At 69.8% G+C, this 115,343-nt stretch carries 93 protein-coding genes, 3 tRNA genes and 3 pseudogenes (1 of these 99 only partly in view); 46 read left to right on the top strand and 53 right to left on the bottom strand.

Annotated elements, in window-relative coordinates; genetic code table 11:
* The 6 genes from trxB to OG917_RS17285 all read right to left on the bottom strand — a co-directional run.
* Positions 1–58, bottom strand: partial view of a thioredoxin-disulfide reductase gene (gene trxB, locus OG917_RS17310; RefSeq protein WP_328318495.1) — the beginning only. The gene continues 917 nt to the left of window position 1, outside the view; only the first 58 of its 975 coding nucleotides appear in the window; its start codon is at positions 56–58; its stop codon lies beyond the left edge, outside the window.
* Between the two features lie 106 nt (positions 59–164).
* Positions 165–1,070: a hypothetical protein gene (locus OG917_RS17305; protein WP_328318494.1), complete on the bottom strand. Its 906-nt coding sequence runs from the start codon at positions 1,068–1,070 to the stop codon at positions 165–167.
* On the bottom strand, positions 1,067–1,771 hold the full coding sequence (gene sigM / locus OG917_RS17300; protein WP_443059084.1) for an RNA polymerase sigma factor SigM: 705 nt from the start codon (positions 1,769–1,771) through the stop codon (positions 1,067–1,069). Before sigM ends, OG917_RS17305 begins: the two co-directional genes overlap by 4 nt.
* Positions 1,772–1,806: 35 nt before the next feature.
* On the bottom strand, positions 1,807–3,540 hold the full coding sequence (locus tag OG917_RS17295; protein WP_328318492.1) for a protein kinase family protein: 1,734 nt from the start codon (positions 3,538–3,540) through the stop codon (positions 1,807–1,809).
* A 128-nt stretch (positions 3,541–3,668) separates the two neighbouring features.
* Positions 3,669–5,828, bottom strand: a complete 2,160-nt coding sequence (gene murJ, locus OG917_RS17290) for a murein biosynthesis integral membrane protein MurJ (protein WP_328318491.1) — start codon at positions 5,826–5,828, stop codon at positions 3,669–3,671.
* A gap of 46 nt (positions 5,829–5,874) precedes the next feature.
* Positions 5,875–8,169 carry a DUF6049 family protein gene (locus OG917_RS17285; RefSeq protein WP_328318490.1) on the bottom strand — a complete coding sequence of 765 codons (2,295 nt, stop codon included), beginning with the start codon at positions 8,167–8,169 and terminating at the stop codon, positions 5,875–5,877.
* Positions 8,170–8,351: 182 nt separating this feature from the next.
* Here OG917_RS17285 and OG917_RS17280 point away from each other — a divergent pair, with 182 nt between their 5' ends.
* On the top strand, positions 8,352–9,794 hold the full coding sequence (locus OG917_RS17280) for a CCA tRNA nucleotidyltransferase (protein ID WP_328318489.1): 1,443 nt from the start codon (positions 8,352–8,354) through the stop codon (positions 9,792–9,794).
* A 105-nt stretch (positions 9,795–9,899) separates the two neighbouring features.
* Here the strand turns inward: OG917_RS17280 and OG917_RS17275 are convergent, their stop codons facing one another.
* The 3 genes from OG917_RS17275 to OG917_RS17265 form a co-directional block, all read right to left on the bottom strand.
* Positions 9,900–10,436, bottom strand: a complete 537-nt coding sequence (locus OG917_RS17275; protein WP_328318488.1) for an LppU/SCO3897 family protein — start codon at positions 10,434–10,436, stop codon at positions 9,900–9,902.
* A 305-nt stretch (positions 10,437–10,741) separates the two neighbouring features.
* Positions 10,742–11,824 (bottom strand): inositol-3-phosphate synthase, encoded by a 1,083-nt coding sequence (locus tag OG917_RS17270; protein ID WP_328318487.1) that lies wholly within the window; start codon positions 11,822–11,824, stop codon positions 10,742–10,744.
* A 49-nt stretch (positions 11,825–11,873) separates the two neighbouring features.
* Positions 11,874–12,548, bottom strand: coding sequence for a PadR family transcriptional regulator (locus OG917_RS17265; protein WP_328318486.1), 675 nt, complete (start codon positions 12,546–12,548; stop codon positions 11,874–11,876).
* A gap of 399 nt (positions 12,549–12,947) precedes the next feature.
* Here OG917_RS17265 and OG917_RS17260 point away from each other — a divergent pair, with 399 nt between their 5' ends.
* On the top strand, positions 12,948–15,659 hold the full coding sequence (locus OG917_RS17260; RefSeq protein WP_328318485.1) for a transglycosylase domain-containing protein: 2,712 nt from the start codon (positions 12,948–12,950) through the stop codon (positions 15,657–15,659).
* Positions 15,660–15,850: 191 nt separating this feature from the next.
* Positions 15,851–17,356, top strand: a complete 1,506-nt coding sequence (locus OG917_RS17255; protein WP_328321969.1) for a glycosyltransferase family 87 protein — start codon at positions 15,851–15,853, stop codon at positions 17,354–17,356.
* Positions 17,357–17,616: 260 nt separating this feature from the next.
* Here the strand turns inward: OG917_RS17255 and OG917_RS17250 are convergent, their stop codons facing one another.
* The 3 genes from OG917_RS17250 to OG917_RS17240 all read right to left on the bottom strand — a co-directional run bounded on the left by OG917_RS17250 (position 17,617) and on the right by OG917_RS17240 (position 20,368).
* The gene (locus OG917_RS17250) at positions 17,617–18,648 is read right to left on the bottom strand and encodes an alanine racemase (RefSeq protein ID WP_328318484.1); all 1,032 of its coding nucleotides are present in this window, start codon (positions 18,646–18,648) and stop codon (positions 17,617–17,619) included.
* Positions 18,649–18,793: 145 nt separating this feature from the next.
* Entirely contained in the window at positions 18,794–19,912 is a 1,119-nt protein-coding gene (locus OG917_RS17245) for a lipid II:glycine glycyltransferase FemX (RefSeq protein ID WP_328318483.1), read from the bottom strand.
* A 120-nt stretch (positions 19,913–20,032) separates the two neighbouring features.
* Entirely contained in the window at positions 20,033–20,368 is a 336-nt protein-coding gene (locus OG917_RS17240) for a hypothetical protein (protein WP_328318482.1), read from the bottom strand.
* A gap of 266 nt (positions 20,369–20,634) precedes the next feature.
* On the opposite strand from OG917_RS17240, the gene rpsF reads away from it, so the two are divergent.
* From rpsF to rplI, 4 genes are all read left to right on the top strand, one after another.
* Positions 20,635–20,925, top strand: a complete 291-nt coding sequence (gene rpsF / locus OG917_RS17235; protein WP_164258274.1) for a 30S ribosomal protein S6 — start codon at positions 20,635–20,637, stop codon at positions 20,923–20,925.
* 72 nt (positions 20,926–20,997) lie between these two features.
* Entirely contained in the window at positions 20,998–21,609 is a 612-nt protein-coding gene (locus tag OG917_RS17230; RefSeq protein ID WP_328318481.1) for a single-stranded DNA-binding protein, read from the top strand.
* 43 nt (positions 21,610–21,652) lie between these two features.
* A complete protein-coding gene (gene rpsR, locus OG917_RS17225) occupies positions 21,653–21,889 on the top strand; it encodes a 30S ribosomal protein S18 (RefSeq protein WP_003967857.1) in 237 nt (78 codons plus the stop codon).
* Positions 21,890–21,907: 18 nt separating this feature from the next.
* Positions 21,908–22,354 (top strand): 50S ribosomal protein L9, encoded by a 447-nt coding sequence (gene rplI, locus OG917_RS17220; protein WP_328318480.1) that lies wholly within the window; start codon positions 21,908–21,910, stop codon positions 22,352–22,354.
* Positions 22,355–22,437: 83 nt separating this feature from the next.
* Here the strand turns inward: rplI and OG917_RS17215 are convergent, their stop codons facing one another.
* A complete protein-coding gene (locus OG917_RS17215; RefSeq protein ID WP_328318479.1) occupies positions 22,438–23,775 on the bottom strand; it encodes an MATE family efflux transporter in 1,338 nt (445 codons plus the stop codon).
* Positions 23,776–24,217: 442 nt separating this feature from the next.
* On the opposite strand from OG917_RS17215, the gene dnaB reads away from it, so the two are divergent.
* Complete coding sequence (gene dnaB, locus OG917_RS17210; RefSeq protein WP_328321967.1) at positions 24,218–25,678, top strand: replicative DNA helicase; 1,461 nt, start codon at positions 24,218–24,220, stop codon at positions 25,676–25,678.
* A 9-nt stretch (positions 25,679–25,687) separates the two neighbouring features.
* A pseudogene (locus tag OG917_RS17205) lies at positions 25,688–26,071 on the top strand (helix-turn-helix domain-containing protein); the annotation flags it as partial.
* A gap of 44 nt (positions 26,072–26,115) precedes the next feature.
* Here the strand turns inward: OG917_RS17205 and OG917_RS17200 are convergent.
* Complete coding sequence (locus tag OG917_RS17200; protein ID WP_328318478.1) at positions 26,116–26,487, bottom strand: hypothetical protein; 372 nt, start codon at positions 26,485–26,487, stop codon at positions 26,116–26,118.
* A gap of 83 nt (positions 26,488–26,570) precedes the next feature.
* On the opposite strand from OG917_RS17200, the gene OG917_RS17195 reads away from it, so the two are divergent.
* Complete coding sequence (locus OG917_RS17195; RefSeq protein WP_328321965.1) at positions 26,571–26,873, top strand: hypothetical protein; 303 nt, start codon at positions 26,571–26,573, stop codon at positions 26,871–26,873.
* Positions 26,874–27,225: 352 nt separating this feature from the next.
* Here the strand turns inward: OG917_RS17195 and OG917_RS17190 are convergent, their stop codons facing one another.
* Positions 27,226–27,642, bottom strand: coding sequence for a hypothetical protein (locus OG917_RS17190; RefSeq protein ID WP_328318477.1), 417 nt, complete (start codon positions 27,640–27,642; stop codon positions 27,226–27,228).
* Between the two features lie 233 nt (positions 27,643–27,875).
* Here OG917_RS17190 and OG917_RS17185 point away from each other — a divergent pair, with 233 nt between their 5' ends.
* Positions 27,876–29,267, top strand: a complete 1,392-nt coding sequence (locus OG917_RS17185; protein ID WP_328318476.1) for a serine hydrolase domain-containing protein — start codon at positions 27,876–27,878, stop codon at positions 29,265–29,267.
* Positions 29,268–29,401: 134 nt separating this feature from the next.
* Here the strand turns inward: OG917_RS17185 and OG917_RS17180 are convergent, their stop codons facing one another.
* Positions 29,402–30,565 carry a winged helix DNA-binding domain-containing protein gene (locus OG917_RS17180; protein WP_328318475.1) on the bottom strand — a complete coding sequence of 388 codons (1,164 nt, stop codon included), beginning with the start codon at positions 30,563–30,565 and terminating at the stop codon, positions 29,402–29,404.
* Positions 30,566–30,611: 46 nt separating this feature from the next.
* Positions 30,612–31,064, bottom strand: a complete 453-nt coding sequence (locus OG917_RS17175; RefSeq protein ID WP_328318473.1) for a GNAT family N-acetyltransferase — start codon at positions 31,062–31,064, stop codon at positions 30,612–30,614.
* Between the two features lie 233 nt (positions 31,065–31,297).
* Between OG917_RS17175 and OG917_RS17170 the strand changes: the two genes are divergently transcribed.
* A complete protein-coding gene (locus tag OG917_RS17170) occupies positions 31,298–32,566 on the top strand; it encodes an MFS transporter (RefSeq protein WP_328318472.1) in 1,269 nt (422 codons plus the stop codon).
* A 37-nt stretch (positions 32,567–32,603) separates the two neighbouring features.
* On the opposite strand, the gene OG917_RS17165 is transcribed toward OG917_RS17170, so the two are convergent.
* A complete protein-coding gene (locus OG917_RS17165; RefSeq protein ID WP_328318471.1) occupies positions 32,604–33,464 on the bottom strand; it encodes a GNAT family N-acetyltransferase in 861 nt (286 codons plus the stop codon).
* A 522-nt stretch (positions 33,465–33,986) separates the two neighbouring features.
* On the opposite strand from OG917_RS17165, the gene OG917_RS17160 reads away from it, so the two are divergent.
* Positions 33,987–34,625, top strand: a complete 639-nt coding sequence (locus OG917_RS17160) for an HAD family hydrolase (protein WP_328318469.1) — start codon at positions 33,987–33,989, stop codon at positions 34,623–34,625.
* A 91-nt stretch (positions 34,626–34,716) separates the two neighbouring features.
* Here OG917_RS17160 and OG917_RS17155 read toward each other — a convergent pair whose 3' ends face one another.
* The 4 genes from OG917_RS17155 to OG917_RS17140 all read right to left on the bottom strand — a co-directional run bounded on the left by OG917_RS17155 (position 34,717) and on the right by OG917_RS17140 (position 38,074).
* The gene (locus tag OG917_RS17155; protein WP_328318468.1) at positions 34,717–35,199 is read right to left on the bottom strand and encodes an NUDIX hydrolase; all 483 of its coding nucleotides are present in this window, start codon (positions 35,197–35,199) and stop codon (positions 34,717–34,719) included.
* 60 nt (positions 35,200–35,259) lie between these two features.
* Complete coding sequence (locus tag OG917_RS17150; RefSeq protein ID WP_328318467.1) at positions 35,260–36,156, bottom strand: LysR family transcriptional regulator; 897 nt, start codon at positions 36,154–36,156, stop codon at positions 35,260–35,262.
* Between the two features lie 387 nt (positions 36,157–36,543).
* A complete protein-coding gene (locus OG917_RS17145; RefSeq protein WP_328318466.1) occupies positions 36,544–37,674 on the bottom strand; it encodes a cystathionine gamma-lyase in 1,131 nt (376 codons plus the stop codon).
* 22 nt (positions 37,675–37,696) lie between these two features.
* Positions 37,697–38,074, bottom strand: a complete 378-nt coding sequence (locus OG917_RS17140; protein WP_328318465.1) for a phage holin family protein — start codon at positions 38,072–38,074, stop codon at positions 37,697–37,699.
* Positions 38,075–38,132: 58 nt separating this feature from the next.
* Between OG917_RS17140 and OG917_RS17135 the strand changes: the two genes are divergently transcribed.
* From OG917_RS17135 to OG917_RS17125, 3 genes are all read left to right on the top strand, one after another.
* The gene (locus OG917_RS17135; protein WP_328318464.1) at positions 38,133–38,450 is read left to right on the top strand and encodes a cupin domain-containing protein; all 318 of its coding nucleotides are present in this window, start codon (positions 38,133–38,135) and stop codon (positions 38,448–38,450) included.
* Positions 38,451–38,640: 190 nt separating this feature from the next.
* Entirely contained in the window at positions 38,641–38,859 is a 219-nt protein-coding gene (locus tag OG917_RS17130) for a DUF5326 family protein (RefSeq protein ID WP_328318463.1), read from the top strand.
* 868 nt (positions 38,860–39,727) lie between these two features.
* Positions 39,728–40,162, top strand: a complete 435-nt coding sequence (locus tag OG917_RS17125) for an SsgA family sporulation/cell division regulator (protein WP_328318462.1) — start codon at positions 39,728–39,730, stop codon at positions 40,160–40,162.
* A gap of 124 nt (positions 40,163–40,286) precedes the next feature.
* On the opposite strand, the gene OG917_RS17120 is transcribed toward OG917_RS17125, so the two are convergent.
* A complete protein-coding gene (locus OG917_RS17120) occupies positions 40,287–41,651 on the bottom strand; it encodes a YibE/F family protein (protein ID WP_328318461.1) in 1,365 nt (454 codons plus the stop codon).
* Between the two features lie 189 nt (positions 41,652–41,840).
* Here OG917_RS17120 and thiC point away from each other — a divergent pair, with 189 nt between their 5' ends.
* Complete coding sequence (gene thiC / locus OG917_RS17115; protein WP_328318460.1) at positions 41,841–43,616, top strand: phosphomethylpyrimidine synthase ThiC; 1,776 nt, start codon at positions 41,841–41,843, stop codon at positions 43,614–43,616.
* Between the two features lie 51 nt (positions 43,617–43,667).
* Here thiC and OG917_RS17110 read toward each other — a convergent pair whose 3' ends face one another.
* The 3 genes from OG917_RS17110 to OG917_RS17100 form a co-directional block, all read right to left on the bottom strand.
* Entirely contained in the window at positions 43,668–44,495 is an 828-nt protein-coding gene (locus OG917_RS17110) for a hypothetical protein (RefSeq protein WP_328318459.1), read from the bottom strand.
* 150 nt (positions 44,496–44,645) lie between these two features.
* Positions 44,646–45,713, bottom strand: a complete 1,068-nt coding sequence (locus tag OG917_RS17105; RefSeq protein WP_328318458.1) for a metallophosphoesterase — start codon at positions 45,711–45,713, stop codon at positions 44,646–44,648.
* Positions 45,714–45,884: 171 nt separating this feature from the next.
* Positions 45,885–47,006 carry a LacI family DNA-binding transcriptional regulator gene (locus tag OG917_RS17100; RefSeq protein ID WP_328318457.1) on the bottom strand — a complete coding sequence of 374 codons (1,122 nt, stop codon included), beginning with the start codon at positions 47,004–47,006 and terminating at the stop codon, positions 45,885–45,887.
* Positions 47,007–47,342: 336 nt separating this feature from the next.
* Between OG917_RS17100 and hisC the strand changes: the two genes are divergently transcribed.
* The 5 genes from hisC to OG917_RS17075 all read left to right on the top strand — a co-directional run bounded on the left by hisC (position 47,343) and on the right by OG917_RS17075 (position 56,553).
* Positions 47,343–48,422 carry a histidinol-phosphate transaminase gene (hisC, locus tag OG917_RS17095; RefSeq protein WP_328318456.1) on the top strand — a complete coding sequence of 360 codons (1,080 nt, stop codon included), beginning with the start codon at positions 47,343–47,345 and terminating at the stop codon, positions 48,420–48,422.
* Positions 48,423–48,615: 193 nt separating this feature from the next.
* The gene (locus OG917_RS17090; protein ID WP_328318455.1) at positions 48,616–50,193 is read left to right on the top strand and encodes a cytochrome ubiquinol oxidase subunit I; all 1,578 of its coding nucleotides are present in this window, start codon (positions 48,616–48,618) and stop codon (positions 50,191–50,193) included.
* A gap of 13 nt (positions 50,194–50,206) precedes the next feature.
* Positions 50,207–51,208 carry a cytochrome d ubiquinol oxidase subunit II gene (gene cydB, locus OG917_RS17085; RefSeq protein WP_328318454.1) on the top strand — a complete coding sequence of 334 codons (1,002 nt, stop codon included), beginning with the start codon at positions 50,207–50,209 and terminating at the stop codon, positions 51,206–51,208.
* A 15-nt stretch (positions 51,209–51,223) separates the two neighbouring features.
* Complete coding sequence (gene cydD / locus OG917_RS17080) at positions 51,224–54,826, top strand: thiol reductant ABC exporter subunit CydD (RefSeq protein ID WP_328318453.1); 3,603 nt, start codon at positions 51,224–51,226, stop codon at positions 54,824–54,826.
* A 20-nt stretch (positions 54,827–54,846) separates the two neighbouring features.
* Positions 54,847–56,553, top strand: a complete 1,707-nt coding sequence (locus OG917_RS17075; protein ID WP_328318452.1) for a sensor histidine kinase — start codon at positions 54,847–54,849, stop codon at positions 56,551–56,553.
* 63 nt (positions 56,554–56,616) lie between these two features.
* On the opposite strand, the gene OG917_RS17070 is transcribed toward OG917_RS17075, so the two are convergent.
* On the bottom strand, positions 56,617–57,489 hold the full coding sequence (locus tag OG917_RS17070) for a Cof-type HAD-IIB family hydrolase (protein ID WP_328318451.1): 873 nt from the start codon (positions 57,487–57,489) through the stop codon (positions 56,617–56,619).
* Positions 57,490–57,671: 182 nt separating this feature from the next.
* Between OG917_RS17070 and OG917_RS17065 the strand changes: the two genes are divergently transcribed.
* On the top strand, positions 57,672–58,589 hold the full coding sequence (locus OG917_RS17065; protein ID WP_328318450.1) for an LLM class flavin-dependent oxidoreductase: 918 nt from the start codon (positions 57,672–57,674) through the stop codon (positions 58,587–58,589).
* Between the two features lie 138 nt (positions 58,590–58,727).
* On the opposite strand, the gene OG917_RS17060 is transcribed toward OG917_RS17065, so the two are convergent.
* The 4 genes from OG917_RS17060 to OG917_RS17045 all read right to left on the bottom strand — a co-directional run bounded on the left by OG917_RS17060 (position 58,728) and on the right by OG917_RS17045 (position 63,713).
* A complete protein-coding gene (locus OG917_RS17060; protein ID WP_328318449.1) occupies positions 58,728–59,672 on the bottom strand; it encodes a MerR family transcriptional regulator in 945 nt (314 codons plus the stop codon).
* 395 nt (positions 59,673–60,067) lie between these two features.
* Positions 60,068–60,952 (bottom strand): metal-dependent hydrolase, encoded by an 885-nt coding sequence (locus tag OG917_RS17055; protein WP_328321963.1) that lies wholly within the window; start codon positions 60,950–60,952, stop codon positions 60,068–60,070.
* A gap of 158 nt (positions 60,953–61,110) precedes the next feature.
* The gene (locus OG917_RS17050) at positions 61,111–62,877 is read right to left on the bottom strand and encodes an SDR family oxidoreductase (RefSeq protein WP_328318448.1); all 1,767 of its coding nucleotides are present in this window, start codon (positions 62,875–62,877) and stop codon (positions 61,111–61,113) included.
* Entirely contained in the window at positions 62,874–63,713 is an 840-nt protein-coding gene (locus OG917_RS17045) for a M24 family metallopeptidase (protein WP_328318447.1), read from the bottom strand. Before OG917_RS17045 ends, OG917_RS17050 begins: the two co-directional genes overlap by 4 nt.
* 326 nt (positions 63,714–64,039) lie before the next feature.
* Between OG917_RS17045 and OG917_RS17040 the strand changes: the two genes are divergently transcribed.
* From OG917_RS17040 to OG917_RS17025, 4 genes are read left to right on the top strand one after another with little or no spacing between them, the layout of a single operon-like run.
* Positions 64,040–65,011, top strand: coding sequence for an ABC transporter ATP-binding protein (locus OG917_RS17040; RefSeq protein ID WP_328321962.1), 972 nt, complete (start codon positions 64,040–64,042; stop codon positions 65,009–65,011).
* Positions 65,008–65,889 carry an ABC transporter permease gene (locus tag OG917_RS17035; RefSeq protein ID WP_328318446.1) on the top strand — a complete coding sequence of 294 codons (882 nt, stop codon included), beginning with the start codon at positions 65,008–65,010 and terminating at the stop codon, positions 65,887–65,889. Before OG917_RS17040 ends, OG917_RS17035 begins: the two co-directional genes overlap by 4 nt.
* Positions 65,886–66,797 carry an ABC transporter ATP-binding protein gene (locus tag OG917_RS17030; RefSeq protein ID WP_328318445.1) on the top strand — a complete coding sequence of 304 codons (912 nt, stop codon included), beginning with the start codon at positions 65,886–65,888 and terminating at the stop codon, positions 66,795–66,797. The genes OG917_RS17035 and OG917_RS17030 overlap by 4 nt, the downstream gene beginning before the upstream one ends.
* Positions 66,798–66,814: 17 nt before the next feature.
* Complete coding sequence (locus OG917_RS17025) at positions 66,815–67,534, top strand: ABC transporter permease (protein ID WP_328318444.1); 720 nt, start codon at positions 66,815–66,817, stop codon at positions 67,532–67,534.
* 145 nt (positions 67,535–67,679) lie between these two features.
* On the opposite strand, the gene OG917_RS17020 is transcribed toward OG917_RS17025, so the two are convergent.
* The 12 genes from OG917_RS17020 to OG917_RS16965 form a co-directional block, all read right to left on the bottom strand.
* The gene (locus OG917_RS17020; protein ID WP_328318443.1) at positions 67,680–68,438 is read right to left on the bottom strand and encodes a hypothetical protein; all 759 of its coding nucleotides are present in this window, start codon (positions 68,436–68,438) and stop codon (positions 67,680–67,682) included.
* A gap of 266 nt (positions 68,439–68,704) precedes the next feature.
* Positions 68,705–69,982: a CynX/NimT family MFS transporter gene (locus tag OG917_RS17015; RefSeq protein WP_328318442.1), complete on the bottom strand. Its 1,278-nt coding sequence runs from the start codon at positions 69,980–69,982 to the stop codon at positions 68,705–68,707.
* A 124-nt stretch (positions 69,983–70,106) separates the two neighbouring features.
* Complete coding sequence (locus OG917_RS17010) at positions 70,107–70,781, bottom strand: FadR/GntR family transcriptional regulator (protein ID WP_328318441.1); 675 nt, start codon at positions 70,779–70,781, stop codon at positions 70,107–70,109.
* A gap of 447 nt (positions 70,782–71,228) precedes the next feature.
* The gene (locus OG917_RS17005; protein ID WP_328318440.1) at positions 71,229–72,041 is read right to left on the bottom strand and encodes an HAD family hydrolase; all 813 of its coding nucleotides are present in this window, start codon (positions 72,039–72,041) and stop codon (positions 71,229–71,231) included.
* Positions 72,038–73,315: a serine--tRNA ligase gene (gene serS, locus OG917_RS17000; RefSeq protein WP_328318439.1), complete on the bottom strand. Its 1,278-nt coding sequence runs from the start codon at positions 73,313–73,315 to the stop codon at positions 72,038–72,040. Before serS ends, OG917_RS17005 begins: the two co-directional genes overlap by 4 nt.
* 631 nt (positions 73,316–73,946) lie before the next feature.
* Positions 73,947–74,882 carry a prephenate dehydratase gene (gene pheA, locus OG917_RS16995; protein ID WP_328318438.1) on the bottom strand — a complete coding sequence of 312 codons (936 nt, stop codon included), beginning with the start codon at positions 74,880–74,882 and terminating at the stop codon, positions 73,947–73,949.
* Between the two features lie 245 nt (positions 74,883–75,127).
* Positions 75,128–76,411: an iron uptake transporter deferrochelatase/peroxidase subunit gene (efeB, locus tag OG917_RS16990; RefSeq protein ID WP_328318437.1), complete on the bottom strand. Its 1,284-nt coding sequence runs from the start codon at positions 76,409–76,411 to the stop codon at positions 75,128–75,130.
* 5 nt (positions 76,412–76,416) lie between these two features.
* Positions 76,417–78,393 carry a copper resistance CopC/CopD family protein gene (locus OG917_RS16985; protein WP_328318436.1) on the bottom strand — a complete coding sequence of 659 codons (1,977 nt, stop codon included), beginning with the start codon at positions 78,391–78,393 and terminating at the stop codon, positions 76,417–76,419.
* 12 nt (positions 78,394–78,405) lie between these two features.
* Positions 78,406–78,852, bottom strand: a complete 447-nt coding sequence (locus OG917_RS16980; protein WP_328318435.1) for a copper chaperone PCu(A)C — start codon at positions 78,850–78,852, stop codon at positions 78,406–78,408.
* A gap of 50 nt (positions 78,853–78,902) precedes the next feature.
* A complete protein-coding gene (locus OG917_RS16975; RefSeq protein ID WP_328318434.1) occupies positions 78,903–79,583 on the bottom strand; it encodes an SCO family protein in 681 nt (226 codons plus the stop codon).
* 38 nt (positions 79,584–79,621) lie between these two features.
* Positions 79,622–80,392, bottom strand: coding sequence for a YcnI family copper-binding membrane protein (locus OG917_RS16970; RefSeq protein WP_328318433.1), 771 nt, complete (start codon positions 80,390–80,392; stop codon positions 79,622–79,624).
* A 105-nt stretch (positions 80,393–80,497) separates the two neighbouring features.
* Complete coding sequence (locus OG917_RS16965; protein WP_328318432.1) at positions 80,498–81,340, bottom strand: hypothetical protein; 843 nt, start codon at positions 81,338–81,340, stop codon at positions 80,498–80,500.
* 370 nt (positions 81,341–81,710) lie between these two features.
* On the opposite strand from OG917_RS16965, the gene OG917_RS16960 reads away from it, so the two are divergent.
* Positions 81,711–82,211 carry an ATP-binding protein gene (locus OG917_RS16960; RefSeq protein ID WP_328318431.1) on the top strand — a complete coding sequence of 167 codons (501 nt, stop codon included), beginning with the start codon at positions 81,711–81,713 and terminating at the stop codon, positions 82,209–82,211.
* Positions 82,212–82,352: 141 nt separating this feature from the next.
* Here the strand turns inward: OG917_RS16960 and OG917_RS16955 are convergent, their stop codons facing one another.
* Together OG917_RS16955 and OG917_RS16950 are read right to left on the bottom strand one after the other, a co-directional pair.
* On the bottom strand, positions 82,353–83,837 hold the full coding sequence (locus tag OG917_RS16955) for an aminopeptidase P family protein (protein WP_328318430.1): 1,485 nt from the start codon (positions 83,835–83,837) through the stop codon (positions 82,353–82,355).
* Positions 83,838–83,947: 110 nt separating this feature from the next.
* Positions 83,948–85,525, bottom strand: a complete 1,578-nt coding sequence (locus OG917_RS16950) for a PP2C family protein-serine/threonine phosphatase (RefSeq protein ID WP_328321960.1) — start codon at positions 85,523–85,525, stop codon at positions 83,948–83,950.
* A gap of 521 nt (positions 85,526–86,046) precedes the next feature.
* Between OG917_RS16950 and OG917_RS16945 the strand changes: the two genes are divergently transcribed.
* The gene (locus OG917_RS16945) at positions 86,047–86,772 is read left to right on the top strand and encodes a bifunctional DNA primase/polymerase (protein ID WP_328318429.1); all 726 of its coding nucleotides are present in this window, start codon (positions 86,047–86,049) and stop codon (positions 86,770–86,772) included.
* A gap of 427 nt (positions 86,773–87,199) precedes the next feature.
* Here OG917_RS16945 and OG917_RS16940 read toward each other — a convergent pair whose 3' ends face one another.
* The 3 genes and pseudogenes from OG917_RS16940 to OG917_RS16930 form a co-directional block, all read right to left on the bottom strand.
* On the bottom strand, positions 87,200–88,183 hold the full coding sequence (locus OG917_RS16940) for a DUF5926 family protein (protein ID WP_328318428.1): 984 nt from the start codon (positions 88,181–88,183) through the stop codon (positions 87,200–87,202).
* A 273-nt stretch (positions 88,184–88,456) separates the two neighbouring features.
* Positions 88,457–89,099 (bottom strand): annotated as a pseudogene (locus tag OG917_RS16935) (ATP-binding protein).
* Positions 89,100–89,210: 111 nt separating this feature from the next.
* Positions 89,211–90,017 carry a glycerophosphodiester phosphodiesterase gene (locus OG917_RS16930; RefSeq protein WP_328318427.1) on the bottom strand — a complete coding sequence of 269 codons (807 nt, stop codon included), beginning with the start codon at positions 90,015–90,017 and terminating at the stop codon, positions 89,211–89,213.
* A 335-nt stretch (positions 90,018–90,352) separates the two neighbouring features.
* Between OG917_RS16930 and OG917_RS16925 the strand changes: the two genes are divergently transcribed.
* Entirely contained in the window at positions 90,353–91,768 is a 1,416-nt protein-coding gene (locus OG917_RS16925; RefSeq protein ID WP_328318426.1) for a S1C family serine protease, read from the top strand.
* A gap of 43 nt (positions 91,769–91,811) precedes the next feature.
* Positions 91,812–91,896: transfer RNA gene (locus tag OG917_RS16920), tRNA-Ser, on the top strand.
* Positions 91,897–92,302: 406 nt separating this feature from the next.
* On the opposite strand, the gene OG917_RS16915 is transcribed toward OG917_RS16920, so the two are convergent.
* Entirely contained in the window at positions 92,303–92,554 is a 252-nt protein-coding gene (locus OG917_RS16915; RefSeq protein WP_328318425.1) for a hypothetical protein, read from the bottom strand.
* Between the two features lie 6 nt (positions 92,555–92,560).
* On the opposite strand from OG917_RS16915, the gene OG917_RS16910 reads away from it, so the two are divergent.
* A complete protein-coding gene (locus OG917_RS16910; RefSeq protein ID WP_328318424.1) occupies positions 92,561–93,850 on the top strand; it encodes an eCIS core domain-containing protein in 1,290 nt (429 codons plus the stop codon).
* Between the two features lie 280 nt (positions 93,851–94,130).
* Here OG917_RS16910 and OG917_RS16905 read toward each other — a convergent pair whose 3' ends face one another.
* Entirely contained in the window at positions 94,131–95,291 is a 1,161-nt protein-coding gene (locus tag OG917_RS16905; RefSeq protein ID WP_328318423.1) for a phosphodiester glycosidase family protein, read from the bottom strand.
* Between the two features lie 219 nt (positions 95,292–95,510).
* Here OG917_RS16905 and OG917_RS16900 point away from each other — a divergent pair, with 219 nt between their 5' ends.
* Positions 95,511–95,930 (top strand): DUF6344 domain-containing protein, encoded by a 420-nt coding sequence (locus OG917_RS16900; RefSeq protein WP_328318422.1) that lies wholly within the window; start codon positions 95,511–95,513, stop codon positions 95,928–95,930.
* A gap of 441 nt (positions 95,931–96,371) precedes the next feature.
* On the opposite strand, the gene OG917_RS16895 is transcribed toward OG917_RS16900, so the two are convergent.
* Positions 96,372–97,232, bottom strand: a complete 861-nt coding sequence (locus tag OG917_RS16895) for a bifunctional DNA primase/polymerase (protein ID WP_328318421.1) — start codon at positions 97,230–97,232, stop codon at positions 96,372–96,374.
* Positions 97,233–97,555: 323 nt separating this feature from the next.
* Between OG917_RS16895 and OG917_RS16890 the strand changes: the two genes are divergently transcribed.
* The 9 genes and pseudogenes from OG917_RS16890 to OG917_RS16850 all read left to right on the top strand — a co-directional run bounded on the left by OG917_RS16890 (position 97,556) and on the right by OG917_RS16850 (position 107,459).
* Positions 97,556–97,861: a hypothetical protein gene (locus OG917_RS16890; protein WP_328318419.1), complete on the top strand. Its 306-nt coding sequence runs from the start codon at positions 97,556–97,558 to the stop codon at positions 97,859–97,861.
* Positions 97,862–98,079: 218 nt separating this feature from the next.
* Positions 98,080–99,261, top strand: a complete 1,182-nt coding sequence (locus OG917_RS16885; RefSeq protein ID WP_328318418.1) for an acyl-CoA dehydrogenase family protein — start codon at positions 98,080–98,082, stop codon at positions 99,259–99,261.
* 134 nt (positions 99,262–99,395) lie between these two features.
* A complete protein-coding gene (locus OG917_RS16880) occupies positions 99,396–100,445 on the top strand; it encodes a bifunctional MaoC family dehydratase N-terminal/OB-fold nucleic acid binding domain-containing protein (protein WP_328318417.1) in 1,050 nt (349 codons plus the stop codon).
* A 1-nt stretch (position 100,446) separates the two neighbouring features.
* Positions 100,447–101,502: an acyl-CoA dehydrogenase family protein gene (locus OG917_RS16875; protein ID WP_328318415.1), complete on the top strand. Its 1,056-nt coding sequence runs from the start codon at positions 100,447–100,449 to the stop codon at positions 101,500–101,502.
* Positions 101,499–101,885, top strand: a pseudogene (locus OG917_RS16870) (MaoC family dehydratase); the annotation flags it as partial. The gene OG917_RS16875 and the pseudogene OG917_RS16870, both read left to right, overlap by 4 nt.
* A gap of 236 nt (positions 101,886–102,121) precedes the next feature.
* Positions 102,122–103,288 (top strand): lipid-transfer protein, encoded by a 1,167-nt coding sequence (locus OG917_RS16865; RefSeq protein ID WP_328318414.1) that lies wholly within the window; start codon positions 102,122–102,124, stop codon positions 103,286–103,288.
* Between the two features lie 569 nt (positions 103,289–103,857).
* Positions 103,858–104,610, top strand: coding sequence for a DUF1906 domain-containing protein (locus OG917_RS16860; protein WP_328318413.1), 753 nt, complete (start codon positions 103,858–103,860; stop codon positions 104,608–104,610).
* Positions 104,611–104,878: 268 nt separating this feature from the next.
* The gene (locus OG917_RS16855; RefSeq protein ID WP_328318412.1) at positions 104,879–105,415 is read left to right on the top strand and encodes a SigE family RNA polymerase sigma factor; all 537 of its coding nucleotides are present in this window, start codon (positions 104,879–104,881) and stop codon (positions 105,413–105,415) included.
* 394 nt (positions 105,416–105,809) lie between these two features.
* Positions 105,810–107,459, top strand: coding sequence for a long-chain fatty acid--CoA ligase (locus OG917_RS16850; RefSeq protein ID WP_328321958.1), 1,650 nt, complete (start codon positions 105,810–105,812; stop codon positions 107,457–107,459).
* A gap of 70 nt (positions 107,460–107,529) precedes the next feature.
* On the opposite strand, the gene OG917_RS16845 is transcribed toward OG917_RS16850, so the two are convergent.
* Together OG917_RS16845 and OG917_RS16840 are read right to left on the bottom strand one after the other, a co-directional pair.
* On the bottom strand, positions 107,530–111,636 hold the full coding sequence (locus OG917_RS16845) for a PAS domain-containing protein (RefSeq protein WP_328318411.1): 4,107 nt from the start codon (positions 111,634–111,636) through the stop codon (positions 107,530–107,532).
* Between the two features lie 167 nt (positions 111,637–111,803).
* Positions 111,804–112,268: an SSI family serine proteinase inhibitor gene (locus OG917_RS16840; RefSeq protein ID WP_328318410.1), complete on the bottom strand. Its 465-nt coding sequence runs from the start codon at positions 112,266–112,268 to the stop codon at positions 111,804–111,806.
* 218 nt (positions 112,269–112,486) lie between these two features.
* Here OG917_RS16840 and OG917_RS16835 point away from each other — a divergent pair.
* The 4 genes from OG917_RS16835 (at position 112,487) to OG917_RS16820 (ending at position 115,052) form a co-directional block, all read left to right on the top strand.
* Positions 112,487–112,577, top strand: a tRNA-Ser gene (locus tag OG917_RS16835).
* Positions 112,578–112,781: 204 nt separating this feature from the next.
* Positions 112,782–112,854, top strand: a tRNA-Arg gene (locus OG917_RS16830).
* 227 nt (positions 112,855–113,081) lie between these two features.
* Positions 113,082–114,029, top strand: coding sequence for a BRO family protein (locus OG917_RS16825; RefSeq protein ID WP_328318409.1), 948 nt, complete (start codon positions 113,082–113,084; stop codon positions 114,027–114,029).
* Positions 114,030–114,179: 150 nt separating this feature from the next.
* Complete coding sequence (locus tag OG917_RS16820) at positions 114,180–115,052, top strand: DUF2797 domain-containing protein (RefSeq protein WP_328318408.1); 873 nt, start codon at positions 114,180–114,182, stop codon at positions 115,050–115,052.
* The last annotated feature ends 291 nt before the right edge of the window (positions 115,053–115,343 follow it).

The following is a 115,343-nucleotide window of genomic DNA, read 5'->3' as shown; positions in this document are numbered from 1 at the left end:
CGGCGGTGTAGCCGGCGGGCCCGGAGCCGATAATGATCACGTTACGGACGTCGCTCACGGGTTTCTTCCTCGTCTCTGCGGACTGCTTGCTGCCTACTGGGGCCAGGTCCAGCGGACTCTCACCCCACCCAACGGATCCTACGGGGCGTGCATTCCCGTAAGAGTCAGCCGCGGGGATACACGTGAGTCAGGAGGACCTTGCCGCGAGAGGAGGCCGTGGAGTGCACGCATGCCGCGTCCACGACATATGCCTGCACTCGGGTGCTGTCGGTGGGGTGTGGCAGCACGACGAGGAATGCGTCGGCTCCGTTGTAGGAACCCTTCTGTGCGGCAATTGGGTCTTCGTTCCGCCCTATGCCTTTCTCGACACAGGGTGGGACGGCTACATCGAGCCCGTTCTTGAGGGTCGTCGGACCTGAGTCCATGTGGACCGAGGGGGCCTTCTTCTCCTCTGGGGCCGCTGGGGACGCGACGGCGTCCGAGGCCAGCAGGGAGTGGACCTGGCTCCGGAGAGCGGTATCCATGAAGACAGGTGCCCCTCCCCGCTTCGAAGGCTTCTCCGCCGCGCTGGTGTCACCACCCGATGATGTGGTCGGTGAAGACTGAAGGAAGAACACGCCGATGCCGATGACTGCTGCCCCGAAGGCCGCGCTGAGAGCTGTGACGCGCCGTCGGCGCTGTGTCGTCTTACGAGAGCGGCCCGGCCCTGTGGCAGCACCTGCACGGCCTGACGGGCGCTTTCCGTGAACATGCTCGGCGCCGCGGGAAGCGGGCGTTGTTTCACGTGAAACATGCACCGTCTCTCTGCCGGGGGCAGCTGAGAGGGGGCGCTCCGCTGCGAGCGCCGTATCAATGCGGTCAGCGATGTCGGTCGGCATGAGGACCGGCGCGCTCGGAGTGGTGAGGAGTTCCTGGATCTCCTGGAGGGAGTTCCTGACGTCGGCGCAGAGTGAGCATCCGTCGATGTGCTGCTGCATTTCCACGGCGCGCGGTGGCGCGAGGAGACCCTCTGAGAGATCGGCGATCTCCGAGACATCAGGATGCTGAGACGTGTCAGCCGTCGATGTCATGCGCGTCCGCCTCCGCCCTTCACTGCTGCAGGATTCTGTGGTCCATCGTCCTTCGGCCTCGACGCAGGTGGGACGGATGCTTCCGGCATCCGGTTCCTTCCCGCGGCGGCCGCGGTGTCGATTCCTGTCCCTGCCGCGTACGGGCGCAGGTGGATCAGGAGAGGCAGGAGTCTCGCCCGGCCGCGTGCACAGCGGCTTTTCACGGTGCCCGTGGGGACTTCGAGGATCTGCGCAGCTTCTGCCACGGGGTAGCCCTGCATATCGACGAGCACGAGGGCGGCGCGTTGTTCCGGGGGAAGGGTGCCCATGGCTTCGATGAGCTGGCGGTGCAGGTCCTGGCGCTCGGCAGGCGCCTCCGCCGACTCGTGCGGTTCGAGGAGCTGGTCGAGGCGTTCCGCGTCGTCGACGGGTGAGGTCTTCCGAGTCGCTGCCTTACGTGCTCGGTCGAGGCAGGCATTGACCGTGATGCGATGCAGCCAGGTGGTGACGGCAGACTGGCCACGGAATGTGTGGGCGGCCCGGTAGGCGGAGACCAGGGCGTCCTGTACTGCGTCAGCAGCCTCCTCGCGATCACCGAGGGTGCGCAGAGCGACTGCCCAGAGGCGGTCGCGGTGGCGTCGTACCAGCTCACCGAAGGCGTCGGCATCGCCGGACACATGGGCGGCCAGCAGCTCCTGGTCGCCAGCGGCACCGAGCGCGATCTCGTCCAACGGTGAGCCCCCTCCCCTGTTCTCGATCAGCCGGAGAACTTCACATCCGTTATGGCCTGCTTGTAACCGGAGTCGCTGTACTGGTCCCTGGGCGAATCAGGCATGGCTGTGATCCAGACCAGTACATAGCGCGTGTTCACCGGTTTGTCTGCCTTGAAACGCGCGGTGGTGCCACTGGTGGATGTGGAAGTGATCTTCTTCATCGAGCTCAGGGGCGCGGAGGAGGACAACGAATTGGTCGCGTACAGGGAGATCGCGGTTTCGTTGCCCGAGTAGCGCAGCCCTATGGAGGCAGCCGATACATCCTTGGCGGAGCCGAGATCATAGACGATCCCTACGCCCTGCTTGAAGGGAGCCAGCTGAGGACCGTCCGTGAAGGAGTAGGTACGCCAGTACGTCGAGCTGTCACCGTCGTAGGTGTTCCCGACATCGCCCGGGTGCTGAGGCTTCCCGTCCGGGTAGTACTCGGCTGCGTCCTTCACCGGGAGCGGCTGAAGGGCCTTCTGCTCAGTGGTGCCGTTGTTGTTGCCGTTGTTGGTCTGGTTCGTGTTCGTATCACCGGAGCCCTTGTTCCGGTCCAGGAGCGTGTCTGCGAGCTGCCAGCTGCCCAGACCCAGTGCGGCGATCAGCAGGGCGGAGACGGACCACTTGAGCACCTTGCCTGTACGGCCCTGGAGGGGCGGCGGAGGGGCCGCCACCGGCTGGACGGGCGCCACCCTGGCTCCGGTCGCAGGACGGCCGTAGGTGCCCTGCTGGTAGTTCGTTCGCTGGTACTCGGGCGGCGGGGTGTACGCGGGCTCCGGCGGTCGGATCCGAGGCATGGCGCTGACGGCCTTGGCGAGCTCGTCGGGGGTGGTGCAGGGCGGCTCCTGGCGGGATGCGGTGGCACCGTCATTGGCCAGGGCGCGCATGGCGATCTCCGAGAGGCCGCGGTTGACGCCGGCTCGTACCTGGTCCGGGGGGATCAGGCCGACGCCCTTGGGCAGGCCGGAGAGCCCGTAAGCATCGGTCTCGTAGGGCCAGCGCTGTGTCAGCGCGGCGTACAGCAGGGCGCCGATGGCTTCCGTGTCGGTCCGCTGGGGGGTGTCCGATGTGATGCCGCGCAGGGCAGCGTTCACAGCGAGGCCGCGGATGCGGTACTGCCCGGAAGAGGTACGCAGGACAGCGCCCGGTGTGAGCCTGAGGTGGGAGAGGCCCTCGCGGTGTGCGGCGGCCATGGCCTGCGAGATCTGGCTGACGAGCTGGTAGGCGTCGTGGGCCTCCAGGGGCCCGGAGGCGAGCAGCGCGGTGATCTCTGTCGCGTCAGGCAGCCATTCGTGGACGACGTAGACGAGATCGTTCTCCTCGACGGCATCCAGGACCTGCACGAAACGCGGGTCACCGAGGAGGGCTGAGGACCGGGCGGCAGCGAGCACGGAGCGTGCCCGCGCGTGATCAGCGGGAAGAAGATGTACGCCGACCGCACGCCGGAGCTTCTCGTCGACCGCACGCCAGCTGCTGAAGCCGTCCAGACGGGTGACGCATTCCTCAAGGCGGTAGCGTCTGGCGAGCTTGTGCCCGCTGTGGAGCTCGGGCGCTGCTGCTGCCTCCGCGGGCTCTTTCTCGCTCTCCTCGTCCCGTGTGCCTTCACCGGCCGTGGTGTCAGCCGTTTCCTTAGGGTCCACCGTGCCGTCGGCCGTGGCCTTGTCCGCCTTGGCGGCCAGCGGCTTGTCGCCACTGTTGTCGGCCACGTCGACGGCAGCCGTGCTACGTTCCGCCACCGTCGTTCCTGCCTCCCCATCCGTTGCGCGCTGTCGGCCAGTCTGCAAAGCCATGCCAATTGTGCCCACAGTCCGGCGCTATGCACGACACGCGGCGTCGGACGATGGTTGTGCGATCAGGCCGGCGCCTAGCGGCCCAGACGGCCGCGCACCATGGCAACCATCGAGTTGAGCTCGGCGATCCGCATGCGCTTCGCGGCGACGAAGAACACACCGAGAAGCATGGCGCCCCCCACGATCAGGGCTGCCAGAGACCCGAGCACACCCTCTCCGAGCACGCGGAGAATTCCGAATCCGACAACTCCGCCGACGACGGCCCCCGGAAGGGAAGCCAGCGCCAGTCTCGCGTACGTACGAAGGATGTGAGTCCCGTCCAGGTCTCCGCCCAGGCGGTTGCGCAGTCTGCGCCAGGCGACGCCTACACCGACCGCGTACGCCAGGCCGTAGGAGGCGGCCATGCCGACCACCGCCCACTGGGAAGGGAGGACGACATAGCAGAGCGCGGAGGCCGCCGCGTTGACTGCGGCGACGATGACCGTGTTGTAGAAGGGGGTGCGGGTGTCCTCGTACGCGTAGAAGCCGCGCAGGACGACGTACTGCACCGAGTAGGGGATCAGACCGAGGGCGAATGCCATGAGGACGTACCCCATGGATTCGGAGGCCTGTACTCCACTGGAGGCGAACAGCAGGGTGGAGATCGGTACGCCCAGGGCGAGGAAGGCGAAGGAGACCGGAACGATAGCCACGGCGGAGTTCCGCAGTCCCTGGGAGATGTCATCGCGCACTGCGCCCACATCCCCGTCGCTGGCGGCACGGGAGATCCGGGGGAGCAGCGCGGCCATGACCGAGACGGTGATGATGGCCTGAGGCATTCCCCAGATCAGCTGGGCATTCGAGTAGGCCATGATGCCGGCGCCGGAGCGTCCGGAGTCCTTGCCGGCGGCGGTGGCGAGCTGGGTGACCACCAGCACACCAGCCTGGTTGGCCAGCACGAACAGGACCGTCCACTTGGCGAGCTTCACCGCCTTGCCGAGACCGTGTCCGCGCCAGTCGAAGCGTGGACGGAAGCGGAAACCGGCTTCGCGCAGGTACGGGATCATCGACAGGGCCTGGACCGTCAGACCCAGCAGGGTGCCGATCCCGAGCAGCCGTACCCCGTCCGCGGGGATGGTCGTCACCTTCATGTGGGAGTCGGCGGAGGTGCCGTAGACCCAGATGAACAGCCCGAAGGTCGAGATCATCACGATGTTGTTGAGGACCGGGGTCCACATCATCGCGCCGAACTTCCCGCGGGCGTTGAGAATCTGCCCCATCACGACATGCACGCCCATGAAGAAGATGGTGGGCAGGCAGTAGCGGGCGAAGGTGACGGCGACGTTGTTGGCAGCCGGATCGTCGGCGATCGGCAGGGACATCAGCCGGATCAGCAGCGGTGCCGCGAAGACCGCGATACCGACGATGATCCCGAGGGCCACCATGACGACGGTGAGCAGGCGGTTGGCGTAACCCTCACCGCCGTCCTCGTCCTCCTTCATCGACCGCACCAGTTGGGGCACGAAGACGGAGTTGAGGCCGCCGCCGACGGTCAGGATGTAGATCATCGTGGGCAGGGTGTACGCCACGGTGAAGGAGTCACCGAGTGTCGCTGCGCCGAGCGCTGCGGTGATCACCATGGTGCGTACAAACCCGGTGAGGCGGGAGACGAGGGTTCCTGCGGCCATCACCGCACTCGACTTCAGCAGGCCGGACGCGCCGCCGGACTTCGCGGGCGCGGCGGCCGGGACGGGCTCCTGAGGGCCTCCGGGCGGAGGAACCGGCGCGGCGCCTTGCTGGTCCCGGAAGAGGTGCGCGAACGCGTCCTGCTGTTCCGGTTCCCCGGCGGCCTGAGTCACCAGGTCGTCCACCCCGACGAACTGGGTCGTGGCGTCGTCCCCGTACGGAAGGTAGCGCGACGGCCCCTCCGGCTCGGGGGCGGGAGTCTGTGCCCAGACCCGGGGGTCCGGGGGGTACTGCGCGGCCTGCGGCTGCTGGTACATCGGCTGCGGCTCGGTGTACGGGCCAGGGGGAGGCGGAGGGTGCGACGCCCGGTCGTAGAGCGCCTCCGCCACCGGGTCCTGGGCACCGAGATCATGCGCCCCGTACGGGTTGTAGCTGTAGGCGTCCTGGACGTACGGGTCCGGGGCGGGCTGGTTCTGGCCCGTGCCGGGGGGTTCGGGGGGCGTTCCACCTGAATACGCAGCCCCGCCCCCAGCACCCTGGTCACGGTCACCGTCGTACGGCGCGTTCATTGGTTACCCCACCTCATCGTCCCCGGCCGGCCGGCCACGACATCGCTCAACGGTCCACTTTCTCACCCGGGCCCGGCGGGTTGCCGTTTTCCGGTCCGGTGTCCGTCTCCGGGTCACTCGGCTGCTCCGGGTCGTCGCCCCCGGCAGTGGCCGCCCGAGCGGCAGTCCGCTTGCGATGCGTGTACATCCTGATTCCGGCGAGCACCAGGAGCAGCAGACCCCCGGCGATCACCAGCATGACCGTCAGTGTCATCTCCGAGACTGTCACTGTGAAGGGCATTGCCTTCGCAGTGCCGTACGGCGTGCCGTCCTCGGTGAACAACTGGGCGTACACCCTGACGGGTCCGTTGGCGTTGATCGAGGTCGTGAACTTCACGGTCTGGCTGTGCCCGCCCGCGATCTCCAGGGGCTGCTCGCCGACGGCCGCCTTGTCGTCCCCGAGCTGCAGACGGTTCGGGCTGGTCGAGCGCAGTTTCAGCACCAGGTGCTTGACCGGCTGCAGCAGCTTGTTCTGCACGGTCACCGGGATCGTCGCACTGCGTCCGGACAGTGTCATGTCGGACTTCTGGACGATCTGGACTTCACCGGTGAGGCTCAGGAGATAGGACTGCACCCCGGTGCGGTAGGAGCTGGCTCCCTTCGCGTCACCGCGCCACGATGTCGCCATGGACCGGTCCATGGCGTTACTGAACGGGGTCACCACCCGGTCCGGCTGGCTGAGGATGATCTTGAAGTTATCGAGTGTGGACTGCGTGGTCCTGACGTCCTGGAATGCCTGTACCGGCAGTTCCTGGCGTCGCAGGTACGAGGGGTACGCCGCCGGGCCCGGAACCGTTGTCGTCGCGCCGGGATCCGCCTTGGTCTTCGCCGCATCGATGAGGTTGAGGGGCTGGGTCCAGCGGTTGTCGTCCAGGGTCCGCAGGGCGCTCGCCATCGACTGTGCCTGGCTGACGGACGGCATCCGCTGGGGCGCGACGACAATGCTGCGCTGCTTGGACGGCTCCTGAAGGGTCAGGGCCAGGGACTGGGCCAGGTAGCTCTGCACCGCGAGCGTGGAGGCGCCCGCCTCGGCCATATCGCCCTGGAAGGCATGAGAGAGCCGTGCGTCGGACACCACGGCTGTGGTGCCTCCGCCGATGGGACGTGCCGCTGTGGGCGTGTACGACAGGCCGGCCGTCTCTTCCAGACTGTCGCTGCTGGCGATGACGTTGTGCGCCCCGGCAGAGGTGGCCACGTCGACGATCGAAGGGTCGATCGCACCACTGGCCGGCCAGGAGAAATCGGTGGAAGCCTTCACGTGGAGAATCGTCTGCACGGTCGTGGCGGCGATCTCGGTGGCCGACTGCAGGTGACTGAGAGCGCCGGGGACGTTCTTGCCGTGGTGCGCCAGAGAGGCGATGTCAGGATCGGCGAACGGGAGCGCGACGACCTTCTGGTCCTTCACCGCGTCTCCCAGGTCGCTCAGCCATTTCTTGGCGACAGCCTGGTTCTTGCCTGCGACCTGGGTGTCTCCGACCTGGATCTGATAGTTCCTGGTCATGGCGTCGACGCTCGCCAGCAGGTCGGGATCGATGACCCAGGTGACCGGCAGGGAGCGGCCCAGCGAGACCATCTGTTCCAGCCGGCCACCGGGCGCGAGCTCCTCCGCCAGGTCGTCGTTCTCGAAGACAGGCGTCTGCTGGGCGTCAGCACTGGTCTCGGCGCGCAGATGGACCTTCGAGATGAGCGGCCACACCGCAGTGATCTGTGTCTTGTTGCTCTGCGCGGTGGGCTGCCATGGCAGGAAGGTTCGCTGGATGCCGAGCACCTGCTCATACGGCGTGCTGGGTGTCTGGCCGGAGAGGGACACGCCCAGCGGGTAGACGCCGTCCGCACCCAGATTCAGCTTGCTGACGGGAACCGAGATGGAGAAATCCTCGCTGATCCCCGCCGGCAGCTTCGCGAATTTCGCCGTGTACTTGCCCCCCACTTCCTGTGGGTCGACGCCTGTCAGCTCCGAGGAGTGCTTCGTTGCGTCATCGATGGCGGATCGGCCGGCCAGGCGTGGTCCCACCCGCACACCGACATGAGCGTTGGTGACGGTCTCCTTGCGCTTGTTCGTCACCGTGCCTGTGATGGTGACGGAGTCACCCTTCACGGGCGCGCTGGGCGACAGGGCGTCCAGACTGACGGCTACGGGGCTGGTGCTCTGTTCAGGGCCGACGGCCTGCGCAGGGGCCGCAGCTGGACCGTAGAAAAGGCCCGTAATGAGCGTTCCACCGGTGAGCAGCGACGCAGTGCGCCGCAGCCACCGGCGGGCAGGAGAAGGAGTCATCTCCTGAGAGTGTGCCGCCTCGGCCACGCGCTTGCCCGTCCCTCGTCTTCGTCAGCTGATTCGATGGTTCTCGGTTTCTGCGTCCACGCATGGTAACGATGTGCCCTGGGCCTAAGTGCCGCGGACTGGTCCACAAGATCGGAAGGGCGGTCGCAGCCGCCAGGAAATCGGGACGCTCCGGTCGGCGCGGGCACGTACCCTTTTCTGTTGTGCCGAACGCCAATGATGAAAATCCCAGTGCACTGAGTCAGGTGCAGCACCGCGCGGTCACCGAACTGCTGAGGGTGTCCCCGGTCGCAGATGACCTTGCCCGCCGGTTTCAGGCCGCCGGGCACAGCCTGGCACTGGTCGGAGGATCGGTCAGGGACGCGCTGCTCGGCCGGCTCGGCAATGATCTGGACTTCACCACCGATGCTCGTCCCGATGACGTTCTGAAGATTGTCCGGCCCTGGGCCGATGCGGTGTGGGAAGTCGGAATTGCCTTCGGAACGGTCGGTTGCCAGAAGGACGGCTATCTGATCGAGGTCACGACCTACCGTTCCGAGGCGTACGACAGGACCTCACGCAAGCCAGAGGTGTCCTATGGCGACTCCATCGAGGAAGACCTCCTGCGTCGCGATTTCACGGTCAATGCCATGGCTGTCGCTCTTCCCGACAAGACATTCATCGATCCGCACAGGGGCTTGGAGGATCTGGCAGGCCGGCTCCTGCGTACGCCTGGCACGCCGGAGGATTCGTTCTCCGACGACCCGCTGCGCATGATGCGGGCCGCCAGGTTCGCGGCTCAGCTGGACTTCGAGGTCGCGCCCGAGGTCGTCGGTGCCATGACCGCGATGTCCGAGCGCATCGGGATCGTCTCGGCAGAGCGGGTACGTGACGAGCTCAACAAGCTGTTGCTGTCTGCGAACCCGCGGAAGGGTCTCGCGCTGCTCGTCGATACGGGCCTCGCCGAGTGGGTCCTCCCGGAACTTCCAGCGCTGCGGCTGGAGAGTGATGAACACCACCGTCACAAGGATGTATACGAGCACTCACTGACTGTGCTGGAGCAGGCCATCGACCTGGAGCAGGAGGGGCCTGACCTGGTACTCCGGCTGGCTGCTCTACTCCACGACATCGGCAAGCCGAAGACGCGGCGCTTCGAGAAGGATGGTGGCGTCTCCTTCCACCACCACGAAGTCGTAGGCGCGAAGCTGACCAAGAAGCGGCTGACCGCCCTCAAGTACTCCAATGACATGGTCAAGGACGTGACGAAGCTGGTGGAGCTCCACCTGCGCTTCCATGGCTATGGGACCGGGGAGTGGACGGATTCGGCTGTACGTCGTTATGTGCGTGACGCTGGGCCACTCCTGGAGCAGCTGCATAAGCTCACGCGGTCGGACTGCACCACCCGTAACAAGCGGAAGGCCAATGCCCTCTCGCGCGCGTACGACGGCCTGGAGGAGCGCATCGCGCACTTGCAGGAGCAGGAGGAGCTCGATTCGATCCGCCCCGCCCTGGATGGCAACCAGATCATGGAGATCCTCGGTGTCGGGCCCGGCCCTGTGATCGGCAACGCTTATAAGTTCCTGCTTGAGCTGCGGCTGGAGAACGGCCCGATGGAGCACGATGTCGCAGTGACCGCGCTCAAGGAGTGGTGGGCGACGCAAGAGTGACGTCATGTTTCACGTGAAACATGACGGACGGCACGGCGGAGGGGTGGTGTTTCACGTGAAACACCACCCCTCCGCGACTCTGGCCTCGACGGCCCACCTGTCGGGCTACTTCTTGTAGTCCGTCAGGCAGAGAGTGAAGTCCTTGCTTCCGCCGGTCTCGGTGTACGAGTTGTACTTGGTGCGGTCGCAGGTCTCATCGCCGTCCTTCTTCTCGGCGACCTTGTACTGCGCCTTAGCGCTGCTGCAGTCCACGACCTCAAGTTCCGGGTTGGTGTCGCTGGAGCTGCCCCGGTGCATGCAGTCGCCGACCTTGGCTGTGTCGGCGTCGTCCTGGCTCGCGTACCAGCTGAAGGCTGCCACGCCGACCACGACGACGGCGATGACGATCCGCGCAATCTTCTTGCCGTTGCCGCGAGGCGCTATCGGTGCCACCGGGGCCATCGGTATCTGGCCACCACCCTGGGCGATATACGGCGACGGCTGCTGCGCCATGCCGGGCTGCGCCGGCTGTCCGTACGGACCGGGCTGCCCATACGGGCCGGGCTGCTGCTGCCCGTACGGGTTGCCGCCTTGAGGCTGTCCGTAGGGGGCGTTGGGCTGCTGGGCGTATGGATTCTGGCCCTGGGGTGGTGGAGTGGACATGGTTGGGATCCCCCTCGAAGCATGCGCGGGCGCGCGGTTGTCAACGCCCGTAAAATAGCTGGCTGTCCCAGTGCTTCTGTCATCGAGAAGGAGTCTGTGGCTCTGATGTGACACATACGTACGTCGAAAACGGGCCATAGATGCAGTAATTGCTGCACCGGCGGTGCTGGCTGTGCCAAGGAGTCTGCTTCAGCCGGTGATCCCGGCAGGGTGGACGGCGGGCCCCGGATGCGGACACGGAAAGAGCCCCGGGCGGCTGCCCGGGGCTCTCAACGGTCAGGAATCGACCGTGCTCAGGTCGAGCTTCAGCGCTCGACCTCGCCCTTGATGAACTTCTCGACGTTCTCGTAGGCCTCGTCGTCGAAGTACTGCACCGGCGGCGACTTCATGAAGTACGAGGAGGCAGAGAGGATCGGACCGCCGATACCGCGGTCCTTCGCGATCTTCGCGGCGCGCACGGCATCGATGATGACACCGGCGGAGTTCGGGGAGTCCCACACTTCGAGCTTGTACTCAAGGTTCAGCGGAACATCGCCGAAGGCGCGGCCCTCAAGGCGCACATACGCCCACTTGCGGTCGTCCAGCCAAGCCACGTAGTCCGAGGGACCGATGTGGACGTTGTCGGCGCCCAGGTCGCGGTCGCGGATCTGCGAGGTGACTGCCTGCGTCTTGGAGATCTTCTTGGACTCCAGGCGGTCGCGCTCCAGCATGTTCTTGAAGTCCATGTTGCCGCCGACGTTCAGCTGCATGGTGCGCTCAAGGCGCACACCACGGTCTTCGAAGAGCTTGGCCATGACGCGGTGCGTGATGGTGGCGCCGACCTGAGACTTGATGTCGTCGCCGACGATCGGCACGCCCGCCTCGGTGAACTTGTCCGCCCACTCCTTGGTGCCGGCGATGAAGACCGGGAGAGCGTTGACGAACGCGACCTTGGCGTCGATGGCGCACTGCGCGTAGAACTTCGCGGCGACCTCGGAACCGACGGGCAGGTAGCAGACGAGCACGTCCACCTGCTGGTCCTTGAGGACCTGGACGATGTCGACGGGCGCCTCGGCCGACTCCTCGATCGTCTGGCGGTAGTACTTGCCGAGACCGTCGTGGGTGTGGCCGCGCTGGACCGTCACGCCGGTGTTCGGCACGTCGGTGATCTTGATGGTGTTGTTCTCGCTGGCGCCGATGGCGTCCGCGAGGTCGAGGCCGACCTTCTTCGCGTCGACGTCGAAGGCGGCGACGAACTTGACGTCACTTACGTGGTAGTCGCCGAACTGGACGTGCATCAGACCGGGCACCTTGCCGGCCGGATCTGCGTCCTTGTAGTACTCGACGCCCTGCACCAGCGAGGCGGCGCAGTTGCCCACGCCGACGATGGCTACGCGAACCGAACCCATTCCGGTTGCTCCCTGTGTGTTCTCGACGAAACCCTGCGGACGCAGAGCTTCACTTAGCGATGTCCTCGGACGGATCCGGCGGGGTGGTACCCCGGTGCCGGGGCAGGCCGCCCGCATCTCCTGATATGTCCTGCTGAGCGGCGTCGGGGGACCGTCGCTGGTCCCGGCCCGCACGCTCGCTCTCGATGAGCTCGTTCAGCCAGCGCACTTCGCGCTCCACGGACTCCATGCCGTGCCGCTGCAGCTCAAGTGTGTAGTCGTCCAGCCGCTCGCGCGTCCGGCTCAGAGAGGCGCGCATCTTCTCCAGGCGCTCCTCCAGCCGGCTGCGGCGGCCTTCCAGCACCCGCATCCGCACCTCGCGCTCCGTCTGCCCGAAGAAGGCAAAACGTGCAGCGAAATGCTCGTCCTCCCAGGTGTCGGGCCCGGTGTGCGACAGGAGCTCTTCGAAATGCTCCTTGCCGTCCGCAGTCAACCTGTAGACGATCTTGGCGCGGCGTCCTGCGAGTGAAGCCGCCACCGCGTCCTCCGGGGCGCTGCCCGGTTCCTCGATCAACCAGCCGCTGGCTACCAGCGTCTTGAGGCAGGGGTAGAGGGTCCCGTAACTGAAGGCCCTGAAGATCCCCAGTGAGGTGTTCAGACGTTTGCGCAGCTCATAGCCGTGCATCGGAGACTCGCGAAGCAGACCGAGTACGGCGAATTCGAGGATGCCGGAGCGCCTGCTCAACCTTCGCCTCCTCTGCTCGCCGGGACACTTATGCCGTGCTGATGTATCGACTCGATACATCAGCACGATAGAACGACCTTGCGTTCACGACAAGGGGAGCCATCGTGAGCGGCGTCACATCAAGGATTCACAGGCACCAACTTGCCTGGTTTAGGCCGAACCTCGGCACTGGGACGGTTTTACGCGTGCGTAGTCTGTGCGGCATGCAGACTGCCGGGGACCGAGTGACACCAGGGGACGTCAGCCGTCTCGGTCCACGGAGTGCAGTGCGGACAGGCCCGGCCGAGGGCGTGTGCGCACTGTGGATCTGTCCCTCTGAGGGGCTGTCCGCGCATCGGGGGGACCGGAACTCAACTGCCGTTTCCAGGCGCTAGCGCCTGCCCGAGGAGTAGTCGTTCGATGAGCGAGCACCGTCGCAAACCGCCACAGCCGCAGAGTGGTGGACGTGCCGCGGCCAGGCGAGTCGCGCAGCAGCCTCCCGGCCGCCGCGCATCTCCCCCGCGAACCGCCACCGGATCACCTTCCGGTTCCCACGACGAGGAGGAACGTCCCTACGGCGGTCGCGCCGAAGCCAGACGGGCTGCCCAGCGCAGTGGAGGCGGACGCCGCCGTGCTGCCGAAGCAGGTGACGGCCGGGGCGGGCGGCGCGGTGCCGGCGGCGGGGGCCGCGGCGGCCGCGGCAGCGGCGGCGGCCCCGAGGGTGGCGGCCGGGGGCCGCGGAAGAAGAGGTTCATCGACTACCCGCGCGCGAATCTGCACGGCTGGCGCCACTGGGTGCCGTCGTGGCGCCTCGTGACCGGGCTCTTCGTCGGCTTCGTCGGCAGCATTCTGGCCGCGGGTTCCCTCGCGTACGCCATGGTCGGTATCCCGGACGCGACCAAGACGTCGCAGGCGCAGAACAACGTCTACTACTGGTCCGACGGCAGCCAGATGGTCGCCACCGGCGGTGAGATCAACCGGCAGATCGTGCCGCTCTCGGAGATCCCCAGCGCGATGCAGAACGCGGTGGTCTCCGCCGAGAACAAGTCCTTCTACAAGGACAAGGGCATCGACCCGATGGGCATCGGGCGTGCCGTGTTCAACATGGCCAAGGGCGGTCAGACGCAGGGTGGCTCGACGATCACCCAGCAGTACGTGAAGAACTCCCGGCTCGGCCAGGAACAGACCTTGAGCCGTAAGTTCAAGGAACTGTTCATCTCCATCAAGGTCGGCGCCAAGATGAACAAGAACGACATCATGAGCGACTACCTCAACACGTCGTACTACGGCCGGGGCGCCTACGGGATCCAGGCCGCGGCCCGTACGTACTTCGGGGTGGACTCCGACAAGCTCAACCCGAGCCAGTGCGCGTTCCTCGCCACGCTGCTCAAGGGTGCGAGCTACTTCGACCCGGCGGGCGCGGTCGAGATCGACCCCGCGGCGACGCCGAAGGCCAATCTCCAGCGAGCCACCGACCGATGGGGGTGGATCCTCGACGAGATGGTCAAGGACGGCCGCCTCCCCGCTGCCGAGCGGGCGAAGTACAAGGCCTTCCCGAAGGTGGATCCGCCGAAGAAGAACGCCCAGCTGGGCGGTCAGACCGGCTACCTCGTCGACCTCGCGAAGTCGTACTTCGTCAACAACAACAAGCAGGGCATCACCTCCGAGGACCTTGCCAAGGGTGGCTACCAGATCCACACGACCTTCGACAAGAAGAAGGTCAAGGAGCTGGAGTCGTCCGTCGAGAAGGTCCGCAAGGCGAAGATCAAGCCCGGGCTGCGGCCGAAGACGGACACGCACGTCCAGTTCGGCGGAGCTTCGGTGGACGCGCAGACCGGTTCCATCGCCGCCATCTACGGCGGTGAGGACGCGACGAAGCACTACATGAACAACGCCGACTACACCGGTGCCCAGGTCGGCTCGACCTTCAAGCCCTTCGTGCTGGCGGCAGCCCTGGAGTACGGGAGGCGCAATCCGGGCCTCAGCAAGGACCAGTCCGACTCGGACCGCACGCTCGTCTCGCCCAAGAGCCTCTACAGCGGTCAGAACGACCTGAAGATCCGGAACTACGACGGCAGTGTGTGGACCAACAAGGAGGGCAAGGAGTGGCTCCAGGAGAACGACGGCAAGGACTCCGTCGGCCAGGCTCCTGACTACCGCATCGATCTGCGTGAGGCGATGCGGGAGTCAGTGAACTCCGCATACGTGCAGCTCGGTATGGACGTCGGCACCGACAAGGTGCGCCAGGCGGCCATCGCCGCCGGTCTGCGCGACGACAAGCAGAGCATGGCCAGCTCCGACTACCCCTCCTTCTCCATCGGTACCTCCAGCCCCAGCGCGATCCGGATGGCCGGCGCGTACGCCACCTTCGCCAACAACGGCCGGCAGAACGAGCCGTTCTCCGTCACCAAGGTGACCAATAAGGGCAGGACGGTCTACCAGCACACGCAGGTGGAGAAGTCGGCGTTCTCGACGGCCGTTGCCAGCAATGTCACCAATGTGCTGAAGACCGTGGTCGACAAGGGCACCGGAACCGCCGCCCGGATTCCCGGCCGGCAGATCGCAGGTAAGACCGGAACCACCGACGGAAACAAGTCGGCCTGGTTCATCGGGTACACCCCGCAGCTCTCCACCGCCATCGACATGTACCGCTTCGACGACAACGCGAAGGGCAAGAACCGCCAGTTCGAGGAGATGTACGGCACCGGCAACGAGAAGCAGATCCACGGTGCTTCGTTCCCGGCAGAGATCTGGCACAGCTACATGGCGCAGGCGCTCAGCAACACACCGTCCACGGCCTTCCCGGCGCCCGAGCCCATCGGAAAGGTCGTCTACGGCACTGGGGTCGCGAGCCCGAAGCCGACACCGGTCAACACGCCGACCCCGACGCCGTCGCCGTCGAACCCGTCGCCCAGCCCGTCCGACACGCCGTCCCCGACGCCTTCCCCGACTGAGTCCTGCAACAAGTGGAAGGACTGGACCTGCGGAAACGACGGCGGGACCGACACGGGAGGAGCGGACGGCGGGACCGACGGCGGCCCCACTCCGAGTCCTACCGACACCTCCGACACCGGCGGACAGCCGGGTGGGGGTGACGGTGGCGGCGGTGGTCTGTTCGGCGGGGGCGGATGACCGTCCGCTGAGCCCGGTCGCCTGATCCGGGCCCGGTACGCACGACGAGGGGCCGCCACAGCTCAGCTGCTGTGGCGGCCCCTCCGTCTGTGGGGGCCGGCCGGTGGAGCCCCGGCCGGCGCGGGTGCCAGGCTGCCCCTGCGTAGCCGGCTGTGGCGGTCCCCCGCGTGGGCACAGCCGCGTACGGCAGGATGTGCGCCATGACGAGCGCGCACGAGGACCGGCCCGCACTGAAGACCGCAGAGCCCGTGGTGCGGCCCACTCAGCAGGACGAGACCGCTGCGGCGGGCAGCGAACTGATCGGTGGACCGGCCGGGCGCTGGGCCCGCGGTGGCGTCGGCAGGCTCACACCCGTACGCGTCATCGCCCTGGTGGCGATCGGCATGTTCGCTCTCGGCATGGTGCAGAAGATGCCCTGCTACGACTGGGCGTGGTTCCAGGGAGCGACGTCCCAGTACAACCACGCCTGCTACTCGGACATCCCCCATCTCTACGTCGGACGTGGCTTCGCCGACGACCTCGTCCCGTACTTCGACCGCATCAACGGCGACATGTCGTACCTCGAATATCCGGTGCTCACCGGCCTGTTCATGGAGGTCGCCTCCTGGCTCACCCCGCACGGGGGCGCCATCCAGCACCGCGAGCAGATCTACTGGATGGTCAACGCGGGCATGCTGATGATCTGCACCGCCGTCATCGCGGTCTGCGTCACCCGCACCCATCGGCTCCGCCCCTGGGACGGGCTGCTGGTCGCCCTGGCCCCTGCCTTCGCGCTCACCGCCACCATCAACTGGGACCTGTTCGCCGTCGCTCTGACCGCTGCGGCGATGCTGATGTGGTCCCGGGGGCGGGCCCTCGCCTTCGGTGTCCTGATCGGGCTCGCAACGGCCGCCAAGCTCTATCCGGTGCTGATCCTCGGCCCGCTCCTCCTCCTGTGCTGGCGCGCAGGAAAGTGGCGGGAGTTCGGGCGGGCCGCGTTCGGTGCCGCAGCGGCGTGGCTCGTCGTGAACCTGCCCGTCATGCTGCTCGCTCCCGAGGGGTGGAAGAAGTTCTACACGTTCAGCCAGGAACGGAACGTCGACTTCGGTTCCTTCTGGCTGATCATCACTCAGCGCACCGGCAAGCCCCTCGACGTGGGCAACGTCAACACCTGGGCAATGCTGCTGATGATCCTGGCGTGCGGCGGGATCGCGGCCCTCACCCTGACCGCCCCGCGCCGCCCGCGCTTCGCGCAGCTCGCCTTCCTGGTGATCGCCGCGTTCATCCTCACCAACAAGGTCTACTCGCCGCAGTACGTCCTGTGGCTGATCCCGCTCGCGGCGCTCGCCCGGCCCCGCTGGCGGGACTTCCTCATCTGGCAGGCCTGCGAAGTCATGTACTTCCTTGGTATCTGGCTGTACCTCGCGTACACGATGAGCGGCGACAAGCCCAAGGGCCTGCCGCCCGAGGGCTACCAGTTCGCCATCGCCCTGCACCTGATCGGGACGCTCTACCTCTGCGCGGTGATCGTGCGGGACATCCTGATGCCGGAGCGCGACGGGGTGCGCCAGGACGGTTCGGACGACCCCTCCGGGGGTGTCCTGGACGGCGCCGGGGACGTGTTCGTGCTCGGCGCCGCCGCCCATCCGGCGCGGCACGCGGCCCACCACCACGAGGGCCCGCAGGTCGAGTGGGGCAGCGGTATGGCCCGCGAGTAGCGGGCCGGCCGGTCACGGGCCGGATACACGGCGAGGCGGGTACCCGGTGAGGGGTACCCGCCTCGCTGCGCAGTCGCCCTGAGCCGCTTCCCGGCGGGCCTCTACGATCGGCCGCCCGGTCGGCAACCCGTCCTGGAGGGCCGTCTCAGCGATCCGGGAGGACCGCTCTCAGTGATCGGTACCGACCGGTTCAGTGATCGGTACCGATCGGTTCAGTGGTCGGATCGGCCGGTCCGGTGGTCGGTACCGGCCGGTCCGGTTCAGTGGTCGACGAGCCGGTCGTATTGCGTCGTCGTGTGCCGCAGATGGGCCACCAGCTCATCGCCGACCTTCGGTTCCTGCGCGTCCGAAGGGACGAAGAGGATCGAGACCTGCATGTGCGGCGGCTCCGCGAACCAGCGCTGCTTGCCCGCCCATACGAACGGCGACAGATTGCGGTTCACCGTGGCCAGGCCTGCCCGGGCGACGCCCTTCGCGCGCGGCATCATCCCGTGCAGCGCCTTCGGCGCCTCCAGGCCCACCCCGTGCGACGTACCGCCGGCGACGACGACCAGCCAGCCGTCCGACGCGGTCTTCTGCTGCCGGTAGCCGAAACGGTCGCCCTTCACGACCTGGGTGACGTCCAGGACAGAGCCGCGGTACTGCGTCGCCTCGTGGTCGCCCAGCCACAGCCGGGTGCCGATCCTGGCGCGGAAGCGCGTCTGCGGGAACTGCTGCTGCAGTCGCGCCAGCTCCTGCGCCTTGAGATGGCTCACGAACATGGTGTGGAGCGGCAGCCGGGCGTTGCGCAGCCTGTCCATCCAGGCAATGACCTCCTCGACCGCGTCGGACCCGTCCATACGGTCAAGCGGCAGGTGGAGCGCGAACCCTTCCAGGCGTACGTCGTCGATCGCCGCGTGGAGGCGGCCGAGGTCGGCCTCGGACACCCCGTGGCGCTTCATCGAGCTCATGCACTCGATGACCACGCGTGCGCCCACCAGCGCGTGTACGCCGTCGACCGAGGAGACGGAGCGGATCACCCGGTCCGGCAGCGGCACCGGCTCCTCGCCCCGGCGGAACGGTGTGAGGACCAGCAGATCACCGCCGAAGGAGTCCTTCATCCGGGCGGCTTCATACGTGGTGCCGACCGCGATGATCTCGGAACCGAAGCGGGTCACCTCGTCCGCGAGCCGGTCGTGGCCGAAGCCATAGCCGTTGCCTTTGCAGACCGGGACGATCCCCGGGAACTGGTCGAGCACGGACTTCTGGTGCGCCCGCCAGCGCGCGGTGTCGACATAGAGGGTCAGCGCCATGGCCGGACCGGAACCTTTCTCGGAGCTGCGGTGTATCAGAGGTATGAACGGAACGAGCGGAACCAACGCAACGAACGGATCTGCTGCAGCGAGCAGAACTGCCGCGACGAGGGGAACTAACGGGACGACGGAACCATCATCACTCTTAACGGCGCGACATATAGATGTCGAGCGCCTTGTGCAGCAGCTTGTTGAGCGGGAAGTCCCACTCGCCGATGTACTCCACGGCCTCGCCGCCGGTGCCGACCTTGAACTGGATCAGCCCGAACAGGTGGTCGGTCTCGTCCAGCGAGTCGGAGATGCCGCGCAGGTCGTAGACAGTGGCGCCCATGGCGTAGGCATCCCGCAGCATGCGCCACTGCATGGCGTTCGATGGCCGCACTTCCCGCTTGTGGTTGGCGGATGCGCCGTAGGAGTACCAGACGTGCCCGCCGACGATCAGCATGGTGGCCGCTGCGACGTTCTCACCGTCGTGGCGGGCGAAGTACAGCCGCATGCGGTTCGGGTCCTCGGTGTTGAGGACCGACCACATGCGCTGGAAGTACGAGAGCGGGCGGGGCCTGAAGCGGTCGCGCTCAGCGGTGATCTCGTAGAGCCGCTGCCACTCCGCCAGGTCCTCGTAGCTGCCCTGGACGACCTCGACACCGGCCTTCTCGGCCTTCTTGATATTGCGTCGCCAGAGCTGGTTGAAGCCCTTGAGGACGTCGTCGAGCGAGCGGTTGGCCAGCGGGACCTGGAAGACGTAGCGGGGCTGTACGTCGCCGAAGCCGGCGCCGCCGTCCTCGCCCTGCTGCCAGCCCATCTTCCGCAGCCGGTCGGAGACCTCGAAAGCGCGCGGCTCGATGTGCGTGGCCTCGACGTCGCGCAGCCGCTTCACATCCGGGTCCTGGATACCCGACTTGATCGCTGCCGCGTTCCACCGGCGGATGACCACCGGCGGCCCCATCTTCACCGAGAAGGCGCCCTGCTCCTTGAGATGGGCCAGCATCGGCTGGAGCCACTCGTTGAGGTTCGGGGCGTACCAGTTGAGGACCGGCCCCTCGGGCAGGTAGGCGAGATAGCGCTTGATCTTGGGAAGCTGCCGGTAGAGCACGAGTCCGGCGCCGACGATCTGCCCGTCCTTGTCGAACCAGCCGAGGCTCTCCGAGCGCCACTCCGTCTTCACTTCCGCCCATGCGGGGACCTGGCAGTGACTCGCCGCCGGCAGGCTCTGGATGTACGCCAGATGTTGCTCGCGGCTGATGGTCCTCAGGGTCAGGCTCATGCGGGGCGCTCCTCGGCAGGCGTGTCCCCATGGGTTCAGGGGCGTCGGCTCTCCCGCCGAAGCCTACTGCGGCCGTCGAGCGCCCCGACTGGCCGTATCGGACAAGCGGTGCGACAGCGGTCAGCCGCCCACCACGCCACCGAAAAGGCCACCGTGGGCCATGCCGAGGTAGAAGCCCACCGCAGAGGCACCGATACCGAGGATCACGATGAACCGCTCACGCGTCGTGACCGAGATGAACATCCCGTAGGCGCCGGTCAAGATCCCCACGAGCCCCGCCCAGGAGCTGAGGAGATGCAGATTGTTGAATCCGGACGCGATGAGGGCCAGCACACCGAGGACGAAGGTCACCGCGACCAGAGCGTCTTCCAGCGGGTGAGGCTTGCCGTCCGAGGCGAAGAGAGCGGCGACGGGATTGTGCCGCGTCGCAGGGTTGTGTCGCGCTGCCTGAGCCATCAGGCACCTCCTGGCATAAGGCGGCGAACTGTAACGCCGCTCACATCCCACACCTAGAGAGTCTGCCCTGTGACCGCAGGATTTCAACCGGAAGCCTGTGTGCAGGTAGTCTGTACGGTCTGCACCGGTGTCTGCCCAGTCCAGCGAACAATCCCTTTCTCCGTGAAAGTGGATTGTCAGTGGCTGCCGATACCGTTGCGTACGCATCACGACCCTCCTGCCACGGAACGACCGTGGCCGCTGAGTCCAAAGGAGGTGGGTTCCACATGCGTCACTACGAAGTGATGGTCATCCTCGACCCCGAACTCGAGGAGCGCGCTGTCTCCCCGTTGATCGAGACTTTCCTCTCCGTCGTCCGTGAGGGCGAAGGAAAGGTTGAGAAGGTCGACACCTGGGGCCGTCGCCGTCTCGCTTACGAGATCAAGAAGAAGCCCGAGGGCATCTACTCGGTCATCGACCTGCAGGCCGAGCCTGCGGTCGTCAAGGAGCTCGACCGCCAGATGAACCTGAACGAGTCGGTCCTCCGGACCAAGGTCCTCCGCCCCGAGACCCACTGAGCATCTAGCTCAGCAGTCATCGGGTCCGAGTAGCACCAAGCAGCCAAGCAATACCCGCCGAGAGGTTCACCCATGGCAGGCGAGACCGTCATCACGGTCGTCGGCAATCTCGTCGACGACCCCGAGCTGCGCTTCACCCCGTCCGGTGCGGCGGTCGCGAAGTTCCGTGTCGCGTCCACTCCCCGCATCTTCGACCGGCAGACCAATGAGTGGAAGGACGGCGAAGGCCTGTTCCTCACCTGCTCGGTCTGGCGTCAGGCGGCGGAGAACGTCGCGGAGTCGCTTCAGCGAGGCATGCGCGTCGTCGTGCAGGGCCGGCTGAAGCAGCGGTCGTACGAAGACCGTGAGGGCGTCAAGCGCACGGTCTACGAGCTGGACGTCGAGGAAGTCGGCCCCAGCCTCAAGACGGCCACGGCCAAGGTCACCAAGACCACTGGTCGAGGCGGTCAGGGCGGCCAGGGTGGTTACGGCGGCGGTGGCGGCCAGCAGCAGGGCGGCGGCAACTGGGGCGGAGCCCCCAGTGGAGGCCAGCAGGGCGGCGGCGGAGCACCCGCCGACGACCCGTGGGCTTCCAACGCGCCGGCCGGCGGTGGCCAGCAGCAGGGCGGGGGCAGCTGGGGCGGAAGCTCCGGCGGTTCCGGCTCCGGCTCTGGCGGTGGCTACTCGGACGAGCCGCCCTTCTAGGGCAGCCCGTACCCCCACTTCTTGATCACACAGGAGAAACACCATGGCGAAGCCGCCTGTGCGCAAGCCTAAGAAGAAGGTCTGCGCATTCTGCAAGGACAAGACCCAGTACGTGGACTACAAGGACACGAACATGCTGCGGAAGTTCATTTCCGACCGTGGCAAGATCCGTGCCCGCCGCGTTACCGGTAACTGCACGCAGCACCAGCGTGACGTCGCCACGGCTGTCAAGAACAGCCGTGAGATGGCGCTGCTGCCCTACACGTCGACTGCGCGATAAGGGAAGGGTGACCGAAAAATGAAGATCATCCTCACCCACGAGGTCGCTGGCCTCGGCTCCGCCGGCGACGTCGTTGACGTCAAGGACGGTTACGCCCGCAACTACCTGGTCCCGCGTGGTTTCGCGATCCGCTGGACCAAGGGTGGCGAGCAGGACGTGGCGCAGATTCGCCGCGCCCGCAAGATTCACGAGATCGCGACCATCGAGCAGGCCAATGAGGTCAAGGCCAAGCTTGAGGGCGTGAAGGTCCGTCTGGCCGTTCGCTCCGGCGACGCCGGCCGGCTCTTCGGTTCCGTCACCCCGGCCGACATCGCCTCGGCGATCAAGGCTGCCGGTGGTCCCGTGGTCGACAAGCGTCGCGTCGAGCTCGGTGCGCCGATCAAGACCCTGGGCGCCCACCAGGTGTCCGTGCGTCTGCACGCCGACGTTGCCGCGAACCTCGGCATCGAGGTCGTTGCCGCGTAATTGCTGCGCTTCGGCAGAGCATGGAAAGGGTCGCCTCCTCTGGAGGCGGCCCTTTCGCGTTTCACGTGAAACAGCCGTACGCCTCAGCGTGTGGCACCCGTGACGATCCAGCGGCCCGAGCGGGCCCGGAGCCAGAGTGTCACGGTCCGGACCGCCATCATCAGAGCCATCGCCCACCACAGAGCTGTCAGCCCACCGCCCAGTGTCGGTACCAGGAGAGCTACCGGGGCGAAGACGGCCAGCGTGACGACCATGGCCCCCGCCAGGTAGCGGCCGTCGCCCGCGCCCATCAGAACCCCGTCCAGGACAAATACGATGCCGGAGATCGGCTGGGCGATCGCGACGACCAGCAGGGTCGGCAGTAGCGCGTTCCGCACCGCCTGGTCGCCGGTGAACAGCGGGACGAACAGCGGGCGGGACGCCACGACCAGCGCGCCCAGCACCACGCCTGAGGCGATGCCCCACTGCACCATGCGGCGGCAGGCCTCCTTCGCCCCTTCGGCGTCGCCCGACCCGAGGTAACGGCCGATGATTGCCTGCCCGGCGATGGCGATGGCATCCAGGGCGAACGCCAGCAGGCTCCAGAGCGAGAGCACGATCTGGTGGGCGGCCACGTCGGTGTCGCCCAGATGGGCTGCCACCGCGGTCGCTGTCATCAGGACGGCGCGCAGCGAGAGTGTACGGACCAGCAAGGGGACGCCGGCCTGGGCGCAGGCCCGGATTCCCGCGCCGTCGGGGAGCAGCGAGGCGCCGTGCCTCCTGGCCCCCCGTACGACCACTACGAGATAGACGGCGACCATGCCGAACTGGGCGATCACGGTGCCCCAGGCGGATCCGGCGATGCCCAGTCCCGCACCGTAGACCAGGGCCGCGTTGAGCACGGCGTTGGCCGCGAAGCCTCCGATCGCGACATACAGCGGAGTCCTGGTGTCCTGAAGTCCCCGCAGCACGCCGGTGGCCGCCAGGACCACGAGCATCGCCGGGATGCCGATGCTGGAAATCCGCAGATAGGTGACCGCGTAGGGTGAAGCGTCGGCCGAGGCCCCGAAAAGGCCCACCAGCCAGGGCGCGGTGGGCAGGACGACCGCGATGACGAGTGCGCCGAGCAGCAGGGCGAGCCAGATGCCGTCCATGCCCTGCCGGATGGCAGCCTGGAGATCGCCCGCGCCCACGCGCCGTGCAACGGCCGCCGTCGTGGCGTACGCGAGGAAGACGAAAATACTCACTGCCGTGCTCAGCAGGGCCGCTGCGACCCCCAGCCCGGCCAGCTGGCGGGTGCCGAGATGGCCGACGATGGCGCTGTCGACCATGACGAAGAGCGGCTCGGCCACCAGGGCGCCGAAAGCGGGCACGGCGAGCGAGATGATCTCTCGGTCGTGCCGTCTGCGGCCGGGGTGGGGTGCCGTGGGGGCCTGTGTCATGGAGGTCAACCTAATCTTCCACAGGTAAGAGATGCAATAGGCATAAGACCCTTACGGAGCTCAGGGTTCCGGCTCGGGGTGTGCGCTGTTTGTCGTGATCTTGGTCCAGTCGGAAAAGTTTTTCTCCCCCACAGCCAGTGGATGATGAACATGCAGGTCAGGCCGGTGCTTGGGGGAGGGTTATGAGTTTGTCCACAGCACTGTCCCCCGACCCGTGCACAGGTTTTGGCGAGTTACCCACAGGCTGCGGTCCGTCACCCACAGGGCCTGTGGATAACCGGATTGGCTGACGGTGTCTGCGGGCCTACCGTGGACCGGCGCCCGACGCGCCGTTTGCGGAGTCGGGCCCCTTGTTTGTCGGTGCCGTGCCGTAAGAAAGAGTCGCACGGCTAGGTCCGCGGAGCGGACGGGAGGAGGTGGCCCGGTGAGCATTCCCGAGCCCTTGGACGACCCCTGGACCGAGAGCAGTCCGGGTGACCGTCTGCCCGTCTCCCGCCAGCGCCGCGGCGACGGTGCAGGCGGCCGGGAGCAGCACGACCGGGGCCGGGAGAGCGGCTCCTGGGACGGCGGATCCCCCGCCTTCGAGAGGGTCCCGCCTCAGGACATCGACGCCGAACAGTCCGTCCTGGGCGGCATGCTGCTCTCCAAGGACGCCATCGCGGACGTCGTCGAGGTCATCAAGGGCCAGGACTTCTACCGCCCCGCTCACGAGACCGTCTATCAGGCGATTCTCGACCTCTACGCGAAGGGCGAGCCTGCCGACCCGATCACCGTCGCTGCCGAACTGGTCAAGCGCGGAGAGATCAAGAAGGTCGGCGGGGCGCCCTATCTGCACACGCTCGTCCAGTCGGTTCCGACAGCCGCCAACGCCGAGTACTACGCCGAGATCGTCCACGAGCGGGCCGTGCTGCGCAGGCTGGTCGAGGCGGGCACGAAGATCACGCAGATGGGATACGCGGCGGACGGCGACGTGGACGAGATCGTCAACTCCGCCCAGGCCGAGATCTACGCCGTCACCGAGCAGCGCACCTCCGAGGACTACCTGCCGCTGGGCGACATCATGGAGGGCGCCCTCGACGAGATCGAGGCGATCGGTTCGCGCAGCGGCCAGATGTCCGGGGTGCCGACCGGATTCACGGACCTGGACGCGCTGACGAACGGTCTGCACCCGGGCCAGATGATCGTCATCGCGGCGCGTCCCGCCATGGGTAAGTCGACGCTCGCACTGGACTTCGCGCGGGCGTGTTCCATCAAGGCCGCGCTGCCGAGCGTGATCTTCTCGCTCGAAATGGGCCGCAACGAGATCGCGATGCGTCTGCTGTCCGCCGAGGCGCGGGTAGCGCTGCACCACATGCGATCGGGTTCCATGACGGACGAGGACTGGACACGGCTGGCACGCCGGATGCCGGATGTCACCGCCGCACCGCTCTTCATCGACGACTCGCCGAACCTGTCGATGATGGAGATCCGGGCGAAGTGCCGGCGGCTCAAGCAGCGCCAGGACCTGAAACTGGTCGTGATCGACTATCTGCAGCTGATGCAGTCCGGTGGTTCGCGGCGCCCCGAGAGCCGCCAGCAGGAGGTCTCCGACATGTCGCGAAACCTCAAGCTGCTGGCGAAGGAGCTGGAGGTCCCGGTCATCGCGCTCTCACAGCTGAACCGTGGCCCTGAGCAGCGTACGGACAAGAAGCCGATGGTCTCCGACCTCCGTGAATCGGGCTCGATCGAGCAGGACGCCGACATGGTGATCCTGCTCCACCGTGAGGACGCGTACGAGAAGGAGTCCCCGCGCGCGGGCGAGGCCGACCTGATCGTGGCCAAGCACCGTAACGGCCCGACGGCGACGATCACGGTGGCTTTCCAGGGCCACTACTCGCGGTTCGTGGACATGGCGCAGACCTGAGTCCGGCTCTTGCAGGTCTCAAATTTCGCGGCACAAGCTCAGCTCCGATGGCATATCGGCGGCACTTATGCCGTCTCGTTGAGACTTGCTGGTCGAGGCCGTCACCTTTCCGAGTGTCGGAGGCTCTGGAGCTGTCGCGGTTGCTCTTCGCTGATTCGATCGGTCCGTACGCAGCATCGTGGCCCAGCCCTCCTTACTGAAGACGGTGCTGGAAGGGAAGGGCAGCGACTCGAACGCTTCGTGACCGCATCGTCCTACCCCACCATCTGCGAGGCGGCCAGAGCCCCGAGCATCAACCAGTCAACCCTGGCGATCCAGATCAACCGATTGGAACGGGACCTCGGAAAGGCGCTGTTTGAACCCACGGAACGTGGGCGGCCCATGAAACCGACCACCTTCGGCAGGAAGGTCGCGGCAGCCGCCTGCACCAGGTCGAGTCAGCCCTGGTGCAGGGCGTCATCCGTTCCGAACTGCGAGCCGATGTTGTTCCACATGAAGCCGTCCTTCCAGTCCGGCTTGCCGGCCGCCCAGCCGAGCACGGCGGTCTGCACCTTCTCCTCGGAGATGGTCCGAGTCTGATAGTGCTCGGCTGCCGCACCATCCCGGAATTCGAGTTGGTACGTGTTGTCGTCGCGCAGCAGCACCTGGACATACGGGCTTCCCTCGGCACCCTTCTCCACGCGACCCTCTTCCACGCGCTCCAGGATCAAATGCGCGTCCCCGCGCCGGAGGTTGGCCAACATCCTGCCTATCGCCGGCTTCGTGGGCTTCTTCACCACGTGCCCCGCCGCATCAGTTGCAATCAGCATGGCCTGATCCTCCAACACGGCTCTGACATTGCCCCCAGCGAACAGGCACGCGTATTCGCCATCATGGGCCGGTGACCACATGGATGCGCTGCTACTGGGACGAGGAAGACACCTGGTTCTACTTCGAGATCGACGCCGGAGGCCGGGTGATCCGGCAGGTCGAACTCGAAGGGTCCGAGCTGACCCCGATCGCAGCTGCCTCCCTCGTCGAGTGGCAGCGGGCCTACGACGCAGACCGCCTCGATGAGTACGACAGCAGGCTCGGGATCACAGCCGAGCTGCCCGTCTCGGAATGGGAGGGCCACGACCCCGGGCAACTCACCTTCGAGGAGTTCGAGGAAGTCTGGGGTCATGCCCGTCGGCAGATCGCATCACGGCCCCGCTGACCTCTGGGCCCGCGGAGGCTTCTTGGCATCATCTCGGCATGACCCCGACCTTTCCCCGCACCGTTCGAGCCGTCGCCACCGGTCAGCTCCTGGACCTGGCCCAGGAAGCAGCCATGACTGCTGGATCCTCGGCACCTGCCGGGTCGTCCCACGCGCCATCTGCCGGAGGCGGCGAAGGCCAGGCAGTGGCCAGGAGTTCTCCTGCCCCGGCCGGCCGACAGCCGGTGACTGGCCCTGTGCTCCCCGACTTCAGGCTGAGGAGGAAATGGCGGACGCATGAGGCGGCACGCGGGCGCGGCTGTGCCCCGGAGCCCGTGGGGCGCCGGGGCACAGCCGGAGGGAGCCTCGCCGGTCAGCGCACGGTCACGTCGAAGACCGGGGAGACGGTGCTCCCGCTGACGATGCGCAGAGCGTTCTTGCCCTTGATGCCGAGCTTGACGCCCAGGGAGTAGGTGCCGGTACGGGTGATCGGCGCGGAGGCGGGGAGCGTGACCCACTTGCTGCCCTGCTTCTGCTGCAGGGTCACCTTCGCGCCCGGCTTGAGGCCGGTCGTGGTGCCCGTGACCCGGAAGAGCGCCCATGCCTTCACCGAGTTCACCGACGGCTTCGCGGTGATGGCTGCCTTGGCGGCGACGGCCGACTGCGCTGCGGCCGTGCTGGGCGCGGACGGGGCGTCGGCCATGGCGGCGGTACCCGCCAGGGCGACGGTTGCGGCGGCGAGTGTGCTGATGGCAGCGATACGCAGTGAATGCCGCTTGGTGACGATCATGAGTGTTCCTTTCGGGAAGGTCTCTGATTTCACACAAAGGTGAGACAAGTACTTTTGGTGTGGGTCTCAACTGAAAAGACGATGTACCGGCCAGAAGCGTTGTATGCGCTGTGTCACCGTCCTGTAACAGGCTCGGCGGGCGCGGGGATCCGACGGCGCACCGGGCGGGCCCGTCCGGAGGCCCGGGCGAAAGGCCGTCGACGGGCAGGGGTCCGTCTGGTAGGTCTCGGGCCATGACTTCTTCAGACTCCTTGCCGGAGCCCTCCCCGGATCTTCTGCCCACCACCCGGCGCGCACTGCTGCACCGCCTGGCTGTCGCGCAGTCCGATGGGCGAGTCCCGTCGCTCGTGGGGGCGGTGACGCGGGACGGGCGGATGGTGTGGTCCGGGGCGCGCAGTTGCGTGGACGGTCATGCGCCGGACGCGCACACCCAGTACCGGATCGGGTCGATCACCAAGCCCTTCACCGCGGTCGCCGTGATGCGGCTGCGGGACGAGGGCCTCCTCGATCTGGCCGACCCGCTGGAGAAGCACCTTCCCGGCACCGGAGTGGGTGAGGTGACGATCGCCCAGCTGCTCAGCCACACCGCGGGCCTGGCGGCGGAGACGCCCGGTGAGTGGTGGGAGAGGTCGTCGGCCACGCTGCGGCCCGGGCTTGCTGATGTGCTCGGTGAGCCGGCGCAGCTGCATCCGGCAGGGCGGCGCCACCACTACTCCAACCCTGGGTACGCGCTGCTCGGCGCGGTGGTGGAGGCGCATCGCGGTGCGGCGTGGGCGGATGTGGTGCAGCGCGAGATCTGTGTGCCGCTGGGAATGGACCGTACGAGTGCGCAGCCGCAGGCGCCCCATGCCGGTGCGTGGGCGGTGCATCCGTGGGCGGACGTCCTGCTGCCGGAGCCCGCCGAGGACCTGGGGGTGATGGCGCCCGCCGGGCAACTCTGGTCGACGGCCGCCGATCTGTGCCGCTTCGCCGCCTTCCTGGCGGACGGCGACGACCGGGTACTCGGTGCGGAGACCGTACGGGAGATGCGCACGCCCGCGGTCGCGCCGGAGGCGGCCGATTGGGACGGGGGGTACGGCCTGGGAGTCCAGCTCGCACGGCGGGACGGCCGGACGCTGGCGGGTCACACCGGATCGCTGCCCGGATTCGTGGCCGGGCTGTGGGTGAGCGTGGCGGACGGGGTGGCGGCAGTGGCGCTGTCGAACAGCACATCCGGGGTCGGGCCGCAGGTTGCCGCCGATCTGGTCCGGATCGTGGCGGAAGCGGAACCGGCGATCCCGAAGCCGTGGCGGCCGCTGACGGAGGTTGACCCGGTCCTGCTGGAGCTGGCCGGGCCCTGGTACTGGGGAACATCGGTGAGCGCCCTGCGGCTGACGGCAGACGGCGGGATGGAGTTCGGCCCGCTCTCCGGCGGCGGGCGCAGGTCGCGCTTCCGCGCGGAGCGGGACGGCAGCTGGACAGGGCTCGACGGCTACTTCGCGGGGGAGACGCTGCGGGTGGTGCGGCAGGACGGAGAGGTGACCCACCTGGACCTGGGCTCGTTCGTCTTCACCAGGCAGCCGTACGACCCGGCGGCGCCGGTGCCGGGCGGCGTGGACGAGGGCGGCTGGAGGGGGCTTCCGTAACGCCCGGACGGGCCGTGGGACGGGCCGCCCGGACGGGCTTCCTCGCTGAGTCTGTCCGGCTGAGCCGTCCGATCGAGCTGCTTGCCCGAGCCGTCCGGACAGCCGGGTGGACCGGCGGTCTCCCGGCCGTCCGTTCAGCTCGACAGTTCCCGTTCGAGCGGGGTCCGGAACCGCGGTGTGATCCGGGTGTCCCCCACCCACTGCGCGAGCCGCGCCGCCTCGGCCTCGACCGCTTCCGCCGCTGCCCGCCCCGGATCACTCAGCAGACGCCATGCCACTTCGCCGTCCGCGCGCTGCGCCCAGCCGCCGATGATCCGTCCGTTCCACCAGACGGTCGGGCCGATGTTGCCCGCGCGGTCGAAGAGCGCCGGGCGGTGTCCGGGGTCGAGGTGGAAGGAGCGGTCGGCCCACCCCATGGCGCTTGGGTCCAGCCCGGGCAGCAAGGCCGCCCACGGTTCCGTGGGCGGCTCGGGCGCGGTGTCGCCCGGGGTGACGAATCCGGTTGCGCCGTCATCCAGCCGGACCTCCTCCGCGCCGGTCGCCGCGAGTGCCCTGCGGGTGTCCGTCAGGGTCCATCCGGTCCACCACTTGAGGTCGGCCTCGGTGGCGGGTCCGTACGCGAGAAGCCAGCGGCGGGCCAGCGCGGCCCTGGCCTCGGCGACGGGGAGCGCGGGCCAGGACGTTCCGCCCGTCCAGCGGAACTGGCTCGACGTCCATGAGCCGCGCGGCCGGTCACGGCGGATGCGGCCGTCGGCAGCCAGCAGCCGGATGACCCGCGTGGTGACGCCCTGTACGGCCTCCCATTTCCTGCCGGGGAAGACCGTGATCTTCGTACGGAGAGCCGGTACCGCCGCGGAGAGTTCGCTGCCGGTGGAGGGGCCTCGGGCAGTGAGCGCGGACAGCGTCGCCTCCTCGGTCCCGGCCAGCCAGCGCTCGTCCAGGCCGTTGCCGTCCTCCGCGAGGTGTTTGAGGAACGTCCTGCGCTCCTTCACCGCGACGGCGCGGGCCGTGGAGGCGTCCACGCAGGGGGCGACGTCCCGCGACATGGCGAAGAGCGTATTGCGCAGGGAGAGCAGCCGGACGAGGGAGACGTCGTCGTACAGGGCGCGTTCGACGACCGCCGTGTTCGCGTCGGCCAGCCGTGCGCAGAGGGAGAGATAGAGGGTCGCCGCGTCGGTGGCATGCAGGGCGACGACAGCGTCCGATGCCTCGACGGGGCCGGCCGCCCGCACGGAGGGGGCGAGGAGGTGCCGGCGGCCCAGGCGGATGCGGCGTTGCTCATCAGTGATCCGGTGCATGGCCGGGGCCTCCCGATCCGTTCGTTCTCGCGGCGGCCGGCGTGGTTCAGAGCTGCAGCTTGAACCCGACGTGGCTCGCGGTGAAGCCGAGCCGTTCGTAGAAGCGGTGGGCGTCGGTCCGGGTGGCGTCCGACGTCAGCTGGACCAACTGGCAGCCCTGGCCGCGGGAGGCGTCGACTGCCCACTCGATGAGCCGGGTACCGAGACCGCTGCCGCGTTCGTCGCGGTGGATGCGCACGCTCTCGATGATGGAACGGGTGGCGCCCCGCCGGGAGAGCCCGGGGACGACGGTGAGCTGCAGTGTCCCGGCGATCCGGTCGCCGCGCACCGCGACGACCAGGTGCTGTTGCGGGTCGGCGGCGATCCGCCGGTACGCCGTGAGGTACGGGCCGAGGTCGTCCGGGGATTCGCGCTGGGCGCCGAGTGTGTCGTCGGCGAGCATCGCCACGATGTCGGGGATGTCGCTCTCGTCCGCGGGACGGATCTCCAGGTCGCTCATGGTGCGCAGCGTACGCGGGCGCGGGTGGGGGCGCTGGGACGGGTCAGGCGGGCAGGCGGAGCTCTCCGGCGGCGGCCGTGCGGAGCAGGTCAGCCCGGGAAGCGCGACCGGGCGGAACAGGTCAGCACAGGAGATATGCAGCGTTTGCAATTAATCGGCGTACGCAAGTATTGTCTGTGCATGTAAGACGCTCACGCAAGCAAATCTGCTCCGCTCCGGAAGGTGAAATCCCTATGCCACTCGCGCTCCTCGCCCTGGCCATCGGGGCGTTCGGCATCGGAACCACCGAGTTCGTGATCATGGGGTTGCTGCCGCAGGTCGCGGATACCTTTCAGGTCTCGATCCCCACGGCCGGATTCCTGGTCACCGGGTACGCGCTGGGGGTGGTCGCGGGAGCTCCGCTGATGACCGTCCTCGGGACCCGTATCCCGCGTAAGAAGATGCTGATGCTGCTGATGGGGCTGTTCATCATCGGCAACGTGATCTCCGCGACCGCGCCGGTGTTCGGGGTGATGCTCGCCGGGCGGATCGTGGCCTCGTTCGCGCACGGCGCGTTCTTCGGTATCGGCTCGGTCGTGGCCGCGGGGCTGGTCGCGCCGCAGAAGAAGGCGGGGGCCATCGCGATGATGTTCACCGGCCTGACCCTGGCCAACGTCATCGGTGTCCCGCTGGGCACCCTCATCGGCCAGGACATCGGCTGGCGGCTGACCTTCCTGCTCGTCGCCGGGCTCGGCGTCGTCGGGCTGCTGGGCGTCGCCCGGCTCGTACCGGAGCAGCCCAGGCCGGAGGGGGTTCGGCTGCGGCACGAGATCGCCGCCTTCCGCAATGTGCAGGTGCTGCTGGCGATGGCGATGACGGTTCTCGGTTTCGGCGGAGTGTTCGCCGCTATCACCTACATCTCACCGATGATGACCTCCGTCGCCGGATTCTCCGAGGGCGGTGTCACCTGGCTGCTGGTGCTCTTCGGGCTCGGCATGGTCAGCGGCAACCTGATCGGCGGCCGCTTCGCGGACCGGGCGCTCATGCCGATGCTGTACGTGTCACTGGGCGGCCTCGCTCTCGTCCTGGCGCTGTTCACACTCACCGCCCACGACCGTTTCGCATCGGCCGTCACGATCTTCCTGATCGGTGGGCTCGGCTTCGCGACCGTCCCGCCCCTGCAGAAGCGGGTACTCGACCATGCGGCGGGAGCCCCGACGCTCGCTTCGGCCGTCAATATCGGGGCCTTCAACCTCGGTAACGCGCTGTCCGCGTGGCTCGGTGGGATCGTCATCGCGGCAGGGCTCGGCTACACCGCCCCGAACTGGGTCGGCGCCGTGCTCGCTGGGTCCGCGCTGGTCCTCGCGCTCGTCTCCAGCACGCTGGAGCGGCGCAACGGCCGGGCGGGTGTGGCGGGCCGGGTCGTGACGGGAGCGGCCCCGGCCGAACCGACGGCACCGGCCACATCATCCGGGTGGGACACCCGGGCCGAGCAGGTTGAGGACGCTCCCGCGAACCGCTGAACGCCGCCCCGCGGGGGGCGCAGGGTGGCGCGGGACGTCAGCCCGCCGCGACCGTCAGGGGGGCGAAACGGCGGGTCCAGTCCCCCGGCAGGTCCGGGATCCCCCGCACCATCACGGTATTGAAGGCCACCGGCTCCAGCCCTCTGTCCTTGACCCAGTCGAGGAGCCCGGCATGGCGTACGTCGATGTCGGTGCGGAGGGGGCGGTCGGTGCCCGTTGCGAGCGAGGCGATCAGGGCTTGGGCGCCTGCGGTGTCGCGGGCGATCAGCGGTCCGACCACCTGGTGGTTCGTAGTGGGCCAGGCTGCCGCGTAACCGGTGATGCCATCGGATTCCTCCACGACGCGCAGCTGATCGGCGAAGGCCGGCAACCGCGTGATCATGTGAGTGCGGTCCCCGCCGAAGACCACGTGGTCCAGGCGCAGGATCCCCGGCAGATCACGGGCCTTCGCCGGGCGGGTGGCGACAGCGGCAGCCGATTCCTGGTCCAGGGGGCGGAAGACACCGCTGACCATCTCGGCCTGGCCCACGACCTGAAAACCGAGCTTCTCGTAGAGAGGCCGACCGGATGCGGTGGCGTGCAGAGTGAGCGGAACGCCCTCGAACTCGGCGATCACATGACGCATCATCCGCAGCCCGGCACCCTGTCGCGCGTAGGCATCGGCAACGAGGAGCATGCCGATGGCGGCCGGCCCTGAGCCGTACGCGGTGACGACACACGCGGCCGCCAGACCCTTGCCCCCGGGGTCGTCGATTCCGTATCCCGTCCCGGCTGCGAGCAGCAGCCCCCACTTGTGTTCCTCACGCGGCCAGCCGCGGTCCTGCGAGAGGTCGCTGCAGGAGGTGAGGTCGCCGATGGTCAGGCGGCGGACGGGCAGCTCGTCGAGGGGGAAGGGCATGGTGGTCAGGCTCGCTGATGGGGGCGTGCTCCGTCCACCGCTTTCCGGGAAGTTCGCCGCTTGTTCCGGTGCTCCCGGCCACATGCGGTCAGGCCGCACGGCTTGAGTACCGCGATGGCTGTCATGAAGAAGCACGCGGTGGAGGCCGCGGTGAGAGCGGCGACCAGGCTCGGATCAGGATGCCCGGATGAGGCAGCCCCAGTGATCTGCGGGCGGAGCGCAAAGGCAGAGGCGGTGAGGGTGACGAGGGCCGGCCAGACTTGATCCACACCCAGTGGTGCCATACCCAGTGGTGGCGGGCCGGGCCTCAGTGTGTCCAGCCAGCCCACCGAAACGAGGACATGGACCACGAGGACACCGCGGAGTCACGAGGACACCGCGGAGTCACGAGGACACCGCGGAGTCACGAGGACACCGCGGAGCACGGAGCGACTCAGAGGTTTCACGTGAAACACAGCACCGCGCCTCCGGGTCCGGGGCGTCCGGCAGGAGGAGTAAGCGGCTGTACTAGCCTCGGCGTACATGGCGCGCCTTCACCTCTTCGACCTCGACGGCACTCTCATACGTGGCTCGGCCGCACCGGTGGAGATATCCCGCCAGTTGGGGCTGCTGGACGAGATCGGTGAGCTGGAGCGCGATCTGGTCGCGGGACGCATCGGCTCTCCGGAGTACGCGGTCGCGGTGCATGCGCTCTGGTCCGGACTCACCACGGACCATGTGGCGGCTGCCTTCGACGCCGCACCGTGGCTGGGCGGGATCCAGGAAGTCTGGCGGGACATCCGGGAGCGTGGTGATTACTGCGCCGTCATCTCGCTCTCACCATCGTTCTTCGTGGAGAGGCTGCTCGGCTGGGGCGCGCATGCCGCGTACGGCTCGCGCTTCCCCGAGGTCCCGTTCAACCGGCCGGTGGACCCATCGGGCCTTCTCAACGCGGCCGCCAAGGTCAGGATCGCTGACCTGCTCTGTACGGAGTTCGCCGTCGGACGGGCGGACTGTGTCGCCTACGGGGACTCGATGTCGGACGTGGATCTCTTCGGAGCGGTGTCCCGGTCGGTCGCGGTGAACGCGGACGGCCATCTGGCGGGGCTGGCCACACACAGCTATGCGGGCGGAGACCTGCGCGAGGCCTATGGGCTTGTCGTCGCGGACGACGGAATCTGACGGGGCGCCGGCCGGCCGGGAGAGCCGGGAGAGCCGGGAGAACGGCCGGACGTTCCCAGCCCCGGCCCCCGGCCCCCAGCGCAGCCGGCACTCAGCCCAGGTCTGCGGCCTGGAGCGCCAGAACCCCTTCGATGTTCCCGTCGAGATAGTGCCGCAGTGAGAGCGGCACCAGATGGACGGCCGCGATCCCGACCCGGCTGAAGGGCACCCGGACGATCTCGTATTCGCCGCAGGGCTCCTCGATCTCGGGTCCGTGCCGCAGCGCGGGGTCCATCGACGCCAGGCGACAGACGAAGAAGTGCTGCACCTTCACGCCCGCTGCCCCGCCGCCTTCGGGGATGTGCTCGATGGTGTCGACGAAGCAGGGCACCACATCGGTGATCTTGGCGCCGAGTTCCTCGTCGACCTCGCGGTGCAGGGCTTCGACCACGGAGGAGTCCTCGGCCTCCACCCCGCCGCCGGGGGTGACCCAGTACGGCTCCACGCCGGGTTTGGTCCGCTTGATGAGGATCAGGTGGTCGCCGTCGAGGAGCACGGCGCGTGCGGTGCGCTTGACCACTGGACGTTCGGTCATGGAAGGAGATTGGCCCGTGAGACCGCTTCCGAAACGCATCACCTGCCCCGGAAACCTCCCTCAGGACCAGTCGGAGGCTGCCCGCAGCAGCCACTCCTGGGCCCGCGCGATGTGCGGGAGCGCCAGCGTGCCGGTGCGTACAGCGAGGAAATAGGTGCGCAGCGGGGGCACCGGCGGATCCAGCAGAGCCACCATCTCGCCCCGTTCCAACACGTCCTCACACAGGTAGCGGGGCAGCACCGCGAGGCCCGCTCCCGCCACCACTGCCTGCTGGACGGCGCGCAGATCGGGTGCGACGAGAGCGCCGGTGACGGCGGGACGTGTGTCGAAGACGGCGCTCCAGTAACGGGTGATGAAAGGCAGCGACTCATGGACCTCCACCACGGGCAGTTCTCTGAGGGCAGTGGGGCCTTGCCGCCGCAGGGTGCCGGGGCCGATACGGGCAGCCCAGCGGGGAGAGGCGACCAGGACGTGTTCCTCGTCGCACAGTGCGGTCGCGGTCAGGAGCCCACCGCGCGGCCTCGCCGTGGTGATCGCGAGGTCATGGTGGCCGGCGCCGAGGCCGTCCAGGGCTTCCTCGGTGTTGCCGAAGGAGGCGCGCAGTGCGACTCCCTGCGAGATCAGCGAGGTGAGCGCCGGGAGGGCGCGTACCGCGATGAACTCAGGTGGCCCGGCCAGGTGCAGGGTACGGGCGCCCGCCTCCTCGTCGATGCCCGTCTCGGCGATCTCGACGAGCGCGTCCAGATGCGGTGCGGCACGGTGGGCGAGTTCGTCGCCGATCGTGGTCGGGGTGACGCCACGGGCCCGGCGCAGGAACAGCGGCCGTCCGAGCTGCCGCTCCAAGGTGCGTATCTGGCTGGTCACCGCAGGCTGGGAGAGCCCGAGGAGCGCGGCGGCGCGGGTGAAGGACCCGGCCCGGTGCACGGTGACGAAGGTGCGGAGCAAGGCTATGTCCATGTCCGTCCCGTCCCGTTCTGACGGTGGCGACGGGATCCCGGCCCCGGGCAGAACTATAAATATGTCGATAGGTCTCTGCTGCTACTGTGATTGGACACTGACGCAGAGTCAACTAGCCTTGTGCAGGCGGTTCTTCGCGCGTCGATCCGGAGAACCGGGACGGTCCGAACCATGAGGGGGGAGGCTCGGACCGTCCGCAGCGCCATTCACAGCACGGGGGCCGGTCGCAGCACAGCACCGTGAGCGCACAGCACCGTGAGCGCACAGCACCCGTTCGCAGCGCAGTGCCGCCGGCAAGGCCGTGCCGTTCGCCGCGCGGGGCGGCCCGCAGCCCCGGCGCCGTTGGTGCGGCGCGGGCTCCTGGCGCGACCGAGCCGTCCGGCCGGCCTACGGCAGCCGCGCCGCCTCGTCCAGTGCTCTCAGGACGTCAGCCACCAGGTCCCGGGTGTCCTCGACGCCCGCGGAGAAGCGGATGAACCCTTCGGGTACGGCGTCACCGCCCCAGCGCCCTCGCCGCTCGGCGGTGGAGCGGACACTGCCGAAGCTGGTCGCGTCGTCGACCAGCTCCAGTGCGTCCAGGAAGCGCTCGGCGTGCTCACGGCCGGGCAGGACGAACGAGACCACGCAGCCGAAGCGGCGCATCTGGCTCGCCGCCGTGGGGTGCGAGGGGTCCGACGGCAGCCCGGGATGGCGCAGGCCCTCGATCTCCGCCCGTCCGGCCAGCGCCTCGGCGAGCGCCAGGGCGTTCGCCGACTGCCGGTCGGCGCGCAGCTGGATCGTGGCGAGCGAACGGTGTGCGAGCCAGGCCTCCATCGGTCCGGGGATCGCTCCGACGACCTTGCGCCATTTCCGTACCCGCGCCGCGAGTTCGGCGTCCCGGCAGGTGACGTAGCCGAGCAGGATGTCGCCGTGCCCCGTCAGCCCCTTGGTTCCGCTCGCCACGGAGAAGTCCGCGCCGAGGTCGAGTGGACGCTGCCCGAGCGGGGTCGCGAGCGTGTTGTCGACCGCGACCAGAGTGGAGCCGGCGTGTGCGGCCGCTGCGAGCCGCCGTACGTCGCAGACGTCCAGGCCCGGGTTGGAGGGGGTCTCGATCCACAGCAGCCGGGCGCCGGTGAGGGCGTCCAGCTGCGCGTCGCCACCGGTCGGCGCGGTCCGCACCTCGATGCCGTACGCCTCAAGTTGCTCCCGTACGAGTGGCAGCGCCTGGTAGCCGTCGTCCGGCAGCACCACCGTGTCGCCCGCGCGGGCCTGGGAGAGCAGGACGGCCGACACGGCTGCCATGCCGGAGGCGAAAGTGACCGTCTCGGCCGACTGGTCCGGTGACTCCAACTGGCTGATGGCCGCTTCGAGATGCGTCCAGGTCGGGTTGGTGTCACGGCCGTAGGTATAGGGCCCGGTGGGTTCGCCCGGCAGGTGGTAGTGCGCGGCGAAGACCGGCCCCGGCAGAGTCGGTTCGTATTTCACCGGTGCGGGCAGCCCGGCCCTTACCGCTCGTGTTCCGTCTCCGGTGCTGTTCATGTTGGGGATGCTCATACCGGCCTCAGTCCTCGTCGGGCATGACGACGTTCAGCGCCCACGAAACGACCGAGATGATCAGGCCGCCGAGCACGGCCGTCCAGAAACCGTGAACATGGAAGGAGAGGTCGAGCTTCCCGGACAGCCAGGACGTCAGCAGCAGCATCAGGGCGTTGATCACCAGCGTGATCAGACCCAGGGTGAGGATGAACAAGGGGAAGGCGATCAGCTTCACGATCGGCTTGACGACAAAGTTCACCAGGCCGAAGACCAACGCGACGATCACCAGGGTGAGCGCCTTGCGGCCGGTGGAGTCGCCGCTGAGCGTGATGTCCTGAAGGAGCCAGATGGCTACGAAGAGTGCTGCCGCGTTGGCAACCGTCTTGACTACAAAATTCTTCATGTGTCTGATCGTGGCAGACACGACAGATACGTATGACGAGTGCAGGGGCTGACGAGCGATGAAGGCATTCCGGCTGGACGAACTGGAGGCGGAACGCGCCGCCAATGACGGTGCGTATCTGCAGTTCCTGCGCGAACGGAACATGTCGGTGGGGCTCTACGCGCTGGATGCGGGCGCGACCGACCGCCAGCAGCCGCATGGGCAGGACGAGGTGTACTTCGTGGTGAGCGGCCGCGCGTCGATCACGGTCGGTACGGAGACGACCGAGGTGGCGCGGGGCGGGGTGGTCTACGTGCCGGCGGGGGTGGCGCACAAGTTCCACCACATCTCCGAGGACCTGCGGGTTCTTGTGGTCTTCTCGCCGCCCGAGGGCTGACCGGGGCGCCGGCCGGGAGGCCCGGGACCTGCCTGGGGGGACCCGGAACCCGGCCGTCCCGTAGGGGGCGGATCAGGGGCGTCCAAGGGGTGCGAGGCCCCCGCCGCGCCCCCCTGCGCCTTTAGCATCGACAGCAGAACACCCGGAGTGGCCGGCGTGGTCCAGGAACATCCAGGAAGAGGTAAGGACGATGGCGGTCCGGGAGATTTTCACGGGAATGCCGTGGTGGGTGAAGTGGGTCGCCGTGCCCGTCCTCGTACTGCTCGTGTTCGGCGGTCTCATCGCGACCGTCATCGGGTTCGTGATCGGGCTGCTTTTCAAGGCCCTGGTCCTTGTGGCGCTCGTCGCCGGACTGATCTACGTCGTACGCAAGTTCACCTCCTCGTCGTCCTCGCGGAACGACTGGTAGGGATCTGCCGTACCGGGGCGGGCAGGAGTACTCGTGGAGGGGCGGAGCCGTGGGCGGGCAGTGAGGTCCGGGCCCGGACGGAGGCCCTGACTACGGAGCGTGGCAGTCGCAGCTCGCGAAAATGGCCTGAAAAGGCGCGAATCGACAGGGTATGTGTGACGAAGTCCCTGAGGGGGCAGATTCACGGCGCGTGATGCGCAGCCCCCGCACCGAGGGCGACCCTTGGCCACAGCACTCCGCAGTGCTGTGTCAGTACTGATGAGCCCGTTGCCGCCCCGGCGGGACGCGCTCGGGCCGCCGATTTTTTTTGAGGACTGCCACGTGGCCGGTATCGGCCTCGCGGCGGCACCTGACGCTCCCGCTGCGCCCGCCGCCGATGGGCGGGGCCGACCGCTGGGAATCCAGTCATGCACACGCCCCCGGCCAGGCTCCGCCGAGCCGGTTCTGCTGAGTCTCCCGCAGGGCCGCGGAGGTCGTCGTCCGGAGTGCCCGTCGGTGCCTCATCGGGCGCGTGACCGGTGCTTCCTGCTGAAACGACCCGGTGGTTCCGGGTCCGGGCGGGTGGCCTTCCGGGCAGGAGTGCCCGCTCGGAACGGCCGGCCGGACCTGCCGATCGCGGCCGGTTTCGAGCGGTCCTGCGAGGGCACTTTCCGGCCTCGCGCACCACCCGAATTGGTCGCTCTCCGTAGTCGGAACACTGTGTCGCGACGTCGAAACTTTGTCTGTCCCACCTGCCATCCCGGACCGTATCCGAAACATCACTCCTTGTGATCTGTTTGCGCTTACAGCACGATTACGTCATGAGGGCCCGGAGGCGCTTTCCCGGCCGTCTTGTGATCCGACACGGCGTCTACTGCGGGGTAGGGACATGCGCGAATCCGTCCAGGCAGAGGTCATGATGAGCTTCCTCGTCTCCGAGGAGCTCTCCTTCCGTATCCCGGTCGAACTCTGCTACGAGGTAAGTGATCCGTACGCGGTCCGGATGACCTTCCATCTTCCTGGAGACGCCCCGGTGACCTGGACATTCGGCCGTGAGCTCCTGCTCGACGGGATCAACGCCCCGACCGGGGACGGCGATGTGCACATCTCGCCCAGCGATCCTTCGGGTCTCGCCGATGTGCATCTGCGCCTCCAGGTCGGGGCGGACCGTGCGCTGTTCCGGGCGGGCAGCGCCCCGCTGATCGCGTTCCTGGACCGCACCGACAAACTCGTCCCGCTCGGCGAGGAGCGCAGCCTGGGCGATTTCGACGGCCATCTGGAGGCGGCTCTCGGCCGGATCCTCGCGGAGGAGAACGCGGGTTGAGGGCATGCGGCCCGCGAGGCCGCGGGTGCGGGAACGCTGCCCCGGCCCGCCTCGGCCGCCCCGCCCCCGGCGCGGCCCGCGTAAACCGGTCCCGTCGGCGCCCGGGCAGCGTCCAGCGACCGGCTCAGTGCTTGCGGCGGCGGCCCCCGCCGCCCCGTGCCGTGCCGCGTCCGGGAAGCGCCCTGCCAGCTCCGCGGTCCGTACGTCCTGTTCCGGGGGCCGGACGGTCGGCAGAGACCACGAGTGCGGCGAGCGCAGTGGTCACCGGCACCGAGGCGACCAGGCCGATCGATCCCACCAGGGTCCGTACGATCTCCTCCGCCACCAGCTCGGAGTTGGCCACCGTTCCCACGCTGCTCTGCGCGATGGAGAAGAGCAGCAGCAGGGGCAGTGCCGCACCCGCGTAGGCCAGGACGAGGGTGTTCACGACGGACGCGATGTGGTCGCGGCCGATCCGGATGCCCGCTCGGTAGAGCCCGCGGGCTCCCAGTGTGGGATCGGCCTGATGCAGCTCCCAGACGGCCGATGTCTGCGTGACCGTCACGTCGTCCAGCACCCCGAGGGAACCGATGATGACGCTCGCCAGCAGGAGCCCGCTCATGTCGAGGTGCGGGTAGAGGCCGTGGATCAGCCCGGTGCTGTCGTCGGTGTTGCCCGTCAGGCTCGCCCAGCCGATGAAGAGCGAACCGAGCAGCCCGATCAGCATCAGTGAGATCAGCGTACCGATGACGGCAACCGAGGTCCGTGCCGTCAGGCCGTGGCAGGTGTAGAGGGCGATCAGCATGATGGCGCTCGCCCCGATCACTGCCACGACCAGCGGATTCGACCCGTGCAGGATGGCCGGCAGGATGAACAGCGTCAGTACGGCGAAGCTGACGGCGAGCGCCACCAGGGCCATGAGCCCGCGCAGCCGGCCCACGGCGACCACCACCAGTGCGAAGATCCCGGCGAGCAGCGCCATCGGGAACTTCCGGTCCACGTCGGACACCGAGTACTGCAGGTCACGCGGGGCGTCGGGCGCGTACGCCACCACTACGCCCTGGCCGTCGCGCAGTTGCCGGGGGGAGTCAGGCTGGACGATCTCGGTGAAGGTGCGGCCCTTGTCCTTGCCGCTCTCCACCTCGATCTTCGCCCTCTTGCACGGGGCGCTCTGCGCGGAGGCACCCGGGCCGGCCGGCTGTTCCGGACCGCTACCGCCCGCGCTGCCCCCGTCGGATGCCGGCGACTGACTGGCGTGCACGTCCTTGCAGTTGACCTCGGTGAGCCCTGTCACCCTGCCCTGCTGGGTCTGCCGGTCGAACCCGACACCGCTGCGGTCGTGGTGCGGGGCGCCACCCGGCCAGAAGACCGCGAGACCGACAACGACCGCCGCCGCGAAGGGAATCAGCACCGCGGCGATGACCTTGCGCAGCTGCGTGGACACCGGCGCGGCGGGTCCGTGGCTGTGCGTGTGGCCGTGTCCTGGGGGCGGTTCGGGGTGCGGGGTCACCGCCAGATCATCGCAAGAACGGTGAGGCCCCCTGTTCAGTGTGCGGCGGATGGCGTTAGCGTGGGGGCACCTTTGCACACGCGGGAGCTCGGAGCACCGGGCTGAGAGGGCGCTGACCAGCAATCTGCTGAGAGCTGCGCCGACCGCCGAACCTGTTACCGGGTAATGCCGGCGTAGGGAGTAGGTCTCATGACCACAGTGGATGCACGCACGCCTGCCACCGACCAGGACGAGCGCAAGCCGGGCTGGCACAAGGGATATGTCGCGGGCCCCGAGGGCGCGCGGGCGGACCTCCGGGTGCCTGTCAGGCAGGTGCACCTCACCAATGGGCAGGACGTGACGCTGTACGACACGTCAGGCCCGTACACCGATCCCACCGTCGATACCGACGTACGGCGCGGGCTCGCCCCGCTCCGGGAGAACTGGATCATCAGCCGCGGTGACACCGAGGAGTACGCGGGCCGCCCGGCCCGCCCCGAGGACGACGGGATCAAGCACACGTCACCGCGCGGAGGACTCCGTAATCTCGACGCGGTCTTCCCCGGCCGCCCCCGCCAGCCCAGGAGGGGGCGTGAGGGGCGCGCGGTGAGCCAGCTCGCGTACGCCGTGCGCGGGGAGATCACCCCCGAGATGGAGTACGTCGCGATCCGGGAGAACGTCGCCGCCGAGGTCGTCCGCGAGGAGATCGCGGCAGGGCGGGCCGTGCTCCCCGCCAACGTCAACCACCCGGAGATCGAGCCGATGATCATCGGGAAGCGGTTCCTGGTGAAGGTCAACGCCAACATCGGCAACTCCGCGGTCACTTCCTCGATCGAGGAGGAGGTGGACAAGATGACCTGGGCCACCAAGTGGGGCGCGGACACGGTCATGGACCTGTCCACCGGGCGCAATATCCACACCACCCGCGAGTGGGTGCTGCGGAACTCCCCCGTCCCCATCGGGACCGTGCCGCTCTACCAGGCCCTGGAGAAGGTCGACGGCCAGGCCGAGGAGCTGACCTGGGACATCTACCGGGACACCGTCATCGAACAGGCCGAGCAGGGCGTCGACTACATGACGGTGCACGCGGGCGTACTGCTGCGGTACGTGCCGCTCACCGCGCGCCGCAAGACCGGGATCGTCTCGCGCGGTGGATCGATCATGGCCGCCTGGTGCCTGGCGCACCACAAGGAGTCGTTCCTGTACGAGAACTTCGAGGAGCTCTCCGACATCCTTGCCTCGTACGACGTCACCTACTCGCTGGGTGACGGGCTGCGGCCGGGGTCGATCGCGGACGCCAACGACGAGGCGCAGTTCGCGGAGTTGCGCACTCTCGGAGAGCTCAACACGATCGCCAAACGCCACGGCGTGCAGACGATGATCGAGGGCCCCGGTCACGTCCCGATGCACAAGATCAAGGAGAACGTCGAACTCCAGCAGGAGATCTGCGACGAGGCCCCCTTCTACACGCTCGGCCCGCTCACCACGGACGTGGCCCCGGCGTACGACCACATCACCTCCGGCATCGGGGCGGCGATGATCGCCTGGTGGGGCACGGCGATGCTCTGCTACGTCACGCCCAAAGAGCACCTGGGGCTGCCCAACCGGGACGACGTGAAGACCGGCGTGATCACCTACAAGATCGCAGCTCATGCGGCGGATCTCGCCAAGGGGCATCCGGACGCGCAGATGTGGGACGACGCTCTCTCCGACGCGCGCTTCGAGTTCCGCTGGGAGGACCAGTTCAATCTCGCCCTCGACCCGGACACGGCGCGGGAGTTCCATGACGAGACGCTGCCGGCCGAGCCCGCCAAGACGGCGCACTTCTGTTCCATGTGCGGCCCGAAGTTCTGCTCGATGAAGATCTCTCAGGACATCCGCCGCGAACACGGCGGCAGCCAGGAGGAGATCGAGTCCGGGATGGCCGCGAAGTCGGAGGAGTTCGCGGCGCGCGGGAACCGCGTGTACCTGCCGATCGCCGACTGACGACGTCCGCCCCCAGGGGCCGGGCCCGCACCTCGCGGGACCGGCCCTGTCTCACTCCGGTTGGTGGTCGGGGCCGCCGAAGTCCGGGCTTGTGAAGTCCGGGCTGGTGAAGCTGGGGCGGTCGTGGGCCGTCACGCCCTCGTCGGGGCTGGCGAAGTCGGGGCGGCTGTAGCCGAGGCGGGGGATGCGGCCCTGTGCCCGGTAGGGCGCGGGCGCCGCCGGATCCACACTCGGATCGGTCAGCGCTGCTCTCAGGAACGGGACGATGCCCCGTTCCAGCAGGGCGTGGCGCCAGGCGTCCCGGGCACGGGCGACCTCTTCGGAGAGCTCGCCGTCCCCCTCCCCGGTCTCGGCGTGCACCTCGGTCGAGCCGTTGCGCAGGGCTGTCAGGAGGAGGCCGATCGCGGCGGCCAGGATCGCCGCCGCCGTGAGCGCGGCGAAGAACCAGCCCGCGGTGACCATGGTGTTGCCGAAGGCGGGCGCCGGGTCGAGTGCCTTGAGCAGGTAGCCCACGATCAGGAAGATGACGGCCGCGGTGCCCGCGAGTACCGGGGCCAGGACGGCGAGTACCGCGGCCAGCCCCGCACCCGCGCCGGGGCCGCCTCTGACGGGTGCGAGGACAGCGGCGCTCACCGAGTCCGGAGCGGGCGCGCGCAGTTCGGCTCTCATCTTGACGAAGTGGTCGTACTCGGCTGCCGCGGCAGCCGTGACGAGACTGTCGGCGTCGAGCACCATGGTGCGCAGCTGCTCGCTGTTGAGCCGCTGCCCGAGGTCGGCCAGATCCGGGCGGTCGGGCGCGGTGCGCAGTGCGTCGTCGAGAAGCCGCTCGAAGTCCGGGCGGTCCTCTGTCAGCAGGTGCGAAGCGCTGTTCATGTGCATCCCCCGATGCTCCGTCGGGGCCGTACCGCCTGCCGATGACGGGCAGTTGGGCGAAAACGGAGGAGAGCCTGCTACGGATAACCCGATGGTAGAGCTGTTATGGCACGGGGTAACAGAGGGTTTCCGGAAATCGCCTCCGTGTGCGGTGAATCAGTTCGGCAGCGGCAGCTGCACCACGAGCAGCTTTCCGGCCATGGTCACTCCGCCGTCCATGGCGACGGCGAGCCCGTCCGCGTACACGTGCGGGCCTTCGATGACCGTGCGCGGGCCGTCCTCGCCGTCCTCGGCCCCGACCTCGCCCAGCAGGTACGGGATGGGGCTGTGACCGTGCACGATGCGGTGGCCGCCGAAGACCCCGAGGAGCTCCTCCACGGCCTGGGGTCCCGACTCGTCCCGGAACGCGAAGCGCTTGGTGAACTTGCGGAACAGGTCCCAGCACTCGTCTGCGTCGTTGCGCGTCAGCGTCTCGCGGACGGTGTCGTTGACCGCTTCGAGCGAATCGCCGTAGTCGAGATAGGCAGTGGTGTCGGAGTGCACCAGGAGGTGGTCGTCCTCCAGCTCCATGGCGTCGAGCCGCGACATCCACTGGAGGTGGACATCCTGGAGCCGGTCCATGTCGGCCTTCTGGCCGCCGTTGAGCAGCCAGGCGGCCTGGAAGGTCGCGGTGCCCGCCCCGGAGTTGACCGGGGTGTCGCCGAAGCGCTTGGCGCCGATGAGCAGCAGCTCGTGGTTGCCCATGAGCGCCTTGCAGTACCCTCCCGCCGCCGCGGCCTCGGCGGACAGCCGCATCACGAGATCGATGACGCCGATGCCGTCGGGTCCGCGGTCGGTGAAGTCGCCGAGGAACCAGAGACGGGCGTTGCCGGCCGCCCAGCTGCCCTCGGTGTCGACGAGCCCTTGGGCGCACAGGGCGGCCAGGAGTTCGTCGAGGTAGCCGTGGACGTCGCCGACGACGTACAGCGGGCCGAGGCCCCCTTCGCCGTCCGCGGGAAGGGGCTCGGGCGCGGTCCGTACGACGACCGTGTCACCGGGGCCACCGCGCCGGATGACGGGCAGGTCCCGCTGGGTCGGCGTATAGCCGTCCGGCTCCTCGCCCGTGGTGTACGGGGGCGCCTCCCCGGGATTGTGGACGTGCTCGGACGCGGGCAGGGGCGGTACGCGGAAGTCCCGCACTGTCGCCGTCCGCATCGCGGGTTCCAGACCGGCCCCCTGAGTCATCGACCCCTCCACCACCGTCGCGCGCCGTGCACCTGTCGGACCTGCCTGGTCGGGGGGCCCGCGGTGTCGTGCGCCCATCATAGGAATGCGACTCGCACTCTGTGACGCACCAGGGGTGCTGAATCCGTATGGTCTGCCGACGAGCCGCCCTTTTCGTACCTATTGAGGTGGTCAGTCCGGTGAAGGGGAGCGGGGCGGGCTGACCGTGGTGCGCGGCGGACGCCGCTGGGAGGAGGTACGGACGATGAGTTCGGTCGGTATCACCTGCTCGACCGGCTGGTCCTCATTGATGCCTTCGATGGCATCAATGAGTAACTGGATGACGGCCGTGCCGATCCGGCGGGGCTTGAGGGAGAGGGTCGTGATCGGCGGTTCGGTGCTCGCGTACACGGTGGACTCGCTGCAGCAGACGAGCAGCAGATCCTCCGGTACGCGCAGTCCGTACCGCCGTGCCGCCGCCAGCAGGTCGGTGCCGTTGGGGTCGAAGAGCCCGTAGACGGCGTCCGGGCGGTCGGGACGGGCGAGCAGGCGGTCCGCCGCCACGGCTCCCGCGCACGGGTCGTGGGCGGGGTAGGACTCGTACACCGGGCTCTGTCCGACCCGCTCGCACCAGCGCAGGTACGCGGTGGTCGAGAGCCGGGTGTAGGTGTCCGTCGTGGTGCCGGTGAGCAGCCCGATGCGGCGGGCCCCGGCGGCGGCGAGATGGTCGAGCAGATCGAGGACGGCGGCCTCGTGGTCGTTGTCGACCCAGGCCGTGACGGGCAGCGTGCTGGCGGGGCGCCCGTCGGAGACGACCGGGAGCCCCTGGCGTACGAGTTCGGTGACGACCGGATCATGGTCGGACGGGTCGATGACGACGGTTCCGTCGAGGGCGACGTTCGACCAGACGTCGACCGCGCTGTGGCGCGAGGTGGCGGGAAGGATGACGAGGGCATAGCCGCGTGCGAGCGCGGCGGAGGTGGCTGCTCTGGCCATCTCGGCGAAGTACGCGAATTCGGTGAAAGTGAATGGTTCATCCCCGTACGTGGTGACGGTCAGGCCGATCAGGCCGGATTTTCCGGTACGGAGGGTTCGGGCCGCGGCGGAAGGGCGGTAGCCCAGCCGGTCGGCGACCTCGCGGACATGGCGGCGGGTGGCGTCCGGGAGCCTGCCCTTGCCGTTGAGCGCGTCGGAGACGGTCGTGATGGACACACCGGCTGCGGCGGCCACGTCCCGGATGCCCGCTCGTCCTTGCCGATTGGCCCTGCGGGGAGTCTCCGCCCGGCTCACCTGGTGCTTCCCTGCTGCTGTCATGGCGAGCCGATAGTAGGGCGATGGAGGGTGGTTGAGCTGGGCGCATATGCATGCGTTGACAGGCACGTTTCTGCATGATCATTTAACATCAATCACCTTGGAATACAGGGGATTTGGGTGCCATGTCAAAAGAGTCTCGGGTGTCGATGGGGATGCGCCTGGGCCATGGCTGATGTTGCGATGAGGTCTCAACTCACCTCTTCGGGGGACGCGCGCCACGGCGCAGGCCACGGGCGTGCGCCAGGTCCACTCGCGCGCCCCCCTGCCGGTGCCCGGCATTCTCACGGGACGGCCCTCCTCATAGGGTGGGTCCATCCGAGTCGAGGAGGACCCGCTGTGAGCCAGAAGAGCCCCAAGCTGCGCGCCGCACTGGACGGCATTCCCGCGTACGTTCCGGGCAGGCCGGCCGCCGCGGGCGGGCCCGTCGCCTACAAGCTGTCCTCCAACGAGAACCCCTATCCGCCGCTGCCCGGTGTGATGGAGAGCGCGATCGCCGCGGCCGGGACCTTCAACCGGTACCCGGACCTGGCCTGCACCGTCCTGATGAACGAACTGGCCGAGCGCTTCGGGGTGCCGGTCTCGCATCTGGCGACCGGCACCGGATCGGTCGGCGTCGCCCAGTCCCTGCTCCAGATCACCTCGGGCCCGGGGGACGAGGTGATCTACGCCTGGAGGTCGTTCGAGGCGTACCCGATCATCACGCGGATCAGCGGGGCGACCCCGGTGCAGGTGCCGCTGGACTCCGGGGACGTGCACGACCTGGACGCGATGGCGGCCGCGATCACCGGGCGAACCCGGATGATCTTCGTCTGCAACCCCAACAACCCGACCGGGACCGTGGTGCGCCGGGCCGAACTGGAGCGCTTCCTGGACCGCGTCCCCGCGGACGTGCTCGTGGTCCTGGACGAGGCGTACCGGGAGTTCAACCGGGACACCGATGTGCCGGACGGTGTCGAGCTGTACCGGGACCGGCCCAATGTGGCGGTGCTGCGGACCTTCTCCAAGGCGTACGGGCTGGCCGGGCTGCGGATCGGCTTCGCCATTGCCCATGAACCGGTCGCGGCCGCGCTGCGCAAGACCGCGGTGCCGTTCGGCGTGAGCCAGCTGGCGCAGGACGCCGCGGTCGCGTCCCTGCGGGCCGAGGACGAGCTGTGGGGCCGGGTCGGCTCGCTGGTGACCGAGCGGAACCGGGTGCACGAGGGGCTCGTCGGCCAGGGCTGGACGGTTCCGGAGACGCAGGCCAACTTCGTCTGGCTCCGGCTGGGCGACCGCACATCCGACTTCGCCGCGGCGTGCGAGAGGGCGGGGGTGGTGGTGCGCCCCTTCGCGGGCGAGGGCGTGCGGGTCACCATCGGCGAGACCGAGGGCAACGACCTCTTCCTCCAGGCGGCAGCGGCCTTCCGCAAGGAGCTGTAGCCCCTTTCCGTACGGGGTCCGATCAAGGCGGGGTGCCATGGGGGTACCCCGCCTTCGTCATGCCCGAAGTGCTTTCGTAGTATTGCTTGTGAATGTGAACGCTTTCACAAGCGTGTCCTTTTTCTTCCGTGCTGTGTGGGACCAAAGGGACAGAATGCAGCTGTGACCCCGGCCACGTAAGGAGAGTGACGACGTGGAACTAGCTCTGTCGCCGGATACCCTGGCGCGTTGGCAGTTCGGGCTGACCACCGTCTACCACTACCTGTTCGTCCCCCTCACGATCTCCCTCGCCGCGATCACCGCGGGCTTCGAGACCGCCTGGGTGCGGAAGGGTGCGGAGAAGTACTTCCACGCCACGAAGTTCTGGGGGAAGCTACTGCTGATCAACCTGGCCATCGGGGTCGCGACCGGCCTCGTCCAGGAGTTCCAGTTCGGGATGAACTGGTCGGACTACTCGAAGTTCGTCGGTGACGTCTTCGGGGCGCCGCTGGCGATGGAGGCGTTGATCGCCTTCTTCTTCGAGTCGACCTTCATCGGACTGTGGATCTTCGGCTGGGACAAGCTGCCCAAGAAGATCCACTGCGCCTGCATCTGGATGGTGGCGATCGGCACCACCTTCTCCGCGTACTTCATCCTGGCGGCCAACTCCTGGATGCAGCACCCGGTCGGGTACACCATCGACCGGGCCACCGGTGTCGCGCATCTCAACGACATCTGGGGCGTGCTCACCCAGAAGACCGCGCTCGTGGTCTTCACCCACACCATGACTTCGGCGTTCCTCACCGGCGGAGCCTTCGTCGTCGGCATCGCCAGCTACCACCTGTGGAAGATCAGGCGGGCCAGGGCCGCCGGCACCACCACCGACACCAAGCGCACCCGCGTGATGCGGACCTCGCTGCGGATGGGGTTGGTGATGACGGTGACCGCCGGCATCCTCACCGCGCTCTCGGGTGACCAGCTGGGCAAGGTGATGTTCGAACAGCAGCCCATGAAGATGGCCGCTGCCGAGGCGCTCTGGGAGACCGAGGCTCCCGCCCCGTTCTCCATCTTCGCGGTGGGCAATGTGGCAGCGGGGCACAACTCCGTCGAGTTGTCGGTCCCGGGGATACTGTCCTTCCTCGCCCACGACGACTTCCACACCGCGGTGCCCGGCATCCACCAGACCGCGAAGGCCGAGGCGGCCAAGTACGGCGGCAGCCCCGACGACTACGTGCCCAACATCTTCGTCACGTTCTGGGGCTTCCGCCTCATGATCGGGATCGGGCTCACCGCTTCGGTGGCAGCGGCCGCCGGACTCTGGCTGACCCGGAAGAAGAAGTGGCTCTCGCCGGAGCACCGGACCGGCGACGACGAGGCACCCAAGCTGATGCTCACGGCGAGCCGGGAGTTGAGCCCCTTCTTCACGAAGTGGGGCTGGCGGGTGGGGATGGCCTCCCTGGTCTTCCCGCTGATCGCCAACTCGATCGGCTGGGTCTTCACCGAGATGGGCCGGCAGCCCTGGGCCGTCTTCGGTCTCTTCAAGACCGCCGATTCCGTCTCCCCCGGTGTCTCCCAGACGGAGATGCTGATCTCACTGATCGTCCTGGTCACGCTCTACGCGATCCTCGGCTGGATCAATGTCCGGCTGATGAAGAAGTACGCCGTGCTGGGACCCGACACGGGCGAACAGCCGCCCGCCAAGGACCCGCGGCTGCGCGGTCCCTTCTCCGGGCCCGGCGGGCCCGGAGCTCCGGACGAGGACGCCGACCAACCCCTGACCTTCGCGTACTGAGAGGAGAGACGTCATGGGCCTCAACGACTTCTGGTTTCTGCTGATCGCCGTGCTGTGGACCGGCTACTTCTTCCTCGAAGGCTTCGACTTCGGGGTGGGCATCCTCACCCGGCTGCTGGCCAGGGACCGGCGCGAGCGCCGGGTGCTGATCAACATCATCGGTCCTGTCTGGGATGGGAACGAGGTGTGGCTGATCACTGCGGCGGGGGCGATGTTCGCTGCCTTCCCGGTCTGGTACGCCACCTTCTTCAGCGGCTTCTATCTGCTGCTCGTCCTCATCCTGGTGCTGCTGATCGTGCGGGTTCTGTCCTTCGAGTACCGCCACAAGCGGTCCGAGGAGAGCTGGCAGCGGAACTGGGAGTGGGTGCTCTTCACCAGCTCGCTGCTGCTTCCCTTCCTCTGGGGGCTGATCTTCGCCAACATGGTCCACGGGGTACCGGTCAACAGTCACCAGGACTACGCCGGATCGTTCGGTGACCTGCTGAACGGTTACGGGGTTCTCGGCGGGTTCGCCTTCACCGCGCTGTGCACCCTGCACGGGGCTGTCTTCACGGCACTCAAGACGGTGGGCGACATCCGGGTGCGAGCCCGGGCCTTCGCGGCCAAGGCCGCTGTGGTGACGGCTGCGCTCGCGGCTGCCTTCCTGATCTGGCTGCAGGCGGACCGCGGCGACGGATCCACGCTGACGGCGCTCTGCGTCGCGCTGGCCGCGCTGGTGGCGGCGTTCGTGATGAACGCGCGGACCCGGGAGGGCTGGGCCTTCGGCTTCACCGGTGTGGCCATCGCGGCCACGGTCGCCGCTCTGTTCCTCTCGCTGGCGCCTGACGTGATGCCGTCCTCGCTCAACACCGCCTGGAATCTGACGATCGACAATGCGGCGTCCGGCCATTACACGCTGAAGGTCATGACCTGGGTGGCGGGCATCATGACGCCGCTCGTCCTGCTCTACCAGGGCTGGACGTACTGGGTGTTCCGCAAGCGGCTGGGCACCCAGCACATCGCCGATGCCCACTAGTGGGGGGTGTTTCACGTGAAACCGATCGACCCGCGTCTGCTCCGGTACGCCGGTGCCACACGTCTCTTCCTGGGCGCCGTGGTGGTCCTCGGACTGGCCGGCGCGGGTCTGGTCGTCGCCCAGGCCATGCTGATCGCCGATGTGGTGGTCGGGGCGTTCCAGCGCGGCCTGGACGGATCAGGGCTCGGGACCACGCTGCTGCTGCTCGTGGCCGTGGCGCTGGGCCGGGGCCTGGTGGCCTGGCTGACCGAGCTGTCGGCGCACCGGGCCAGTGCGGCGGTCAAGTCGGAGTTGCGGCGACGGCTGCTGGAGCGGTCCGCGGAGCTGGGCCCGCAGTGGCTGACCGGGCAGCGGACGGGCTCGCTCGCCGCTCTGGCCACCCGGGGTATCGACGCCCTGGACGACTACTTCTCGCGCTATCTCCCACAGCTGGGGCTCGCGGTGGTGGTGCCGGTGGCGGTACTGGCGCGGGTCGTCACCGAGGACTGGGTGTCGGCGGCCATCATCGTCGGGACGCTGCCGCTCATCCCGGTCTTCATGATGCTCATCGGCTGGGCCACCCAGGCCCGTATGGACCGGCAGTGGCGGCTGCTCTCCCGGCTGTCGGGGCACTTCCTCGACGTGGTGGCGGGACTGCCGACGCTGAAGGTGTTCGGACGGGCCAAGGCGCAGGCGGAGTCGATCAGGACCATCACGGACGCGTACCGGAAGGCGACGCTGCGGACGCTGCGGATCGCCTTTCTCTCCTCGTTCGCACTGGAGTTGCTGGCGACTCTTTCAGTGGCGCTGGTCGCGGTCGGTATCGGGCTGCGGCTCGTCAAGGGGGAGCTGGACCTGTACACGGGGCTGGTGATCCTGGTGCTGGCACCCGAGGCCTACCTGCCCCTGCGACAGGTGGGGGCGCAGTACCACGCGGCGGCCGAGGGGCTCTCGGCCGCCGAGGAGATCTTCGCGGTGCTGGAGTCACCGCTTCCGGCGGGAGGGACGCGCGAGGTCCCGGGATCGCTCCGGCTGGAGCTGGACCGTGTGACGGTGCGCCATCCCGGACGTACGGAACCGTCCCTGGAGTCCGCTTCCCTGGTCGTCGAAGCCGGCGAGACAGTTGCGATCACCGGTCCGAGCGGGGTCGGTAAGTCCACGCTCCTCAATGTTCTGCTGGGTTTCGCGACCCCGGACGAGGGGCGGGTGCTCGTCGGGTCCGGATCACCGTCGGGGCGGCCGTCGGACTCGGCGTCCGCCGGGTCGCTGGAAGAGGGCCGGGGGGCCGTGGTCGACCTGGCCGCGCTCTCCCCCGAGCGGTGGCGTGAGCGGATCGCGTGGGTCCCGCAGCAGCCGTACCTCTTCGCTGGCACGGTCGCCGAGAACGTACGGCTGGCGCGTCCCGGAGCCGACAGGGCCGCGGTGCTGGGCGCTCTGCGCGATGCCGGTGCTGAGGACTTCGTCGCGGCGCTGCCGGACGGATCGGAGACGGTTCTCGGCGAAGGCGGCGCGGGGCTCTCGGCCGGACAGCGGCAGCGGCTGGCTCTGGCACGGGCATTCCTCGCGGACCGGCCGCTGCTGCTGCTGGACGAGCCGACCGCGGCGCTGGACGGCGAGACGGAGGCCGGCATCGTCGAGGCGGTACGGCGGCTGGCGGCGGGCCGCACGGTGGTGCTCGTGGTGCACCGGCCGGCCCTGCTCGCGGTGGCGGACCGGGTGGTGGCGCTGACTCCCCGTATGCCGTCCGCCGGGCCGGCCGGTGATGATGTCCCGCTGCCGCAGACCACCGCGGTACCCGGGCCGCGCGCGGCCCGGGAAGAGGTGGCCCCCGGCGCGGCGACGGCGGGCCCGGCGGCCGGGGCGGGACGGAGGAGCCCGCTGGCACGGGTGCGGGAGGCCGCCGGTGCGCTGCGGGGGCGGCTGTCGCTGGCCCTGCTGCTGGGAAGTCTCGCGCTGGGCTCGGCCATCGGGCTCATGGCGACGTCGGGGTGGCTCATCTCACGGGCCTCGCAGGAGCCGCCCGTGCTCTATCTGATGGTCGCGGTGACGGCCACCCGGGCCTTCGGAACCGGGCGGGCTGTATTCCGCTACCTCGAACGGCTCGTGTCGCACGACGCGGTGCTGCGGATGCTCGCCGATCTGCGCGTGGCCGTCTACCGCAGGCTGGAGGGCATCGCGCCCGCGGGACTGAGCCGGGTCAGGCGCGGTGATCTGCTCTCCCGGCTCGTCGCCGACGTGGACGCGTTGCAGGACTACTGGCTGCGCTGGCTGCTCCCGGCCACGGTCGCCGTGGTGGTGGGAGCGGGCACCGTCGGGTTCCTCACCTGGCTGTTGCCCGCTGCCGGAGCCGTGCTCGCGGCGGGGCTGCTGACCGCCGGGGTCGGGGTGCCCGCGCTGAGTGGTCTCTGCGCCCGTCGGGCCGAGCGGCAACTGGCCCCGGCACGCGGGGCACTGGCCACCGGGATCGTCGATCTCCTCACGGGGGCAGCCGAACTCACGGTCGCCGGTGCGCTGCGCGGTCGCCTGCACGGCGCCGGGCAGGCGGACCGGGCGCTGACGCGTATCGCGTCGCGGGGCGCGACCGCCACCGCGCTCGGCGGCGGGCTGACCGCTCTTGTCTGCGGGCTGACCGTCGCCGCAGCCGCGTACGTGGGGATACCAGCCGTGCACGACGGCCGGCTGGCCGGTGTGGAGCTCGCCGTGGTCGTGCTGACGCCGCTGGCCGCCTTCGAGGCGGTCATCGGTATGCCGCTCGCCGTGCAGTACCGGCAACGGGTCAGGAGGAGCGCCGAGCGGGTGTACGAGGTGCTGGACGCCCCCCTCCCGGTACAGGAGCCGGCGCGGCCGGAAGCGGCTCCCCGGTCGCCGTTCCCGCTGGAGGTACGGGGGCTCACCGCGCGCTACGCGGGGCAGCAGCGGAACGCGCTCGACGGGGTGGATCTCAGGCTCGAAGCGGGGCGCCGGGTCGCGGTCGTCGGCCCCTCGGGGTCCGGCAAGACGACGCTCGCGCAGGTGCTGCTGCGCTTTCTGGACGCGCAGGCGGGGTCGTACACCCTCGGTGGTGTGGCTGCCGGTGCGCTGGAGGGCGACACAGTGCGGGGACTCGTCGGGTTGTGCGCCCAGGACGCGCACATCTTCGACAGCTCCCTGCGGGAGAACCTCCGGCTCGCGCGGTCCGGCGCTCCGGACGGCGAACTGCGCGTGGCGCTCGCCGGGGCCAGGCTGCTGGACTGGGTCGACGTACTCCCCGAGGGGCTCGACACTCCGGTGGGGGAGCACGGTGCAAGGCTCTCCGGCGGCCAGCGCCAGCGGCTGGCCCTTGCCAGGGCGCTCCTCGCCGACTTCCCCGTACTCGTCCTGGACGAGCCGGCCGAGCATCTCGATCTGGCGACCGCAGACGCGCTCACCGCGGACCTGCTGACCGCAACCGAGGGACGTACGACGCTGCTCATCACCCACCGGCTCCGTGGGCTCGACGCCGTGGACGAGGTGATCGTGCTGGATGGGGGGCGGGTCGTGCAGCGCGGGCCGTACGCGGAGCTGGCGGCTCTGGAGGGGCCGTTGCGGGGGATGCTGGAGCGGGAGAGGGCGGGTGATCTGCTCGGCAGTCATCACAATCCGACTTTCCATCAGAAATAGGACTTACTAGGCTCTGGGGTATGTCTGCTCCGGACTCCACCGACCCACCGGAAGGCCCCCCTGCCGAGGGCTCCGGCGGGCACGGGCTCTCTGCCGAGTTCACCGCGCGCGTACCGCAGCTTCTGGAGGCCATGCGCTCCATCGGGACGGGCCTCGAACTGCACGCGACCCTGAACAGGATCTGCGAGACCGCCGCCGGACTGGCCGGCGCGCGGTACGCGGCGATCGGCGTCGTGGATCAGGAGCGTGGCGGCCTCAGCGATTTCGTCACCCATGGCGTGACGGAGGAGGAAGCCGCGAGGATCGGCGGGGCACCGGACGGCCGCACCGGGCTCCTGGGCGCGCTGATCGAGGACGCCCGCGTCGTACGGCTCACCGATCTGACGACAGACCCCCGGTTCGCCGGATTTCCCCCGCACCATCCGCCGATGAGGGCGTTTCTGGGGGTCCCCGTGCAGGTGCAGGGGGAGATCTTCGGCAACCTCTACGTCGCCGAGAAGACCGGCGGCGGCGCGTTCACCGATGGCGATCTGCACATGGTGCAGGTCCTCTCCACCGAGGCCGGCATCGCCATCAACAACGCCCGGCTCTACGAGGCGGCCCGGCAGCGTGAGCGGTGGATCGACGGTTCGGTGGCCGTCACCACGGCTCTGCTGGCCGGCGGTGACGCCGACGAGGCGCTGACGGTGGTCGCCGAACAGGCACGTCATCTCGCCGACTCGGCCGCCGGGGTGGTCATGCTGCCTGCCGCCGAGGGCGGACTGGAGGTCGTCGCTGTCTCCAGCGACCCGCCCAGCGAGGTGCTCGGAATGATCGCCCCGCCGGAGAGCGGCGCCGTGACGGCCCTGCTCGCGGGCGACCCGGTGTTCGTCGACGACTCGGCTTCCGACCCGCGGATGATCACCGACATGGGCAGGCGGTTCGGGCCGAGCATGATGCTGCCGCTGCGCAGCGGTGGACGCTTGCTGGGCGCGCTGGCCATGCCGCGCGAACGGGGGGCCCGGCCGTTCAGTGCTGCCGAACGGTCGCTGGCCGCGCGCTTCGCCTCACAGGCCGCGCTGGCACTGATGATGGCGGACGCCCAGCGCGACAGAGAGCGCCTCGCGGTCTTCGAGGACCGCGACCGGATCGCCCGGGACCTCCATGACCTCGTCATCCAGCGCCTCTTCGCCACCGGAATGATGCTGGAGGGGGCCCACCGCCAGTCGGCGGCGCCCGGAGTGCGCGAGGGGGTGGGCAAGGCCGTCGGTGAGCTCGACGTGACGATCCAGGAGATCCGCACTGCCATCTTCGCGCTGCAGCAGGGTGCCGCCGAAGCCCCATCGGGGCTCTGCAGCCGGGTCCTGCGCGAGATCAACATGGCGGCCGTCCCCCTGGGTTTCAAGCCGACCCACCGCTTCCGGGGACCGGTCGACTCGGCGGTCGGCGAACTGACCGGGAAGAACCTCATCGCGGCGCTGCGGGAGGCGCTCTCCAATGCGTTCCGGCATGCCGCCGCCTCGCAGATCCATGTGGAGGTCGACGCCACGGTTCTACTGGATGACGGCCGCCCGGCGGTACGCCTCACGGTCTCCGACGACGGGGTCGGCATTCCGGAAGGGGGCCGGCGCAGCGGCCTGCGCAATCTCAGCAGGCGCGCGGAGGCGCTGGGCGGATCGAGCGCGTACGGTCCGGGGTTCGGCGACGGGGGCGGTGGGACGGCGGTCGTGTGGGAGGCACCGCTGTAGTCGGCCGGACGGGCCGTTGCGGGCGCGCCGTCGCTCCGCGAGGGCGGCGCCGGTCCGGCCCCGTCAGCGGGCTTTGAGGATCTGCTCGATGACGACCGCGACGCCGTCTTCGTTGTTCGCGACCGTACGGCCCGAAGCGGCAGCCACCGCTTCCGGGTGCGCGTTGCCCATCGCGTACGAGGTGCCTGCCCACCGCAGCATTTCGACGTCGTTCGGCATGTCGCCGAAGGCGACGACCTCGGCGGGTGAGATGCCGCGCTCCGCGCAGCACTGCGCCAGCGTGCCGGCCTTGGAGACGCCGGGGCCGCTGATCTCCAGCAGTGCCGTCGGGCTGGACCGGGTGATCGAAGCGCGGGCGCCGACAGCTTCGCGGGCCAGGGCGAGGAACTCGTCGGGGGCCAGCTCCGGGTGGTGGGCCAGTACCTTCAGCACCGGCTGATCGGCGAGATCGCAGTCCGGCGCCAGCAGCTTCTCGGCGGGCGCGACACTCGACGCGGGGTCGAACTGCAAGGGCGGGTAGGCCGGCTCGTGGTGGATGCCACCGGTCCGCTCGACGGCGAAGGACGTGCCCGGGGCAGCGGCCCGCAGGAGGGAGACCACGTCGAGTGCGTCGGTGCGCTCCAGGGGCAGGACCTTGACGAAGATGTGGCCGCCCTCGTCACCGTGGAGGTCGACCACGGCGGCGCCGTTGCCGCAGATCGCCAGTCCGTGGCCGTGCACATGGTCACTCACGACGTCCATCCAGCGGGCCGGCCGGCCGGTGACGAAGAAGACGTCGATCCCGGCCTCCTCGGCGGCGGCCAGCGCTGCGATGGTGCGGTCCGAGACGGTCTTGTCGTCGCGCAGCAGCGTGCCGTCCAGGTCGGTGGCGATCAGCCGGGGCGGAAGGGGGGCGGCGGAGCCGTTAGCTGAGGTCACCCCGTCATTCTCCCGCACGGAGTGCCTGGAGCGCACGGGAGTGCGAAGAGGTGCGCAAATGAGTACGCCCGAGACCGCACGGCGCCCCGGGAGGCGGCAGCGCCCGGGGGCGGCTGCGTCCTGGGGTGGCAGCCGTGGGCTGGGGGGCGTGCAGACCGGGTGGCTCCACCAGGGCCGGTGCATCCCCACGACGTAGGGTCGTGGTCATGCGTCTGAGTACCGTGATTCTTCCCGTTCGCCGGTGGAGCGAGGGTGGCCGTGAGCAGTGGGTGCGCGCCGAGGAGCTGGGCTTCCACACCGCGTACACCTACGACCACCTCTCCTGGCGGGTGCCGTTCCGCGACGGGCCCTGGTTCGGGGCGGTGCCGACGCTGACCGCGGCCGCCGCCGCCACCGAGCGGGTCCGGCTCGGCACGCTGGTCACCTCGCCGAACTTCCGGCACCCGGTGACGCTCACGAAGGATCTGCTCTCCCTGGACGACATCTCGGACGGCAGGGTCACTCTGGGCATCGGCGCGGGCGGCACCGGATTCGACGCCACCGCGCTGGGGCAGGAGCCGTGGACGCCCCGCGAGCGCGCCGATCGTTTCGGTGAGTTCGTTCCGCTCATCGACCGGCTGCTGACCGAGGACTCGGTCTCCCACCGCGGCATCCACTACTCCGCCGACGAGGCCCGCAACATCCCGGGCTGTGTACAGCGGCCGAGGCTCCCCTTCGCTGTCGCGGCCACCGGTCCACGGGGGATGAGGATCGCCGCACGGTACGGGCAGAGCTGGGTCACGACCGGTGATCCGAAGCTCTTCGATTCGGGCACGCCTGAGCAGTCGGCCGATGCGGTCCGCGGCCAGATCAGCAGGCTGGGTGCGGCGTGCGATGAGATCGGCAGGGACCCGGGCACGGTGGAGAAGGTGCTGCTCACCGGCTTCACGCCCGAAGGGGGCCGCCCCATGGAATCCCTGGACGCCTTCGTCGACTTCGCTGGGGCGTACTTCGCGCTCGGTATCGACGAGATCGTGGTCCACGCGCCGATCCCCGGCACCATCTTCGCCGCGGACGAGAAGGTCTTCGAGAGGATCGCCACCGAGGCACTGGGCCAGCTCGCGGAGCGGCCCGCGTAGGACGGCCCGGCGGGTGGGGGCGCGTGCGCCGGTGTGCATCCGAATTATCTTTTGCGCCCCCCGAGTTAGGCATGATCCACAGGCAAGGCGGCTTATCCACAGGCTATTTGGCAGTTCTGTGGACAACGTCGGGGCGCTTTACGGCCTTTGTTCGCTTTGTCGGACTTCCTGCTGTGGAAGAGTCAGTGCGTCCAACGCCCGTGCCTGCAGCTCCCGTTCGGTGGCGCCGGTGATGAAGGCGGCTGCGTTGTCCCGGCCCACCAGCCTCTCCACCGCGGCGAGCGTGGCCGCCGGAACGGACACGGACGAGGGCCCTCCCGGCTGAATGGGCGGGCTGTCGGGTCCGAGGTGCTGATGCAGGTGCCGGGTGGCGAACAACTGCATGGCCCGGGCCAGTTCGGCGTCGACGCTCTGCTGGGCCAGCGGGCGCAGCCGTCGCACGAGGGATGCGGCCTCCGCCACATGCGCGTCGGTGGGAAGACCGGGACCGAGATAGCGCGCGAAGACGTGCTCCGTCGTGAACTCCAGGAAGCGTGAGGCGATGTGCTCGACCTGGCCGCGCAGCTCCCGCAGATGGACCGAGATGGCCTTGAGGGGGACGCCGGCCGCGTGCAGCTCCACGGCCACGGCCAGTTCCTGCGGGCTCGGTACCAGGAACTGGTCGTCGGTGCCGGCCACCGGCTCCAGGACGCCCAGCGCCACCGCGTCCGCCACCGCCTCGTCGTCGGGCACCCCGCCGAACCTCGCGTCCAGCTCGGTACGGGAGATCCGGTCCGCTTCCTCGTCGGTCCACGGGCCGCTGACCTCGGCGGCCAGCCCGAGCACCCCGCCGAGCCCGCGCCCGGCGTCCCACGCCTCCAGAAGCTCTTTGATGGAGGCCAGCGTGTAGCCACGGTCGAGCAGCTCGGCGATCTGTCGCAGCCTGGCCAGATGGCTGTCCCCGTACACATTGGACCGGCCGCGCCGCTGAGGCTTGGGCAGCAGGCCGCGGTCCTGGTATGCCCGGATCGTGCGGACCGTGGCCCCGCTCCGGTGCGCGAGGTCCTCGATCCGGTACTCGGGCCCGGCTGATGACGCTCTCATCCCCGGCGCTCCCTCTCCCGGCTCCGCCACTTCCCTGACGTCCTGCCCTGTGGGCCCCTGCCCTGCGCTCCCCTGCCCTGCGGCCTCCTGCCCTGCGGCCTCCTGCCCTGCGGCCTCCTGCCCTGCGGCCTCCTGCCCTGCCGCTCCGGGCCCAGGCACCGCACGAGAACGTGCCCGTGCCCCGGATTCCTGGACCCCTGGCGCTTTCGCCGCCGGCCTTCTCGTCCCCGACACGGTGCCTCCCTCTGCTACTGCCCCGGCAGGGCCGGCGGAGTGCCCGCAAAACTTGGCGGGCTCGCGACGCCCGGGACGCGCTCCGGCCGCCCCGGGCGAAAGCAGCACGCACCGGACGCCGCGAGCCCGCCCTCCGGGCGACGACGCGACTTCGCGGCCCCCTAGGTGAGGGCCGCACGGCCGACAGCCCCCGCCGCCGCGCGGGCGGCGGGTGAGGTCGCGAGGTACTCGACCGCCCTGCGCAGCGAGCCCTCCTGGGAGGGATGGTACGACCGCCTGAAGTAACGCGGTATCGCCGAGCCCAGCTCGCCCCAGGTGGGCAGCAGTCCGCGGGCGACCGCCCGGTTGTGGCGGCGCAGCGAGTACCCCGGTTTGCCCGTGAGTCCGGGATCGTGCCGCATGAGATACGAGGCACCCCACACCCACAGCCATAGCAGGACCGGGCTGACCACGGCCATGCCCTCGATCCGCCGTGCGTAGCGCGGCAGTCCCTCGCCCCCGCAGTGCTGGTACATGTCGAAGGCCACGGCCCGGTGTTCCACCTCCTCCGCTCCGTGCCAGCGCAGGAGGTCGAGCATGACGGCATCGGACCCGGCCGCGTCGAGGGCGTCGGCGCCCAGCACCCAGTCGCCGAGAACCGCGGTGAACTGCTCGATCGCGGCGATCAGCGACAGCCGGAAGCGGAGCCACTCCCGCGCCGGGACCGGCAGACCGAGCGGCGGCACCTCGCCGAGCAGCTTCTCGAAGAGGAAGTCGACATGCCGGGTGTACGCCACGGTGTCGAGCCGCTGGGCGGCCAGATGGTCAAGGACATGGGAGTGCTGCACGCTGTGTGTCGCCTCCTGGCCCATGAAGCCCTTGACGTCCTTCAGCAGTCCGGGATCGTCGACGAGTGGCAGAGCCTCCTTGAACACCTTCACGAACCACCGCTCGCCCGCCGGGAGCAGCAGATGCAGCACATTGATCACATGGGTGGCGGTTGGCTCGCCGGGTATCCAGTGCAGCGGGGTGTTCTCCCAGTCGAAGGAGACCCGGCGCGGCGCGATGGCGTGCGTCCCACCATCCGCATGTGCCTCCCCCGTTCCTGCGCCTGGCTCCGTTCCTGCGTCCGGCCCCGCGCCTGGCTCCGTTCCAGCGTCCGGCCCAGCTCCAGCGTCCGGCCCCGCGCCTTCTTGCTGCCCCCTCTCCCGGCCCTGTGCGTCGCTCACAGCGGCGGCTCCATCCGGGCGACGGCGCGCAGCACCCTCGGCGCGAAACGGGACAGGAGGCGGGCACCGCGTGCCTCGGGCGTCACCGGCACCACGGCCCGGTTGTGCACCACGGCGGCGAGGATCGCGTCGGCCACCTTCTCCGGCGGGTAGTTGCGCAGTCCGTACAGCCGGGAGGACTTCTTCTGCCGGCGCTTCTCCTCGTCCGCCGACACCCCCGCGAACCGCGCGGTGGAGGTGATGTTGGTGTTCACGAGGCCTGGGCATATCGCGCTGACCCCGATGTCCTGCCCGGCCAGCTCCGCGCGCAGGCACTCGCTCAGCATGAGCACCGCGGCCTTGGACGTGGAGTACGCCGGGAGGGCCTTCGACGGCTGGTACGCCGCGGCCGACGCGGTGTTGACGATGTGACCGCCCTGGCCCCGCTCCGCCATCTGCTTGCCGAAGAGCCGGCAGCCGTGGATGACGCCCCACAGATTGACGTCGAGGACCTGCTTCCAGTCCTCGCTCGTGGTGTCGAGGAAGGCGCCGGAGAGGCCGATGCCCGCGTTGTTGACCAGGACGTCGACCGTGCCGTACTCCCTGGCGACCTTCTCGGCGAGCTTCTCCATCGCCTGCTCGTCGCTGACGTCCACCGCCTCGCCCCAGGCTTCGGGGGAGCCGATCAACCGTGCCATCTCCGCGGTGCGCACCGCCCCTTCCGCATCCCGGTCGACGGCCACGACGCGTGCTCCCGACTCGGCGAACGCGAAGGCGGTGGCACGCCCGATCCCGCTCGCGGCGCCCGTCACCAGGACGAGACGGCCGCTGAAACGGTCCGTGTACCTGCCGGTCGCCGCGGTCTGCGGGGGCGGCCCCGGGGTCTCGTGGGCGGTGACGAAATCCCCGATCCAGGCGGCCAGCTGGTCCGGCCTGGTGCGCGGCACCCAGTGTTTAGCGGGCAGGGCCCTGCGGGTCAGCTGCGGGGCCCACTCCTCAAGGTCGTCATAGAGATGCTCCGAGAGGAAGGCGTCACCGGTGGGCGTGATCAGCTGGACGGGAGCGTGGGCGAAGGCGTCGGCGCGGGGCCTGCGCAGCCGGGAGCGGACGTTGTCACGGTAGAGCCAGGCGCCGTGCGCCGCGTCCGAGGGGAGCGAAGCCGTCGGGTAGTCGCCGGACGGTACCTTCTCCACCCGCTCCAGGATCTTCGGCCACCGCTTGCCGAGCGGCCCCCGCCAGGCCAGCTCCGGCAGCGCCGGAGTGTGCAGCAGGTACACGTACCAGGATTTGGCCCCCTGGCCGAGCAGTTGGGCGGCCCTGCGCGGTGTCGGGCGGGACATCCGCTTTTTGATCCAGTGCCCGAAGTGGTCGAGCGACGGACCGGACATCGAGGTGAACGAGGCGATCCGTCCCTCGGTGCGCTGCACGGTCACGAACTCCCACGACTGAACGGAGCCCCAGTCGTGCCCGACGAGGTGCACCGGCTCGCCGGGGCTGACCGCGTCGGCGACGGCCAGGAAGTCGTCGGTCAGTTTCTCCAGGGTGAAGCCGCCGCGCAGCGGTACCGGCGCCGATGACCTGCCATGGCCGCGGACGTCGTACAGCACCACGTGGAAGCGCCCGGCCAGCCGGGTCGCGACCTCGGTCCAGACCTCCTTGCTGTCCGGATAGCCGTGCACCAGCAGGACGGTCGGCCGGTCAGGATCGCCCAGTTCCGCCACGCACAGCTCGATGCCTCCGGTGTGCACCCAGCGCTCGCGCGCTCCCTCGATCTTCGTGCTCATGCGGCTTTCTCCTCTGCCCAGCGCCGCACATGCGGCAGATCGTCGTCCAGCCAGAAGGCGCTCTGCTCGGGGTCGGCCGAGTCGGTGACGACCAGGATCTCCTCGAACTTCGCGCCCGTGCCCCGGAATCCGAGGTGCGGCTCGACCGCCCAGAGCCCCGGCCGGGGCGGGTGGTCGGAGAATTTGTACGGGCTCCACAGCGGCGACCAGCCGTCCCGGTGGCCGTGCAGGGCGTCGCCGGCCAGACCCTTCAGGGCCTGCGTGCCGAAGCCGAGCACATGGGGCGACCAGCGGCGCTCCCTGACCTCGCCGACCTTGTGCGCGATCACGCCGAACGGGTACGCCCGGTGCCGGTTCGCGTACCCCTGGCGGATCATCAGCCGCTCCACGTCCTCGTACACCGTGCGCAGCGATCGCTTCTCGCGGACCTCCCGCAGGATGAGGGCGCGGTGCGCCTCCAGGTCGGCGAGGAGCTTGTCGTGCACCGGGTTGAGCCCGAGGCAGCCGGAGTAGCCGACATCGGCGGTGAAGCCGCGGAAGACCGGGGCCATGTCGAGAATGAACGGCATACCGGCTTCGAGCCTGCGGTTCGTCGGGAAGAACTGGAGCGGCACCTTGAACCCCGCGAAGGCCGTCCGGTCCCCGAACCAGGCGAAGGGCAGATGGAACCAGTCCCGCACCCCTCGGCGGTACAGCCACTCGCGCTGCATCCGCGCCGCCTCACGCTCGGTCACGCCCGGTCTGAGCTGGGCCGCGACCTCCTCCGCGCAGGCGTAGGCGAGGGTCTGCACCTCTCTGAACCCCCGCAGTCGCGCGGCCTCCGCGCCGGTCTGCACGGCCGGTCGCGCCCTCCGGCCGGCCGCCCACCGCGCTGCTGCTTTCACCCCTGAGGCCATGCCACCTGTCCGTCCCGTCCGTGTGCGGTACGTGCTCGTAACTTGACACTGATGAATGTGACAATGCCTGGCGGCTACGTCAAGGGTGCGTGGTGACCTGTGGACAACGTCCTGTGGACAACCCGCCGCCAACTCCCCGGGCGGCCACCGGTCCTCCCCCTCCCGTACCGGGCCCCTACGGGTCCGTACCTCTGGAGGGGGACAGGGATCCAGCCGTCTGGGCTGACGTCCGGGACGAGCCGCGCCACTACCTTCGGAATGTGACTGTGATCGCTACCGAAAGCCTGAGCAAGCGGTTCCCGAGGGTGACCGCGCTTGACCGGCTCTCCCTGGACATCGGACCCGGTGTGACCGGACTGGTCGGATCCAACGGAGCCGGCAAGTCCACCTTGATCAAGATCCTGCTGGGTCTGTCCCCCGCCACGGAGGGCCGGGCCGCCGTGCTCGGACTCGATGTCGCCACCAGCGGCGCCGAAATCCGTGAGCGCGTCGGGTACATGCCCGAGCACGACTGCCTGCCGCCGGACGTCTCGGCCACCGAGTTCGTCGTCCACATGGCGCGGATGTCCGGACTGCCGCCCACCGCCGCACGGGAGCGCACCGCCGACACGCTGCGCCATGTCGGCCTCTACGAAGAGCGCTACCGCCCGATCGGCGGCTACTCGACCGGTATGAAACAGCGGGTGAAGCTGGCGCAGGCGCTGGTCCACGACCCGCAGCTGGTGCTGCTCGACGAGCCGACGAACGGCCTGGACCCGGTCGGCCGCGACGACATGCTCGGGCTGATCCGCCGGGTGCACAGCGACTTCGGTATCTCGGTGCTGGTCACCTCGCACCTCCTCGGCGAGCTGGAAAGGACCTGCGACCACGTCGTAGTGATCGACGGCGGCTCGCTGCTGCGCTCCAGTTCCACCAGCGACTTCACACAGAACACCGCGACGCTCGCGGTCGAGGTCACCGACTCGGACACCCACCCCGACGGGACGCGGGCGCTGCGCGAGACGCTGGCGGCAGCCGGCGTGACCCTGCACGAGGGCGTGGAGGAGGGGCTGCCGGGCGCGGGCCACATCCTGCTCGTCGAGGCGGTCGGCGAGGAGACGTACGACCTGGTCCGCGACACCGTCACCGACCTCGGGCTCGGCCTCGTACGGATGGAGCAGCGCCGCCACCACATCGCGGAGGTCTTCCACCCCGACCGGCAGGACCAGCAGCAGAAGCAGGAGGTGCAGGCGCGATGAGTACCGAGACCAGCCAGATCCACAACATCGGATACCGGAACTACGACGGCCAGCGCCTGGGCCGTGCCTACGCCCGCCGCTCACTCTTCGCGCAGTCGCTGCGCGGTGCCTACGGACTGGGCCGCTCGGCGAAGTCCAAGGTGCTGCCGATGATCCTCTTCGCGGTGATGTGCGTGCCCGCTGCGATCATCGTGGCCGTCGCCGTGGCGACGAAGGCCAAGGACCTGCCGCTCGACTACACCCGGTACGCCATCCTCACCCAGGCCGTCATCGGGCTGTATCTCGCCGCGCAGGCTCCCCAGGCCGTCTCCCGCGACCTGCGCTTCAAATCCATCCCGCTCTACTTCTCCCGGCCGATCGAGCGCGCCGACTACGTCATCGCCAAGTACGCGGCGATGGCATCGGCCCTCTTCGTGCTGACCGGGGCACCTCTGGTGATCCTCTACATCGGCTCGCTCCTGGCCAAGCTCGACTTCGCCGACCAGACCGAGGGATTCGGCCAGGGCCTGGTCTCGGTGGCGCTGCTCTCGGTGCTCTTCTCCGGCATCGCCCTGGTGGTCGCCGCTCTCACCCCGCGCCGGGGGTTCGGAGTCGCCGCCGTCATCGCCGTACTGACCATCACGTACGGAGCCGTCTCCACGGTGCAGGCGATCGCTTTCAACCAGGGCGCATCCGGGGCCGTCTCCTGGCTCGGGCTCTTCTCCCCGATCACGCTGATCGACGGTGTCCAGACCGCCTTCCTGGGCGCCACCTCCGCCTTCCCCGGCGGGAACGGGCCCGGAGCGGGTGTCGGCGCGGTCTACGTGCTCGTCGTTCTCGCGCTCATCGCCGGTTCCTACGCCGTCCTGATGCGCCGCTACCGGAAGGTCGGGCTGTGACCACGATCAACATCGACCACACCTCGCGCTGGTTCGGCAACGTGGTGGCGGTCAACGACATCACCATGACGGTCGGCCCCGGCGTGACCGGACTTCTGGGCCCCAACGGCGCCGGCAAGTCCACCCTCATCAACATGATGGGCGGATTCCTCGCCCCTTCGACGGGAACGGTGACCCTCGACGGCGCGCCGATCTGGCGGAACGAGAGCGTCTACCGGCAGATCGGCATCGTCCCGGAGCGGGAGGGGATGTACGACTTCCTGACCGGTCGCGAGTTCGTCGTCGCCAACGCCGAACTGCACGGGCTGGACGAACGCGCCGCGCAACAGGCGCTCGCCACCGTCGAGATGGAGTCCGCGCAGGACCGCAAGATCGCGACATACAGCAAGGGGATGCGGCAGCGCGTCAAGATGGCGTCCGCCCTCGTGCACAACCCCGGCGTGCTGCTCCTGGACGAGCCCTTCAACGGCATGGACCCACGCCAGCGGATGCAGCTGATGGAGCTGCTGCGGCGGATGGGCGCCGAGGGCCGCACGGTGCTCTTCTCCTCGCACATCCTGGAGGAGGTCGAACAGCTCGCCTCGCACATCGAGGTGATCGTGGCGGGACGGCACGCCGCCTCCGGTGACTTCCGCCGGATCCGCCGTCTGATGACGGACCGGCCGCACCGCTATCTCGTACGGTCCAGCGACGACCGGGCCCTTGCTGCCGCGCTGATCGCCGATCCGTCGACCGCCGGTATCGAGGTGGACGTCACGGAGGGCGCACTGCGCATCCAGGCGGTCGACTTCGGCCGTTTCACGGCGCTGCTGCCGCGCGTCGCCCGTGAACACGGCATCCGGCTGCTCACCGTCTCACCGTCGGACGAATCCCTGGAATCGGTCTTCTCGTATCTCGTAGCGGCCTGAAAGGAGCTGTGACGCACATGTACAACCCCACAGTCGCCCGGCTCACCTACCGGGCCCTGCTCGGCCGCCGCCGGGCCGCGATCCTCTTCGTGCTGCCCGCGCTGCTGATCGTGATCGCCGCTGCGGTGCGCGCCTTCAGCGGCGCCGACGATCAGGTCGCCGCGGATGTGCTCGGCGGATTCGCCATGGCCACGATGGTGCCGCTGATCGGTGTCATCGCGGGCACGGGCGCGATCGGCCCGGAGATCGACGACGGTTCGATCGTGTATCTGCTGGCCAAACCGGTGAAGCGCCCCACGATCATCTTCACGAAGCTCATCGTGGCGATCGCGGTGACGATGGCGTTCTCCGCGATCCCGACGCTCATCGCGGGCCTGATCCTCAACGGCAACGGACAGCAGATCGCGGTGGCCTACACGGTCGCCGCTCTGGTCGCGTCCATCGCGTACGCCTCGGTCTTCCTGCTTCTGGGCACGGTCACCCGGCACGCGGTCGTCGCCGGGCTGGTCTACGCGCTGGTCTGGGAGGGCCTGTTCGGCAGCCTGGTGCCAGGCGCGCGCACGCTGAGCATTCAGCAGTGGTCCCTCTCCCTGGCGGAGAAGATCGGTGCCCCGGGCGCGGTCAGCTCGGATGTCGGATTGCCCCTGGCCGTGGTGCTGCTGGCGGGGGTCACCGTGCTCGCCACCTGGTACGCGGGTCAGAGGCTGCGCCGGCTGACGCTGGCCGGCGAGGAGTGAGACCCGGACCCGGGGGCCGGGGGCGGGAGTGACGGGTCGCCGTCACTCCCGCCCCCGGCTCTTTTCCGCCTTCGGCAGTCGCCATCCCCGAGCGGCTGGTCGCGCCGGGCGACGTGTGCCGGGCCGGCCGTGCCGGGGCTCGGGCTCAGCGCCGGTGGCGCCGGCGCCGGCGGCGTTCCTGCTCCGCTTGGTACGCGAGGTGCGGCAGTCGGCGCTTGACCTCGATCAGGTCCTCGTGGGCGTCCGAAAGCCGTACGCTCATCGCCCCGACGACACGGTTCGTTGCAGCGAGCCGCTGATCCAGGGCCTCCACGCGGTCCGACATCCGGACCAGCAGGGGCCCCAGGTCCCGCAGTGCGGGGCCCAGTTCACGCAGGGCGGGCGCCAGGTCCCGCAGTGCGCGAACGTCGCTCATCGCGGACTCCAGCCGTGTGACGCGGCGGTCGAGTCCTTCGTGGCCGGGAGCGTCCGCTGCCCGCGCCCGGTGCTGCTCCTCGGTGTCGAGGAGATGGTTCCGCACGCGACGGGCGACTTCGCTGTCGCGCAACAGCATGGCGATGTTGAGGACGGTCCGACGAGAGAACAGCCGGAGGTGGGCACGCCCCTGTGGATAACTTTCGGCGTGGCTTGAGCTTGAAGTGGTCAAGTTGGACACTTCAAAAACCCGCAGGTCATGGCCCTTTAGGGTGACCAGACCGTTGCTTTCCAGTTCTGCGCGATGGCGCCTGACGAGGCTGTGCACGGCCCCCTTCTGGACACTGAAGTACGTCGCGACACCTTCAGTGGTGACATGCAGTCCGTCCGGCAACAACTGCAGTGCCTCGACCTTGTCCAGGACGTCGACGCGACCCAGATGGTCCGCGCGCAGCGCACGCGATTCGAGCAAGGCGATTTCGGTTGGCATGGATAAGCCTGCCGTTCATGGTCATTGGTGCATGACAGTGACGGCCCTCTCCCCGGGCTTCAGGGGTGGAGATCCGCTCATCTGTGTCACGTACTCAATGACCGGCCCGGCTTCCGCCTCGGCACCGGCACTCCCCTGCTTCACATGCTCTCGTCGCCTCGAACCCCAGTCGCCTCCACGCACACGGAACAACGACCCGACAGTCCTACAAGTCACGCGGCCCGCCCATCTCCCGCGCCGCGTGCGGGGTGCCACCGGCCCCGCATCTACCCGCCGGCCTGGACCTTCCTGTCGCGGGCCGCGAACAGGCCGACCACCAGGGCCGCCGCGCACACCCCGAGGACCAGGGCGATCGGAAGGGTCCAGCTGCCCGTCGCCTGGTACACGGCGCCGGCTGTCAGCGGGCCGGCCGCGGCGAGGAGGTAGCCGACGGTCTGCGCCATCCCGGAGAGCCGGGCCGCGGTCTGCGCGTCACCCGACCGCAGCACGATCAGGGTCAGGGCCAGCCCCACCGCGCCGCCCTGCCCGACGCCCAGCACCGCGGACCACAGCCAGGCGCCGGAGACCGGGGCGATCATGAGGCCCGCGTAGCCGACGGCCACCATCGAGGTGACCAGCACGATCAACGGGCGCTGGCTGCGCATCCGACCGGCGAGCAGCGGTACGCCGAAAGCTCCGGCCACCTGGATCAGATTGTTGAAGGCGAAGATCACACCCGCTGTGGAACGGCTCATCCCGTGGTCCGTGAAGATCGTCGGCATCCAGGCGATGAGCACGTACGACCACAGCGACTGGAGGCCCATGAACAGGGTGACCTGCCAGGCCAGCGCCGAGCGCCAGATGCTCCTGGCCGGCCCCGCGGTCGCCGGCGCGGTGCGTATTTCGTGTCCCGTACGGCCGCGGGCGATCAGCACCTGGGGCAGCCACGCGACAGCGGCCACAGCGGCCAGCAGGGACCAGAAGGCCAGCGACGCCTGCCAGCTGTTTCCGAACGCCTTCTCCAGGGGGACCGAGGCCGCGGCGCACAGCGTGGCGCCGCCGATCATCGCGCCCGTGTAGACGGAGGTCATCGAGGCGGCCCGGTCCGGGAAGTCCCGCTTGATCAGCCCCGGCATCAGGACGTTCAGCAGGGCTATCGCGGTGCCGGCCAGGACTCCGCCGCCGTACAGGGCGAATACCGACGGCAGGACCCGGACCAGAATGCCGGTGCCGAGCAGGACCAGCGCACACAGCAGGACCACTTCGGTACCGAAGCGGCGCGCCAGCCATGGGGCGACCATCGCGCCCACTCCGAGGAACAGCACCGGGACGGAGGTGACCAGGCTCGAAGCCGTCGACGAGAGGCCGAACGTGCTGCTGATCTCGCCGATGAGAGGTGACACGCTCGCCAGCGCCGCCCGCATGTTCAGGGAGGCCAGGACGATGCCGATCAGCAGCACCACGGGGTGGGCGATCAGTGCGCGCCGTGCGGCGACGCCCTCGGGCGACGGCCGGACACCGGCCTCCGCATCGGGAAGCAGCTCGTTCAGATCCGGGCGGGACACGTCAGGTACCTCTCAGCGGTTCTGTGGGTGGTTCTGTTCGTGGTTCTGTTCGCGTGTGGGCGGCGCGTCGGGGTGCGACCGGGGTGCGACGGGGTTGCGACGGGACCGCGGGAGGCGCGTGCGGTCAGCGCCCCACCAGCCGGCTGACGACGTCCATCGGTACTTGGAGCAGGGCACGGGCCGCCTGCTCCGCGGCTGCCGGGTCGCCGCTCTCGATCGCGTCGACCAGGGTCTCGTGGGCGGTGAGATCGATCGGCGGCATCTCCTGGTCGCCGAGCGCGGTGACCAGGGCTTCGTGGATCTGGGTCGAGAAGAACCGGTAGACCTCGGCGAACGTGGCGTTGTGCGTGGCCTCGACCACCCCCAGGTGGAAGGAGAGGTCGGCGTCGGCTGCCCGGTCGCCGTGCTCGTGCAGGGTGCCGAGGGCTTCCCGCAACCAGTCGAGATCCGCCGCGTCCCTGCGGACGGCCGCCAGCCTGGCCGCTTCCGTCTCCAGGGCGACCCGCAGCTCCAGGATGTCCAGCACGCCCGCGTGGCTCATGGTGCGGAGTACGGCGGAGGGGTCGGCGGTGGAGCGTACGAAGGTGCCGTTGCCCTGGCGGGACTCCAGTAGCCCGGCGTGCACCAGGACCCTTACCGCCTCGCGGACGGTGTTGCGCCCTACGCCGAGCTGTTCGGCGAGGTCGTGCTCGGTGGGGATGCGGTCGCCCACGGACCACTCCCCTTCGGTCAGCTGGCTCCGCAGCTGTTCGACGACCGTGTCCACGAGGGAGTGTCGTCCTGCCGCACGCAGTGCCATCGCGTCGCCCCATGTCCGTCTGTCGTGGTGTCCGGGTCACCCGGTTGCCCAGTCATCCTACAACTGAGTCCAGGGATCTCCAGGACGCAGTCCGAGCGGACCCTCCGCGGCCTGACCTCCGACCCGGATGACCGGACCCGGCTTCCGACCCTGCGGCCTCCGACCCGGATGACCGGACCCGGCTTCCGACCCTGCGGCCTCCGACCCGGATGACCGGACCCGGCTTCCGACTCTGACGATCGGACCCGGCTTCCGACTCTGACGATCGGACCCGGCTTCCGACCCTGACGATCGGACCCGGCCTCCGACTCTGACGATCGGACCCGGCCGGGCCGGCATCCGGACGCACCGACCCCGGACCACACAGCCTGCGGGCGTGGAACCCCCGGCCGCTCACCCGGGCTGTTCAGCCCCGGCCGCTCACCCGGGCCGCTCCGTCCCGGCCGTTCAGCCCGGGAGCAGCCGCTCCAGTACGACGGCGATGCCGTCGTCCCCGTTCGACGTGGTGACCTCGTCCGCCACGGCCTTCAGGGAGTCGTGGGCATTGGCCATGGCCACCCCGTGCGCAGCCCAGCCGAACATCGGGATGTCGTTGGGCATGTCGCCGAAGGCGATCGTGTCGGAGGCCGTGAGTCCGAGGCGCCGAGCGGCCAGTGACAGACCGGTCGCCTTGCTCAGCCCCAGTGGCAGGATCTCCACCACGCCCTCGCCCGCCATGACCACATCCACCAGGTTCCCTGCGGACTGCCGCGCCGCCTGGGCCAGCGCATCGTCACTCAGCTCGGGGTGCTGTATGTAGACCTTGTTGATCGGTGCCGACCACAGCTCGGCCCGGTCCTCGAACCGCACCACGGGGAGCGGCCCCTTGTGCGCGCGGTAGTCCGGGCTCACCAGCACCTCGCCGTCGAGGCCGTCCCGGCTCGCAGCCAGCGCCAGCGGCCCGGTGTCTGCTTCGATCTTGGCGATCGCGACACCGGCGAGCCGGCGGTCGAGGGTGACGGAGGTCAGCAGCCGGTCCTCGCCCGCGTGGTACACCTGCGCGCCCTGCGCACACACGGCGAGGCCCTCGTAACCGAGGCCTTCGAGGATGTGCCGGGTCCACGGAACCGCCCGGCCCGTGACGACGATGTGCGCCGCCCCCGCCGCGGTCATCGCGGCGAGTGCGGCCCGGGTGCGCTCGGAGACCGAGTCGTCGTCACGCAGCAGCGTGCCGTCGAGGTCGGTCGCGATCAGCTTGTAGGGGAGAGCCGGGGGCGTCACTTGGAGACGGGCTCCAGAGTCTCGCGTCCGCCGAGGTACGGCCGCAGGACCGGGGGGACCCGTACCGAGCCGTCGGCGAGCTGGTGGTTCTCCAGGATCGCCACGATGGTGCGCGGTACGGCGCAGAGCGTGCCGTTGAGCGTCGCCAGCGGTTGCACCTTCTTGCCGTCCCGCATCCGGACCGACAGGCGTCGTGCCTGGAAGCCGTCGCAGTTGGACGCCGATGTCAGCTCGCGGTACTTGCCCTGCGTCGGGATCCAGGCTTCGCAGTCGAACTTCCTGGAGGCCGACGCCCCCAGGTCGCCCGTCGCCACGTCGATCACCTGGAAGGGCAGCTCAAGGCTGGTCAGCCACTGCTTCTCCCACTCCAGGAGCCGCAGGTGCTCGGCGGCCGCGTCGTCGGGGTGCACGTACGAGAACATCTCGACCTTGTTGAACTGGTGCACCCGGAAAATGCCACGGGTGTCCTTGCCGTACGTGCCGGCCTCGCGGCGGTAGCAGGGCGAGTACCCCGCGTACCGCAGCGGCAGCTCGCCGGCGTCGATGATCTCGTCCATGTGGTAGGCCGCGAGCGGGACCTCGGAGGTGCCGACCAGGTAGTAGTCGTCCTTCTCCAGGTGGTAGACGTTCTCGGCTGCCTGGCCGAGGAAGCCCGTGCCTTCCATGGCGCGCGGGCGGACCAGCGCGGGCGTCAGCATGGGGGTGAACCCGGCCTCGGTGGCCTGTGCGACCGCCGCGTTGACCAGGGCCAGTTCGAGCAGGGCCCCGATGCCCGTCATGTAGTAGAAGCGCGAGCCCGATACCTTCGCACCGCGCTCGGTGTCGATGGCCCGCAGGGCCTCGCCGAGCTCCAGGTGGTCCCGGGGCTCGAAGCCCTCGGCCGCGAAGTCGCGGATGGTGCCGTGCGTCTCCAGGACGGTGAAGTCCTCCTCGCCACCGACCGGCACGTCCGGGTGGACGAGGTTGCCGAGCTGGAGCAGCAGGCGCTTGGTCTCCTCGTCGGCCTCGTTCTGTTCGGCGTCGGCCGCCTTGACGGCCGCCGAGAGCTGCCCGGTCTTCTTCAGCAGCTCGGCCTTCTCGTCACCCGAGGCCTTGGGGATCAGCTTGCCGAGCGTCTTCTGCTCGGAGCGGAGTTCGTCGAAGCGGAGTCCGGACGACCTTCGCCGCTCGTCGGCGGAGAGCAGGGCGTCGACAAGGGCGACGTCCTCTCCACGGGCGCGCTGGGAGGCGCGAACACGGTCGGGGTCCTCACGGAGCAGGCGAAGGTCAATCACCCCACCAGGCTACCGTTGCCCGCTTCCCTCACTCGACTTGATATGCGCTGGGCCACATCCACGGCGGCGCTTTGTCCGGATTGAGGGGCTATCTATGGAATGGTGAGCGGCGAGGTGATATCCCGCAGGCCGCGCCTCCCGCCTTCGCCGGCCAGCGGTCAATAAAGGTGGACCGATTCCCCGGAACGAAGCATTCCGGTCGAAACCGTTGACCCATATCCCTTGCGCCGGGCGGGACTTGAACTTGCTTGTCCACAGGAATCCACAGTCCCGATTAGTTATCCACAGGCTGTGTGGGAAATCTGTGGATGGCCGGGGAGATGGTTCCGAAAGCCTCACACGCAACCGACTGTTCGTCGGAATTCCCCCTTCAAACCCCCTGGGTGCACTCGTTCAGGTGGGGATTGCCCGCCCTGGAGGGTTAATCAGCGGAATTGGGTGACACCACCCCACCTGCAGTCCTGTGGACGGAAGTGTCGTCACTGAAGGGATTTGTCGACCATGTCGCGTTGAGCTGTCGACTTGTCCCCAGGTCGAGAGAGGCCCTGTGGATAACTTTTCCGGAGTGCGGAAATCTGGCCGTACGACGATTTCCGCCCCCACCTGTCCTGCTCCGGCCCACCTGTCCTGCTCAGGCCCGCCCGTCGGCGCTGCGCGCCAGCCAGTCCGAGGCCGCCGTGAACTCCGGGTCGGACGTACCGGGCCGCAGCGGCCGTACGTCCTGTGCCGTCACCCCGGCGCGCGGGTAGGAACCGAGGAAACGCACCTCGGGGCAGCTCCGCTTGAGCCCCATGAGCGCTTCGCCCACCCTGCGGTCCGAGATATGGCCCTCCGCGTCGATGGCGAAGCAGTAGTTGCCGATGCCCTCGCCCGTCGGCCGCGACTGGAGGAGCATCAGATTGACCCCCCGCACCGCGAACTCCTGAAGGATTTCGAGCAGGGCACCGGGGTGGTCCTCGCGCTGCCAGACGACCACCGACGTCTTGTCGGCGCCGGTCGGCGCCGCGGGGCGGGCGGGCCGGCCGACCAGGACGAAGCGCGTCTCGGCGTTCTGCGCGTCGTGGATCTCGGTGATCAGCGGTTCGAGCCCGTACGTGGCAGCGGCGAACTCGCCGGCGAAGGCCGCGTCGTACCGGCCCTCCTGTACGAGCCGCGCGCCGTCGGCGTTGGAGGCGGACGACTCCCACACCGCCTCGGGGAGATTGGCCCGCAGCCAGTTGCGTACCTGGGGCTGGGCGACGGGGTGGCCCGTCACCGTCTTCACCTCGCTGAGCTTCGTTCCCGGCCGCACCAGCAGGGCGAAGGCGATCGGCAGCAGCACCTCGCGGTAGATCATCAGTGGCTCGCCGCCCGACAGCTCGTCGAGGGTCGCCGTGACGCCGCCCTCGACGGAGTTCTCGATCGGTACGAGCGCTGCTGCGGCCTCCCCCGTCCGCACCGCGTCGAGCGCGGCCGGTACGGACACCATCGGGACGAGTTCGCGGGTGGCGGCCTCGGGCAGCGTGCGCAGAGCCGCCTCGGTGAACGTGCCTTCGGGGCCCAGATAGGTGAAGCGAGTGGCTGACATACGGTCACCCTAATAGGCCGAACGCCCCCGGGTCCGGGGCGTTCGGACACGAGCCGGCGGCGTACCGGCCGGGCGCCGGTCGCGCACCGCGGGGCCGGCAGAGGCCGCGGGGGACCGCCGGGTCACGGCGCGGTCCCGCTCGTGCTTCTCGTGCCGGGCACGCCAGTACGGGTACGCCGCACGGCGCGGTGCGCCGCAGCCCGCCGCACGGGGCACCCGCCCGGCGCCCCGGCCCGTCCCCCGGCTCAGTGGCCTTCGATGAGGTGCTGGCCCACGTACTCGCCGGGCCCCGCGGCCCCCGGCACCGCGAAGAGTCCGCTGGCCTCGTGCCGGATGAACGGGGACAGCGCGTCGCCGCGGTCCAGTTTCCGCTGTACCGGTACGAAGCCCCGCACCGGATCGGCCTGCCAGCAGACGAAGAGCAGTCCGGCGTCCGGTGTGCCGTCCTGGCCGATCCCGTCGTGGTACGAGAAGGTGCGCCGCAGCAGCGCGGCACCGCCGTTCTGTTCGGGGGCCGAGATCCGCGCGTGGGCGTTGTCGGGAATGACCAGCTTGCCGTCCGGGCCGGTCCTGTCCAGATCCATCGCGGTCGTCTCGCTGCCGCCCGTCAGCGGGGCGCCGTCCTTCTTCCGGCGTCCGATGACCTGCTCCTGCTTGCCCAGCGGAAGCTTCTCCCAGTCGTCGAGGAGCATCCGGATCCGGCGTACGACGGCGTACGAGCCGCCCGCCATCCACGCCGGCTGCGAGCCGGCGCCCGCGCCACCGCCCGCCGGGACGAAGATCCGCCGGTCGAAGTCGCTCTCCGAGGGCTTGGGGTTTCCCGTCCCGTCGATCTGGCCCATCAGGTTGCGGGTGGTCATGGGCCTGGCCGTCGCGCCGGGCGAACGGTTGAAACCGCTCATCTGCCAGCGGACCCGGGCCGCCGACCCCGCTTCGTTCTGGAGCGCGCGCAGGGCGTGGAAGGCGACGAGCGGGTCGTCCGCCCCGATCTGCACCCACAGATCACCGTTGCTGCGCCTGGCGTCCAGCCGGTCGGAGGAGAAGTCGGGGAGCGGGTCGAGCTGCGCCGGCCGCTGCGCGGTCAGTCCCGTACGGCCGAAGAAGGACCGTCCGAAGCCGAAGGTGACGGTCAGGGACGAAGGCCCCGCGTCGAGCGCGATCCCGGTGTCGGAGCCGGCCGGCTCACCCGCCATCATCCGTGCCGCACCCGCCGACCAGCGGCGCAGCAGCGCTGCGGCCTGAGTCCTGTCGGCGCCTGCTGCCAGGTCGAAGGCGATCAGATGGCCGGTCGACTGGGCGGGTGTGGTGATGCCCGCCTGGTGCGCGGAGTGCGCGGCCCGGCTGCCCCCGGTGGTCCGCGCCGGGCTGTGGAAGGCGACTTCGGTGGAGCCGACCGTCGTCAGCGCGGTCGCCGGAGCCGCCTCGGTGGCCGCGTGTGCTGCCGCACCACCGGCGGCTCCCACCACGAGACCGCCGGCGCCCACCGCGCCCGCGGTGCCGAGCAGCCGCCTCCTGGAGATGTCGTTCATGCTGGTCAGCCGATCTCCACCGTCTTGTTCACGGTGGTCTCGTCGATGTCGGAGGTCCGCACGGTCACGGCGACGTCCCAGCTGCCCGCCATCGGGATCTGGACGCCGTCCGCGCTCCAGTGTCCGGTGAACAGGTGCTCGGGAACGACGGGCAGTGGCCCGATCCGCTTCGCCTTGAGGGTGAGTGCGATCTTCACCTCGGGGACGTCGTACGGCTTGCCCGCGGGGTTGTCCACGAAGAGGTGCAGTTCGTTGCTGCCGCTGTGGCCCGGGGTGAGTTCGAGCGCTACGGTCCCCTTCCCCCGGGGGCCGCCGGTGTCGAACGGCAGGGTGATGTTCACCGGCCCGGACGGCACGGCGGCCGCGGCGGACGCGGAGGTGTTCCGTCCGGCCTCCTCCTCGGTCCTGCCGGGCTCGGTGGTGGTCAGGACCGTCGTCACGGCGAGCAGCGCCACGGCGACCACGGTCTCGGCGAGCACGGACTTCCGGAGCCCGGTGCGTTGCGGGTCGGCATCGCGGACGCGCCGCTCGCGCACCACGGTCCGCGCGGCCTGCTGCCGGGCGAGCTGGGCGGCCCGCCGCGGGTCGGCGGGGACGGTCACCGGCTCCGTCTCCGCGGTGCCACCGGGCGCGGCGCCGCTCCCGCCCGCATCGCCTGCTTCGCCGGCCTCGGCACCGCCGCTCTGCCCGTCACCGGCCGCAGCCCCCGGGGCCGCCGTCTCCGAGAGCCGCGCTGTCCACCGGCGGGAGAAGAACGCGATGCCGACGACGACCGCGACGAGCCCGACCTTGACCATGAGGAGCTGCCCGTACCCCGTGCCGAACAGGGCGGACCACGAGCCGAGCTGCCGCCACGACTGGTAGAGGCCGGTCGCCGCCAGGGTGCAGACGGCGGTGAAAGCGATGCGGGAGAACCGCTGCACTGCGGCCCGTTCGATGGACGGAGTGCGGAAGAGCGCGACGAGCAGCGCTGCGAGTCCGCCGAGCCAGACCGCGACCGCGAGCAGATGCACGATGTCGGCCGGCATCGCGATCCCCGGCTGGAGGCCGACCGAGGCGTGTTCGGTGAGCGCCCAGGTGGCGGCGATCCCTGCGGCGACGACACCGCCCCCGAGGGCCAGACCGAAGGTGAGGTCCTTCCGCTCCTTCGCCGCCTCCGGTTCCGTGGAGACCGTGTGCCGGGCGTACGCCCCGAAGAGGACGGCGACGAAGAGGGCGGAGGCGCCGAGCAGCAGCAGCCGGGAGACGAGCGCGGCCCCGGGTTTGGTCCTGAGCACGTCCTTGAGCGCGCTCAGGTCGAAGACGTCCGCGAGGTGTCCTGATCCTGTGTACGGCGCCCTGAGGAGCAGAAGGGCGAGGGTGGCCGCGGTCAGCGTCAGCCAGCCGCGTACGACGAGCCGCTGCAGCGGCCGTTCGTTCGCCCCGCGCTGCCAGCAGGCGAGGACGAAGGCGCCGCCGCCGACCAGCACGATGAAACCGGCGTAGGCGGCGTACCGCGCGGCGCCGTAGAGGACCCCGACGAGTCCGCCGCCGACGTTGTCCCCGGTGGCGGACACCGTGGTCCTGGAGGGGGCGCCGACGGAGAAGGTGAAGGCGCCCGACACGGGGTGGCTGTCGGCGGAGATGGCCTGCCAGGCGACGGTGTACGTGCCGTTGGCGATGCCGGGGCGCAGGTCGACACCGTAGGTGACGGTGCCGCCCCTGGAGAGGTTGCGAAGTCTGGAGGTGTCGGCGCGCTTGCCCTTCGGGTCGAGCACCCGGATGGACTTGTTGTCCATGGCGACCTGCTCGGAGAAGGTGAGCGCGACGTCCGCGGGAGCCCTGGCGACCACCGACCCGGCTTTCGGGTTGCTTCCCAGCAGGGCTGCGTGCGCGGAGGCGGGGGCGGCCGCGGCGAAGAGCGCGCCGAGGATCGCCACCGCGACGAGCAGCAGCCGTGCGAGCGGAAGACCCGAGCGCGGTGGGGCGGTGGTCGCCGTCATGGTGTCAGCTCCTCAACTGTGCTGCGGGTTGTAGGTGGGCTCCTTGACGGGAAGTTCGGCCCTGAGCACGCCGGCCTTCTCGAAGTGCAGCTCCACGGCCACCTTCTGGCCGCGCTTGGGCTGCTCCTTGAGGTGCATGAACATGAGGTGGTTCCCGCCGCGTTCCAGGTCCAGTTCGCCGTGGGCCGGGACGGGGAGCGACTTCACCGCGAGCATCTGCTGATTTTTGGTCGTGTGCATGGTGATGTCGTCGGTGAGTCCGCTGGTGACGGAGGTGAGCCGGTCCGCGGTGGCACCGTTGTTGGTCACGGTCACGAACCCCGCGGCCATCCCGCTTCCACCGACCGGCTCCGGCATGAAGGACTCGGTGACCTTCAGTTCGGGCCTGCCGCCGGCGGAACCCGAACCGGAACCCGAACCCGCTCCCGAATCCGACGAGGAACAGCCCGCCAGCGCCATAGCCGCAGCAGCGGCTATGGCGCAGACGGAGGCCGCCCGCCGCCCCCGGCTCACGGGTTCTCACCCTTGACGATCTTCGGGAGGTCCTTCGTGTAGTCCTTGACGGTCGTGTCCTCGCCGTACAGCAGGTACCCCTTGTCCGTCTTCGGCGAGAAGGCCAGGACCTGCGCCCCGTGCATCGAGACGATCGTGCCGTCCTTCTCCTTGGTGGTCGGGGAGATGCCGATGCCGATCTGGCGGGCACCTGCCTGGATCTTCTTGAAGTCGCCGGTGAGCCCGATGAACGACGGGTCCTGCGCCTTCAGCCACTTGCCCAGCTCGGACGGGGTGTCGCGATCCGGGTCGGTGGTGACGAAGACGACCTGGAGCTTGTTCTGCTCCGCCTTGGGGAGTGCCTTCTTGGCCACGGCGATGTTGCCCATGGTCAGCGGGCAGATGTCGGGGCAGTGGGTGTAGCCGAAGTAGATCAGCGTCGGCTTGCCCTGGGTCTCCTTGCGGAAGTCGAACTTCTTGCCGTGCGTGTCCGTGAGGACGAAGTCCGGCTTGGTGAACGGGGTGTCGAGCACCGTCGCCGCCTGTGTCCTGCCCTGCCCGGAGACATCGGCCACCGGGCTCTTGCCGGAGCTGCCGCCGTTGTCGCTGCCGCAGGCCGCGAGGGAGAAGGCGGCCGCCACCGCGAGGGCGGCGGCCGTCAGCGACTTCTTGTACGTGCTGTGTGTCGTGCTGTACATGGAGGAACGTCCCAAGTGCTGTGGGTGGTGTGGGCCCGTCAGGCGGTACGGCGACGGCCGGCGAGGACACCGAAGGCGACGCCCGCGATGCCGATGACGATGCCGATGACCCCGAGGATCCTGGCGGTGTTGTCACTGTCGTCCGAGGACGAGGCGGTGGCGGTCTTGGCGGGCGCGCCGTTGCCGCCCGGTGCGGATGTGGCGCCCGTCCGGTCGGCGGCCGGCGTCAGCTTGAGTACGGGCGCCGGGTTCTGGGGCTCGTCGGCGCCCGGCTTCTGCTCCTCGATCCAGCGCACGACCTCCTTGTTGGAGTACGTCTGCAGAGCCTTGAAGGCGAGCTGGTCGGTGTTGGTGGGCAGCTGGCCGACGGAGAGCGGGAACTGCTGGAACTGTCCGGGCGCGATCTTCCCGCCGGTCCAGGTGACCTTGGTGACGGCCTCGTTGATCTGCTTGCCTTCGATGGTCAGCGGCTTGGGCAGCTTCGACGTGGTGACGTCGACCTTCCAGCCGGGCACGGGCTCCGGCATCACCGACGCGAGCGGGTGGTCGGCCGGGAAGTTGACCTCGACCTTGGTGGTCGAGGCGTCGTCACGCTCGTTGGGCACCTTGAACGCGATCGTCGCGTAGCCGCCCTTGGCCGCGTCGCCCTGCGGCTGGACGGTGACGTGCGCGAAGGCCGTACCGGAGACCAGCAGGACGGATGTCGCGGCGATGCCGCCGATCACGGCGATCCGGCGACCGGTGCCGGCGCGGCTGCCGCCCTGACGGGTACTGGCCGACGGGTCGGAGTTCAGCGGGTTGCTGCTCATACGGAACACACTCCACGGTGTGGAAGGAAGGTGGCAGCCCGCGCGCCGGTGCGCGCGGACAGCGCGGCACCACTCCCGTCGCTTCTCGCGTGGGGAGGTGCCGCGTCAGGCTGCGAACGCGTACGTGGCGGGAGGACCGCGCCTGATCACCGTGTGCTGAAGTGCTTCGCCCGCCGTCCACAGCGGCGCGGGAAGAGGTGCGTACCCGGCGCGCGGCGCCTGGGCGGGTGCGCCCGGAAGCCCGGCGCGCAGGGCGCGCACCAGCGCGAGAGCGGCGCGCAGATTCCGTACGAGGGCGCCCTCGGCAACACCGTGCGACTGCCGGCTCAGCCGGAACAGCGCGATCTCGCCGCGCCGCAGCACCCAGCCGGTCGCCAGCGCGGCCAGCAGGTGGCCGAGCACCATCGGGACGGAGGGCAGCATGAAGACGCCGAGTGAGGCGCCTGCCTCGCCCATGTGGTGCGGTACGGCCTGAGCCGTGGTCGCCGAGGGGTCGATGCCCGCCGCTGTGACGATGTTCTGGGCTCTGGCCGCGCTCAGCGGGGAGGCTCCCGCGCCGCAGACCAGCTTTCCCGCGAGCAGTACGAGGGCGGACGTGTCGCCCGGCCCCGATGGCTGCCCCGCCCCGCCTGCCGCGCCGGTCCCGGCCGTCGCGCCCATGGCACCCATCGCCATGGCGCCGTGCTGGCCGAGCCCGAACACGGTGTGCAGCGCGAGCTGGCCCACCGTCAGTGCCGCGGCGATGCCGGGCAGCGAACGCTCCCGCCCTGCGAGGGGCGCTGCGACCACGAACAGCCCGGCGAATCCCAGGACAAGAGGCCACCAGGGGACGGAGGCACCGGAGGCCAGTGCGTGTCCCACCCCGGCCAGCACGACGCAGACCGCGGTGAAGACCGCGGTCCTCAGAAGCCGTGGACCGGCTCCGGCGCGTACGGCAGAGGTAAGCATGGCCGGGCCATCATCGCACTGGGCCCGGTGCCCGCATACGGCAGGTCCGGAAGGTCACCATCCGTCCCGGTGAGCACCACCCGCCACGGAGCCCCGGCCGGACGCCCGGCCGTCAGCCGTCAGCGCCGGTCATCAGCCACCTGCCACCAGCCACCTGCCACCAGCCGCCGGGAACGGCGGCACCGTCCGCGGCGGATCCCGCGGCACACACCCGGCGGACCCCGCGATGGCCCGGGACGACCCCGCGATACACCTGCGCACGGGCTACGCGCGTCGGCCGAATGAGCGTTATCACGTCAACTGCGTGCTTACGCCCCCCGGACGCGGCAATACGTATCCGTATGTCGAGCCGCAGCCAGGAGGCTGGAGCATGAGCATCTGGTGGTCTCTGCATTTGCGGCGGGAAGCCGCGAGCGTTCCGCTCGCCCGTCGTCTTCTGCTCAGCGCAATGGAGACCGCGGGGGTGGACCCCGACGTCTCCTTCGATTTGTCACTCGCCCTCAGCGAGGCCTGCGCGAACGCGGTGGAGCACGGGGGGTCCGTGGATCCGGGCGCCGCGTCCCAGGAGTACCGGGTGACCGCGTTCCTGGACGGGGAGCTGTGCCGGATCGAGGTCACCGACTCCGGCCCCGGCTTCCCCGCGCGGAAGAAACGCCGCCCCGCGCCGCAGAGTGTGCCGGCACCCCCGGAGAACGTACTGACGCACCCGGCGGTCCCGGTCGCCGTCTGCGCCGAGAGCGGTCGCGGTCTGGATCTGATCGCGGAGCTCTCCGACCACGCCGACTTCCGGAACAGGCCGGGACGAGGCGCGATGGTGCGCTTCGACAAAGTCCTGAAGTGGCGTGAGGACGCGCTGCTCAGGGCTTCGTGACGGCGGGATCCGTCTGCGGCGTGGCCGTGTGCCGCATGCCGTTCCGGGGCGGAGGCGCCCCGGCGGGCGCCGTGCTGGGAACAGTGGTGGGCGCAGGCCCGGCCCGGACCTGCGCCCACCACTGCCCGCTCGCGGGGCAGATCAGCCCTGCTTGACCGAGGCCATCCACGCCTCGACCTCGTCCGCCCGGCGCGGCAGCGCGGCGGAGAGGTTCCGGTTGCCGTCCGCGGTGACGAGGATGTCGTCCTCGATCCGGACGCCGATGCCCCGGTACTCCTCGGGCACCGTCAGGTCGTCCGCCTGGAAGTAGAGGCCGGGCTCGACCGTGAGGCACATCCCGGGCTCCAGCGTGCCGTTGACGTACGCCTCGGTGCGCGCGGCCGCGCAGTCGTGGACGTCCAGGCCGAGCATGTGGCCGGTGCCGTGCAGGGTCCAGCGGCGCTGGAGTCCCAGTTCGAGTACCCGCTCCACGGGCCCCTCGACCAGACCCCACTCGACGAGCTTCTCGGCGAGCACCCGCTGGGACGCGTCGTGGAAGTCACGGTAGGCGGCGCCGGGCTTGACGGCCGCGATGCCGGCCTCCTGGGCCTCGTACACCGCGTCGTAGATCTTGCGCTGCAGCGCGTCGAAACGGCCGTCGATGGGGAGGGTGCGGGTCACGTCGGCGGTGTAGAGGGAGTGCGTCTCCACACCGGCGTCGAGCAGCAGCAGCTCCCCGGAGCGGACGTCACCGTCGTTGCGTACCCAGTGGAGGGTGGTCGCGTGCGGGCCGGCGGCGCAGATCGAGCCGTAGCCGATGTCGTTGCCCTCGACCCGGGCGCGCAGGAAGAAGGTGCCCTCGATGTAGCGCTCGGAGGTCGCCTCGGCCTTGTCGAGGATCTTCACGACGTCCTCGAAGCCGTGCACCGTCGCGTCGACGGCCTTCTGCAGCTCGCCGATCTCGAAGTCGTCCTTCACCGCGCGCGCCTCGGAGAGGAAGACCCGCAGTTCCTCGTCGCGCTCGGCGGTGACCTTGTCGGTCAGCGCCGCCTCGATGCCCGCGTCGTAGCCCCGGACGTTGCGGACCGGCCCTGTGGCATCGGTGAGCGCCGCGGGCAGCTCGCGGACGTCCTTGGCCGGGATCCCGAGCAGCTGCTCGGCCTCGGCGAGGGAGTGCCGGCGGCCGACCCACAGCTCGCCCTGGCCGCTCAGCCAGAACTCGCCGTTCTCCCGGTCGGAGCGGGGCAGCAGATAGATCGTGGCGGCGTGCCCGCCGTCCCCTGCCGGTTCCAGGACCAGGACGCCGTCCTGCGTCTGGTCACCGGTGAGGTACGCGTACTCGCTCGCCGCGCGGAAGGCGTACTCGGTGTCGTTGGAGCGGGTCTTGAGATGGCCGGCGGGCACCACGAGCCGCTCGCCGGGAAAGCGCGCCGAGAGCGCGGCACGGCGGGTGGCGGTGTGTGCGGCCTGGGCGATCGGCTCCAGGCCGTGCAGCTCGGTGTCGGCCCAGCCGGACTTCATGTTCGCGGCGAGCTCGTCGGACACGGCCGGGTAGAGGCCGTTCTTCCGGGGCTTGACGGCCTCCGCCGCCGGGGTCTCCAGGGATTCCGGGGTTTCCGGGTTCTCCGGGGTGAGCTCCTCAGACACGTTTCTGTCTCCTTGATACGACACTGGGCCCCCTCCATCGTACGGGTGTGCGGAAGGGGGCCCAGTGCCGAAAGACCTCTTACCCGGACCGCCTGGCGCACGGCCCCCGTTCAATCGAAACGGACCGCCATGATCACGACGTCCTCGGTGCATTCCTGCTGGTCGAGACCTTCGGGAAGCATCGTCCGCAGGATGTGGTCCGCGGTCGCGGCGGGGTCGTCGCGCACCGCGCGGGGCAGGTGCGCCGCCGCCGAGTGGAGCCGGGCGTACGCCCGGTCCGTGGAGTCCCCGGTGCGCCGCAACAGCCCGTCGGTGCAGAGCAGAACCGTCTCGCCGGCGGCAGGCGAGAACTCCACGCTCGGCGCCTCCCAGCAGGCGAGCATGCCCAGTGGCGCCGACAGCGAGGTCTCCACGAACTCGGTGCGCCGCTCGCCGGTGACCAGGGGCGGGACGTGGCCCGCACCGGCCAGCAGGATCGAGCGCCGTGCCGGTTCGCAGTAGGCGAAGAGCGCGGTCGCCGTACGGGCGGGCTCGGTGAGCCGCAGCAGGAGTTCGAGGTCGGCGAGGACCGCCACGGGGTCCTCGCCCTCCATGACGGCGTACGCACGCAGTCCGGCGCGCAGCCGTCCCATCGCGGCGGTCGTGCCGGGGCCCGAGCCGGTGACCGATCCGACGGTGACCCCGAGGGCGCCGTCGGTCAGCGGCAGCGCGTCGTACCAGTCGCCGCCGCCGAGCGGTCCTGTGCGGTGGCAGGCGGCGAGCTGGACGCCCGGCATCCGGGGGAGCCGGCGGGGCAGCAGCTCCTCGGTGAGGGCGGCTGCCCGGGAGCGGGCGCGGGTCAGTTCGACCAGGCGGGCCAGGTGCTCGCTCGCGTACCGCGTGTAGAGGCCGGCGAGGCGGCGGTGGCGGTCCGCGGGCTCGGCCGGCTCGTCGTAGAGCCAGACGGCCGCGCCGAGCGGCCCGGCGGTCCCCGCCGTGAGCGGGACGGCGTAGCTCGCCGCGTAACCGACTCGGGCGGCGACCTCACGGAGGCGCGGGTCGAGGTGCTTGTCGCCGGGGATGTCGGGGGTGGCGATGCCGTCCGCGGAGCCGGTGGACGTGGCGGCGCCGCTCTCCGCGCCGGCTTGTGCGCCGGGGGGCGCGTCCGTACTGCTGCCGTCGAGCATGCATCCGTACGCCGTGACATCGCGGGGGACGGTCTCGATCTGGCCGAGCTCGGCGTGGCTGAGCCCGAGCGTGACGGTACGGGTGGGGCAGGGGCCGTACGCCGCCCGGCCGGGGTCCGTGGTGTCCGCCGGTTCCAGCACCACGAGGCCGCGGCGGGCGCCGACCAGGGAGGCGCCCGCCCGCAGGAACTCCTGCAGCGCGTCGTCGAGGGTGCTGGTGGCGGCCAGCCGCTCGGTGAGTTCGTGCAGCGTGGTGAGGTCGAAGACCCAGCCGGCCAGCCGGTCCTGGATCAGGGCGCCGGGCGCCGCGGGCGGTACGGCGGCGGGAAGCGGAGCGGCAGTGTGCGCGGGGGCCGGAACGGTGGAGTCGATTCCAGCCACTTTCGGCTGGTGAGGTGCGCTCATGACAGCCGGCTTTCTGACTGGTGTGTTTCGCTCAATAGCATCGCAAACCCTCATGACATTCTGCGTAGCTATCAATGGATCCACATGTACACGCAGAAGAGAGGAGATGTCCAGCATGGTCACCTTGGGCCTCCTGGTGTCCGCGGGAGGTTTCTGTCTCCTTCCAGTAGATAACCAAGTTGGCTGGAAAGTGCCCCCCTGTGCGGCTATTTGATGTCGACTGAGGGCGTTCGGCAGAGCGTCACACCGACTGCGGTGGGTACGTAACCGGTGATGGCCAGGGGCAGTTGATACGGCCCCGGAACCTGGCGGCGGGCCTGGGCGTCTATACCGCTGTGGGTCGCGCCCCATCCCCGAATGGCGGGGTTCGCACAAGCGGTACAGCGGCACAGCGATTCAGCGGCACGGCGATTCACCGGCACAGCGCACAGCAGCACGGACAGCAAGCACAGACAGCACGGGACAAGTACGCGCCACGCACGCGCCACTCCTGGCCATGCTTGAGCAATGAACTCGGCCCAGGCTCCGCCCTGCCGGTCATCCACACCGCAGGCACACGAGCTCGCGTACACACAGTGACGCGGCATATCCATGGCGCGATGTGGACCTCGGCGTTCAACGGAAAGGAACGAGCGCTCATGCGCGAGATCCCCGGAAGGCGACGCGGACTCCGGTTCCGGCGCAGCGGGAGGCACGCCCAGCTCGATGCGGCGCTGACCTGCGCAACCGGCTGGCAGTGGCCCGTCGTTCCCGGTGTGGGGCACTCCGCCTCCGCCGGCCGGGAGCGCAGCTGCGGCTGCCCCGACCCCGAGTGCGTCGTACCCGGCGCACACCCCTTCGCCCCCGGACTCCTCGCGGCGACCACGGATGAGCGCATGGTGCGCTGGTGGTGGACCGCCCGCCCCGAAGCCCCGGTGATCATGGCAACGGGAGGCCGGGCGCCGTGCGCGCTCAGCCTTCCCGCCATCGCGGGTGCACGCGCCCTGGTGGAGCTCGACCGGCTGGGCCTGCGGCTCGGCCCGGTCGTGGCGACGCCCACCCGCTGGTCGCTGCTGGTCGCCCCGTACTCGCTGGAACGGCTCGGCGAACTGCTGCATGCCAAGGACTGGGTGCCCAGCTCGCTGCGGTTCCACGGCGAGGGCGGCTATCTGGTGCTGCCGCCCTCCGAGACCGGCAAGGGCCCTGTCTGGTGGGAGCGACCGCCCTCCCCGAGCGCCCCCCGACCGCAGGAGCGGCGACCGCTGCCGGACGCGGCGGACCGCGGTGCGGCCGCGCCCTGGCTGCCGGATGTCGAGGCAGTGGTGGACGCACTGGTGGAGGCGAGCACCGGCGCTCCGGGCGGCGGCAGCAGACTCGCCTACTGACCACCACCGAGGGCGCCCCGGCCGGTACACGCGCGGACGTGTGTACCGGCCGGGGCGCCCTGGTGTGTACGAGGGGTGAGGTCCCGGCGCACGGAACACCCGCGCGCAACCGGGGGGCCGGAGGGTGTGTACGGGGTGGGTGTCGGCGGTCGGCCCGGGCCGGTCGCGCGCGGGCGGACAGTGGTCCGGCGGCGGGCCGACGGTGCGTTCCGGGAGCAACTCCGCGCTCCGCACCGGGCATTGACGGGCCGGGCAGACAGAGACCCGGCCGTTGGCGACGGGGGATGCACCAACGACCGGGCTACTAGAACGGTAACAAGAGATCGGCGGTTCGCAAATTCGATCTCAAGTATTCGGACAGCGACTTACCTGCGCCTACGGGCAGTTGTGACCGGAGTCACCTGCTGCTCCGTGCGGGTCGTCACTCTCAGCTGAGCGTCACCTGGCGGTTGGTGAGACCGCCACGGGCACGCCGTTCCTCCGGGGTGAGCGGGGCGTCGGCGGCGAGAGCTGCCGCGAGGCGCTCCGCGAACTCGGCCGCGGGCTTCTCGCACTCCTCCGCGCTCATCGCGCTCGGCAGGTCCCAGACCGGGACCGTCAGCCCGTGCGCCCGGAACGACCCGACCAGCCTGGTGTCGGCGCCGAGCGAGGAGGTGCCCGCGGCGTGCAGCCGGGCCAGGGCGTCGAGGAGTTGCTCCTCGGGGTGGAGCATCACCCAGCGCAGGTGGTTCTTCTCGGGGGTCTCGCACCAGTACGCGGAGTCCACCGAGGTGAGCCGCACGGTGGGGATGGCCGCCTCGTTCGCCCGCTCCAGCGAGGCGGAGACCTCCGGCGTGGCGTTCTCCGAGCCGGGCACCCAGAACTCGAACCCGGTGTGGACGACCGGCTCGAAGGAGCCGCTCGGGTCCAACAGGTCCTGCAGCCGGGGTCCGTCGGGCTCGGCCTTCCGGCCGGCGACCGGGTTGCCGGGCTCGGCGGCCAGTGCCCGGGTGAGGGTGTCGGCCAGGTCGCGGCTGAGGTCACCGGACGGGGTGTCGTTCTGCAGACCGAGCAGGACGGAGCCGTCGTCACGCCGCAACGCGGGCCAGGCCATCGGCAGGACGGTAGCGAGGGTCACGGACGGCACGCCGTCGGGCAGCCCGTCCTTGAGGGTGAGCTCCACGGTCGCTGCGGGCACCAGCTCGCGCAGCGCGACCCAGTCCCCCTCGCCGGGCAGCCCTTCGAAGGGGCGCTGCACCAGCTCGGCCACTGCGTGGGCGGCGGCCCGGCCGTGGCAGGCCTTGTAACGGCGCCCGGAGCCGCAGGGGCAGGGCTCACGGGCCCCGACCACGGGGACGTGCTCAGCGGCGCCGGCGGAGCGGGCCCCGTTGGTTCCGTGAGGGGCCTTCGTCTGAGGACGCTTCTTCGCCATGGTGCGGCTCTCTCCCGACTGCGCTGGACCTGTGTCTGGCGCGAGCCTATGGGATGTCCGGCCGTTCGCGCGGGGGCTCACGGGACCCGGCCCGCCGCTGCGCGCCCGTACGGTGTCCACCGGTGCGGATTTCCGCCTCTGCGGGGGCGTCCGTCCGTACGGCGCCCGTACGGCGCCCGTCCGTGGGGAGCCGCGCCCGCAGGGAGCCCGGCACGGGGGGCCGCTCCTGCGGGGTTGCCCGTACGCGGCGCCGGATCAGTCGACTCCGCCGGATCAGTCGATTCCGTCGAAGACGTCGGAGACCGAGACCCCCGGGAACTCCGAGACGTCCGTGAACTCCGCGAAGCCCGGGGCCGGGTAGCCCGCCCCGCCGGCGGGGCACTCCTCGCGGTGCGCCCCGGTGACGAGCACCCAGACGGTCACCTCGCCCGACGCGCTGTCCCGTACGCCCCACTCCTGGGCCAGCGCGCTGATGATGTTGAGCCCGCGGCCACCTCGCGCCGTGACCGAGGGAGTGGCCGGAACCGGTCGGGTCGGACCGCCCCCGTCCGTCACTTCAACGGTCAGTCTGCCTGCCTTGTCCACGCGCCAAGCGGCGCGGACGTCACCGTCGCCGATCTCCGCCCGGCCCAGCGGCCTGCCGTGCCGGCAGGCGTTGCTGAGCAGTTCGGAAAGGATCAGTACGGCGTCGTCGACGACCGAGTCGGACACCCCGTTCCTGCGCAGCTGATCGCGCATACGGTGTCGTGCTTCCCCCACGCCCGCAGGGCCATGAGGTACGGCCATGCTCGACGACGCGGGCACTTCTTGTGCCACCACCAACGCCACCCCCGAGACCTCCTTTGCCCCCACGCCATCGATTGGATGCCCCAGCGCACTGGACCGGAAACCGGCCAAAGGGGGCCCGGTGACGCACTCGACGTGCTCGAATACGGACCGAACGCGCCGGTGCACTCCCTGTGACCGCATTAATGCGGATGGGGACCGACTTAGGGGGCGTGGGTGACTGAACCACTACTAAGCGGGGCTAAAGGCGACCGAGTTGAGACAGAACCTGTTTCGGGCGGTTGGTGATGATTGCGTCCACGCCAAGCTCGGCGCAGAGCGCCACATCCCCGGGTTCGTTCACGGTCCACACATGTACCTGGTGGCCGGCCCGGTGCAGCCGTTCCACATAACCGGGGTGGTTGCGCAGGATCCGCATGCCGGGCCCCGCGATCCCGGCACCGGCGGGCAGCCGGCCGTCGCGCAGCCGCGGTGAGAGGAACTGCAGCAGATAGACGGTGGGAATGGCCGGGGCGGCAGCGGCGACCCGGTGCAGCGAACGGGCCGAGAAGCTCATGATCCGCACGGGTGACGAGGCGCCCGGCGCCGGGGCGTCCAGGCCGAAACGAGCCAGCGACGCGAGCAGCTTCTCCTCCACCTGGCCCGCCCACCGGGTGGGGTGCTTGGTCTCGATCGCCAGCTCCACCCGGCGGCCCGAGTCGGCGACGAGCTCCAGGAGCCGGTCCAGGGTGAGCACGGACGTACTCTCCCGGTCCCAGTCCGGCGACTCCTCCGGATCCTTCCAGGCCCGCCAGGATCCGAAGTCCAGGGCGGCGAGATCGGACAGCTCCAGTGCGGAGACCGCGCCGCGGCCGTCGGACGTCCGGTTCACCCGGCGGTCGTGCACACAGACGAGATGGCCGTCGGCGGTGAGCCGCACATCGCATTCGAGAGCGTCGGCCCCGTCCTCGATGGCGCGCATGTACGCGGCGAGGGTGTGCTCGGGGGCGTCCTCGGAAGCCCCCCGGTGAGCGACGACCTGGATGCTGTGCTGTCGTACGTGGGTCACCGCGTCATGGTGTCACCGTGGCGGGGCAGGCGAACACAGGAGAGCGCGGGCAGGTGTGTGATGGTGCACGCTTCTCCGTTTTCTTCTCATCGGACTTCTTCTCATCCGAAATAAAGGATGCGCGCGAAGCGGGCGGGGAGAAGCCTTGAGGACCAGTGGAGAACCGAGTAGACAGCGACGTGGGCGACTCAGTGGGCCGGCCCGGAAGGGCAGCACCGCAAGAGGACGCACAGCTCCCGCTTACAGTGCCCCGACGTGCTGTGGGAAAAGCTGTCCGCAGACACTTGCACAGCGGGACTCTGACCGAGACGACGTGGAACCGAGGAGAAAGAGCTGTGAGCACCGAGAACGAGGGCACGGCGGCCGAGACCGCACCACCCGCCCCGTCCGCACCTCCCGTGCCGGTTGCCGCTCCTGAGGGCACGCCCGCTTCCGCCACCGAAGCCACTGCGCAGCTCCCCGGGCCGGTGCCCACCGGCGCGCCCGAGCCCGTCCGGGCCGCGGACGCCGGCTGGCCCCCGCCGCCGCCGTCACTCCCCGCGTACGGGGGCGGCGGCAACGGCGGATACGGGGAAGGCGGCGGCCCCGTGTGGGGTGCGCCCGTACCGGCCCCGCCGGCCGCGCCGAAGAAGCGCGCGGGTGGCCTGATCGCGGCGGTGGTCGTCGCGGCGCTGGTCGCGGGCGGTATCGGCGGCGGCATCGGATACTTCGCCGCCGAGCACAGCGACAACGCGACAGGGTCGACGACCGTGTCCGCGCCGGGCAAGGGCCAGGAGGTCAAGCGCTCGCCGAACACGGTCGCGGGGATCGCGGCCAAGGCGCTGCCGAGCGTGGTGACCATCGAGGCGAAGAGCGGCAACGGCGACGGCGGTACCGGCACCGGCTTCATCTACGACACCCAGGGCCACATCCTCACCAACAACCACGTGGTGGCGGAGGCGGCCGACGGGGGCACCCTGACGGCGACGTTCTCCAACGGCAAGAAGTACGACGCCGAGGTGGTCGGCCGGGCACAGGGCTACGACGTCGCTGTCGTGAAGCTCAAGAACGCTCCGTCCGGGCTGACCCCGCTCGCCCTGGGCAACTCCGACCAGGTGGCCGTCGGCGACTCGACCATCGCGATCGGCGCGCCGTTCGGCCTGTCCAACACGGTGACGACTGGCATCATCAGCGCCAAGAACCGCCCGGTGGCCTCGGGCGACGGCTCGGGCAGCAAGGCCTCGTACATGAGCGCCCTGCAGACCGATGCCTCGATCAACCCGGGCAACTCGGGCGGCCCGCTGCTCGACGACCGCGGGGCGGTCATCGGCATCAACTCGGCCATCCAGTCGGCCAGCAGCGGCAGCCTCGGCGGCAGTGACGCCCAGGCCGGGTCGATCGGCCTGGGCTTCGCCATCCCCATCAGCCAGGCGAAGAACGTCGCGCAGCAGCTGATCAAGACCGGTGAGCCGGTGTACCCGGTGATCGGTGCCACGGTCGCCATGGACGAGCAGGGCAACGGCGCCAAGATCTCCGAGCAGGGCGCGAGCGGCACGGACTCGGTCGCGGCCAACGGCCCGGCGGCCAAGGCCGGTCTGAAGCCCGGCGACGTGATCACCAAGCTCGACGACACGGCGATCGACAGCGGTCCGACCCTGATCGGCACGATCTGGACGCACAAGCCGGGCGACAAGGTGCAGCTCACCTACAAGCGCGGCGGCAAGGAGCACACGGTCGAGGTCACCCTGGGCCAGCGCAAGGGCGACAGCTGACGCGCTAGTCTGTTCCCGCGTCACCCTCAGCGGGGTGACGCGGGGTGGGTTGCCCGAGCGGCCTAAGGGAACGGTCTTGAAAACCGTCGTGGCGAGAGTCACCGTGGGTTCAAATCCCACACCCACCGCAGCAGGTGAAAGGCCCCTGACCAGGTACTCCGGTCGGGGGCCTTTCTCGTGGGTGCCGCCCGGCAGCGACTGACGTGCCGCCCCGCCCTTCCTGGCCGGCCGGCGGGGCGCAGGGGACACGGCCCCTTGGCCGGCGCGGAGCACCGCACCGTGCGAGCGGGCTCACGGCCTACCCCGGCCCTGCAGCCCCCGAGCCCTGGCAGCCCCCGAGCCCTGGCAGCCCCCGGCTGCGGGAGACGGGTGTTCTGTGTCCGTTCGGCCCCACGGGTCTGCCCCCGTGTCCCTGGAATCTTCTCGGCTCTCCGCGTAAGAGTGAAGACTGGTTGACTTGCCTCGATCCTGAAGGAAATGAATATGGCCTCGAACCGGGACGCAGATCGGAAAGCCGGGAAAAAGCCCACGTCTTCACGGGCGCGGGCAGCTTCCGCCGAACCGGCTGTTCCGGGAATCCTCGGTTTGCAGCGCAGCGCCGGGAATGCCGCTGTTGTTCAGATGCTCCGTCAGGCCGGGCTCCCGGCGGCAGAGGATCTGCATCAGCACGGTCCCGGATGCGCTCACCAGCCGGAGGGGCCACAGGTACAGCGCTCCCCGAGCAGCCATGCCGTTGCCCGCTCCCTTCAGGAGGAACGGCACGAACACGGTGCCGGCGGCGGTCATGAAGGCGTGGGGGACACCGGCCCGGTCGACCAGCTGGGCCTGCTCAATGCGGCGATGGCCTCCGCGAGCCGTCCGCTGCCCGCGGCGCTGCGCAAGGAGGCCGAGTCGTTCTACCAGAACGACCTCTCCTCCGCCCGTCTCCACGACAACCCGGTGGCTCAGAGTGCCACTACGGCGATGGGGGCCCAGGCCATGACGGTCGGCACCCACATCTTCATGCCCCCGGCGGCCGTGGGGAACATGTCGCTCATGGGCCACGAACTCGGCCACGTCAACGAGAATCTCAAGGGCGTACGCGAGACCGGCAACAACAACGGCTCCGGGGTCACCGTCACCGACCCCAACCAGAACTCCGAGCAGAAGGCGGAAAGAGACGGGGTCGCCTTCGCCGCAGGTGCGGGAACCGCCCCATCCGTCGTCGCGCAGCGAGCGGTGCTGGACGACACCGTTCAGCGCACCGGACCCGGGGGCGTGGCCGGTGAGGCCGGTGGGGCCGTCCAGCGAAGGGACGAGGAAGCGGCGGGGCTGCGACATGGAGGGCACGAGGGCGGAGCCCACGGCGGTCTTGCCGTGCAGAGGGCCGGACACAGGGACGGGCACAGGGACGGAGGCGGCCGGCAGCGGCGGCCTCAACGCGTACGTGTCTCCTCGCTGCGGCACGCCGAGTACATCCAGTCCCCCTCCTACGGCCAGGCGAGCCGCCGCGGAGGTGGCACGGAAGCACACGCGATTCTGGGCCCGCTCGGATTCTGGGATGTGAACAGCGACGCCAACCCCAGGCTGCCCCCTGCCATTGACGACGCCCGGGACGAGTACCGACACGAGACCTTCATTGCCGGACACATGCTGAACGCGTGTTTCGGCGGTCCTGGCAACAGTTCAAAGAACATCACCATTCTGACGTCGGGTGCGAATTCCAGAATGAAGAGTTTTGACAACCCGATCAAAACGGCCATGCGCTATTTGGGCAGCATATACGACAGGCTCTCCCATCTCTATATGCCGATAGATCAGCTCAGGTTCGGCATCGAAGTACTTGTTCAGCCTGCGGGATATCCGTACGTGTGGGACCGCGACAGCAGCCCAGGAAAGTACATCTCGTCCTACATCAGCTGCCGGGCAACGGTCCGCGGGTCCAGCATGGTTTCGGACTGGATCGAGGATGCTCTGAGGCAGGACCCGTACAACCCGGAATGGCAGGCCGTCAACACTGAGCTCGGCTATGTCCTGAGCTATGTGGACCGGGCGAACATGTCGGACTTGATCGATAACAGCCCGCGCTACGCACTTGTGTGAGGGGAACGCCCGCCCGTACGGGCGGGCGTGACCCTTCGCCTTCACCCGTCACGCATGCGCGGGTGAAGGGGTGCGCGGAAGGCGCAGGTGGCACAGGCAAGGGCCGCGGGGGCGGCTGCATCGTGCGCTCCCCCGGACCCTTCGCGGTGAGAATTGCCGTGGATTCAAATCCCGCCCCCGCCGTTCCCCCGCCGCAGGGGCGGAGCAATTGTGAATCGGAAGGGGCGCTCCCGTTGGCGGGGGCGCCCGTCCCGTGCGGCCTGCGGCAGGTGAATGCCATTCAGCGCCCGTACACGGCCACGAAGTCCCGCGTCGCCTGGTTGTAGTAGCGCTCCGGCGGGTTCTCGAAGTCGAGGATGTTCGTCGGCTTCGGGTCGGTGGGGTCCGTCCTGCTGTCGTAACTCATGAAGGACGGCCAGGCGCGGTTCATGTCCAGCGGCATCGCGCGCACCGCACCGGCACGCTGCATCAGGTCGGCGAGCGTGTGGGCCGTCAGGGCCTGGCCGACGATCATGATGATGTCCCCCTTGGCGGTGACGCCGACGCCAGAGCGCGCGACGAACATGGCGCTCTGGTCGGTGGCGCCCCACTTGGAGTCGCTGTCGATGTCCGGGACGACCTTCCCGCCGTCGACCATCAGCTCCAGACACTGGCGTACGCCGACGACGTCCGGTGTCATCCGCACGTCGCGGCCCCAGACGCCCAGCTTGATCGAGCCGTCGCGGTAGAAGACCTCGGACGCGGCGCCGTCGCGGAGCGATCCGGCGGTACGGCCGTTGAGGTAGAAGCCCCCGTTGGAGCCGCCGTCGGTGATCTTGAAGCCGCCGTTCCAGGTGGCGACCAGTCCGGTGCGCTGTCCCTTGGGGATGTTCGGCGGGACGGAGAAGGTGCCGCCGGGCTCCCGTACGCCCGGGTGGAGCTGGAAGCGGGCGTGCTTCGTACTGATCCAGGCAACAGCCGCCTCGTAGGAGGTGTGCTGCGCGTCGGGCCGCACGTACGTCCCCTGCACGATCGGGCGGCCCTTGCTGTCGGTGGCCAGCGTCCGGTAGACGCCTTCGCCCTTGAGCGACGGTGAGACGAGCGGACGCATCGGGGCGCGGAGTGCCACATCGGGGTGGAGGCCGTGCGGGGGCGCCTGGGCCGCCGCGGTCTGGTTCATGCGGGCCTGGGCGTCGGCCGAGAGGGCGCCGCCGACCTTCGGCGGATCGAGGTCGTACTTGATGTTCTCCAGTTTGTCGACCACAACGCCCATCGAGTGCTCGCGGGCCCAGCCTGCGAGACGGGCCGCCGTGCTGTCGTCGCCCGGGTAGGTCAGGGCCCCGCCGACGGACCAGCCGAGGACTCCGGCGCAGACCAGAAGGGCCGCGAGAACCGCACGGGCAGCCTTCCTGCGGGGTAGCAGGCGGCGCTTCCTGGGGCCTGGATCCGTTGCCTGGGACATGACGCTCCTTCACCTGACGCACAGTCATCCGAGGCTCCATCGGAACCCGGCCACGGGAATACGCACAGCCGGGAGGGGCCAACCGGGTGGTGTTCATCTGAAGAACGGCACTTTGTGTGCGTTGCTCCCTATCCGTCCAGAAGCCATCCGCATCATGTGATGAGTACGTAGAACGTCCACCGTAAAAACGGTTCTCGACCAGAGAAATGAGGGGTCGTCATGACCAGCCAGGCCAAGAAGGTGTGGGCCGCCTTCACCACCGCGTTCTTCGCGCTCGTCGCGATGCTCGGATTCTCCGCAGCGGGCAACCGCGCCACCGCTGTCGTCCCTGCCGGTGCTGCCGCTCCGGTCCCCGCCGACCTGACGGGCCGTACCGTCCGTACGACGGGTGTTCCCGCCGTACGACCGGCTCCGGAAGCCGCGGAACCGGCGGCTTCGACCGCTGCGGAACCGGCGCAAGTCGCCTGGTGGGCGCTGCCCAGGGATCGCGCGCTGCCGCCCACCATCAAGCAGCGCATTCGTGCCGAGGCCCATGGCTCCACGCCCAGCACGCGTCACCTTCCGCTCGACTCGGACACCTCGTCGGACGACGCGGTCGCGGACGCCGCAGTCGGCGAAGCGGTTCTTCAGCCGGCCTGATCGTGCGTCCCGGTTCCGGTGCTGTGGGTCCGGTCCAGCCGCTCCGGCTGCAGGGACCGCAAGGACTTCAGGCGCCGTGAGCATGACGCCGACGACAGAGGCGGTACGGGCCGCGAAGGCGGTACGGGTCGCGAGGCGGTGCGGATCACGAGGCAGGACGGGTCGTGAAGGCGGTACGGGTCACGGAGTCTCTTCGTGTCACGGAGGCCCCTACGACTCGGCAAAGGCCTTTGGATCTCGAAGCCGTAGCGACGGAACAGGCCACGCAGGCCGTGTGAGCCACAGAGGCCACAGAGACCATGTGAGCCACAGAGGCCATGTGAGCCACAGAGACCGTGCGAGCTACAGAGGCCGTGCGAGCCACACTGGCCGCTCAGGTCACACAAGCCACACATGTCACTCGCACCGACCAGGCCGCATTGATCACGCGGGCCGCATCGGTCATGGGGCAGGCATCGTCAGGCGGGCTGCCGATGCGATGGTGGCGCGGGATTCATGCTCGGTGAGTCCGGTACGGACGGCCGCGCGGACAAGCTGCTCGGCGAGCTGGTCGCCGAAGCCGTTCTCGTAGGCGCGGCAGGCGGCCCAGAAAAGACGGGTGTTGCGCTGCCCCTCATGGGCGGCGAGTACGAAGTGGACCAGGCCGTGGCCTTGAACGGGCCGGCCGGTGGAGTGCGGCGAACGCGCGGGAGGCGTGAGCAGACGGAGCAGAGCACGAGGACAGCGCGCGGGCGCGAGATGCGCCGTGCCGGGTGCGAGGCGGTAGACGCCGTGGACCGTGAGTGAACCGGGCCCCACGAGGTAACCGCCGGCGCCCCGTACGTCGATGCCGGGAGCGAGCCGGCTCGCCGAGTTGGGCACTGCCCTGTCGGGTGGTCCGGTCAGCCAGAGGTGGCTGCCACCGCTCGGAGTGAGCACGGTGACGGTCTCCGGGATCGTGAACAGATGCGTGAGTGCGAGGCGTTGCAGAGCGGCCGTGGAGTCGGTCTCCGCCTTGGTGTCGAGGTCGATGCCGATCAGGTGGTGCGGCGGTCGTCCACAGGCGATGCCGTATCCGGTGGCCCAGGGCGCCTGGGCGAACAGTGCCCGCACGGCCGTGGGGTCGGCCGTGGCGTCGTGGACGCCGTGCCCCGTGCGGCCGCAGGCGCCGCGGCAGCGGGACGGCGTGGGTTCTCCGTGGTGCGGCGAGGGGATCGCCGGGAGCTTGGTGCGGGACAGGGGGATGACGGGGAGCCCGAGCTCGGCGGCGGAGAGCGCATGGGCGAGGGCCAGGGTGGCGGAGTGCCTGTCGGAGGCGGCCATGCGTCCATTCTCGTTCATGCGTTCGAATAAGGAAAGTGGGGCGGAGACGCACTTCGGGCCCATTCCGGGAGAGGTGCAGGAACGCTTCACCTCCTGGGGGGCCCGGATTCCGCCGGGCGGGGGCGGGCGCTGCGCAGGTTCGTGTCGTGATGGGGGTTTATCGACTTAACGTCACGCTTGCGAGGGAATCAGGCCTTCCGGGCTGGTTCAGCGGGGGTGGCGTGGGCAACTCTGATCTCGCGACAGTCGTGAACCACTTACACCGGGGCGGTCGGCCAACCGCCCCGGAAACAGACGCACTTCTGGTTCCTGGAGGAAATGACATGGCACACATCCGTAGCGTTCGCGTCCTTGCCGCCGTCGCCGCCCTGCCCCTGGCAGCGGCCCTCTTCACGGGAGTGGCAACCGCGGACAACGGTGCCGTCGCGGGCAACGGATCCAACGCCAGTGTTGCCGGAGTCGTCGGCAGTGGCGTCGGGCACAACAACAACGGCAACTCGACCACCACGCAGCAGGTCGCCACGGGCTCCGGTGCGTCCAACCAGAACAGCACGGCGAGCGTCAACGGTTCTGCGTTCACGTCGATCGACCAGGCCAACTACACGGTGAATTTCACCCGGCTCTGGTGAGAAGCGGCCCGATGGGGGTCGGGACCGCGGGGGTTGTGTGGGGACGCATGAACGCTGTACGAGGTGAATGACTGTCCGGGCGACGGTGCTGAGGCATCGCCGCCCGGACAGTTCTCTGTTTGCGGTGGGGAAGTGGTGCTGGGCGACGGTCTTGACACCGGGCAGGTTTCTGACGGACAGTCAGAAACCTTGGACCGGACGCCAGGGAGGACGCCGACGTGCACCTCGCCCCGACGGAGCGCCAGTTACGGCTGCGCGCCGAACTCCGTACCTACTTCAGCGACGTGATGCGGGCGGGGCCCGGAGACACCCGCCCACCGGGGGCCGGCGCACATCCAGGAGAGCAGCGGGCGCTGCTGCGGCGCATCGGCTCCGACGGCATGCTGGGGCTCGGCTGGCCCGTCGAGTACGGGGGCAAGGGGCGTGGCCCCGATGAGCAATTCGTCTTCTTCGACGAGGCGTACCGCGCGGGCGCGCCCGTGTCGATGGTCACGCTGAATACCGTCGGGCCGACCCTCATGAAGTACGGGACGCCGGAGCAGAAGGACTACTTCCTGCCGCGCATCCTGACCGGCGAGGTCGTCTTCGCGATCGGTTACAGCGAGCCGTCGGCCGGGACCGACCTCGCCTCCCTGCGGACACGGGCGGTCAGGGACGGTGACGCCTGGGTCGTCGACGGGCAGAAGGTCTTCACGTCCAACGCCCAGAACGCCGACTGGATCTGGCTTGCCTGCCGCACCGATCCGGACGCGCCCAAACACCGCGGCATCTCGATCGTGCTGGTGCCGACCGACGCCGCGGGGTTCTCGTGGACCCCGATCGAGACCGTGGGCGGGCAGACGACGACCGCCACGTACTACGACGGGATCCGGGTGCCTGCCGGGAACCTGGTCGGCGCCGAGAACGCGGGCTGGGAGCTGATCACCAACCAGCTCAACCATGAGCGCGTGGCGCTCGCCGCGATCGGAATGCAGGCGGAGGACTCCTACACGGAGGTTCTGGAGTACGCCCGCACGCCTGACCCGGACACCGGCGTACGCCCGGCCGACCGCGCATGGGTCAGGGCCCGGCTCGCGGAGGTGCACGCCCGGCTCGCGGCCGTGAGATTGCTCAACTGGCGCCTGGTCGGGGACGTCGGAGCCGGGACTCTCGCACCGGGCGACGCAAGTGGGATCAAGTTTCTGGGAACCGAAAGCGCCGTGGAGGTGTATCGGATGTGTCAGGAAATTGCGGGGGAGGCGGCGCTGCTCAGGGCGGGGGCCCCGGGGGCTTTCGGGGGCGGGGAGCTGGAGCGGATGAACAGGGCGGCGCAGATCAACACGTTCGGGGGCGGCGTGAGCGAGGTGCAGCGGGAGATCGTCGCGACGATGCGACTCGGGATGAGGAGCCGGAAGAGGTGAGCGGTGAGGTGGATAGGGAAGGGGCGCTGAGCAGGGCGGCAGCGGTGAGCAGGGAGGCAGTGGCCTGCGGGGAGGCGGCAGGGGGGAGCCCGGTCCGGGAGGCGGCGGCCGGAAGCGAGGGGGCGGTTGCGGCCGTGGGGAGCAGGCGGGATCCGCTGTACGAGCGGCTGAAGGCGTACGAGGGGCGCCCCGCCGCGGTCTCGGGGGTCGGGAAGGACCCGGTCAATGAGGCGATGATCAGGCACTGGTGCGAGGCGATGGGGGACGGGAGCCCGGCCTATCCGGCTGTCGCGCCCCCCACCATGCTCCAGGCCTGGACAATGGGCGGGCTCTCCGGGCACTCGGGCAGGACCTCCGCCTACGACGAGCTGTTCGCCCTGCTGGACAGCGCGGGGTGCACCGCTGTCGTCGCGACCGACTGCGAACAGGAGTATCTGCGGGAGCTGCGGCCCGGGGACCGGATCACTTTCGACGCGGTGATCGAGTCGGTATCCGAGCGCAAGGAGACCGCGCTGGGGTCCGGGTACTTCGTCACCACGCGGATGGATGTCCGGGGCGAGGGGGAGCCGGCCGGGACGCATCGCTTCCGGATCCTGAAGTACGCACCCGGGGTGCGGGCGAAGGCGCCGGCTGCGTCCGCCGGGGCGGCCGGTGAGATCTCCGGGCGGGCGAGCGGTGGGGCATCGTCCGGCAGCACGGCCGGCGGCAGGTCCGCGGGCGCGGTGCGCGGTACGGAGCCGGGCGGGTCGCCGGACCGGCGGGCGGGAGAGGGCGCCAGGCCGCAGACGGGGCGGCCGCGCCCGGTGGTCAACCGCGACAACGCCGGGTTCTGGGAGGGGGTGGCCCGGCACCAGTTGCTGATCCAGCGGTGCACATCCTGTGCGGCGCTGCGGTTCCCCTGGCTGCCGGGCTGCAACGCGTGCGGGTCACCGCGGTGGGACACCGTCGCGGCGTGCGGGGCCGGGACGGTCTACTCGTACGTGGTCATGCACCATCCCTCCTTCCCGGCGTTCGACCCGCCCTATGCGGTGGGGCTGATCGAGTTGGCCGAGGGCGTGCGCATGGTGAGCAACGTGATCGGGGTGCCGTACGACAAGGTGCGGGTCGGTCTGCCGGTGAGCCTCGAATTCCTGCGCGTGGACGAGGACGTGGAGCTGCCGGTGTTCAGGGGAGGCGAAGGCTGACATGGACTTCACACCGACCGAGGAGCAGGTAGCCGCGCGGGACCTGGCCGCACGGATCTTCGCGGACCTCTCCACGCACGAACGGCTGACGGCGGCCGGAACAGGCACGGATGCCGTGTTGTGGAAGGCCTTGGGCGCTGCGGGGCTGGCGGTGGCGGCGGAGGAGACCGGGCTGCTCGGTCTGGTGCTGCTCCTGGAGGAGCAGGGCAGGACCACGGCACAGGTCCCCTTCACCGCGACCTGTGTGTACGGACTGCTGGCAGTGGCTGCCCATGGCACGGACGAGCAGCGCGGGAGACTGCTGCCCGCGCTGCGGGAGGGCGTGGCGGTCGCGACAGGTTCGTTCCCGGCCCGGGGAGGCGTGCGGGCCGGCCCGGACGGCAGGCTGAGCGGGACTGTCCCGTTCGTTCCGTGGCTGCGGGACGCCACTCTGGTGCTGGTGGCCGACCAGGACCTCGGCCTCTGGCTGGTCCGGGTGGCGGATGCCAGGACCGAGCCGGTGGAGAGCACAGCGCCCTGGTCGGGAGGGCGGCTGATCCTGTCCGGGACACCGGCCGAGACGCTGGGCGGACCGGGCGCGTACCGGCAGGTGCTGGCCGTCGCGCGGGTCGCGTTCGCCGGGCTCCAGGCCGGTGTCTGCGCGGGCTCGCTCGCCCGCGCTGTCTCGTACACCTCGGAGCGGGAGCAGTTCGGCCGGCCTCTCTCCACCAACCAGGGGGTGTTGTTGCGGGCGGCGGACGCGTACATGGACACCGAGGCGATACGGGTCACGGCGTACGAGGCGGCCTGGCGGCACGACGAGGGGCTGCCGTTCGCCACTCATGCGCTGACTGCGGCGTGGTGGGCTTCGGAGGCGGGCAAGCGGGTCGTGCATGCGGGCCAGCATCTGCACGGCGGGCTCGGTTCCGACCTCGAACACCCCGTGCACCGGCACTTCCTCTGGGGGCGGCAGCTCGACGCGTATCTCGGCTGCGGGAGCGAAGTGCTCGACGAATTGGGCTCGTTGCTCGTGGAGGGCGACGGGCAACAGGCCGCGGAGAGAGAGGAGACGGTATGAGGCTCGGCGATGAACTGGCACCGCTGGAGATCCCGGTGACCCGCACGCTGATCGTCGCGGGCGCGATCGCGTCCCGCGACTACCAGGATGTGCACCACGATGCCGCGGCCGCCAGGGAGAAGGGCTCTCCGGACATCTTCATGAACATCCTCACGACCAATGGGCTCGTCGGCAGATACATCACCGACCACTTCGGTCCCGGATGCAGACTGCGCAAGGTCGCGATCCGGCTCGGGGCCCCCAACTACCCGGGGGACACCATGGTGTTGACGGGTACGGTGTCCGCCCTCGACGGCGACGACGCGGAGGTCCGGATCACCGGCACCAATGGAATCGGCCGCCATGTCACCGGCAGCGTGGCCGTCACTGTCCCGGGGGCGGGGAGAGCCACAGGCGGAGAGAAGGACCGGGGAGCAGAGAAGGCCACGGAAGCACCGGAGGCCACGGGAGCAGAGCAGGGCTCGGGAGCAGAGCAGGCCACGGGAGCGAAGCAGGGCTCGGGAGTAGAGCAGGCCGCCCATGCCGAGGGGGCCACGCAGGCCGAGCGGGGGGCGGTTGCGGAGGGCGGTGGGGGCGCCCGCTCCGAGCCCGGAGCGGCTTCCGGGAGCGGGGTGGCGGCGTGACCAGGAGCAGACCTGACTCGCTCGGCGGGAAGGCCGCCATCGCCGGTATCGGGGCGACCGAGTTCTCGAAGAACTCCGGGCGCAGCGAGCTCAAGCTCGCCGTGGAAGCCGTCCACGCCGCGCTCGACGACGCGGGTCTCGCGCCCGGAGACGTGGACGGGCTGGTCACCTTCACCATGGATACCAGCCCAGAGATCACGGTCGCCCAGGCTGCCGGGATCGGGGAGCTGTCCTTCTTCTCCCGCATCCACTACGGGGGCGGTGCCGCCTGTGCCACGGTGCAGCAGGCCGCACTCGCCGTCGCTGCCGGGGTCGCGGACGTGGTCGTCTGCTACCGGGCGTTCAACGAGCGCTCCGGGCGCAGATTCGGCTCGGGGGTCCAGCACAGGGAGCCGTCGGCCGAGGGGGCCGCGCTCGGCTGGGCGCTGCCGTTCGGGCTGCTCACACCGGCTTCATGGGTGGCTATGGCGGCCCGGCGGTATCTCCATACGTACGGCCTCCCGCCCGAGGTGTTCGGCCATGTCGCGGTGGTGGACCGCCGGTATGCGGCGCGCAATCCGGCGGCCTACTTCTACGAGAAGCCGATCACCCTCGCCGAGCACGCCGCCTCGCGGTGGATCGTGGAGCCGCTGCGGCTGCTCGACTGCTGTCAGGAGACCGATGGGGGGCAGGCGATCGTCGTCACCAGTGCTGAGCGCGCCCGTGATCTGCGCCGTCCGCCTGCGGTGATCGTCGCCGCGGCGCAGGGAGCCGGCCGGGCCCAGGAGCAGATGACCAGTTTCTACCGGGACGATCTCAGTGGTCTGCCCGAGATGAGCGTGGTCGCCCGGCAACTCTGGCAGACGTCCGGGCTGCGGCCGTCCGACATCGACGTGGGGATTCTCTACGACCACTTCACGCCGTTCGTCCTGATGCAGCTGGAGGAGTTCGGCTTCTGCGATCCGGGGGAGGCGGCGGCCTTCGTCGCGGAGGACGTGCTTCCGCTCAACACCCATGGGGGCCAGCTCGGGGAGGCCTATCTGCACGGTATGAACGGCATAGCGGAAGCAGTACGGCAGGTGCGCGGTACTTCGGTGAACCAGATATCCGGAGCGGCCACGACACTCGTCACGGCGGGGACCGGCGTACCCACATCCGGGCTCATCCTCGGCACGGACGGCTGACACTGCGGCGTGGGCGTTGGGCGGCCCGGGCCGGCGGGCCGTTCACTGCGCCTATGAAACGACAAAAGGTGTTCTTGTCCCCTGTTCTGGGTGCCGCGGTTCTCCTGGCACTCGCGGCTCCGGCTGCCGATGCCGTAACGGAAATCGTCGCTCCGCCGCCCGGCACGCAGTCGGGCCCTGGCGCCCCGGCGGCCCCCGACAGCCGCTCGGACGCCGGGGCCGATGCCTTGGCCAGTACCCGCGGTGGCGCCCTCAGGGGCACCCGCCCGGACCCGGTGCCAGGTCTCGCCATGGGCCCGGCACCCGGTCCGGCGGCGGATCCCGCGCCCGGTGGCCCGGCGACGGGTCCCGCGCCCGGTGGCACGGCCGGGGCCGGGGATGCCCAGTCCGGTGCAGCGCGGCCCGGGACACCACAGCCCGGGACACCACAGTCGGGGAACGCCCAGTCCGGGACACCACAGTCCGCGACACCACAGTCCGGGAACGCCCAGTCCGGGAGACCGCAGCCCGGGAACGCGCAGCCCGGGGCAACGCACCCCGGGTCAGCCCGCACCGGGCAGGCGGGGCCTGTGACGCCGACGCGGGCCGCGGCCGCCGACACCGACCGGTTCGACGGCTGGGGGTTCGACACCTGTGTCACTCCGTCCCTCGCGACGATGCGTGCCTGGAATTCGTCCCGGTACCGGAGCATCGGCGTCTACTACGGGGGCCGCGGCCGGGGTTGCCCGAACCAGCCCGAGCTGAGCAAGAGCTGGGTGTCGAGCGTCTACGGGATGGGCTGGAAGGTCCTGCCGGTGTTCGTCGGTTCGCAGTCGCCGTGTGTGCAGGCCGAAGGCAAGCGGAAGGTCGCGATCGGCTCCGACCCGGCCGGCCAGGGAGCGGACGAGGGCCGCGATGCGGTCGAGCGGGCCCGGGCGCTCGGGATGGTGGAGGGCACACCGCTCTATCTGGACATGGAGGCGTACGACCAGAACGACAGTGACTGCGCCGCCACCACCCTCTCGTTCGTCCGCTCCTGGGACCGTGAGGTGGAACGGCTCGGGTTCGTCTCCGGCTTCTACAGCAGCGCGGACTCCGGGGTGCAGCAGCTCGGGGACGAGCGCAAGGCGGGCACGTCGGATCTGCCCTCGGTGATGTGGTTCGCCCGCTGGAACGACAAGCCGTCGGTGACCGGGGAGTCGTCCCTGCGCAGCGAGGACTGGTCGCCCCACCTGCGGATCCACCAGTACGCGGGCGATGTGACGGAGGAACACGGCGGACAGGAACTCAGCATCGACCGGAACCGGGTCGACGCGCCTGTGGCCCGTATCGCCGGCCAGTGAATCCGGTCCGCGGATCGTCAGCGGCCTGCCGCTGACGGCCCCGAGTCCGCTGACGGCTCCGGGGCCGGCGAACCCGCAGGGCCGGGCCGTCTTCCCCGGGTGCCCTCCCCGGATTACTCCGCCGGTCCTGCGCCGGAACCCCGACGGGGGGAGGGCCGCCCTCCACCTTCAGGAGGTCGGGCTACCACCACTCCTACAACCTGAGGGGGATTCGCCTTCGGCACCTGTGGGCGATCTGCTCAAGGGGATCGGCTCCTAGCGTGGAGCTATGACCACGCCAGTCTGTACCAGCGCAGCGAAGGCGGCGACGCCGTACACGTCGTTCGCCACCTACATGCGCGCCCGGGGGCCCGTTCTGCTGCGCACCGCCCGTTCGCTGACCGCCAATCCGTGTGACGCCGAGGATCTGCTCCAGACCGCGCTGACCAAGACCTACGTCGCGTGGGACCGGATCGAGGACCACCGCGCGCTGGACGGCTATGTCCGGCGGGCGCTGCTGAACACGCGGACGTCGCAGTGGCGCAAGCGCAAGGTCGACGAGTTCGCCTGCGACGTCCTGCCCGAGCCGGATACCGCGCCCGCGCCCGACGCCGCCGAGCACCAGGCGCTGCGTGATGCGATGTGGCAAGCGGTGATGAAGCTCCCCGACCGGCAGCGGGCCATGGTGGTGCTCCGCTACTACGAGGACCTCAGCGAGGCGCAGACGGCCGAGGTGCTCGGTGTGTCGGTCGGTACGGTCAAGAGCGCGGTCTCCCGCGCCCTCGGCAAGCTCCGCGACGACCCGGTGCTGTCCCCCGCGCACTGAGCTCACTGAGCGCACTGAGTTCACTGCTCCGCGCCTGAGACTGGGCGTGGGCCTGAGACTGGGCGTGGGCCTGCGCTCATGCTCGGTCCCATGGTCGGAGGCCACGCCCCGCCCCATGTATCGAGCCGCGTACAACGAGCCCCATCCATCGAGCGCGCGTTCTGCACCCGCGTTCTGCACCCGCGTTTCTGCACCCGCGTTCTGCACCCGAGTACTGAGCCGGTGTTCGGCCCCAGCGTGCTGAGCCGGCCCGGAAACACCGGGGCCGCGTGCGGGAGACCGGAGGGTGCCGGCGGATTTCCTGAGGACGGGTAGTGACATACCGCGTGGTATGTGCGCAGAATTGCGACACATTACTCACGCGTAGGCAATGCTGCCCCACCTGGAGGACGCCGTGCTGAGCACGATGCAGGACGTACCGCTGACAGTCACCCGCATTCTCGTCCACGGAACGCTGGTGCACGGGGCTTCCCAGATCACCACCTGGACCGGCGACGCCGAAGGACCGCAACGCCGTTCCTTCGCCGAGACCGGCGCACGCGCGGTACAGCTCGCCAACGCGCTCCGCGACGAGCTGGGGATCGACGGAGACCAACGGGTCGCCACGCTCATGTGGAACAACGCCGAACACGTCGAGGCGTACTTCGCCGTTCCCTCGATGGGCGCCGTTCTGCACACGCTCAACATCCGGCTCCCCGCCGAGCAGCTGATCTGGATCGTCAACCACGCTGCCGACCGCGTGATCATCGTCAACGGGTCCCTGCTGCCGCTGCTCGCACCGTTGCTGCCGGATCTGCCGACCGTCGAGCATGTGGTGGTGAGCGGCCCCGGCGACCGTTCGCTGCTCGCCGGGGCCACGGCGACCGTGCATGAGTACGAGGAACTGATCGCCGGACGCCCGGTGACGTTCGACTGGCCCGAAATCGACGAACGCCAGGCCGCCGCCCTCTGCTACACCTCCGGCACCACGGGCGAGCCCAAGGGCGTCGTCTACTCGCACCGTTCGATCTACCTGCACTCCATGCAGGTCAACTCGGCCCAGTCGATGGGGCTCACGGACGAGGACACGACGCTCGTCGTCGTGCCGCAGTTCCATGTCAACGCCTGGGGCCTGCCGCACGCGACCTTCATGACGGGCATCAACATGCTGATGCCCGACCGGTTCCTCCAGCCCGCGCCGCTCGCCGACATGATCGAGCAGGAGAGGCCGAGCCACGCGGCGGCCGTCCCCACCATCTGGCAGGGGCTGCTGGCCGAGGTGACCGCCCATCCGCGCGACCTGAGCTCGATGAAGCGGGTCACCATCGGCGGCGCGGCCTGTCCGCCCGCGCTGATGGAGGCGTACGACAAGCTGGGCGTCCGCCTCTGCCACGCCTGGGGCATGACGGAGACCTCTCCGCTGGGGACCACGTCCAACCCGCCCGCCGGTCTGTCCCCGGAGGAGGAGTGGCCGTACCGCGTCACGCAGGGGCGCTTCCCCGTCGGCATAGAGGCGCGTCTGGCCGGGCCGGGCGGCGACATCCTGCCGTGGGACGGAGAGGCGGCCGGTGAGCTGGAGGTACGGGGACCGTGGATCGCCGGTGCGTACTACGGCGGTGCGGGCGGTGAGAACTTCCGGCCCGCCGACAAGTTCAGCACGGACGGCTGGCTGAGGACCGGCGATGTCGGCACCATCAGTCCCGACGGTTTCCTGACGCTCACCGACCGCGCCAAGGACGTCATCAAGTCCGGCGGGGAGTGGATTTCCAGCGTCGATCTGGAGAACGCGATCATGGCGCATCCTGCGGTCTCGGAAGCCGCGGTGGTCGCAGTCCCGGACGAGAAGTGGGGCGAGCGGCCCCTCGCGACGGTCGTCCTGAAGGAGGGCGAGAGCGTCGGGTACGAGGAACTCCGGGCGTTCCTCGCGCAGTCCGTCGCCAAGTGGCAGCTGCCGGAGCGGTGGGCGATCGTGCCGTCCGTGCCGAAGACGTCGGTCGGGAAGTTCGACAAGAAGGTGCTCAGGAAGCAGTACGCGGACGGCGAGCTGGACACGACGGAACTCTGAGGCGGCGGCGCCGGCCCGCGTGCGGGCCGGCGCCGGTTCTGCTGACCGGCCCGGCGCCGGACAGCGCCCGTCAGTTGGTGCCGATCTTCGCCAGCAGGTCGACGATCCGGCCCTGTACCTCGGAGCTGGTGGAGCGTTCCGCCAGGAAGAGCACGGTCTCGCCCGAGGCGAGCCGGGGCAGTTCGGACGCGTCCATCCCGGCCGAGGTGTAGACGACCAGCGGGGTGCGGTTCAACTGTCCGTTCGCGCGGAGCCAGTCGACGATCCCGGCGCGCCGGCGGCGTACCTGCATCAGGTCCATCACCACCAGGTTCGGCCGCATCTGCGCGGCCAGGGTGACCGCCTCCGCGTCGGTGCCCGCCCTGGCCACCTGCAGTCCGCGCCGCTCCAGCGTCTCGGTCAGGGCGAGCGCGATCTCCTCGTTCTCCTCGATCAGCAGGACGCGCGACGGGTGCTGCTCGGTGTCGCGCGGGGCCAGGGCCTTCAGCAGGACGGCCGGATCGGCGCCGTAGGCCGCCTCCCGGGTGGCCTGCCCGAGCCCTGCCGTCACGAGCACGGGCACCTCGGCCGCCACCGCGGCCTGGCGCAGCGACTGCAGGGCCTTGCGGGTGATCGGTCCCGTCAGCGGGTCGACGAAGAGCGCTGCGGGGAACGCGGCGATCTGGGCATCGACCTCCTCCCGGGAGTGCACGATCACCGGGCGGTAGCCGCGGTCGCTCAGCGCCTGCTGGGTGGAGACGTCGGGCGCGGGCCACACGAGCAGCCGGCGCGGGTTGTCGAGCGGCTCGGGAGGCAGCTCGTCGTCGACGGGCTGCGGCTGGGGCCTGTTGGCCACCTCCACCGCGCCGCCGGGCCCGTCCAGCGGCTGTGGCCCCTCCGACCCCTCGTCGGGGGCGCCAATGGCGTACGAGCGGCCCTCCGACTGGCGTGCGAGGCGCTGCTGAGCCTGCTGGTGGGGCGGTGACTGCGGTGACTTCTGGGCCTGAGGAGAGGCCTGAGCCTGCGGTGACACGGGAGCCGGACCGCCGGCGGGCCCCTGACCCTGCTGGTCAGGTCCGTACTGATCCGCGCTGTGCTGGTCGGTCCCGCGCTGATCCGACCCGCGCTGATCTGTCCTCTGCTGGTTCGAACCCTGCTGGTTCGAGCCCTGCTGGTTCGATCCTTGCGGAGGGGGCCCCTGCGGGGAGCGGGGCTGCTGGTCGGCGCCCTGGTCGTTGTTGCCCTGCGGATGCGGCCGGCCGGCCGGCTCGGGGCGTTCGCCCTCCGGTGGGGCCGAGAGCCTGCGCCGCCGGCCGGAGCCCAGCGACTGCGGCTGGTTCTGCTGCGCCGCGAACTGTTCGGCGAACGGCACGCCCTGGCCGAGCGTCCGCACACTTATGGCACGGCCCTGCGCCCCGCCGTCGGCCGGTACCGGCTCCTCGGCGGGCAGCGGCTGGGCCGCGGACCCGTCGGCCGCCGGGCGCTCGGTGACGGAGGGCCAGCCCTCCGGCGAGGCGTACAGCGTGCCGTCCTTCGGCTGCTCGTCAGCTGTGGCCGGCTGGTGCTGCGCCGTGAGCGGTTCGCTCCCGGCGTGCCCGGCCGGCGGTACGGAGGCGTGGTGGCCCGGGGCCGCGCCGTCGGAAGGCATCGATGCCGGCTGCGGCTGGCCCTGGGCGCGGTCGGCATCGGCAGGGGGGAGGGCGAACGGCGTACGCGGGCGCTCGGCCTCGGCCGCGGCGGAGGCCGACGCGGTCGCCAGAGCCCGGCGTGCCCGGCGTCCGGGAGGCGGCGTCTGCATCTGGCCGAGCTGGCCCTGCTGACCGAACTGGCCCTGCTGACCGAACTGCCCCTGCTGACCGAACTGCCCCTGCTGACCGAACTGGCCCTGGCCGGGCCGGCCGTTCTGGGCGAGAGCCGTGGCTCCTGGCTGGGGCGCGGGGCCCAGGGCGGGGCGCACGTTCTCGATCTCACGCACACCCTCCGGGCGCCGTGCGCGCCGCCCGCTGGGTACCGGCGCATCCGCCGGTACCCCCTGCGGGGGCACGGTCGCCCCAAGCTGCGGTCGCCCGGCACCCGGCGCGTCTCCCCGCCCGTGCCCGGCGGCGGTCACCACGGAGCCCTCGGGATCCGCAGCACCTCCGGACGGTTCCGTACGGCCGCGCCTGCGGCCCGTACTGCCGTGACCCGAGCCGTTCTCCTGCGCGGGAATCACCGGCACGGGGCCGCCTGCTGCCGGATCGCCCGCCGCGTTCCCACCGGAAGGACCGCCGTCGGGGAGACCGCCACCGGAAGGGCCCGCACCAGCGGGACCGGCGCCCGCGGCGCCTCCAGGACCAGGGGCCGGCGACTGAGCAGGGACAGGGGCGGGAGCCGCACCGGGACCTGCTTCCTCGCGGCGGGCCCTGCGACGGCCGGTGGGCGGCTCCGGCGCCCCGGCGCCCGTGGCGTCCGCGGGGCTCGCACCCCCGTCACCGGCCTCCAGGAAGGCGTCGGTGGACGAGCGCCTGCCACGCCGGCGCCCGCCGCCCGATGTGGCGTTCGGCTGGCCGGGCGCAGGCTCTGCCGCCTCCGACGCAGCCGGATCCACCGTCCCCGAACCGCCCCCCAGGGGGAGTTCGAGTACGTACGCACTGCCGGTCGTCCCCGGCACCTCGTGGGTCTGGAGCACGCCGCCGTGCGCCCGGACGATGCCGCGGACGATCGGTTCGTGCACCGGATCGCCGCCGCTGAACGGCCCGCGCACCTCGATCCGTACGACCTTTCCGCGCTGCGCTGCGGCCACCACGATCGTCGAGTCCACATAGGCGCCGCCAGGGGCCACCCGTGCCTTGCCCGTGGCGTCCACCCCGGCCACGTCGGCGATCAGGTGCGCCAGAGCGGTCGCGAGACGCCCACCGTCGACCTCGGCCTCGATAGGCGGGGCGTGCACCGCGAACTGCACCCGGCCGGGGCCGATCAGCTCGACCGCGCCCTCCACGCCGGCGGCCACCACGGTGTCGAGCATGACCATCGTCCTGGCCAGCTCCTCGGCCCCCGCGGCGAGCCGCTGGAAGCCGAGCACGCTGTCGACAAGCGTCGTCATCCGGGCATAACCGGCGGCCAGATGGTGCAGGATCTGGTTGGCCTCCGGCCACAGCTGACCTGCCGGGTCGGCGGCGAGTGTGCTCAGTTCGGCCCGCAGCTCCACCAGCGGCCCGCGCAGGGCGTCGCCGAGCACCGCGGTCAGCTGCTGCTGCCGCTCTTCGAGCGCTTCGTACTGCTCCGTCCGCGCGGCCAGCTCGGCCGCGTGCTGCTCGTCGCGGGCCGCGAGTTCGGCCGTGTGCCGCTCATCGGCGGCGGCGTTCCGTTCGTCCTTGGCCCGGAGCTCGTCCGCGTGCTGCTTGGCCTGCTTCTCGTACGGGCGGCGGTCCGCGAAGGTCAGGACCGCGCCGACGAGCTGCTCGCCGTCCCGTACCGGCGCCGTGGTCAGGTCGACCGGCACCGGACTTCCGTCCTTCGCCCACAGCACCTGCCCGCGCACCCGGTGCTTGCGCCCGGACCTGAGCGTGTCGGCGAGGGCGCTCTCGTCGTACGGGAAGGGCTCACCGTCGGCGCGGGAGTGCTGCACCAGCGGGTGCAGCTCCCGGCCGCCGAGGTCGCTCGCCCGGAAGCCGAGGATCTGCGCGACGGACGGGTTGACGAGCACGACACGCCCGTCGGTGTCGGTCCCCACGACGCCCTCGGACGCCGCCCGCAGGATCATCTCGGTCTGCCGCTGCGAACGCGCCAGCTCGGCCTCGGTGTCCACGGCGCCCGACAGGTCCCGGACGACGAGCATCAGCAGCTCGTCACCGGTGAAGCCGCCGACGTACGAGGCATACGCCTCCCGGCCGTCCTCCAGATTCGCACTGGTCACCTCGACGGGGAACTCCGCGCCGTCGGTGCGCCGCGCGAGCATCCGCGTCGGCTTGGTCCTGCCCTGCTCGTCCGCGCCTTCGGGCCGCCGCATCGAGCCCGGGATCAGCCGGGAGTCGAACTCCGGCAGCAGATCGAGCAGTCCCCGGCCGACGAGCGCCGTACCCGGCGTTTCGAAGGCATCGAGGGCGATGGAGTTGGCGTTGACGACAGTCCCGTTGCAATTGACGAGCAACAGCCCGTCCGGGAGAGCGTCAAGTATGGCTGCGAGGCGAGCAGCGCCTCGGGATGGCCTGCTGCTCACGACGACGCTTCCTCCCTGAACTACTGCACCTTGCTGACAACCTGGCCCATCTTGCCTCTCGGGCCATGGCGTGTCACTGCTGGAAGTCTAAAGGCAGGTGCTCCGGACGTGCGGCGGATGAGGGGGAGCTCTCACCAAGGTTGTGTGGAAAGACGGCGGGGCGGGCCTCAGCCGACGGTGTGCGGAAGCACCGGTTCCAGTGCGCTCCAGCGGGAGATCTCGCACCCGTTCGTACGCCGGAACGTCGCGTCGACCGACTTCCCCTGCCAGATCCCGGTGATGTGCGCGGTGGCCGGACCGCCGTACTGCATCGTGCACATCATGCCGGCGGGGACCGGTGCGAACGGCGTCCGCTTGTCGGCGGCGAGCCGGTCCAGCCGGTCGCAGGCCTGCTGCGGCGAGGCGTGCGTCCCCCCGGCGGGTGTGCAGGTGAGGCGGTGGGTGCCCTCGGCGGCGCGGGCGCCGGAGTCGGAGACGGTGATGGTGAGCCGGTCACGGAGCTGCGGGTCGGGGAGCCAGTGACCGGGCAGGGCGAAGGGGACGGGGACGGGGACCGGGAGGGCGGTCGCGGCGGGGGCTGCGGCCAGCGCTGCAAAGCAGGCGGCGGCGGTGAGGGCGAGGCGGCGCAGCATGACGTAACTCCTCGGCAGACGCGGACCGGCGGGAGCCGGTCAGGGGCGGTGCCCCCTGCCTCTCTAACGCACCCGGGCCCCCGGCGTTGCGCGACACGAACGACTTTGCTCTGTCACCCCACTGCCTAGTACCGTGGGCCGCGATTGGTGACGGCCCGCAAGGCTGTGTCATCATCTGCACGCACCACTTCGCGCTCGCGCGGCTGTGTCGGTGTGCTGGAGGCGTCGCCTAGTCCGGTCTATGGCGCCGCACTGCTAATGCGGTTTGGGTTTTACGGCCCATCGAGGGTTCAAATCCCTCCGCCTCCGCCGGCTGGATCACTGAAGCCCCGTCCATCACGGACGGGGCTTCAGTCGTCCCGGGCTGTGCCGACGCGCCTGCGGCGGGGCAGCAAGGGGGGGGCGTCTTCGCAGCTCAGCGGGGGTGCGGTCAATGGATTTCACCTGACGCCGCAGGTCATGTAATGTTGTTCTCGCAACGCCGACGGGGCAGAAAAAAGCCCGGAACGCCAAGCACTCGTAGCTTAACGGATAGAGCATCTGACTACGGATCAGAAGGTTGCAGGTTCGAATCCTGCCGAGTGCACAGCAGGCCAGAGGCCCCCAGGAGAAATCCTGGGGGCCTCTGTCGTGTGCCGGGAAAGCGGGCGCCGTCACCCGCACGGCGTCGTTCCATGCCTCCGGGGGGAATCCGGTCGGCGGGGGCGACTGGTGCGGAACCGGTGGTTCCTGTCGCCCATCGAGTGAACCTCCCTCTGTGCCGCCGGAGTTGAATATGCCTGCGGCTAGGTTCCGATCCGGAGGTGGTGCTCGATGCGCGAGCAGGACACGCCGGGGGGCGAGCCGACGGGGCGCTGCCGGGACGCGGTCGACGTCGACGACTTCGTGTACGCGGCGACGGGTGCGCGGGTGCGGCGGTTCACGCTGCCGGACGGGACGCACTGGTTCGCGGCGGTGGACGTCGCGAGGAACCTCGGTTACGCGAACACCCGGACGGCTCTGCTGCTGCATGTCTCCGCCGACTGCCGGCAGCGCCTCGGCGATCTTGCGCGACGTGTCCACGGGGCCGACGCCTCACGCCGAATCGCTGGTCACGGACTCAGGAAGTCCATGAAGGTGGTGACACTCGCCGGACTCGTCCAGCTGGTCAACGGCTGCACGGAACAGGAGAGCGCCCCCTTCAGGAGATGGGTGGCCGACGTGGTGGACACGGTGCAGCGCGACGGTGCGTACGAACTGGTCCCGGCCGCCGTGCAGCCCGCCCATGGTCTGCGCACCACGTATGTCGTGCCGGAGGAGATCGTCGACGCGATCGTGCGGCTGGAGCAGCGGAGCATCCGGGCGCAGGAGGCGTGCGCGGCCAGGGAGGCGGAGCGGCACGCGCTGCTGCGGGAGGCCGGCCGGGGGCAGGAGCTGCTGACCCAGGCGTTCCACCGGATCGCCGATTCGCTGGACCGGCTCGCCGAGCGGGCGCAGCCGGGCGGGTCCGGCGCCGGGGTGGCGTCCACGCCGCAGGAACTGCTCGCGCGCTGGCAGGAGCGGAACCTGGTCATCACCGAGGATGTCCGTACGGTCGCGGCCGTGCTGGCGCCCGCGCTCGTCGCAGAGGGCGCGGCCCGCTGCAGTGCGGAGGAGATCGCCACGCGCACCGGTCTGTCGCCCGCCCGGGTTCAGGACTGTGTCCGGCATCTGCTGCGGCGTGGCTGCATACGCCGGTCGGGGTCCGCGCCGGACGGTGCGCCGGTCTACGTCCTCGTCTGACCGGTCGGCGCGCTCGTCGGAGGTGTACGCGGTCGCCCAGGTCGCTTCCCCGGTCGGCGGCGGAACCCACTGTCAGTGGTGGGTGCCATGCTGCGAGTGACGCGGATGGCCGTCCGGTCGCCGGTGGATCAGGGAAGGGAGCGCAGCGAGATGTGGCGTTCCGCTGGGCTGCGCTGGGGGGACGACGCGCCCCGGCTCGCGTGGGAGGGCCGGACGCGGGCCAGTCCGCTGATCTACGGGACCGATGTCGGCTTCCGGGTCGAGGCGGCCGGGGAGCGGTGGTGCGTGGGGGCGCGTGGCCATGTCTGTCCGGTGCGGGCGCGGGTGCCGGCGCGTGGCACGCAGGCGCGCTGCGGGGAGTGCGCGCGGCTCGACCGGGCGCACTCGGTGGCCGCGGACACGATCGCCGACGATCCCCGGGTCTACCGCGTCTACCTGGCTTGGTTCGGTGCCGGGAGGGTCAAGGTGGGGATCACGGCCGAGGCGCGGGGTGCGGCGCGGCTGAGGGAGCAGGGGGCGGTGGCGTTCGGCTGGCTGGGGCGGGGGCCGTTGATGGCGGCGCGGCGGACCGAAGAGCTGTTGCGCACGGCGCTGGGTGTGCCGGACCGGATTCCGTACGCGGAGAAGCGAGCGGTGCGGGCCCGGCTCCCCGGAGCGGAGGAGCGTGCGGCCGAGGTGGCTGAGGTGCACGCGCAGGCCGTCGCGCTGGCAGGGTGGCCGGACTCGCTGGAGCGTCTGACGTGCGAAGTGAGCGATCACGGGGCCCTGTTCGGGCTCGCGGGGCTCGTCGACCCTGTGGGTACGGTGGCCGAGCTGGCGGCGGGCGGGGCCGTCGCCGGGCGGTTGGTGGCTGCGGCAGGGCCGGATCTGCATCTCGCCGGGGACGACGGTTCGGTCATCGTCCTCGACACGCGGCTGATGGCGGGCTGGGGGCTGACGGGTGCGGAGCCCGGCGCGGGGGTGACCGTACCGGTGCGGATGGCCCCGGCGGAGCGGGAGGTGGAGCAGCCCGGACTCTTCTGAGGGCCGGGAGACGCGGTGTTCACGCCGACTCCCGGGCCGACGGGATCGCCGTTGCCGCCCAGGCTGCTGACCAGCCAGTCCGGGGCGCGCGCTCTTCAGCGCGCAGGCAGGCGGGACAGGCGGGGCGGGCAGGGAAGGCCGGGCAGGCGGGGCGGGCGGGCCGACCGGGCACGCCAGGCCGGACAGGTGGGGCACGCCGGGCACGCCAGGCCGGGCAGGTGGGGCAGGCCGCGCACGCCTGGCGCGTGCCCCGGGGCTCACGATGTGCACCGCGTCCGCCTCGGCCACGCG

The organism is Streptomyces sp. NBC_00388, assembly GCF_036061255.1.
Lineage (GTDB): Bacteria > Actinomycetota > Actinomycetes > Streptomycetales > Streptomycetaceae > Streptomyces.
The sequence above is the reverse complement of the archived record's forward strand: the minus strand, read 5'-3'. Positions and strand labels throughout refer to the sequence as shown.

Excerpts from the sequence above, each read along its gene's own strand:
- OG917_RS16960 (WP_328318431.1), top strand. The coding sequence starts at position 81,711 with ATGAGCATCTGGTGGTCTCTGCATTTGCGGCGGGAAGCCGCGAGCGTT.
- OG917_RS17010 (WP_328318441.1), bottom strand. The coding sequence starts at position 70,781 with ATGGCACTGCGTGCGGCAGGACGACACTCCCTCGTGGACACGGTCGTC.
- OG917_RS17170 (WP_328318472.1), top strand. The coding sequence starts at position 31,298 with ATGCCACTCGCGCTCCTCGCCCTGGCCATCGGGGCGTTCGGCATCGGA.
- OG917_RS17260 (WP_328318485.1), top strand. The coding sequence starts at position 12,948 with ATGAGCGAGCACCGTCGCAAACCGCCACAGCCGCAGAGTGGTGGACGT.
- OG917_RS17160 (WP_328318469.1), top strand. The coding sequence starts at position 33,987 with ATGGCGCGCCTTCACCTCTTCGACCTCGACGGCACTCTCATACGTGGC.
- OG917_RS17200 (WP_328318478.1), bottom strand. The coding sequence starts at position 26,487 with ATGCTGATTGCAACTGATGCGGCGGGGCACGTGGTGAAGAAGCCCACG.
- OG917_RS16950 (WP_328321960.1), bottom strand. The coding sequence starts at position 85,525 with ATGCTGGACATCTCCTCTCTTCTGCGTGTACATGTGGATCCATTGATA.
- rpsF (WP_164258274.1), top strand. The coding sequence starts at position 20,635 with ATGCGTCACTACGAAGTGATGGTCATCCTCGACCCCGAACTCGAGGAG.
- murJ (WP_328318491.1), bottom strand. The coding sequence starts at position 5,828 with ATGAACGCGCCGTACGACGGTGACCGTGACCAGGGTGCTGGGGGCGGG.
- OG917_RS16825 (WP_328318409.1), top strand. The coding sequence starts at position 113,082 with ATGCGCGAGCAGGACACGCCGGGGGGCGAGCCGACGGGGCGCTGCCGG.
- OG917_RS16980 (WP_328318435.1), bottom strand. The coding sequence starts at position 78,852 with ATGGCGCTGGCGGGCTGTTCCTCGTCGGATTCGGGAGCGGGTTCGGGT.
- OG917_RS16915 (WP_328318425.1), bottom strand. The coding sequence starts at position 92,554 with ATGACCGCCGCCGGCACCGTGTTCGTGCCGTTCCTCCTGAAGGGAGCG.
- OG917_RS17215 (WP_328318479.1), bottom strand. The coding sequence starts at position 23,775 with ATGACACAGGCCCCCACGGCACCCCACCCCGGCCGCAGACGGCACGAC.
- OG917_RS16875 (WP_328318415.1), top strand. The coding sequence starts at position 100,447 with ATGGACTTCACACCGACCGAGGAGCAGGTAGCCGCGCGGGACCTGGCC.
- OG917_RS16820 (WP_328318408.1), top strand. The coding sequence starts at position 114,180 with ATGTGGCGTTCCGCTGGGCTGCGCTGGGGGGACGACGCGCCCCGGCTC.
- OG917_RS16965 (WP_328318432.1), bottom strand. The coding sequence starts at position 81,340 with ATGCTTACCTCTGCCGTACGCGCCGGAGCCGGTCCACGGCTTCTGAGG.
- OG917_RS17140 (WP_328318465.1), bottom strand. The coding sequence starts at position 38,074 with ATGAAGAATTTTGTAGTCAAGACGGTTGCCAACGCGGCAGCACTCTTC.
- OG917_RS17135 (WP_328318464.1), top strand. The coding sequence starts at position 38,133 with ATGAAGGCATTCCGGCTGGACGAACTGGAGGCGGAACGCGCCGCCAAT.
- OG917_RS17255 (WP_328321969.1), top strand. The coding sequence starts at position 15,851 with ATGTGCGCCATGACGAGCGCGCACGAGGACCGGCCCGCACTGAAGACC.
- OG917_RS16975 (WP_328318434.1), bottom strand. The coding sequence starts at position 79,583 with ATGTACAGCACGACACACAGCACGTACAAGAAGTCGCTGACGGCCGCC.
- OG917_RS17100 (WP_328318457.1), bottom strand. The coding sequence starts at position 47,006 with ATGACAGCAGCAGGGAAGCACCAGGTGAGCCGGGCGGAGACTCCCCGC.
- OG917_RS17145 (WP_328318466.1), bottom strand. The coding sequence starts at position 37,674 with ATGAACAGCACCGGAGACGGAACACGAGCGGTAAGGGCCGGGCTGCCC.
- OG917_RS17075 (WP_328318452.1), top strand. The coding sequence starts at position 54,847 with ATGTCTGCTCCGGACTCCACCGACCCACCGGAAGGCCCCCCTGCCGAG.
- OG917_RS17175 (WP_328318473.1), bottom strand. The coding sequence starts at position 31,064 with ATGAGCGACCTGGAGATCCGTCCCGCGGACGAGAGCGACATCCCCGAC.
- OG917_RS17060 (WP_328318449.1), bottom strand. The coding sequence starts at position 59,672 with ATGAGAGCGTCATCAGCCGGGCCCGAGTACCGGATCGAGGACCTCGCG.
- OG917_RS17105 (WP_328318458.1), bottom strand. The coding sequence starts at position 45,713 with ATGACTCAGGGGGCCGGTCTGGAACCCGCGATGCGGACGGCGACAGTG.
- pheA (WP_328318438.1), bottom strand. The coding sequence starts at position 74,882 with ATGTCAGCCACTCGCTTCACCTATCTGGGCCCCGAAGGCACGTTCACC.
- rpsR (WP_003967857.1), top strand. The coding sequence starts at position 21,653 with ATGGCGAAGCCGCCTGTGCGCAAGCCTAAGAAGAAGGTCTGCGCATTC.
- OG917_RS17270 (WP_328318487.1), bottom strand. The coding sequence starts at position 11,824 with ATGGGTTCGGTTCGCGTAGCCATCGTCGGCGTGGGCAACTGCGCCGCC.
- OG917_RS17250 (WP_328318484.1), bottom strand. The coding sequence starts at position 18,648 with ATGGCGCTGACCCTCTATGTCGACACCGCGCGCTGGCGGGCGCACCAG.
- OG917_RS17195 (WP_328321965.1), top strand. The coding sequence starts at position 26,571 with ATGCGCTGCTACTGGGACGAGGAAGACACCTGGTTCTACTTCGAGATC.
- OG917_RS16855 (WP_328318412.1), top strand. The coding sequence starts at position 104,879 with ATGACCACGCCAGTCTGTACCAGCGCAGCGAAGGCGGCGACGCCGTAC.
- OG917_RS16895 (WP_328318421.1), bottom strand. The coding sequence starts at position 97,232 with ATGGCCGCCTCCGACAGGCACTCCGCCACCCTGGCCCTCGCCCATGCG.
- OG917_RS17305 (WP_328318494.1), bottom strand. The coding sequence starts at position 1,070 with ATGACATCGACGGCTGACACGTCTCAGCATCCTGATGTCTCGGAGATC.
- OG917_RS17150 (WP_328318467.1), bottom strand. The coding sequence starts at position 36,156 with ATGGACATAGCCTTGCTCCGCACCTTCGTCACCGTGCACCGGGCCGGG.
- OG917_RS17125 (WP_328318462.1), top strand. The coding sequence starts at position 39,728 with ATGCGCGAATCCGTCCAGGCAGAGGTCATGATGAGCTTCCTCGTCTCC.
- OG917_RS17185 (WP_328318476.1), top strand. The coding sequence starts at position 27,876 with ATGACTTCTTCAGACTCCTTGCCGGAGCCCTCCCCGGATCTTCTGCCC.
- rplI (WP_328318480.1), top strand. The coding sequence starts at position 21,908 with ATGAAGATCATCCTCACCCACGAGGTCGCTGGCCTCGGCTCCGCCGGC.
- OG917_RS17035 (WP_328318446.1), top strand. The coding sequence starts at position 65,008 with ATGAGTACCGAGACCAGCCAGATCCACAACATCGGATACCGGAACTAC.
- OG917_RS17240 (WP_328318482.1), bottom strand. The coding sequence starts at position 20,368 with ATGGCTCAGGCAGCGCGACACAACCCTGCGACGCGGCACAATCCCGTC.
- efeB (WP_328318437.1), bottom strand. The coding sequence starts at position 76,411 with ATGAACGACATCTCCAGGAGGCGGCTGCTCGGCACCGCGGGCGCGGTG.
- OG917_RS17130 (WP_328318463.1), top strand. The coding sequence starts at position 38,641 with ATGGCGGTCCGGGAGATTTTCACGGGAATGCCGTGGTGGGTGAAGTGG.
- OG917_RS17230 (WP_328318481.1), top strand. The coding sequence starts at position 20,998 with ATGGCAGGCGAGACCGTCATCACGGTCGTCGGCAATCTCGTCGACGAC.
- OG917_RS16905 (WP_328318423.1), bottom strand. The coding sequence starts at position 95,291 with ATGTCCCAGGCAACGGATCCAGGCCCCAGGAAGCGCCGCCTGCTACCC.
- OG917_RS16840 (WP_328318410.1), bottom strand. The coding sequence starts at position 112,268 with ATGCTGCGCCGCCTCGCCCTCACCGCCGCCGCCTGCTTTGCAGCGCTG.
- OG917_RS17025 (WP_328318444.1), top strand. The coding sequence starts at position 66,815 with ATGTACAACCCCACAGTCGCCCGGCTCACCTACCGGGCCCTGCTCGGC.
- OG917_RS17020 (WP_328318443.1), bottom strand. The coding sequence starts at position 68,438 with ATGCCAACCGAAATCGCCTTGCTCGAATCGCGTGCGCTGCGCGCGGAC.
- OG917_RS16900 (WP_328318422.1), top strand. The coding sequence starts at position 95,511 with ATGACCAGCCAGGCCAAGAAGGTGTGGGCCGCCTTCACCACCGCGTTC.
- OG917_RS17050 (WP_328318448.1), bottom strand. The coding sequence starts at position 62,877 with ATGAGCACGAAGATCGAGGGAGCGCGCGAGCGCTGGGTGCACACCGGA.
- OG917_RS17165 (WP_328318471.1), bottom strand. The coding sequence starts at position 33,464 with ATGCCCTTCCCCCTCGACGAGCTGCCCGTCCGCCGCCTGACCATCGGC.
- OG917_RS16970 (WP_328318433.1), bottom strand. The coding sequence starts at position 80,392 with ATGAGCAGCAACCCGCTGAACTCCGACCCGTCGGCCAGTACCCGTCAG.
- OG917_RS17245 (WP_328318483.1), bottom strand. The coding sequence starts at position 19,912 with ATGAGCCTGACCCTGAGGACCATCAGCCGCGAGCAACATCTGGCGTAC.
- OG917_RS17180 (WP_328318475.1), bottom strand. The coding sequence starts at position 30,565 with ATGCACCGGATCACTGATGAGCAACGCCGCATCCGCCTGGGCCGCCGG.
- OG917_RS17110 (WP_328318459.1), bottom strand. The coding sequence starts at position 44,495 with ATGCACATGAACAGCGCTTCGCACCTGCTGACAGAGGACCGCCCGGAC.
- OG917_RS17275 (WP_328318488.1), bottom strand. The coding sequence starts at position 10,436 with ATGTCCACTCCACCACCCCAGGGCCAGAATCCATACGCCCAGCAGCCC.
- thiC (WP_328318460.1), top strand. The coding sequence starts at position 41,841 with ATGACCACAGTGGATGCACGCACGCCTGCCACCGACCAGGACGAGCGC.
- OG917_RS16945 (WP_328318429.1), top strand. The coding sequence starts at position 86,047 with ATGCGCGAGATCCCCGGAAGGCGACGCGGACTCCGGTTCCGGCGCAGC.
- OG917_RS16985 (WP_328318436.1), bottom strand. The coding sequence starts at position 78,393 with ATGACGGCGACCACCGCCCCACCGCGCTCGGGTCTTCCGCTCGCACGG.
- OG917_RS16890 (WP_328318419.1), top strand. The coding sequence starts at position 97,556 with ATGGCACACATCCGTAGCGTTCGCGTCCTTGCCGCCGTCGCCGCCCTG.
- OG917_RS17155 (WP_328318468.1), bottom strand. The coding sequence starts at position 35,199 with ATGACCGAACGTCCAGTGGTCAAGCGCACCGCACGCGCCGTGCTCCTC.
- OG917_RS17190 (WP_328318477.1), bottom strand. The coding sequence starts at position 27,642 with ATGATCGTCACCAAGCGGCATTCACTGCGTATCGCTGCCATCAGCACA.
- cydB (WP_328318454.1), top strand. The coding sequence starts at position 50,207 with ATGGGCCTCAACGACTTCTGGTTTCTGCTGATCGCCGTGCTGTGGACC.
- OG917_RS16940 (WP_328318428.1), bottom strand. The coding sequence starts at position 88,183 with ATGGCGAAGAAGCGTCCTCAGACGAAGGCCCCTCACGGAACCAACGGG.